The following is an 87,224-nucleotide window of genomic DNA, read 5'->3' on the forward strand; positions in this document are numbered from 1 at the left end:
AGTAAAAATCTGCTGAAATTAGCCATATAATTTTGGTAATACACTGAGGTTGGTTCGACCTTTAGAGCTTAGGTAAACTTGTTCCGTTAGGGATATTGACTAAGAAGCCATCCACTTCTATAAGTGGTGGTAGTTCACAATAAGCATTGTGTAGTGTAAATTAGTGGAGGCTTAAAAATGAATTGTAAAATTGAAAAGATGACAGAAAAACAGTTGGAGAGTATCAATACAGGTAAAGCTGGATTTCAGATCGGATTACCTGCATGGCATGATGTGGTTTTGATGGAACACAGAAGTAAATCAGTTGGAATAAATTAGATGCATATAGTAAAAATTAACTTGATATTTATATAAATTAAGAACGAATAAAATATCCTAACATAGACTATTATATATATAATAGTCTATTGCTTTTATTTATTATAATAATTATATTGACATAATATAGATAATAGTCTATATTATATATAGATAATTATCTATATAAGGAGGTGACTTTATGAATTTGGATTATGAACCAAACGCAAAAATATTCAGGGCATTGTCAGATCAAAACAGGTTAAAAATTATTGACATACTTTCCTGCGGTGAAAAATGTGCCTGTGATTTACTGGAACATTTTGATTTTACACAGCCAACTCTATCACACCATATGAAAGTGCTTATGGACTGTAAACTTGTTAAGTGTAGAAAAGAAGGAGTCTGGAGTCACTATTCCTTGGATAATACTAATGCAAATAAGCTATTGCTGTTCTTGATGAATATTATAACAGACACTGAGGATTGTATCTGCAAAGGACATGGTGGTAGTGAATGTGAAACTGGCAATGAAGAATAAATTTATATTATAAGGAGAGATTTATATGAAAAAAATGATAATTTTTGATCCGGCAATGTGTTGTTCTACAGGAGTATGTGGACCTTCCATAGATCCGGAGTTGCTAAGAGTTTCTACTGTTATTAATACGCTTCAAAAAAAAGGTATATTGGTTGAAAGGTATAATTTGACCAGCAATCCTCAGATATTTGTAGACAATAAAACAATTAATGAGATATTGAATAAAGAAGGTACAGAAATACTTCCAGTAACTATGGTAGAGGGTGCAATAGTAAAGACAAAAGCATATCCAACAAATAAGGAATTTTGCGAATTACTGGGTATATCAGAAGATTATTTAAAAACCGGACTTAAGATAAAATCCAAAGGTTGTGATTGTGGAGGAGGGTGCTGTTGATGTTTAAAAAGTTTAATCCTGACAGTATACATTTAACTAAATATTTGTTTTTTACAGGTAAAGGCGGCGTAGGCAAGACTTCTGCTGCTTGCGCCACTGCTGTTGCCCTTGCAGATCAGGGAAAGAAAATCATGCTTATCAGTACAGATCCGGCTTCCAATTTGCAGGATGTGTTTGGCATGGATCTCGATAATAAGGGAGTTGAAATTAAAGAGGTACCAAATTTGATAGTAGCAAACCTCGATCCTGAAAAGGCGGCTGCAGAATATAGAGAAAGTGTAATAGCTCCATATAAAGATAAGCTTCCAGAAGCAGCTGTTAAAAATATGGAAGAACAGCTTTCAGGTTCTTGTACTGTGGAAATAGCTGCTTTCAATGAATTTTCAACTTTCATTACTGATGAAAAAATTGAAGAAAAATTTGATCATATAATTTTTGATACAGCTCCTACGGGGCATACACTGAGGATGCTTCAACTTCCTTCGGCCTGGAGCAATTTTATAGGAGAAAGCACTCATGGAGCTTCATGTTTAGGGCAGTTATCCGGGCTTGAAGATAAAAAATCATTATATAAAAATGCAGTTGAAACTCTATCAGATAAAGCAAAAACTACTCTTGTTCTTGTATCAAGACCCGAAATTACACCTCTTAAAGAAGCAGAAAGAGCATCTAGGGAATTAAGAGACATAGGTATAGATAATCAGATATTGATTATAAATGGCGTACTTGAAGTCCACGATGATAATATTTCAAATGCAATTTATTTAAAGCAGGAAAATGCCTTAAATGATATGCCTGAAAGTATAAAATCTATTGAAACTTATGAAATACCACTTAGGCCATATAATGTAACGGGAATTAAAAATATAAGAGCATTTTTAAAGAAAGATAATAGTGAATATAAGGTTACAGAACTGAATGTAAATAAAATAAATAAGATAAATAAGCTGAAAGATATAGTTGATGATCTATACAATAATGACAAAAAAGTAATATTTACTATGGGAAAAGGTGGAGTAGGTAAAACAACAGTTGCAGCTGCCATTGCCCTGGGACTTTCTAAAAAGGGTAAAAAGGTTCATTTAACTACTACTGATCCAGCAGCACATTTAAAATTTGTCCTAGACAAAAATTATGGCATTACATTAAGTCATATTGATGAAAAAGAAGAACTTGAAAAATATAAAACAGAAGTATTAAATAATGCCAGAAAAACTATGAATGAAAGCGACATGGCGTATATTGAAGAGGATTTAAGATCCCCATGTACACAGGAAATAGCTGTATTCAGGGCTTTTGCAGAAATAGTGGAAAAGTCTAAAGATGAGGTCGTAGTAATAGATACAGCACCTACAGGTCATACTCTGTTATTACTGGACTCTACGGAAAGCTATAATAGAGAAATTATGCGTTCGGAGGGCGATATACCTCAATCTGTCAAGGATCTTTTACCTGAACTCAAAAATGCCAATGATACAGAAGTCATTATTGTAACTTTGGCCGAGGATACTCCGGTCTACGAATCCATACGTCTTGAAGCGGATCTAGAACGTGCGGGAATTGCAAGTAAGTGGTGGATTGTAAATTCCAGCATGTATGCAGCTGATACTACAAATAGTGTACTCAAGGCTAAAGCAAGCAGTGAAATACCATGGATAAACAAAGTCAACGAAATTTCCGATGGGAATTTCGCATTGATAAAATGGAAAGCAGAAGAAATTAAAGATGAAAAATTATTTGATCTATAAATAGGGGTCTGACCCCCTACTAAAAAATGGTAAGGGGTCAGACCCCCTGGAAAACAGGAGGAATGTATATGAAAAGTAAATCATCCAGGTTGTCATTGCTTGATCGTTATTTAACGCTTTGGATATTTCTTGCTATGTTTATAGGAGTTATGCTTGGGTGGGGAGTGCCAGGTATATCAAGAGGACTATCCAGTTTGTCTGTTGGAACTACATCCATACCTATAGCTATAGGACTTATTGTAATGATGTACCCTCCACTTGCCAAAGTGAACTATAAAGAACTTGGCAAGGTATTTAGAAATCCCAAGGTATTATCCCTATCACTTATTCAAAACTGGGTAATAGGACCTATATTGATGTTTGCACTTGCAGTGATATTCTTACATGCTTATCCTGCATATATGACAGGCCTTATACTTATTGGACTTGCCAGGTGTATTGCAATGGTCATCATATGGAACAGCCTTGCAGATGGAGATACGGAATATGCAGCTGCACTTGTAGCGTTCAACTCCATATTCCAGGTTATATTTTATTCAATATATGCCTATATATTTATAACTGTAGTTCCGACCTGGTTTGGACTTACCGGTTATAGTGTAGATATTTCAATGGGGAAAATAGCTTCTTCCGTTGTAGTTTACCTTGGTATTCCTTTTGCACTTGGGATGCTAACCAGATTGCTGTTGGAACCTAAAATGGGTACAGAATGGTATACAAAAAAATTTATTCCTAAAATAAGTCCACTGGCTCTGATAGCATTATTATTTACTATTGTTGTAATGTTTACTTTTAAAGGAAAGTATATTATAGAATTGCCTTTGGATGTAATTAGAATTGCCATACCACTTGTAATCTACTTTGCAGTTATGTTTTCAGTTTCATTTTTTATAAGTTACAAATCGGGTATAGACTATAAAAAGACAGCTACACTTTCATTTACAGCTGCAAGTAATAATTTTGAACTTGCTATAGCTGTGGCAGTTGCTGTATTTGGTATAGAATCTAAGGAAGCTTTTACAGCAGTAATAGGGCCATTGATTGAAGTTCCTGTAATGATAGGGCTTGTAAATGTAGCATTGCACTGGGGAAAAAAGTATTTTGCATTAAATAGATAGAAATTTTTTAAGGGGGTATTGTTAATATGGAATGGAAATATAAAGTATTTACGGTTGACCATTTTTTAAGTTCACAAGAAAATTTAAGTATAGAAGAATTGTTAAATAACTATGGAAAAGACGGATGGGAGTTAGTGGGAACTTTACAAAATTCTTATAAAACATTGGGAAAACCATCTAAACTAGATAGTGATTTAATAGTGTTTAAAAGATCAGAATATAACTCATAATATAAAAATTTAATATAGGAGGAAAAAGATGAAACCAAAAGTTGCTTTTATATGTGTCCATAATTCATGCAGATCACAGATAGCTGAGGCAATAGGAAGATTATATGGAAGTGAGGTATTTGATTCATATTCAGCTGGAACAGAGATTAAATCCGGAATAAATAAAGATGCAGTTAGAACAATTAAAAAATTATACAATGTCGATATAAATCAAATTCAACATGTAAAGCTGATTGATGATTTACCCCAAATTGATATAGTGGTAAAAATGGGCTGTAATGTTGCATGCCCATTCTTACCATCCAAATATGAAGAGGACTGGGGACTTGAAGATCCTACAGGGAAAAGCGACGAGGAATTTATTAAAACAGCTAAGACCATTGAAGAAAAAATTAAAGATTTAGCTAAAAGAATTGAAAATAAAGAAATTAAACTATAAGCTGTAAAGTGTTAATCCAAGAAAAATCTATTACTATTTTTCCTGGATTAATTGCTTCCTGTCATTAAAAAATTTCTTATAGCTTAAATAACAGGCTGTAAAAGAAGATATGGAAGTGGCGGAAAGCAGCATAAAGGTGACTATTATCTGATATTTGACGGCATTTATAGGTGAAGTACCTGCCAGAATAAGCCCGGTCATCATACCGGGTAGTGCCACTATTCCCAGAGTCTTGGCTGAATCGATAGTAGGCATCATTCCAACTTTAATGGAGTCTTTTATTATATTTATGGATGATTGGTAGATGTCTGCTCCTAGTGATAATTTTGCTTCAACTTCAGCCCTTTTATCTTTGAAGTTTAATTTCATCTGTTTAAAACTCAATCCCAGGCTTATCATTGAGTTGCTGATGATCATCCCGCCGATGGGTATTACCTGATAAGGTTCATATCTTATAATTCTCAAAAACACAAGAATTGCCAGGGTGATTGATGTTCCAAGAATTATTGATATAAAAGATATAAAGAAAACATTTTTAATTTTGCTTCCTCTTTTGGATGCATTGTATGCAGCATTTATAATCATAAATATCAGTAAAAATGTAGTGAAAAATGCATTTTTTAATCCAAATATATAATTCAACAAGTATCCTACAATAATCAATTGTATTACAGCCCTTGCCACACTTATAATTATATCCTTTTCGAGATTCAATTTTTGTGAATATGAAAAAATAAGAGAGATCAGCACGAGCAGTAGGGAAAATAAAATAGAATAAATACTTATATCTGCAGCTCCAGTCATTTTATAACCTCCAAAGATTTAAATTTTCCACTTTCAATTGATAAAATCTTATTTGCATATTTTTTACTCTGTTCTGAATTGTGTGTTATCCATAAAATAGTGGTTCCGCTGTTATTTAAAGATCTGATTACGTTTTCCACGATTAGAGTGTTTTTTTCATCAAGTGCAGATGTTATCTCATCTAGGAGAAGAATTTCAGGATTAAAGATTAAAGTTCTTATTAGTGCAATTCTCTGCTTTTCTCCACCTGAAAGATTATCTATAGTTCTTGGTAAATACTCGCAACTCATTTTAAAATCATTCAGAAGTTTCTTTATTGTCGATAAATCCACTTTTTTATTTCGTATGAAAAATGGAAAATTTAAATTATCCATGACAGTGTTCCCGAAAAGAGAGGGAGTTTGAAAGCAGTAAGATATCTGTCTCCTCCATTCTATGGGGTTATATTCAGTGTAGGGTATGTCCTTATAAAATATATTTCCATCAGTGGGGCTTGTAAGTTGAGAGCACAGCCTAAAGAAGGTGCTTTTGCCGCTGCCTGATGGACCAACTACAGATATAAAATCCTTTTGATTGATTTTTAAAGATAAATTTTTTAATATGTACTTGCCATTGCTCATGTATGATACATTTCTAAATTCCAATAAGGGCATAAAAAATCTCCTCCATATATATAATATAATTGTATTATATATCGTTGACATTAAAAATTGATTAAATTTAATGTTATATATATTTTTGCAGATGATAGATGTTGTATTATAATTTATAATACAACATTAAAAAAAGATGGTGATAAATATTGAAAATTTTATTTATGAGAGTTAAATTAAGAGCATCCTGGGTACATTCACTGAAGGAAAAGAGAATGATCGTAAGAAGCATAGTCCAAAAGTTAAAAAATAAGTTTAATGTATCGGTATCGGAAATAGACGACAGGGATATACACCAGATAATAGTTATAGGCATTGTGGGAATATGCGGAAATTCATCACATACTGATTATATAATGGAAAATATTATAGATTTTATAGAAATCCATACTGATGCTGAATTAATTGACATTACAAAAGAAAATGTTATGAATATTTAGCATTTTTAATTTCATTAATTGCTCTAAATCTCCAAAATTATTTATGATCAATTTAAACATATCAGCATATTATGTGCTATAATATCTTATATAAGTTTTGTTAACTACAGGGTATTTATCTTATATTATATTAGAACGAGGCTGACTTTTTTAATTTCATTCCCCTAACTGGTGAAATTATAAAGTTGGCTTCATGAATTTTTATAGAATTAAAGGGGCTACCAACATGAATATTTTTAAAGAGAAAAATCATGAAATTAAATTTAAAATGGCAGAAGACAAATTGGATTTAGAAGAAGTAAAAAAATTGTTTTTAGATTATGCAGGTTCCTTGAACATAGATCTTGATTTTCAGGGATTTCAGACAGAAGTGAATACGTTACCTGGAAAATATAGTTCACCAGATGGCATAATTATACTGGCCTCGGTAGATGGGAAAAGCGCAGGATGTGTAGCTCTTAGAAAAATATTGGGGGATATTTGCGAAATGAAAAGATTTTATGTTCGTGATAATTACAGAGGGATGGGTATAGGAAGAAAACTTATAGATATAGCAATTGAAAAAGCTAAAGATATGAATTATAAATACATAAGACTCGATACACTTGTAACTATGAAAAGTGCACAGCACCTGTATTTATCCTCAGGGTTTTATGATATTCCAGCTTATACCTATAATCCGTTTAAAGATGCAAGATTTATGGAGTTGAAACTGTAATAGCAGTTTAATTAAATCAAGATTTCTTGAATTTATGGCGAAAAATAATTATACGAATAGAATAATTTATATAAGTAGAATATGTATAGGGGAAAATGAAGTCTTATGTAAGATCCTATAAAATACCACTCTTTATTTCCTATGAAATATAGGAAAAACAGTGGAAAATTTATAGGCTATTCTTATTGGGAGCTTTTAAAAGAGAATTACTGATGGGAAAGTAACAATATCACGGATATCACATAGTGACTGATGAGAATTGAAAATTATAATTCTTTACTTTAAATGCTTTTTATTTTTCTTATGTGACTGAGTATTTTTTTCAATTATATCCAGAGATTCACATAGACATTCTTCCATAACATCAGGTGTTATCAGTATAGATTTCTTATTTTCCATTTTATCACCTCCTCATATTATTCTATTGTACATCTTTTACATATGGATGTCAATATATGCGTAAACTTTAATTTCTATTTGCTATCAATTGTGTATTGTGAATTGAATAAAGATCCCCTTTTAAAAAAAATATGTTATAATTTTATTAATGAGGAGGATATTTGTAATGAAGGGATTAATTATAGTTTTAGGAATAGTGATTACAACAATATTTATACGGGGATTAGTAAAAGGGAGAAATGAAAAAAGTCGTAAAGATGATTCACAGTTATAAAAAGCACTTACTTTTATTGGTGAGTGCTTTTTTATACTTAAAATAAAGAACTGATATTTTAGAAAATTAATGGAGTTATTACGCAAATCAGTTTTGTGGCCTGCTTCATAGGATTTCTCCATGAATGTATTATAGTTGAAGGATACTGTATACAATTACCTGCTTCTACGAAATATTCTTTACCATCTAAAGTTACGATAAGGCCGCCCTCCAGTACATATACAAATTCTTCACCCGGATGATTGAATCTGCTTCCATGGGGCTGCTCGGGAGGTATTATTACCAGCATGGATTCAAGGCTTCTTGAGGAAAAGTTACCGCTTATTCTTATAAATTCTGAATTGGAACCTTCCATTTTAAATAATTTTTGTTCATTTATTTTAACTAGAAAATTATGAGTTTCAGGAGCTTTAAAAAAGTAACTTATATTGACATTAAGGGCATCTGCAATTTTTTTTAGAGAAGTAATTGCAAGAGAGGAAGAACCGTTTTCTATTTGGGACAAAAAACTCACTGAAAGACCAGTTTTTTGACTTAGATCTTTTAAAGTAAAATTATTTTTCTTTCTTAAATTACGAATTTTTTTAGCTATTTCACCAATCATTGTTTTCCTCCATTGTAGTGTATTTAGAAATTTTATAATCTTAAATAATCACATTATTTTACTTCAATTATAATATCATAATAGAAAATTATTTTCAAATAATAAGCATCCGTAGTATCAGAAGTTTTAAAGTAGTATAATTTAGTTTATTACAGTATATATAAAAAAATTACTATATAATTAAAAAATATATGTACATATCGAAAAAAGTATGGTAATATTGTATTGTAATTTTCAGATTATTAAATTATTATTTACTGTACTAAAGGAGGACAAAAAATGAAAAACAAAATCGGATTATGGGATTTAGTTTTTATGAATGTGTCGGCACTTTTTGGAATAAGGTGGATTGCCAAATCTACGGCATCTAGTTTCGGGCTGGGCTTAGGTGCAATCCCGGTATGGGTGATTTTTACTTTTATTTTCTTTGTACCAATTGCCCTTATCTGTGCCGAACTTGCAGCAACGAATGGGTAAAGGAAGCCTATGGAGACAAGCAGGGTTTTATGGTATCCTGGTTGAATTGGACGGCAAAGATATTCTGGTATACTTCTTTTTTAACATTTTTAATGGTAAACGTATCCTATGCAATAGGACAACCTGCTCTGGCAGAAAATAAAATATTTGTAATGGCAGCATCCCTGGTTATTTTCTGGATCTTATCAGTAATAAGTACAAAGGGTATGGCTTTTGGAAAGATATTTACGAATATTGGAGCACTGGGGTCAACTGTTCCTACAATACTGTTGATTGCCATGGCATTCATATCTGTTCTCATATTTGGACATAAACCTGCATCTGTTTACACAGTTCAGACAATGATGCCCAAAATGGACGTGAATTCATTTGCTGCTATTTCTTCTGTGATGTTTGCTCTTGCTGGCGCTGAAACTACAGCTAATTTTGTGACGGAAATGGATAATCCAAAGAAAAATTTCCCCAAAGCTATACTGATTGCTGCGGCTTTTGTGGCAGGTCTTTATGTTCTGGGTTCAATTGCAATAACCCTTATTCTTCCTACGGATAAGATAACTGCTTCCCAGGGTGTACTTGTAGCACTTTCACAGGTTGCAGCCAATCTTGGAATTGGAAGCTGGTTCATAAAGCTCGTTGCACTTGGAATATCCCTTTCAATTCTTGGAGCTATAATACTCTATATTGCTTCGCCAATAAAGATGCTTTTCGGAAGCGTCAATAAGGGGATATTTTCCAAATCATTTACTGAAGTCAATGAACACAACATACCCACAAAGGCAGTTTATTTGCAGGCAGTCATAGTGACAGTGATATTGCTTGCTACATCTCTGCTGCCTTCAGTCGATACTATATATAACGTACTTGTCACCATGACTGCGCTTACTGCGTTATTTCCCTATGTACTGCTGCTTACTTCATATATTAGACTCAGAAAGACAAGACCTAATGAAGAAAGACCTTATGAAATCTCTAAGAAAAACAGCATGGCAGTCAATATAGCATATGTAGTTCTAGTAGTGGTATCATTGGGTATTGTCCTATCGGCGACACCGGTTATGCCGAGCCTGAAGGAAAATGTAATATATGAAGTTGAAATGATAGGTGGGGCGCTGATTGTAATATTTAGCGGAATTGCCATCTGGAATAACTTTGTAAAAAGGACTGGATTTAAACAGGGTTAGTTTAATAGTGAAAGTTGAAATTTAATCTTCTATTGAATATAGAAAATTAAAAATAATAATTTAACCTAGGAGTGGATTTACAATGATACAAGAAAGACTTAAAAAAGTTTTAAAGCTCATGGAGGAAGAAAAATTACCTCAGATGATAATTTCAGATCCATCTGCTATATTCTACCTTACAGGAAAGTGGATTTTGCCTGGCGAGAGGATGTTGGTACTCTATGTAAACTTAAAGGGAAACAACAGATTATTTGTAAATGAATTGTTTCCTATAAGTGAAGATTTAGGAGTAGATATTATATACTATAATGATGTTCAGAAGCCTGTAGAAATTCTTTCAAAATATGTTGAAAAAGATAAACCTATGGGTATCGATAAAAATTGGGCTTCACATTTTTTGATCAAATTAATGGAATTGAAAGCTGGAAGTGCGTTTGTAAATGCTTCAGAAATTATTGACAGGGTGAGAATGTGTAAAGATGAAAAAGAAAAGGAATTGATGAGAAATTCTTCCAAGTTAAATGATATTGCTATAGACAGGATGATTAAGCTTATTCCAAAAAAGTATTCTGAAAAGAAAATGGGGAAAATACTTTCTGATATATGGGAAGAGCTGGGAGCAGAAGGTCATTCCTTTGATCCAATTGTAGGCTATGGCGCAAATGCAGCAGATCCACACCATGTAATGGATGATTCAACTGTAAAAGAAGGAGACAGTGTAGTCATTGATATTGGCTGTAAAAAAGATTCCTATTGTTCAGATATGACTAGAACTGTTTTCTATAAATATGCACCAGAACACAGTAGAGAAGTTTACAATATAGTTTTAGAGGCAAATAAGAGGGGAATAGAAAAAGCTAAAGCAGGAGTCAGGTTTTGCGATATAGATGCTGCAGCTAGAGATTATATAACAGAAAAAGGCTACGGAAAATATTTCACCCATAGATTAGGACATTCTATAGGAATAGAGGATCATGATTTCGGGGATGTTTCTTCAGCTAATACCGACGTGGTTCAGCCGGGACAGATTTTTTCCATTGAGCCTGGTATCTATATACCGGGAGAAGTGGGAGTGAGAATAGAGGATTTGGTAATTGCCAATGAAGATGGCTGTGAAGTATTAAATCATTATCCGAAAGATTTGATGATAGTAGAATAGTATTTTAAAGAATTTAATACAGTTAAGAAATTTTAGGGAAATTAAGCTGCTCTTATTGACATACAACTTAATTTCCCTTTTTAATGAAATCAACGTTTAAGTCTATGATGCCAGTTTTCAATTCCACCTAAATTGTAAATTTTTTTGAATCCCATTTTTTTTAGTATATGAGAGGCTTTTGCAGATTTTATACCACATTTGCAATACACTACAATGGAAGAATTCAAATCTGGTTTTATTTTTTTTATGGTATCTTTAAAATTCTCAATGGGGATATTTTTGCTACTGTCTATATGTCCTTTGTGGAATTCCCTATGGGTTCTAACGTCAATTAGAAGTGGAGGAAATTTGCTTTCAAGCATCTTTCTCAATTCTCTGCCGGATATTTTTCTTATATGTGACATTATGGCTATCCCTCTTTTTACATGTAAACTCCACCTGAACCTAAGGATCAGTCGATCTAGTAAGCCTAGCTATGGGACCTGTGGGGCTTATAATATTGGTTATTTTATTGTATGGGATTTCTATTTTGAAAAGCCCGTATACATAAGGTGTGTATTCGTAAATTTGATAATACAATACAAGATTTTCAGGAGTTAGATAATACTGTTGATCTTCTGTTATGCCTTTATATTCACTTATTAAATCAATATTATTTTCTTTAATATACTGCATTGCCAGATCGTTTAAAACTTTAGTATAATATACTTTAGGATTAAATAGATCACTAAACTCATATACCTGTCCTGTTTCAGTGTTAGCTGTTATAGAAGAGTATTTTGTATATCCGTGGGCAGCATGGTTTATATAAGTACCCATATTAAAAAGTATACTGAGAATATTTTTTTGATTTAGCGTTACTTCATAGTTTCCAAGTATATCATGAAAGTCGACAATTTCAGGAAGCAGAACTTGACTCCTAAAGAGTTTGCTTACTTCATCTGCAATAAGATTATTGATTTTTGTAAGGGATTCTATTTCTTTTTCATTTGATATTACTGGATAATTTATGCTAAAATTAATAGGTGATAATTTTTGCTCGCTTAATTTTACAGAATCGGTATCTGTATCATTTCTATAGAATTTTAAACAATTTTCGTCAATATTAAATGTATAATTGGAGTCATCAGGGTAATTAAAATAAAGCACTTTAAAATCTCCTCATGCTATTACTTTTCATAATATTTTATTCTGAATGCTCTTTTAATGTGTCAATTATTTTACTAAACCTAAAATAATATGCAATATAATCTATTGCAGTGGAGATTAAAAATGGGAAAAATCAGCTGTATAGAGTTAAGTTATTGATTATGGAGAAATAATATGAAAAATGTAAAAAGTATTATATTGAGAATACTGATAATTATTATAGGAAATGTCGTATATTCCATTGGAGTCAATATGTTTATCATACCCCATAAATTTTTAAGCGGTGGAGTATCGGGTGTTGCAATTATATTTCAATATTTAACGGGAATACCTTCAGGGTATTTTGTTATAGCAATAAACATTCCCATATTTATGGTAGGATTTAAAACCGTGGATAGGAGGTTTGGAATTTTTAGCTTTATAGGCATGGCAGCCATGTCTTTGTCTTTAATTTTTACCAGGACAGTGCACAATTTTTATTATCTGCCGGATCCACTTCTATCGGCATTGTGCAGTGGAATGCTTACGGGAGTTGGGGCTGGAATTGTATTCAAATGCAGAGCATCTCAAGGTGGCACAGATATAATAGCGGTGGCAGTAAAGAAGAAATATGGAATTTCCATAGGAAGAATTGGATTTGGGATCAATGCGGTGATAGTGTCAATAGGTATGATTATAGGGAATTTGCCTATTGCCCTATATACATTGATATCCATGTATATGTATTCTGTAGTAGTTGACAAGATGATTGAGGGATTTGATAGGGGAAAAATAATGTTTATAGTGACTAGTAATACTGAGGATGTAGAAAAAGCTATAGTAGAAAAACTTGGAAGGGGAGTTACTTACCTTTATGGCGAAGGAGCATATACTGGAACTCAAAAAAAGATCATATATTCCATAATGAATTCCAGACAAGTAGAAGAGGCCAAAAGATTTATCCATAATTTAGATGCTAACGCAGTTATGTCTATTATGGATGCAAGTGAAGTGAGAGGAAGGGGTTTTAAATCCAAAATTTTTTGAAAACAATATGGAATAAAAAGATAGCTTTCTATTTATATTTATAGAAAGGTATTCTGGATTTGATGTTAAAAAATAATTTAAGTAATTTTGAATTTAATAGTGTGAGTTTTCTAAGGCTAAAATGGTTAAAAGCACTTAAAAATATTACTACTCCTCCCAATATTATTACGGAATTTAATATTCTATTTATAAGTGATTTGTTTTTCATTTTAAGTTTAGTTGTGAATTTACCTGCTGTAAAAACTAGCACAAACCACCAAATCATGCTCCCTGTAAATACACCTAGAATTAAAAAAGGTTTATTCATGGGGCTTATTTTTAAATTTGATAAATGCAGTCCTGTAAATATAACTATGAACGCAAAAATAGTAGTCGGATTTGCCAGAGATATTAAAAATGTAGAAGTAAATGCCCTGAATAATAAGTGATGATATGCTGAAGTATTTTTTTTATTAATTTCTTCTATGTTTTTATTTAAAACACTATTTTGCTTCTTATGTACGAAAGGATAAGCACCGAAACAAATTAATATGAGTCCTCCTAGAATACGAAGATATTCTTCGTGTAACACAATAAATCTTTCAATCAACATGAAACCCATGACAGCGAGATAGGCGTAAATACTATCTGTAAATGCTGATCCAAGTCCAGAAATTAAACCATATCTACGTCCAAAAGTCAGGGTATTTTTAAGACATAGAGCTCCGATGGGCCCTAAGGGCATACCTGTTATCAATCCTATAAGTATTCCTTTAAATAAATTTGTCAACATAAAATTTATCGCTTCCCATAATATATTTGAAATTAAAATATTTATATCATTATCCGCATGTTATTATTTTATTCTTAACCAACTATATCTTCAATGATTTTGTACAAGTTTTTTAAGATAAACAGTTGACAAATAGATTGAAGTGCCATATATTATAAATCAATAGAAATTGTTATATGTTAGCTGATTAGAAAAACTAAAGGCTAAGCTTTTAAGTATAGTAGTGGATGTATTATTTTACTATATTTTAAGAAGCTTGGCTTTTTTGAATGAACTTATTTAAAATTTACGAGGTGACAATTATGCTAAATTTTTCAAACAAAAGTTATCAGTTAAAATTTAATATTATAAATATGGCGAAGAAGTTACAGATGAACCTTATTGGATTTGCACCTGTGGAAAGATGGGAAAAATACGGCGAAACAGATCCAGAATATTATCCGCAAAACATATGGCCTGAAGTAAAAAGTGTAATTGTACTTGGCACGCAGATATATTTACCTATGCTTGAGACAACCCCTTCTGTTGTGTATTCTGAATTATATAATACAGCTAACAGGATTCTGGATGAAGCTGCCTATAAAATTTCAAATTATTTGAATGTACAAAAGAAACAGGCATTCTTTTTTCCAAGAGATTGTTATGGGGATATTTCTGTCCTCATAGAAAAACCAGCTGCAGCTTTTTCTCAAGTATTGGCGGGGAAATATGCAGGACTTGGGACAATTGGATATAATCATACTCTCATAACCAAGGAATTTGGTCCCAGGGTAAGGTTGGTATCTGTTTTAACAAATGCTCTGCTTCCACCTGATCCGGTTTTGAAAAAAGATCTGTGTATTAAATGTGAAATGTGTAGAAAATGCTGCCCTACATCTTCTTTTAAGACTACGGAAAATCTTATTGCAGATATGGATAAGAAAAAATGTGCAGCATATCATGCTGAGCTTAAAAGTGCATTTTGCTATCCCTGTGGAGTTTGCATAAAAGTTTGTCCCATAGGTGAAGATAGAAAAGTATATGGCTATGATGCAAAAAAATACTTAGGTGAAAGAGAGGTTCTGAAGAGAAATAAGAAGGACCCTGAATATGCAGGATGGGTGCACTGTAGAGAACATGGTTCTAAAACTGTTCAAAAATTATAATAAAGAGGAGGATGGATGTTTTCATAAATAAATCCATCTTTTTTTTAAAGAAAAATGGTATAATATTATTGTTAATTATATTTTATAGTAAGGAAAAAAAGAATGAGAACTGTATTTTTATATCTGTATTTTACATTTTATGTATTTTATACTTTTTATCTTGAGTTAAGGATCAAATCCGTTTATAAAAATTTTCCTAGAAAAGAAGCAGATGAACGTATATCAAAAATCGTATCAAGATGGGCAAAAAATATATTAGATAGAATTGGGGTTAAAGTGGATGTAATTGGGAATGAAAAACTGACAGAGAGAAATTATCTGTTTGTTTCAAATCATCAGGGAAATTTTGATCCTTTTATAATACTTGCTTATATTCATAAGCCCATGGGATTTATTGCAAAGAATGAACTGCTGAAAATACCTATTATTAGGGAGGGAATGAAAAAAATTCACTGTGTGTTTATGAATAGAAAAAATATAAGAGAGTCTGCAAAGGCTATTGATGAGGGAATAGACAATCTAAAAAAAGGATACTCCATGGTTATATTCCCAGAAGGTACTATAAGTAAATGTCATGAGATGCTTGAATTTAAAAGGGGAAGTTTTAAACTTGCAATCAGATCTGGCATACCCATAGTACCTGTAGTCATTGATGGCAGCCATAAAATATTTGAAGACAACAGGGGGAAAAAATTTGTACCTGCTCGAGTAAGAATGATAATTGATAAACCTATTGATGTAAAGTTTTTAAGTGCTAATCAGAAAAGAAATTTACCTTTAATGGTTAAATCGATAATAGGCGAAAATCTAGATAGAGGGTAATGAAGTGAATTTATATAATATGGAGGAGATTAAATGAAAAATTTTGTTACTACTAAATGGCTTGGAGAGCATTTAAAAGATGACAATTTAGTGATTGTGGATTGTAGGGGAGATTTGTTGGATAAAGAGTATGGGCGAAATGCCTATAAAAAATCACATATAGAGGGAGCTTTATTTGTGAATTTGAGTACTGATCTTTCTTCAACACCAGGAGAACATGGGGGAAGAGATCCTCTTCCGGAAGTTGATGAGTTTAAAAATACCGTGGAGAATTTAGGGATAGATGATGATACCGTGGTAGTGGCTTATGATGATTATAAAATTGCTGATGCGGCAAGGTTTTGCTGGATGTTGAGATATTACATGGGGCATAAGTTTAACTATGTCTTAGATGGAGGAATAGACAAGTGGGTGAATGATGGAAATAATCTTTCTAAAGATATAGTAAAGTCTTCTAAGAAAGGCACTTTTCAGTCAAATGTGAATAAAGATATGAGGGTTGATATGAACTATGTGAATAGGATAAAGTACGATGATAAATGGATGATAATAGATTCGAGAACTCCTATAAGATATAGAGGCGAAAATGAACCCATAGATAAAATAGCAGGACATATACCGGGAGCGGTAAATTATTATTGGAAAGAAAATCTAAACCAAGATAATACTATTAAGGATATTGGTTATTTAAAAGAAAAATTTAAAGATGCCTATGGCAAAAAAGAAGTGATAGTATACTGTGGCTCAGGTATAGACGGAACTTTTAATTTTTTATTACTGGATGAAATTGGTATAAGGGCTAAACTATACAGCGGCAGCTGGAGCGACTGGATAACCTACAGGGAAAATAACATAGAAAAAACCATTATGGAATAAAATTAAAAATACTCTTTCATACTTGTGTAGAAAGAGTATTTTTAATTTACATCTTAATCGATTATAGTACCTGGATTTAATATACCATTTGGATCAAAAGCCTTTTTTACACCCTTCATAATTTCAATCTCCCTTTCAGTAAATTGAAGGGGCATATATTTTTTCCTGGTCTTTCCAGTTCCGTGTTCAGCTGTTATTGTTCCACCATATTTTAGGGCAATTTTATACATTTGCTGTTTGAATTCTTCATAATAAGATGGTAGTTTTCCGTTGACACTGAGTATGAAATTATGTATATTTCCATCTGCTATATGACCTACTGCTGGGATTGTGGTGTTGTATTTTTCCGCCAGGGAGGTTATATCATCAAAAAAGTCCGGTACTGATGAAGGTGGAACAGCCATATCCAGTCCATCTGCTACATGATCTTTAAAAGGTGTATAAGCATTACTTCTTATATCCAAAAGTTTCTTTTGTTCTTTTGAAGTCTCTGCTATAATACTGTCTACTGCATTGTGATTTTCACATATCTCTACAATTTTTTCACTATCAGAATACAGTTCATCTTCAGTTTTCCCATCAAGCATAAACATCAAATCTACGGAGCCTTTAACAGCAGGCCATGTAGTTCCGAGATCTTCAGCAGCTCTTTGTGAGATAAGTCTGTCCATGTATTCTACGGCTAAGGGCGTTATTCCCTCTTGAAGTATCGTAGGTACTGAATCACAGGCATCACGCCTGTCGTCAAATGATATCAATAGAGTTCCCGTGTACTTGTTCTTTGCATAGAGCTTTAAAGTGACTTTTGTAATTACACCAAGAGTTCCTTCACTTCCAATCATCATGCTGAGCAGATCATAACCCATGTTATTTTTTATAAGTTTTCCGCCTAAAGTTACTATTTCTCCTGTAGGGAGAACTACTTCTAAAGATTTGACGTGGTTTCGCATAATTCCATGCTTTACAGCTTTTGTACCTCCAGCATTTTCCATAACCATACCGCCTATTTGGGCACCTTCATCTCCGGGATGTATGGGGAAAAATAATTTATCCTGTTTATTTAATGATTCGAGTAAATCTGACAGAGTTGCTCCTGCTTCCACTGTGATCATCAGATTTTTTTTATCCAGTTCAATTATTTTATTCAATCTTTCAAGAGATAAAATTATGCTGGGTTTTATAGGAACGGCTCCACCACATACTCCGGTGCCACCTCCTCTTGGAACCACAGGTATAAGGAAATTATTAGCGTATTTTAATATGCAGGATATCTCTTTGGGAGAACTTGGTTTAACCAGGACGCAATCCTCCGGTGGTTGAAGCCGGATTAAGGATTCAGTTTCATCAGTTAAATAATTTTGTATCTGTGACAAGCTGTTTGTAACATAATCGTCTCCTACTATTTTTTTTAAATTTTCAATTACTTTGCTTTCCAATAAATTCACTTCCTAATATTTAATAAAATAATCCTTAGATTTATGCTGATTTGTCTATTAAAGCAATAGTAGTCATCGGATAAAATTAATAATACCACTTTTATATTAAATTGTGTATATTTTATTTTAAGATTGCTATTTACTAACTATATTTAAAAATAATACAGAAAATTGAATCACTAGCTTGACTAATCAGTCTTTGAAATATATAATTTTATTGTATAATATAACATAATATAACATAATATAAATGATTTATATGTAATGTTATGATACGTTATATAATTATAATTAAAATAAGGGGGAGTTGTATAATATGAAAAAGTCTAAAAGAATGTTATTTCTCATTATGTCATTATGTGTTGTATTTTTGGCAGTGGGATGTGGAAGCTCTAGTACAAGCTCTAATGAACAAAAGGATTCATCTACAAGTAAAGATAAGGCAGTTACTTTGACTGTGTCAGCAGCTGCAAGTCTCAAGGACTCAATGAATGAAATTCAAAAATTGTACACTAAAGACCATCCAAATGTTACCATTAAATACAATTTTGGAGCTTCAGGCAGTCTTCAAAAACAAATTGAGCAGGGGGCACCAGTTGATGTGTTTATGTCAGCGGCTACAAAACAAATGGATGAACTTAAGAGCAAGAATCTTCTTATAAATGATACTGTAAAGAATTTATTGCAAAATGATGTAGTACTTGTAGTACCAAAGGATTCATCAAATGTTAAAAGTTTTGATGATCTGGCAAGTGATAAAGTTCAGAAAATAGCACTGGGTGAAGTCAAGAGCGTTCCGGTGGGGCAGTACTCCCAGGAAGTACTTACGAATTTAAAATTGATGGACAAGGTCCAGCCAAAAGCTGTTTATGGAAAAGATGTAAAAGAGGTTTTAACTTGGGTTGAAACAAAGAATGTAGATGCAGGTATTGTTTATAAAACAGATGCTCTTGTATCAAAAAAGGTAAATATTGTAGCAACGGCACCAAAAGATTCTCATAAGACTGTAATCTATCCTGCAGCCGTAATAAAGAATAGCAAAAATGCAGATGCAGCTAAAGAGTTCCTTACATTTTTATCAGGAGACAAAGCTAAAACTGTATTTGAAAAATATGGTTTTAAAGTAGGAAAATAATTAGCGGTCGTTTTTATCCGAACGCTGCTGTTGCTAATACTCCCAACTTTTTAAAGTGGGAAATAAGCACTGCTATACATCTGGATAAGGTGATTCTTAGGTTTGCAGTGATTTACTTATGAGAAAAATCTTTTTCAAGAACCTTAGAACCACTTGATCAGGGAGAAGGGGATTTGTTATGGATTTTGATATTTCACCAGCGTGGATTTCTATAAAAACAGTTTTCGTAGCAACGACTATAACATTTTTTGTTGGAATTATTGCAGCCTATTGGATGGCTAATTATAATGGAAAATTAAAAAGCACTGTAGATACCATATTTACACTTCCTCTTGTGCTCCCACCAACTGTAGTTGGCTTTTTCTTGCTGCTGATTTTTGGTAGAAACGGACCTATAGGTAAACTGCTGTTGAAGTTTGGAACGACTTTGATTTTTTCATGGCCGGCTACAGTTGTGGCTGCAGCTATTGTGGCATTTCCACTGATGTACAGGACAACCAAGGGAGCGTTTGAACAGATAGACCACAATATTGTGAATGCTGCTAGGACTTTAGGGGTATCCGAATGGAAAGTGTTTTGGAGAGTTATATTGCCGCTGGCGCGGCCTGGAATAGGTGCAGCTACAGTTCTCTCTTTTGCTAGATGTCTTGGAGAATTTGGGGCTACGCTTATGGTAGCCGGAAATATACCTGGTAAGACTCAGACTATTCCCATAGCTATTTATTTTACAGCTGAAAATGGTGAGATGAGAAACGCTCTTATTTGGGTCATACTAATTGTTATAATTTCAACAATTATGATTTTTTTAATGAATTACTGGAATGAATACCAGCAAAAAAATATATATGGTGTTGGGAGAAAATAAAATGGGACTTTATGTTGATGTCAAAAAAAATTTACATGGATTTAGCCTTAATATTAAATTTAATACAAGGAACAATATTATAGGGCTGCTTGGAGCATCAGGTTCAGGTAAGAGTATGACATTAAAGTGTATTGCAGGTCTTGAAACTCCTGACAGTGGTAAAATTCTATTAAACGGAAAAACATTGTATGATTCTGAAAAAAAAATAAATGTTCCTGTTCGTAAGAGAAAAGTAGGCTTTTTATTTCAAAATTATGCATTGTTCCCCAATATGACTGTAAGTCAAAATATAAGTTTTGCTTTAGAAAATATGTCCCGAGATGAAAAAGAAAGAATAGTTTGTGAAAAGATAGATATGATGAATCTCAATGGACTGGAAAATAGATTTCCCAACCAGCTTTCAGGAGGACAGCAGCAGAGAGTTGCTATTGCCAGGGCTTTGGCAATAGAACCTGAAATATTGCTTTTGGATGAACCATTTTCAGCACTTGACAGCCATTTGAGAAGTAAAATGGAGGAACGGCTTGTATATATATTGGATGATTACAGTGGTTCCGCAGTTTTTGTGTCCCATAACAGAGATGAAGTGTACCGAATCTGCAGAAATATTGCAATAATCAATAAGGGAATGGTTGAAAATTGCGGCGATAGAGATTATATATTTGAAAACCCTACTACTCTTGCCACTGCACAGCTTACTGGATGTAAAAACATATCCAGAATTAAGGTACTGGATGAAAATACTGTAGAAGCCCTGGACTGGGGCTGTACACTTAAGACCAACAAAAAAGTTGAAGGATCTCCATCCTATGTAGGTATTAGATCCCATTATATTACTATGGACAGAAGCTGTCAGAAGGAGAATACTTTTAAGTGTTGCGTGGATTATGTAAATGAAAGCCCATTTACTGTAGCAGTCTATTTGAATAGTGTAGAGAAAAAGCCCTATTCGAAAATCAAGGCATTGCGATGGGAAATAAGCAAAGAGATGTGGAAGAAAATTAAAAATCTGGAGCAGCCCTGGAACATGTGCATAAGCAGCAAAAAGCTTTTTCTGATTTAAACTGGGTTTTTGGTAAAGTTAATAAAATATTTTAAATTTATTTCTATATAGTAAAAAGGCCGCAGGATATTGATATACAAGAGTATCCTGTGGCTTTTTGCTGCTTCAAAACAGAACAGTGTTCGAAAAAGTTACAGAAGTTTTTAATGTATTTGCTCAAAAATTGAACGGAGATAGAATTTTTAAAGACAAATGCAGTAAAAATCAATGCTTGGGTTTTGGTATGTATATTGCTTATATAATAAATACAGCCCGATATGTAACTAGAGGGTTTATATAAAAGAATTTATTTATATAACAAATAACGACCAGGGGGAATTTAGAATGTTTAATAAAATTTTATTTGTTAATGGCATTGCTAGGACAGTTATATCCACTCCAAAGGCAACTTTAGCAGATGTACTTAGGAATCAATTGCATTTACTTGGAACTAAAGTTGGATGCGGCAAGGGTGAATGTGGTGCCTGTTCTGTAATAATGGATGGAAAGGTTGTAAGATCCTGTATTGTAAGGATGAAAAGGGTACCGGATGAAGCTAAAATTACAACTATCGAAGGCATAGGAACCGAGCAGAAACCTCACCCGATTCAAGTGGCATGGATGATTCATGGTGCAGCACAGTGTGGATTTTGTACACCTGGGTTTATAGTATCTGCAAAGGCACTTTTGGATGAGAACATAAATCCTACCAGAGAGGAAGTGAGAGACTGGTTCCAAAGACACAGAAATATATGTAGATGTACCGGATATAAGCCATTAGTAGATGCAGTTATGGATGCAGCAAGGCTTATGAGGGGAGAAGTTAAAAAAGAGGATTTGATATTCAAATTTAAGGAAGGACAAAGTCTTATAGGCACTAGAGCTATTCGTCCTACTGCCTTGGACAAAGTAACTGGAAACTGGAGATTTGGAGCTGATCTTGGTCTTGAACTTCCTGAAAATACTCTCCATATAAAACTTGTTCAGGCTAAAGTTTCCCATGCCAATATACTGTCTATTGACACTTCTGAAGCTGAAAAAATGCCAGGTGTGTATAAGGTTTTAACTTATAGGGATGTACCTGGAAGCAACAGAATAAATGGATTGGCCCTTCCAAGCAATAAAGGTGATGGTAAAGAAAGGCCGATACTTGCGGATAAAAAGATCTTTCAATTTGGAGATGCTATAGCTATGGTTCTTGCAGACACCCCTTCTCAGGCAGAAGCAGCTGTGGATAAGGTCAAAGTTGAAATAGAAGAACTTCCAGCTTATATGAGCGCTCCAGAAGCCATGGATGAAGATGCCATTGAAATACATCCGGGTACGCCAAATGTATTCTTTGAAACTGGAGTGGTAAAAGGGAAAGATACTAAACCTATAATGGACAGTGCGGCCTATGTGGTGGAAGATGATTTTTATGTGGGCAGGCAGCCTCATCTTCCACTGGAACCAGATGTGGGGTTTGCATATATTAATGAAAAAGATCAGTTGGTTATTCATTCAAAGAGTGTTGGGCTTCACGCTCATGCGGCTATGATAGCAGAAGGTGTTGGTGTTCCTCTAGATGATTTGAAAATAGTTCAAAATCCTACGGGAGGTACTTTTGGTTATAAATTCAGCCCTACTATAGAAGCACTTTTAGGAGTTGCAGCTCTTGTTACAAAAAAACCGGTTTATCTTGGGTTTAACATGTACCAGCAGATAACTTATACAGGCAAGAGATCCCCATTTTTCATACACCTTAAAATGGGTGCTGACAAGAATGGCAAGTTGTTGGCCATGGAATCAGATTGGACAGTGGATCATGGACCATATTGTGAATTTGGAGATATACTTACATTAAGGGGAGCACAGTTCATAGGAGCTTGTTACAATATACCAAATATAAGGGGAAAAGGCAGGGAAGTAGCTACAAATCATGCCTGGGGCTCAGCTTTTAGAGGATACGGATCTCCTCAAAGCATGTTTGCTTCGGAAGTTCTCATGGATGAACTTGCGGAAAAGATTGGAATGGATCCCTTTGAACTCAGATATAAAAATATATACAGGGAGGGCTCTACAACTCCTACTGGATGTAAACCAGATGTAATATGTCTTCCGCAAATGTTTGACAAACTGCGTCCTTATTATGAAAAGGCCAAAAAAGATGTGGAAGAGAAAAATAAAAACGGCGGAAATAAAAAGTATGGGATGGGAATAGCAATACTTCACTATAGTTCGGGACTTTCAGGAGCTGATTCGTCCGAGGCATGGGCTGAAATAAATCCTACAGGAGTAACTATTGGGGATTCCTGGGAAGATCACGGACAAGGTGCGGATATAGGTACTCTCACTATAGGCTATGAAGCGCTGAGACCTCTTGGGATAAGACCAGATCAAATAAAACTTGTGATGAATGACATGCAAAAGACACCGAATAGCGGTGCAGCAGGTGGAAGCCGTTCCAATGTATATACTGGAAATGCCATAAGGCTGGCCTGCGGGAAGTTATTAAAGGCTCTTAGAAAGTCAGATGGAACTTATAGAACTTATGAGGAAATGGTAGCCGAGAAATTGCCTTTGAGATATGATGGAAAATGGACGGCACCTTGTGCAGACGGCGATGTGGAGACAAATCAGGCTAATCCATTCCCCTGTTATATGTATGGTACGTTAGTGGCAGAGGTTGAGGTGGATACTGTTTCGGGAAAAGTTAAAGTTGAAAAATTGGATTTGGTATCGGACGTGGGAACTATAATAAATAGATTGGTAGTTGATGGGCAGATGTATGGAGGACTTGCTCAGGGGATCGGGCTGGCTTTGAGCGAGGATTTCGAGGATATAAAAAAACATGTTACCCTGACTGCGTGCGGGATACCTCAGATAAAAGATGTACCGGATGATATTGAACTTGAATACGTAGAAACTCCAAGACCGCAGGGACCATATGGGGCATCTGGTGCAGGGGAACTTCCTCTTGCAGGGCCGCATGCTGCTATTGTAAATGCCATTTATAATGCCTGCGGAGTTAGGGTAACTAAATTGCCTGCAAGACCTGAAAAAGTATTATCAGGGCTTAAGGCCATAAAAGATTGATTTTAATATATATCTTTCAATTTGCAGGGGGAAATATATATGGATTTAGTTAAGCTGTTAAATGAAGGTGACAGGTGCATTGCCGGAGAACTTCCGGCCTGCACGGCAATTTGCCCTATTCATGTGGATATTAAAAGCTTTATAGGGGAAATTGAAAATGAAGATTTTAAAAAGGCCTATAAGATCATTTCAAAAAAGATGCCTATTCCAAAAATAATAAGTAGAATATGTGATCATCCCTGCGAAGATGCATGTGTGAGAAAAACACTGGGCGGCTCTATAAGCATATCTGACATGGAGAGATATGTAGTTGAATTTGGATCATCGTCTAAAAGGGCGGGAATTCATATACCACAAAAAGATAAAAGCGCAGCTGTTGTGGGGGGAGGGCTAAGCGGTATTGTTGTTGCACAGTATCTTTATAAAAAAGGATATCAGGTCAGCGTGTATGAAAAAAGCGGCAAAATTGGAGGCAGCATTTGGGAATATGCTGGAAAAAGACTTCCAGAAGATATTATAAAAATGGAAATGAAAGACGTTTTTGAAAACTGTGTGCATGTGAAGTTAAACACCCCTGTAGGTGGAGATGGCCTGAAAAATATAATTGAGGATTATGATGCAGTCTACCTTGGGACAGGTGAGTGGAGTGAAAAGTTAAATGTAAATCAGAAAACACTTCAAATAGGTAATACGTCTGTATTTGCAGGAGGAAGGCTGGTTACTGTAAATAAGTCTGTAATATATTCTGTTGGTTCTGCGAAAACTGCAGCATTGTCCATTGACAGGTATCTTAACAATCTTTCTATTACGGCTTCCAGGAAAAGGGAAGGATCTTATTTAACGTCTCTTTATGTTGATGTAAATAATGTTAAAGCACAGGATGTTGTTAAAAAATCCGGGGATATCTATAATTCACGAGAAATAGTGAAAGAGGCTAAAAGGTGTTTAAAATGTCAGTGCAGGAAATGTGTGGAAAGCTGCAGCCATCTTCAAAGATATAAACTGAATTCAAAAGATTACATAAGACAAATAAATCACAATGAGACTGTAGTGTGGGGAGTGCGTTTTGCTGACAGAATGATAAATTCCTGTGCACTCTGCGGACTGTGCAGGGAAATCTGCCCCGTATCCATTGATATGAAAACTATAATAGGGAAAACCAGAAGAAGCATGGTGGAGAATAGTAAAATGCCTCTGTCTGACCATGATTTTGCACTGAAAGATATGAAGTTTAGTAATGGATCTAGGTTTTTTATGGCAAAAAAACAGCCTGGATATGAAAGCGTAAAATATGTATTTTATCCTGGGTGTCAACTTCCGGCTTCCAATCCAGGTTATATTGAAAAGATCTACAGCTATCTTATGAAAAATATTGTAGAAGGGGTTGGAATTTTTTTAGGATGCTGTGGTGCTCCGGCAGATTGGTCGGGCAGAGAGGATCTCATGAAGGAAATTGTAGAAAAAATAAAAAATGTATGGACTCACATGGGAAAGCCAATTTTTATCTTGGCATGCCCAACTTGTCTGAGCATGTTTGATAAACATATGCCTTTTATAAAGACGATTTCACTTTGGGAAGTTATGAGCATAAAAGGCGTACCGCTTGGAAATAAAATTGCAGGTAAAAAACATGTGCTAAATGTACATGATGCCTGTACTGCAAGATATAATGGGAAAATACAGGACAGCATAAGAAATATAGCAGAAAAACTCGGGTATATTATAGAAGAACTTAAGTACTCGAAAAAAAATACAAAATGCTGCGGCTATGGAGGTCTTGTGTACTTTTCAAACAGAGATCAGTCAGAGGATTTTATAAAACACAGGATAAAAGAAGGAGACAGGGATTTCTTGGTGTATTGTGCCATGTGCAAGGATTTGTTTGTGTCATTTGGCAAGAGAACTTATCATATTTTAGACCTTATATATGGAGATAATCTGGAGGATATTGCACTAAAAAGGATGCCTACACTTTCTGAAAGACATGAAAATAGGCAAAAAGTCAAAATGAATCTGATGAAACAGGTATGGGGAGAAGATATGGTGAATACAGATGATAAATATGATTTCAAACTCATTTTAACAAAAAATGTCAGAAATAAAATGGAAGAGCGACTTATTCTTCTGGAGGATGTGAAAAAAGTTATTGCCAATGGGGAAAAGAAAAATGAGAATTTCTTTAACCCTGAAAATTCTCACTACTTGGCAAGACTTAGAATAGAAAATGTAACACATTGGGTGGAATATGAAAAGACGGATGAGGGAGTGCTTGTAGATAAAGTTTATATACACAGAATGGAAGTAGTGGAGGAGTGAGTATGGACATCTCAAAAGGAGAAAAAACGCCATGGATTTGTAATAGATGCAGTAAGGAACTGGAGCCCAGAAAAGTGACAGTGCGCTACCTTGGAGGAAATTTTGAAGTGGAACTTCTGCAGTGCCCAAAGTGTAAAATGGTGATTATAGATGAAAAACTTGCCCAGGGACAAATGCTTGAGGTGGAAAAGAATTTGGAGGACAAATGATGAGATGCTGTAATGTCTATGAAAGTGAACATATGATGAATATTATGGGGGAGACCCTAAGGCCTGGTGGATTTGAACTCACGGACAGGGCAGTGAAGTTCTGCAAGTTTTCAGGGAGGGATGTACTGCTTGATATTGGATGTGGAATGGGATCTACGGTAAATCATTTATTTGAAAAGTATAATATAAAGGCAGTTGGACTCGATCCTTCTGAGAAATTAATAAAAATTGGGAAAAGCAAATATAGAAACATGGAGCTTGTTTGTGGAAGAGGTGAAAAAATACCTTTTGAAGATAGTAGCTTTAATGGGGCATTTGCAGAGTGTACTTTGTCACTTATGGGTGATTTGAATGTGGCTATAAAGGAAGCTTCCAGGGTTGTTGAAAGAGATGGATGGCTTGTTATAAATGATGTATATGCAAAAAAGCCTGAATTCCTAAAAGAAATGTGTAAATTTTCAATTAACAGCTGTATGAGAGGACTTCATGATCTGAAACTTTTGCAGGAGTCCCTTGTGGAAAATGGATTTAAAATCATTCATCTTGAAGATTGCAGCGATATGCTCAAGACTCTTATGGTAAATATAGTATTTTCCTATGGCTCTATGAGTGTATTTTGGAACAAGACAGCAAAATGCTCTATAGATGGCTGCGAATTTGGAGAGGCAATCAGAAAATGCAGACCTGGATATTTTATGCTTGTTGCAAAAAAGGGGGAATGATGCATGAATGGCGATATGGCATTTGAAGTTTTCAAGCTTTCTTCATCAGGGCTTTGTTGTACACAGATAATGTTTAAAATGGCACTTGAAGAGGATGACGGAGAAAATACAGATTTGTTGAGAGCTTTCAGAGGAATGTGCGGGGGTATAAATCACAGGGGAAAAACCTGTGGCGTACTTACAGCAGGAATAGGAATAATAGGGCTTTATTCAGCTAATGGAAATGTAGGAGAGGCCTGCAGAGATGATTTTAGAGAGATGATGGACGAATATATGGACTGGTTTGAAAATGAATTTAAGAGCATGGACTGCAGGGATCTTGTTGGCATTCAAAATATTTCAGATTTTGGGGAAAAAATAAGTTATCCAGTAAAATGCGGCGAGATAATTCAAAAAAGCTATACAAAACTTCAGGATATACTTGACCAGCATGGTTATGAGCTTGGAGGCAGGAATTGACATGGATAAAATGAGAGTTCTGTCACATACGGAGAGTTTATGTCCCGTATGCCTGAAAAAGATAAAGGCGGATAGAGTGCTGCATGGCAATGAAGTTTATATGGAAAAATATTGTGACAAACATGGAAAATTTAGAACTGTTTTGTGGAGAGGGAGTACTCCCATTGACGGATGGGTTAGGGACAAGAAGAGAATGTATATTGAAAATACAGCTGTACCCGTTGAAAATGGATGTCCTTTTGACTGCGGGCTGTGTAAAAACCACAGACAGCGTACATGTACAGCTTTGATTGAAGTTACGGAAAGATGCAATCTCAATTGTAAATTTTGTTTTGCAGGCTCCTCACAAAAAGTCATTTCAGAGGATCCTTCTTTGAAAAAGATTGAATTTTTATATAAATCACTGCTGAAATACTCGGGAAAGTGCAATATACAGCTTTCAGGAGGAGAACCTACAATAAGAGATGATCTACCTTGTATAATATCTTTGGGAAGAAAAATCGGTTTTGATTTTATACAGGTAAATACAAATGGCATAAGGATTGCAGAAGATGAAGAATATGTTAAGCATCTTAAAAGATCAGGACTTAGTTCTATATTTTTGCAATTTGATGGGACCCAGGATGATATATACAAAAAACTTCGAGGAAAAGAACTCCTTGCATTAAAAATTAAGGCTATAGAAAATTGTGGCAGACATGGAATAGGAGTAGTGCTTGTTCCAACTTTGGTGCCTGGTGTAAATGTGGAAAATATAGGTGAAATAATAAAATTTGCACTTAAAAAATTGCCTGTTGTAAGGGGAGTGCATTTTCAACCTGTAAGCTATTTTGGAAGAATACCATATAATCCGGATGATGAAGACAGAATTACCCTGGCTGAAGTTATGGATGCCATAGATACACAGACAGGTGGCAAAATAAAAATAAGCAGTATGAGACCTCCTGGCTGTGAAAATTCACTGTGTTCTTTTCATGGGAACTACATTTTAAAAAATAAAGATGAGATTATGAGTGTCACGGATAATTCCAGCAAATGCTGCGGCGTTGAAAAGGCCGAGGAAGGCGCCAAGAAATCAATGAAATTTGTTTCCAGGAACTGGTCGTCAAGAAAGATGGATATTTCCAAAGAAAGATTATTTTTAAAAGGATCGGATACCTGGAAGAATATATTGTATACTATAAAAAATTATTCTTTCAGTATATCTGCAATGGCTTTTCAGGATATATGGAATTTGGATCTTGAAAGGCTCAAAGACTGTTGTATTCATGTGGTAAATCCTGAGGGTAAGCTTATTCCGTTTTGTATTTACAATATCACAGATATAAATGGGAATTATATATACAGAAATAAGTGACTTTTTTGGAGGTGAAGTCGAAAAAATGCATTGTACGCCTGTGGAGAAGTGGGTAATGGATAAAACTGGGATAGAACATAGAAGTAGGGAAGAACTTAGAAAATATCAGTTATATAAGATAAAGCAGAGTATATGTTATGGAAAAAAATACAGTAGATTTTATAGAAAATATTTAAAGAATGTAGATGAAAACAAAATAAAGTCTTTTCATGATTTTGAAAATATTCCATTTACTTTCCCAAAACACATAGAGAATAATCCACTTGATTTTTTATGTGTACCTCAAAAATGCATTTCAAGGGTAGTTACACTTGAGACTTCGGGTACAACTGCTGACAAAAAGAGGATTTATTTTACAAAAAATGACTTGAAGTCAACTGTTCAATTTTTTTATTATGGGATGAAAGCCATTGTAGATGGTGATGACAGAGTTCTTATACTTCTGCCAGGCAGTACTTATGGAAGTATAGGCCAACTGCTCAAAATAGCTTTGGATAAGCTGGGGGTAAAATGCTTTATAAATGGGGTTATAAAAAATTATGAAATTGTAGAAAAATTCATAGAGGATCATGATATAAGCTGTATTGTTGGAATGCCAATACAAGTTTTGAAACTGAGTAGGATTTATCCAAAAATATTTTTACAAAACATAGATAATGTCCTTTTAAGTACGGATTATGTGCCGGAAATTTTGATAAGAGAGTTATCATATAGATTTGGCTGTCATGTTTTTACTCATTATGGAATGACTGAAATGGGTTATGGAGGCGGTGTGGAATGTGAAAATCTAGATGGATATCATCTGAGAGAAGCGGATCTGTACTTTGAAATAATAGATCCTGTGTCTAAAAAAGTATTGGAACCCGGAAATAGGGGAGAAGTGGTTTTTACAACTTTAACTAGGGAGGGTATGCCTTTTGTAAGATATGTCACAGGTGATATAGCTTCTTTTAAAAATGGAAATTGCAGCTGTGGTACTTTTTTGCAAACTATGAGTAGAGTTATTGGAAGAAAAGACAATATAATAAGATTTAAGGACAGTAGCTTTATTTATATGGGAGATTTGGATGAAATTGTTTTATCTTTTAGAAAAGTTATGGATTATAATATAAGTATAGATGAAAATAGAATATCTATAGGTATAAATACTTTTACCAAGGAGGATTTTTATGAATTACGAGACAGAGTGTTTGAAATGCTTCAAAGTATAATTCCATCATATATTGCAGAGATTACGATCTATTATTTGGAAGATAAAATTGAAGCAAAAAACAGCATTGTGAAGAGAAAAATATATGATTGTAGAAAGAAGGTTTTAAAATGAAGGACATCTATGAGGTAATGAATGATCTATTATGCAGCAGGGAAGATTTTGTACTTGCAACTATTTTGGAGAAATCCGGTTCAGCACCAAGGGAACAGGGCACTAAGATGATTATTAAAAGAGATCTTTCTATTGAAGGTACTATAGGCGGAGGCATACTTGAAGCTATGGCCATAAAGATGTCAGCTGATATATTTAAAAATAAGAGGTTTGTAATTAGGGAATTTACGCTCTCAAATGAAGGGGCCTCTGCTATCGGAGCTGCCTGCGGAGGGTCGTTGAAACTTCTTCTGGAATATATAAATCCTGATGATGAAGCTATGAATTTCATATATAAAAAGTCCTTTGAATTAAAAAATAAAGGTGATAATTTCGTATTTATAACCAGATTGGATGAAAAAGAAAATTATGTGACAGGAATTGATAAGTGGATCTGCACTGAAACCGGTTTTTATGGACAAGAAAACGATATGACCCAAAAAATACTTAGAAAAGTTAGAAAGAATTTTAAGAATATACATTTTCATAATGTTAGAGAAGATGACAGATTGTATCTTGTAGAACCTGTATTGAACAGTGAAAGTGTTTATATAATGGGAGCGGGACATGTATCCCAGAAGATTGCAGTTGTTGCTAAAATGCTTAATTTCAAAACTATAGTTTTAGATGATAGAGAAGAATTTGCAAATAGGGAGAATTTTAAGACAGCAGACGAGGTAAAGGTTATTCAATCTTTTGAAGATATATCTCATTGTGTAAAAATAGACAATAGAAGTTATATCATAATAGTCACAAGAGGACATGGCTATGACAAGGAAGTGCTGGCACAGGTTCTAAAAACTGATGCTAAATATATAGGGATGATAGGAAGTAAAACTAAAAGAGATTTTGTATATAAGAGACTCATGGATGAAGGTTATACTGCCGAAGATTTGAAAAGGGTACATTGTCCAATAGGAATTTCAATAGGAGCCCAGACACCTGAGGAAATAGCTGTAAGTATTACAGCAGAAATGATTAAGGTCAGAAGAGAAAGTTAAAATGGGATGCAGTGACTTTGCCGGAATAGTTTTATCGGCGGGATATTCTTCTAGGATGGGCGATTTTAAACCTCTTTTAAAATTTGGAAAATATACGGCAGTTGAAATGGCTGTAAATACATTTATAGCTTCGGGAATTGATGATGTTGTAGTTGTAACTGGATACAGGGGGAATGAAGTGAGAGAAGTACTGGGAGATTTTGGGATTAGGTGTATAGAAAATAAGAATTATCCCCAGGGTATGTATTCCTCTATAGTAGAAGCTTTAAGGGTTTTGGACAGCAAGGTAAAGGCATTTTTTATGCTCCCTGTGGACATTCCTCTTGTCAAAGTCGATACCGTAAAATCTTTAGGCAGTAAATATGCATCATGTGGCAGTGGAATTTTATATCCCGTGTTCAGGGGCAAAAAAGGACATCCACCTTTAATAGACTGCAAGTATAAAAGTATGATAGAAAACTGGGAAAAGCCCGGAGGATTAAAAAATTTTTTGAATGAGTTTAATTCTGATTCTGTAAATGTACCCGTATGTGATAACGGCATCATAATGGATATGGATACCAGGGAAGATTATCTTGGACTTTTGAAATATTTTAATTCCAAGGCTCCTAGTAAAGAAGAATGTTATTGTATTCTAGCTGATTACAGTGTGCCTGATAATATAATAAAGCACTGTGAAAAGGTGTCACAGGTATGTGCCTGTATTCTGAAAAAGCTAAATAAAAAGGGGTACAATTTTGATGCGGATGTTTTGGAAGCTGCAGCTCTCCTGCATGATATATCCAGGAAGTCAAGAAGTCATGCACTGGCAGGGGCGAATATATTGAGGAAACTTGGATATGGACATATTGGCGATTTGATAGGTACTCATATGAATATAGAGGTAGGAGAAAACGACGAAATAAGTGAGAATGAAATATTGTATTTGGCAGATAAGCTCGTGGAAGAAGATAGATGTGTTTCTCTTAGACATAGGTTTGACAAGGCACTTTTGAAATATATTGACAATGCAGAGGTTAAGATAAAAATAGAAAAGAGATTGCGTGATGCAGAGAAAATAATGAATAAAGTGGAAAAGGTAGTGGGAGAGAAGATTGAATTACTATAGGAAAATTTATTTAGTAAGACATGGTAGCGTGGGGAATGGAAATGAAAAGCGTTATGTAGGAAATACGGATTTGCCACTTTGCAGGGAAGGAATATTACAATGTAAAAAATTGCAGAGATTTTTCTCCACTATAGATATAGAGAGAGCATATTTAAGTCCATTAAAGAGATGTGTGCAGACAGCAGATATAATCTTGAAATATAAAAATATAGACAGGATAATGATAGAGGAGTTTAAGGAAATAAATATGGGTAAATGGGAGGGAAAAACTTTCACATATGTGAAAAAGTTTTTCCCCGATGAATTTAAAAAAAGAGGGGAAAGTATAGAAACTTTTGTACCTCAAGGTGGAGAAAGTTTTGAGCAACTTCAAAAAAGGGTTATACCAAAAATGATGAATATTATAGAGAATAGTACAGGTGACATAATGATTATAACTCATGCAGGGGTAAATAGAGTAATATTGTGCCATATTTTATCAATACCCTTATACCATATATTTAAAATAAAGCAGAATTACGGATGCATAAATGAATTGTGTTGGAATGATGAGGAAAAAAATTGGGTAAAAGAGAAATTTAATTTGAATATGTGAAAATTAAGCGCTAAAAATTTTACCATTATATCAAGGAGGGTATATTAAGGAGGGTATATTATGGAGGTTATAAGAAAAACTCATCATAACTACAATGTGGAGTTAAATCGTTCTCATGAAAGATGTAAGAGGCTTGGAATTCAAAAAAATCAAGTCTTTAGTAAAAGAATTGTCTGTGATACAGAATTACAGAGAAGGTTTACTTTCAATAGAAACCTCATATTAACTGCAGAACCCTATATAGAGAATTTAATGAATTTTGTAAGAGGTTCTAATTTTTTTATATTGCTTACGGATAAAGAAGGTTGTATATTAAATGCCATGGGTGATGAAAAAATACTTTCGGAATCATTTTCTATGAAGATGATTCCCGGAGCTTTTATGAATGAGGAAAATATAGGGACTAATGCAATGAGCATGGTAATTAAGACCAATAAACCCATTCAGGTTTCGGGGAATGAGCATTTTATTCATGAATATCATAAATGGACCTGTTCTGCAGCACCTATAAAAGATAGATACGGCAACCTTATAGCTGTTCTTGATCTCACAGGGTATATTGAATATGTACATCCGCATACATTGGGAATGGTTATTGCAGCATCCAATGCTGTAGAAGAAATGTTAAAGGTAAAGGAATATGAGATAATATATAACATAAATAATAAATATAAAAAAAATATATTTAATTTTATTCCAATGCCAATAGTGACTTCCGATTTGGATGGGAAAATAGAAGTCTGCAATGAAAAAGCTTTGAGTATTATGGGTGACAATAAGATTAAAATGGCTAAAATGGAGGATATTATAGGGAATTGGGAGAAGGTAAAAGAGAATTTATATTTGGGGAAAAGTGTTTCCCAGGAAGTAAATTTATATATATCAGGAAGTAAAGCCCGATGCCATTTGATAGCTAACCCTGTTTACAATTCTGAAAAAAATGCAATTGAGATAATATATGTATTTGAAGATATAAAAAATATAAAAAAACAGAATAAAAATCAGGCCTATTACACTTTCGACAATATAATTGGAGAAGATGAAAATTTCATAAAAATTGTAGAATATTCAAAGAAGATTTCAAACAGTAAATCCACCATACTTATAATAGGTGAAAGTGGTACGGGAAAAGAATTGTTTGCTCAGTCCATTCACAATTACAGCAGCAGATCGGATGGACCTTTCATAGCTCTGAACTGCGGAGCCATTCCCGAGCAACTTATGGAATCCGAGCTTTTTGGATATGAAGAGGGGTCATTTACAGGCGCAAAAAAGGGTGGAAATATCGGTAAATTTGAATTGGCGGATGGTGGAACCATAATGCTGGATGAAATTGGAGAGATGCCACTTGACATGCAGACGAAACTTTTAAGGGTAGTTCAAGAAGGTGTAATAGCAAAAATAGGAAGTACCAAATCCATTCCCATAGATGTGAGGATTATAGCTGTTACTAATAAAGATTTGAAAAAAGAAGTGGAATTGGGAAAATTCAGAAAAGATCTATATTATAGGCTCAATGTGCTGCCTGTATACTTACCTCCTTTGAGAGAGAGAAAGTCTGATATAATATTATTTTTAAAATATTTTATGGGTAGTATTTCAAAAAAATTAGGTAAAAAGAGTTTTACTATACCTGAAAAATATTTGAGAAATATGATAAAATACGATTGGCCTGGGAATATAAGAGAATTGAAGAATGTTGTAGAACTTATTGTGAATTCAGGAGCTATACCTTCAAATTATTTTGGAGAAGAAGAATATGATGGTAAAATAATACTGGATCCTGGGGATGAATGTTTGAAATTGGATTATATGGAGAAGTTGCATCTGACAAAGGTATTGAGGAGATTTAAGGGTAATATTACTCATTCAGCGGATGCTCTTGGAATAAGGAGAAACACCTTATATAGTAAAATTAAAAAGTATAATATAAGGACATAGAGCATATCTGACTACTAAACTTTCAGGAGATGTAGGTATTTTGTATAGTTATCTAGGTATTCCTTTGGAAAAACTCTTGCAAATTGATAAATTAAATAAAGCCAGGGTTTTGGCGGGAAAAGGGGGAATGAACAAAAGAATAACTAAGGTGGATGTGATGGAAGTTCCTGATATCATAGAATGGGTTGGTGAGGGAGAACTTTTGATTACTACAGCATACTCTATTAGGGACAATATAAATGTATTGATGGAGCTTATTCCAGAATTGAATGAAAAAGGTGTAGCAGGTCTTGGAATTAAAATTGGAAGGTATGTAAAAGAGATACCACATGATATCATTGAACTGGCAGATGAAATAGATTTTCCCATTATTGAAATACCAATGGATGTATCTCATAGAGATGTAATATCCATTGTTCTAGATGAGGTAATTGAGGAGCAGATGCGGCAATTATTGAAAATAGATAAATTCAACAGAGAAGTGATGAATATAATGATGAAAGGCGGAAGCCTGAGGGAAATCGGAAGAAAATTATATGAAAATATTGGGAATTCACTGGTGATATATGAAAATCTGGATGGCAGTTGTGAAATTTTTTGTACTGAGAATATAAATAAAAATTTAATTGACAAGCTTATTAACCAGCATGTCAATTTAAGTTATAAAAGAATAGAAGATGAATCCGATGGAATTTACAATGAAAGCATAGATGTAATTCACGGAAAGAGCATTAAAAGGGTGACAATTCCAATAGTTATTGAAAAAGTTGAATATGGATGTATTCTTATATGGCTCGACAGGAAAGAACTGACACCTTTGGATAAAATGCTTATAGAATCCTATGTCCATATAATTGCATTGGACTTTGTTAAAAAACTCTCCATATCAAAAATGGAGAGTCGCTATAAAATGGAATTTTTTGATAATTTATTCAGTGAGGATGAAAATAGACAAAATAAGGCTATTGAAAGAGCAAAGACATTTGATTTTCATATGGATAAAAAGCATGGTGTAGCTATTATATATTTAAATGAATCTTTTCAGAATAAAAATACGAGTTTAAAGAATTCAAATTTCAACAGCGATGCTATTAGTACTTTGCTATTTATTATTGGAAGAATATCTAGAATAAGCAGAGAAAAAATATTATATGTGGATAAAAGTGACAGGATTATCATTTTATATGAAAATGATTTGTCTGAGGAACCACAATTGGTGAGGGAAAAAATAAAATGTTTTTGTAATGATGTACTAATGGAAGCTTTAAGGGAATTTAAAAAAGAACAATTTAAAATAGGAATTGGACGTTCTTACAGCGATGCTCATAAACTGAATAAAAGCTATGGCCAGGCGAAATTTATCGTAGAAAAGTTAAATAGGTCAATTTCAGGAAATATCATACATTACGATGATTTAGGCCTATATAGGATACTGGGTTTCGATGGTATTCAAAGTGAACTTGTTAAGTTTTGTAATGATACTATAAAGCCTCTGATAGAATATGACAAGATGAATAGGACTGAACTGCTCAATACTCTTAAAATCTATTTTGAATGTAATGGTAATATGAAAAAAATGTCAAAGAAGATGTTTATGCACTATAATACTATAATATATAGATTGCAAAAAATTAAAGATATTATAGATATAGATCTGGAAAACGCAGATAACAGGTTAAATCTTGAAATTGCAATCAAGGCTTTGAATTTAATCAAATGAGCCTTAACTCATATTGAATTTGTCAGTATATAAGTTATTCTACTATAAAAAAGTTGTCTCAAAAGAGGAGACAGCTTTTTTATGTTATTAATAATTAACAATAAATTGATAGAATATTTAGATATATTACATAAAGCTATACAGAATTAAACATGTTAATATATTATTAGAAAGATAAAGATTTAGAATTATACATGTATAATATAAAAAAGGATTGATGATATGAAGGCACTTATGATATGCGAAAATTTACTGAATGCATTGATGAATGAAGAAATAGTGGAAGGTAAAGTTCATTCTGTATTTAAAAGTGCATGTAATATTGAAACCCCAAAGGGACTTGTTACACTGCTTAGGGGCAGCAAAAATATGGCGCCTATGAGCATCCTGGTGGAAAATCAAGGGAAAGTTAATTTCATGGAACTTGGAGTGAAGAAAGGATTCAAATTTGTCTTTGGTGAAAACGTTATCTATAATAATGAGAAAAATATATTTATTGAGTTGAATACTGCAAGGAGATGGTTCCCAGGGGTTTTAATAAAATCTTCAAAATGCACAGAAAAGGAAATTTTAGCAAATATAAAAGTGCTGGAAGATGGACTCAGTGTGTATGGCAAATTTTATGGAATTGGATGGCTGATGACTGTATTAAGTGATGAATTACCTGAACTGCAGCTTAAACATTTTTGTATATATTCTTATAACAAGGCTTTTGAATTTATTAGATTCAAGTTTATAGAATTTATTAAAGGTTTATTAGAAGGTGATGGGCAGCAGCTAATGCAAAGAGGAGAGAATGTTATTGGATACGGCCCCGGATTGACTCCGGCAATGGATGATTTTATCAGCGGACTTATGATTTCTCTTATATATTTTGGAAATTATTATAATTTAAATTTTTCAAGGATATGTAATTTGAATAGAAAAATCATCAGCCAGGGGCTAAATAAGACTACAAGAGTAAGCAGGGAAATGTTGAAACATTCTGCTGTAGGAGAAACAAATGAGGCGGTCAGAAAGCTTTTGACGTCACTTATAACTTGCAACGATAAGAAAGCGATTGTTTCATCACTTATAAATACAATTGATTACGGAGAAACTTCAGGAACAGATACTGCTCTTGGAATTTATGTAGGAAGCAAAATGTTGACAGATATAGTGTATAGAAAAAATATAGGAGGGTTTGCTTGAATGAAACTTTGTGTAGATATTAGAAAAAATACTTATTATGATTCTGTAGCCCTAATGGTTATCACCAAAGAAATAAAAAAACTACCCTATGTAAATGAAATAATTGTGGGTATGGGAACAGATCTCAATAAGGATCTGGCAGACAATTTAAAATTAAGTAATGCGGATGTAAAGAATTTAACTCCCAATGATTTTTTTATTGCCGCATTGGTAGACGAAGAAGAGGATAATGCTTATGAAAACATCATAAATAAGGTAGATGAACTTTTGAATTTCAAGAAGGAAGAACCAGGGGGTGAAGATGAATATAAGCCTAAGACTTTGAAAAGCGCTATCAAGCATATGAAAGATGCAAATTTGGCAATTATTTCTCTCCCAGGGGAATATGCCGCAGATGAAGCGAGAAGGGCTTTAAAAAATGGACTGAATGTAATGCTGTTTAGTGATAATGTTTCAATGGAAGACGAGATAGAATTGAAAAAATTTGCCAGAGATAAAGGGCTGCTCGTAATGGGACCTGATTGTGGTACTGCAATAATAAACCATGTTCCACTGTGTTTTGCAAATGTGGTTAGAAAAGGGGATATAGGAATTGTAGGAGCCTCTGGAACAGGTACTCAGGAGGTCACTGTACTTATTGACAGACTGGGAGGAGGTGTATCTCAGGTCATTGGAACGGGCGGAAGAGATTTAAAAAGTGCTGTAGGTGGGATCATGATGATAGAGGGATTTAAAGCATTGATAGATGATCCGGATACAAAGGTAATAGTTTTGATTTCAAAACCGCCTGATTTGGAAGTTTATGAAAAAATATTAAATATGATAGGCAGTGCAAATAAATCTGTGGTAGTTGATTTTATAGGCGGGGACAGAGAAGAAATTGAATCTCATGGGGCTTACAGTTGTGTTAGCCTGGAGGATGCAGCTCATAAAGCTGTGGCGCTGTCTAAGGGAAATCCTGTCCTTGACTATACAGGATTTACACAGACGAAAAATGAAATAGATGCATTGGTAGAAAGAGAATCCTTGAAATTTGACAGTGAGCAAAAATATATAAGGGCATTGTATACAGGAGGCACTTTAGCAGATGAGGCCATGAAGCTTCTTGATAAAGAAGGGTATGCGATGTATTCAAATATACCTCTCTCCCAGGATTACAGGCTTAAGGACATATCGAAAAGTGAAAAAAACACCTGTATTGATTTAGGAGATGACGATTTTACTGTAGGAAGGCCTCATCCTATGATTGATCCTATGGGAAGAGTGGAAAGATTGCCAGAAGAAGCCCATGACGGGGAAGTGGCAATTATATTGATGGATTTTGTTATAGGTTATGGATGCCATGTTGATCCAGCGGGAGAAATGCTTCCACAAATTATTGAGGCAAAGAAAAATGCACGAAGCAGAGGCAAATACCTTTGTGTAGTTGGATATGTCTGTGGTACGGAAGCTGATCCGCAGAATTTTAAAGAACAGAAGGAAAAATTAGAAAAGGCTGGTGTTATAGTTATGCCTTCAAATGCTCAAGCTGTCAGATTCTGTGCAAAATTGATGAAGAAGTTGAATTAAATAATATTATGAATGGAAGTGATTGGTTTGACTGCAGTTAATAAATTATTTAAACAAGATATTAAGGCAATTAATTTGGGACTGGAATCTTTCTATAATGATTTGAAAAGTCAACATGTACCATGTATCCAGGTCGATTGGAAACCACCAAGCAAGGCAAGTAGGTGGCTTTCCATGCTGGAGGATGAAAAAGTGGTTGATAAAATAGAAAAAGCCAATGGTGAAGCCGTGGATAGATTATTGTCCGCCCAACCAGTTCTTGTAGGTGTAGGTATGGCTGGAGAGGTTATACCTGGAATGACTAAGAAAACCATACTTCATGCAGGACCACCTATAACCTGGGATAGAATGAGTGAACCACTTAAAGGAGCCATAATTGGCGGGCTGATTTATGAAAAATTGGCCAGCAATAAAGATGAAGCCATAAAAATGGTATTGTCTGGTGAATTAAATTTTGAACCATGCCATCATCATTCGGCAGTAGGGCCTATGGCAGGTGTAGTTACTTACTCCATGCCGGTTTGGATTGTGCAGAATAAAACATTTGGAAACTATGCCTATTGTACATTCAATGAAGGATTGGGAAAAGTATTGAGATTTGGAGCTTATGGAAAGGAAGTACTTGATAGACTGTATTGGATGCAGAATTATCTTGCACCTGTTCTTAAACAAGCTCTTGAGATAAAGGGGAGCATAGATTTAAAGACAATATTTGCCCAATTCCTTCAAATGGGGGATGAAGGTCACAATAGAAATAAAGCTGCCACATCGCTTTTGTTTAGAGAGATTGCACCAGCTGTTGTGAGGACGGATTTTTCAGACAAGCAAAAAGAAGAGGTATTGACTTTTATAGATAAAAATGATCATTTTTTCTTGAATATTTCAATGCCTGCCTGCAAATGCAGCCTTGATCCACTGGAAGGTATTGAATACTGCACCATATTGTATACAATGTCAAGAAATGGAACAGATTTTGGAATCAGAATGGTTGGTACGGGTAAAGAGTGGTTTACAGCCCCCTGTGAAATGGTACAGGGATTGTACTTTCCAGGATTTGACGAAAAAGATGCCAACCCGGATCTTGGGGACAGCTGTATAACTGAGACAGCAGGTATAGGTGGTTTTGCTATGGCAGCAGCGCCTGCAATTGTACAATTTGTTGGCGGTACTCCAAAGGATGCCGTTAATTATACAAATACCATGTATGAAATAACATATGCAGAGAATAATGCCTATAAAATACCCGGCATCAATTTCAGGGGAACTCCTACTGGAATAGATATGAGGAAGGTTATAGAAACAGGAATACTGCCGGTAATAAATACAGGCATTGCCAGCAATAAAGCAGGTGTTGGTCAAATTGGAGCAGGCGTGGTAAATCCGCCTATGAAATGTTTTGAAGACGCTTTAAAATTTTTTATCAATAAATACAATTTATTATAAATGGAGGTTATATTATGAATATTATTGATTCCTTTAAATCAGTAAAGATGTATGATTTAACTCAAAAGTTAAGCCATTTGACGCCACCGTGGCCAACCTATGAGCCGCTGCAGATCAAATTTTTCAAAAGACTTTCTTCAAATGGTGCCAATGGGCAGGTACTGACTCATTCAAACCATGTAGGTACTCATCTTGATGGTTCATTGCATTTTTGCACTCATGGTAGAGATATTTCTGCAATTCCGCTGGAAGAACTGGTAGCACCAGGAGTAGTTGTTGATATATCCGATATAGCTGAAGATTATGGGATCTATACTTCAAAAGATATTATGGATAGAGCAGATGTAAGAAAGGGAGATATACTTATCATTCATACGGGATATCATAGATATGCATGGGATGAGCCTGAAGCTGACGAAGAAAGAGTTATGATGAGGCATCCAGGACCAACCAAGGAATTTGCAAACTGGTGTAAAAAAATGAAATTTAAATGGATAGGTGTTGACTGCGGCTCTGCAGATCATCCTATGAATACCAAAATTCGCGAATGGGCTCCAAAGGAAGCAAAAAAGGCTGATAAATTCTTGAGATCTAAATATGGAAAGGGACTTGAAGATTTTTGGCCGGATGAAGACTATCAATTGATGCACTATGATCTCTTCCCATATAATATTGTACATGCTGAAAATCTTGGTGGAGATATAGACAAGGTGCTTGGAAAGAGGTTGATAATTGGATGTTTCCCTTGGAGATTTGAAGGCGGAGAATCATGTATATGCCGAATAGTGGCTTTTGATGCAGAGTAAATTGTCAAAATAAAATTATGATATGAAAGGATGATAGAAAATGATAGTAGACAAAATGGAACAGAGCTTAAGACCTGTTGAATTACCCATGAAACCATATCCTCCTAAAGTGATTTCCATGGCTAATGGAGATAAACTGGTAATTCGTCAAATAAGTAGAGAAGAGGTACCTCATATTTTAGAAGCAGTTAAACCTCTCATGACAGTGGAAAAAGATTTTTATGATATTGTTGCTTCTAGATTGTATGCAGAACTTTTGGGATATTATCGCTACAGAGTTAAAAATGAGTACTGTTTAATTGGTACGATAGATGGAATAATAGTTGGAATTGTAAATGGGCGTATGGTAGATGAGAAGGTAGGGATGTCATATCATACCATGGCTTTAAAACAGGGGCTTAGAATCGGCGCACAGCTGTTTGCAGCAAAAATGGAATATCATCTGGATATTTTAAATCAAGAAGAAGTTTGGATAGTAGCTGAAAGTCCAAACGGATTTAAAAGATGGATGATTGAATACGAATTGGAGTCAAGGCCTGAAATATGGCATGAACTAGGAGGTGTGCCAACGTACGTGCTGACAAGAGCTCTTTGGGAAAGACACAGAGCTGATAAATTAGCAGGACGCAGGCCTGTGAAAGAAGAACTTCTTAAGGCTGCTGAAAATCCCATTCTCCCAATTACCTATGCGCAGATTCCGGGGTATAAAAGATGCGAGAAGTAGGAATTGTAGGAGTAGGCCATACAAAGTTTGGGAAAATGTCTGAGGGAACCTTTATGGATATGCTGTGTATGGCAGCAGTACAGGCTCTTGATGATGCCGGGGTAAGAACTGTAGAGGGAGAACATGGGATAGATCAGGTTTTTGTAGCTACAATGGGAGCTGGTATTTTAAACAAGCAATGTGGTGTTGCATCTGCGCTTGTAGACACATTGAATTTAAGGCCAGCTATGGCAGAAACTGTTGAGAATGGTCCGGCATCAGGTGCTTCAGCAATAAAATTGGGATATATGGCAATTGCCAGCGGTATGTGCGATGCGGTTTTAGTTGTGGGTGGAGAGATGATGAGAGTTGTCAGTGGATGGGAGAGCACTGATTTTGTTGCTACAATGCTTCATCCGGAAGCAGAATATGATTATGGTATAACTTTACCATCGCTTGCAGGGATGTTTACAAGGTTATACATGGAAAAATATGGGATAACAGAAAAGGATTTGGCCGTTGTCTCTGTAAAAAATCACGAAAATGCACTGCACAATCCAGTAGCCCATATTCATACGGTGCCAAATCTATATGCGATTACAGAGGATGAAGATGCGGGGATAGTAAATCCATATGTGGCCTCTCCACTCAGATTGTATTCAGTGTGTCCAGTATCTGATGGTGCAGCAGCAGTTCTTCTGTGTGCTATGGATAAGTCAGATAGGTTTGCAAAAAAACCGGTAAAAATTGCTGGAATTGGTCAAGCCACTGATACACATGCCATGGCCGAAAGGGAAGTGCCTACAGATCTGCTGGCAGTGAGACTAGCTGCACAGAAGGCTTATGAGATGGCGGATTTAGGGCCTGAGGATATTGATGTGGCTGAACTTCACGATGCATTTCAGATATTAGAAATTGTTGAATCTGAAGAAGTTGGATTTTTTAAGAGGGGAGAAGGACATATTGCGGCCAGAAATGGCGAAACCAAGATAAATGGTAAAATTCCAATTAATACTTCCGGAGGATTAAAGGCTAAAGGACACCCACTTGGAGCTACAGGTGTTTCTCAAGTTGTGGAATTGGTTAAACAACTGAGGGGTGAAGCGGATGGACGTCAGGTAAAAGGTGCGAAGACAGGACTTGCAGTAAATTTTGGCGGTTTTGGAAATAATGTTGTGGCTACTATAGTGACAAAGGAGGGGGAGTAATTATGGGTGAAAAAATGTATGCCTACAGATGCACAGCATGTGGAAAACTCCACCATCCTAAGCATTATGTATGCAAAAAGTGTGGTAACAGAACATTTGAGAAGATACCCCTTGAGGGAGATGCAAAACTTTTGACCTATACGAAAGTATACAACCTTCCAGAAGGTTATATGAAGCCCTATTTGTATTTTGGAGTTGCTGAATTTAAAAATGGACTTAAGGTGACAGGCCAATTGGAGGTTGGAAATCCTGTAATTGGCATGAAACTTATTTCAACTGTGGGAGTTGTTAAAGAGAGTGTCAATAAAAATTGTTGTGGATTTATTTTTAAAGAAGCTAAATAAAATGTTGATAAGAGTTATGTAGGATTTGTGAAATGCCCCTAAAGATGCAGGTTGTATGATTGATTGTAATTATAAAATGCTTTAGGGGCATTAAATATACATTCATATTGATTGGGGGGATTTAATTGCAGGATTTTCAATACATTAGACCTGAGACTTTACAACAGGTTTTAAAATTGATGAATATGTATGGAAGTGAGGCAAAAATTCTAGCTGGAGGAACGGATGTAATAATCGTATTGAGAAATAATTCTATCCATTGCAAGTATCTTGTTGATATTAAGGGGATTGAAGAACTTCATAGTATCTCCTACAATGGTGGAATTGGACTTACCATAGGTTCTGCGGTGACGCTAAATGAAATTATAGATTGTCATGACATAAGTTCAGATTATCAAATATTAATTGATGCAGCTAAAGTTCTTGCGAATACACTGATTAGGAATAGAGCGACATTAGTTGGAAATATATGCAATTCATCACCAGGAGGGGATATGCTTCCAGCCTCACTTGTACTTGAAGGAAGAGCCTGTATATCATCAGTAAATGGACATAGAGAGGTATTGCTAAAAGATTTTTTTACAGGAGTAAAGAAAAATGTTTTAAAAGAAAATGAGATGGTTGTCAAAGTAATTTATCCACCAATTCAGGGAAAGGGCAGATTTATTAAAAGGTCAAGAATAAAAGGTCACGATCTTTCACAGATAAGTGCAGCAGGTTATTTGAGGAAAGATGGAAATTTAAAATTGTCTCTTGGTGCAGTGGCAATTACACCAGTTTTGATAGAATATACAGAAAATTTCAAAGTATCAAATTTTACAGAATACAGAAATAAAATAGCAGAGGCTGTCATAAACAGAATTAAGCCCATTGGTGATGTAAGAGCTACTAAGGAGTACAGAATTGCAATGGCTCGATACTTAACCTGTAAAATAGTTGATGAACTGAAGGGGGGAAGATAATTATATGGAGAAATTGCATTTGTATGTAAATGAAGATGAGGTTTTTGAAGAAGTGCCGTCAAATAGTACTCTGCTTTGGTTTTTGCGTGAAAAATTAGGGCTTACAGGTACTAAGGAAGGTTGTGATGCAGGTGAATGTGGTGCATGTACGGTTATTTTGAATGGTAAAGCCGTAAATTCCTGTTGTGTTATGGCACTGGAAGCTGCGGAAGGAGAAGTCCAAACCATTGAAGGTGAAGCAAAATCTGGAGAGTTATCAAAATTACAAAAATCTTTTATAAAGCATAATGGTCTTCAGTGCGGATTTTGTACTCCTGGGATGATTATGTCGGCCAAAGCACTGCTTATGAAAAACCCACATCCCAGCAGAGATGAGATAAAAGAAACGTTACAGGGAAATCTGTGCAGGTGCACCGGATATGAGGACATCATAGAGTCTGTCGAAGCTGCTGCAGGGGAAGGTGAATAATTATGAATTTCAATTATGTGGGGAATAGTATACCCAGAGTAGATGGTATCGAAAAAGTTACAGGGGAAGCGCAGTATGTACAGGATATGAGCTCCAAAGGCATGTTGTATGCTAAGCTCAAAACCAGCCCCTATGCCCATGCATTGATTAAAAACATTGATGTGAGCAGGGCAAGAAGTTTACCGGGGGTAAAAGCAGTGTTGACTGGCAAACAAGCTTATCAAAAGCTTGGAATCTATATTGTAGATAAATCTATTTTGGCAGTAGATAAAGTGAGATACTTTGGAGAAGCTGTTGCGGCCGTTGCAGCTGTGAGTTTGGATATTGCTGAAAAAGCTGTGAATCTCATTGAAGTTGAATATGAGTCTTTGCCAGTAATGCTTGATGTAGAAGAAGCCGTAAAGCCCGGTTCCATATTGATTCACCCGGATCTAAAAAATTATAAGACAATTCCGGATGTGTTTTTCCCGGAAGCTGATACAAATATAGCAAATCATTTTAAGCTCAGAAAGGGAAATATTGAAAAGGGATTTGATGAATCAGATCTGATAGTTGAAAATAAATTTAAAGTTCCGCAGATTTTGCATGTTCCCCTTGAAACACATGCGGTTATAGCAAGATGGGGAACTGGAGATAAAATAAAGATTTGGAGTAGTGCTCAATCCCCATATACGCTTCGCAATCTGTTCAGTGTGGCACTGGGAATTCCAATTCAAAATATCGATGTTACCGTACCTTATGTAGGAGGAGGTTTTGGAGGCAAAGCAGGTATTCATCTGGAACCACTGGTTGCACTTCTTTCAAAGGCTGCTAAAGGGAAACCGGTGAAATTTGTTGCAACGAGAGAAGAAGAAATATCGACTCTTCCCTGCAGGCAGGGTCTTACTGCAAAGCTCAGAACAGGTGTTAAGAAAAATGGCAAAATTGTAGCTGAAGAAATTGAATATTTATGGGATGCAGGAGCATATGCAGATTATGGAGTAAATATAACAAGGGCAACTGGGTATTCGGGTGCAGGTCCTTATGAAATAGAAAATGTTAAACTTGATTCTTATACTGTTTATACAAATCATATTTTTGGTACAGCTTATAGGGGATTTGGGCATGCTGAAATTTTTTGGGCAATAGAACGTCAGATGGAGCTTGTAGCAAAAAAATTGAAAATGGACTCATTGGAATTTAGATTGAAAAATCTGTTAAGACCTGGCTCTAAAACCATAACAGGAGAACCTATTTATGAACAATCTGGAAACGTTATCAAATGTTTAAAAACTGTTGCTGAGGATATAGAATGGGGAAGGAGTAAGACGGAAGCCGAAAAAGCATTTGAGAAGAAAACTGGTATATATAGGGGCAAAGGTATAGCAGTACTTCATAAGGCACCTGCCATGCCAAGTAATGCAGCTACTTCCGCTTTGATTCAGATGAATGAAGATGGTTCCGTTAGGTTTAATGTGGCTGGAATAGATATGGGCCAGGGTGCATATACAGCTATGAGTCAGATGATAGCCCAAAGATTGCATGTGCCGATAGAAAAAGTTCATGCAGTGTTTAAAACAAATACGGACTCAGCAACCTATGATTGGCAAACTGTGGCAAGCAGAATGACCATATTGGGAGGAAATGCTGTACTTCAAGCTTGTGATGATATTGAAGAGCAAATTTTTGATGTAGGAGCGATTGTTCTTCGTGCTTCGAAAAGGGATCTTGCACTTGGTGATGAATGTGTGTATGTAAAGCAGTTTCCAGAAAATAAAGTGTCTTATAAAGAAATAGCAGTAGGCTATACTTATCCAAATGGGAATGGCATAGGTGGTCCACTCATAGGCAGGGGTAAATATATAGCACAGGGATTGACAATTCTTGATAAAGATACTGGTCAGGGCAGGCCGGCTCTTGATTGGACATATGGTGCACATGCCTTTGAAATAGAAGTGGATTCTAATACCGGGGATATAAAGATTTTAAAAGTAATAACCGCTATAGATCTTGGGCACATTATAAATAAAATGCTGGTAAAAGGGCAGGTAGTTGGCGGGATTGTTCAGGGAATAGGTACAGCTTTATACGAAACCCTCAAATATGATTCTCAAGGCAGACTTTTGACCAGGAGTTTTGTAGATTACAAAATACCTACAATGAAGGATTTGCCTGAACTTGTTAAAGTACATTTTATAGAGACGCCGCAGCTTGATGGGCCTTATGGTGCTAGAGGTTGCGCAGAACACCCTATGATCTCAGTAACCTCTGCCATTGGAAATGCGATTGCGGATGCAACAGGAGTTGATCTTTTTGAAACGCCTTTTTCAGCAGATAAAGTATACGAGGCGTTAAATAAAATTATTTAAGGAGGAGAATAAAATTTATGAAACGTGTTGTAGGAATTCATGAGAAACTACCCATTGTTGAAACTATACCACTTAGTTTTCAACATCTGACGGCTATGTTTGGTGCTACCATTCTTGTACCGCTAATTCTTGGAGTAAACCCTGCAATCTGTCTTTTGATGAATGGTATTGGTACATTGATTTACTCCTACGTAACCAAAAGTGGAATTCCAGCATATTTAGGCTCAAGTTTTGCGTTCATATCACCTACTATTTTAATTATCACATCTTTTGGTGGTTTCAGTCATGCACAATCAGGATTCATTTTCTTTGGACTGTTTTTCATATTGATGTCCTATATTGTAAAAAAGTTTGGAATAAAGTGGATTGACGTTGTCATGCCTCCTGCTGTTATGGGTGCAGTTGTTGCAGTAATTGGGCTTGAGCTTGCTCCAAATGCAGCAATTCAATCAGGTCTTGCTCCTGCTGCTACGGCAGTAGGAAAAGTTGTTCAACCTTATGTAGCTGATCCAAAAGTCATTTTTGTAGCTCTATTCACTCTGGCGGTAGGAATATTTGGCTCCGTTATATTCAGAGGATTTGCACAGGTTATACCAATTTTAATTGCTGTAGTTTCAGGCTATATTCTTGCCTTTATTATGGGAATGGTGGATACAAAGATCATTGCAGATGCAAATTGGTTTTCACTTCCTAAGTTTCAGGCTCCCGTATTTGACTGGAGTGCAATTTTTATAATCGCTCCCGCCTGTATAGTTGTGTTTGCAGAACACATAAGCCATCTGATAGTCACCGGCAAGATAACTGGCTCAAATTTACTGGTGGATCCCGGACTTTACCGTTCACTTCTTGGAGATGGTATTAGTAATGTTATTTCAGGGTTTACAGGTTCAACACCAAATACCACTTATGGAGAAAATATAGGCGTAATGGCAATTACGCGGGTTTATTCTGTATGGGTAATAAGGGGAGCTGCCATATTTGCAATAATATTTTCATGCATAGGTAAAATAGCAGCTGCAATACAGGCTATTCCAGAACCTGTTATGGGCGGAATCACTATGCTGCTGTATGGGATAATAGCAGTTCAAGGTATTAGAATGTTTGTAGAATCAAAGGTTGATTTCAGCATAAACTACAACATGGTTTTAGGCGCAATTACTTTTGTAGTTGGTGTAAGCGGAGCCAGTGTAAATATTGGAACAGTGCAGTTAAAGGGAATGGCATTTGCAGCTGTTGTCGGAGTTATACTGTCAATCATTTTCTATGTATTGGGCAAGCTTGGAATAATGAATGAAAAATATGAAATAAAATCTGATATAACGACTTCTGATGTTCATATTGGAGTTTAGGGAATTGGATTAAATAATGAAAATGGAGGAATCTTGTATGTCAAGGATAGTGGTAGCTTTAGGAGGGAATGCACTTCAGGCAGATCCTAAGGATAATTCAGCAGAATCTCAGCTTAAAGCCTGTTATAAGACGGCAAAATCTATTGTAGATCTTTTTGAAGAGGGCAATGAAATTGTTGTTACTCACGGAAATGGTCCTCAGATAGGTCAGATTATTGCAACTTATGAAATTGCAGCTTTAGCTGATAGGTCAAAAGGTGTAATGCCCTTTCAGGAATGTGGAGCTATGAGTCAGGGATATATTGGCTACCATCTTCAGCAGGCACTGAAAAAGGAATTAAAGAGAAGGGGAATGAGCAATCAGGTAGCAACAGTAATTACCCAGGTGATTGTAGATAAAGATGATGAAGCATTTAAGAACCCGACAAAACCTATAGGTTCATTTTTTACACAAAAACAGGCTGAAATGATGATGTCCAAAATGAATTATTTGATGAAAGAGGATGCGGGAAGGGGATGGAGAAGGGTTGTACCCTCTCCGCTTCCAAAAACTATTGTAGAGGAAGAAGTAATTAAAACGCTTGTTAGTGCAGGGCATATCGTAATCACTGTAGGTGGTGGAGGGATTCCTGTGATTGAGAAAGATGACACCAGTCTTGAGGGGGTTGCTGCAGTGATTGATAAGGATTATGCATCAGAGAAGGTAGCTGAAATAATTGATGCAGATATACTGCTTATATTAACTGCTGTTGAGAAAGTTGCGATAAATTTCAATAAAAAAAACCAGAAAAATATATCGGCAATGAGTGTTCAAGATGCCTGTAGATATATGAAAGAAGGACAGTTTGCACCAGGTTCAATGCTGCCTAAGGTAAAGGCGGCTGTCATGTTTGCAGAGTCAAAAAGGGGGAAAAGAGCTATAATAACATCTCTTGAAAAACTTAAGGAAGCATTATGCGGCAACACTGGTACGGTAATAAGTGATATTTAATTCAATGTTTTTGATATGCATGTTTTTGGTTCTCCATGTTCAAATAAAACTATGTTGAAAGGAATGATGATGAATATGAATATTAAAAAAGTGTCTGTATTAGGTACTGGAACCATGGGACCTGGCATAGCATTGCTTTGTGCCACAGCTGGACTTAAAGTAACCATTTATGGCAGATCTGACATGAGTTTATACAGAGGATTCAAAAATATAGAATCAAGTTTAAATTTTTGGAAAAACGAAGGGAAATTATCAGAAATGCAGTGTAAAAAAATTATAAATGACATAAGGGGAGTTAAAACAATTCAAAAAGCAGCTCAAAATGCTGATCTGATAATTGAGTGTTTAGCCGAAAATATAAAATTGAAACAGTATTTTTTTAAAGTCTTAGATGAAATATGCCCCTCAAATGTAATTTTAGCAACTTGTACATCTGGACTTTTACCAACAGATATAGCTAAATATACAGTACATCCTGAAAGAATAGTGGTCGCGCATTTTTGGAACCCCCCTCAATTGATTCCGCTTGTGGAAGTAGTACCTGGTAAAAAAACATCAAAGGAAACAATTGTTAGGACTATTGAATGGGTTGAGTTCATAGGCAATAAGGCCATTCCTATGGAAAAAGAATGTCTGGGATTTATCGGAAATAGACTTCAACATGCTTTATTGAGGGAAGCTTTATTTATAGTGGAACAGGGTTGGGCTAGGCCTGAAGAAGTTGATAGAGCTATTGAGTATGGATTGGGGAGAAGATTGCCAATTACAGGTCCAATACGTACTGCTGATCTAGCAGGGCTTGATGTAATAAATTCCGTATCTGCATATTTGCTTAAGGATCTCTGCAGTTCAACTGAACCATCTCATTTGCTTAAAAACAAAGTTGAAATTGGAGAATTGGGATGTAAAAGTGGAAAAGGGTTTTATAATTGGCCATCAGATGTTTTAAAAAATGTGCAAAATAAACGGGGAGAATTGCTTTTGTATTTTTTGGAAAATTCATAATACCAATTACAAAAAATATACATTAAAATGAAATATATTTATATATAACTTGCATACTGTAGTAAATTGTGATAATATTTTTACTAAATATTAATAAAAATTGTAATGCTTTTGAGAACTTGTATTTTAATTTAAAGTACAATGTTAAAAATGGAAGAAGGCATAAGATACATTATGGGGACTTAGAAAATGTATTTTTGCCGTATTAGGAAGCCATCGGCTTAGCTGATGGTATTTATTAACAATTTTAAAGGGGGCATGGCATCATGAATTCTAGTAATGAATTTCCTTCAAAACAGGGCTTGTATGATCCTGATTTTGAGAAAGATTCTTGCGGAGTTGGATTTATAGCAAATGTAAAGGGTGAAAAAACTCACAGTATAGTAAAACGTGGTATTCAGATTTTAGTTAACTTGACTCATAGAGGAGCAGTTGGTTCTGATACAAAAACTGGAGATGGAGCAGGTATACTTGTCCAAATTCCAGATGAATTTTTTAGGATAAATTGTGATAATTTAGGTATTGAACTACCGCAGCCGGGAGAATATGCAGTGGGAATGGTATTTTTCCCTAAGGAGACAGCTCTAAGACTGCAGTGTGAGGGAATAATGGAAAGAGTTGCAGAAAGAGAAGGCCAGAGGGTTTTAGGATGGAGAGATGTACCTACAGACAATAGAAGTATAGGCGAAACTGCAAGGGGAACCGAGCCCATCATAAGGCAGATATTCATAGGAAAAAATGCAGAAAATCAAATTGAGTTTGAAAGAAAGCTGTATGTAATAAGAAAAGAGGTAGAAAATAAAGTAAAAGAGGTATTAAAGGAAGCTGCAAGAGTTTTTTATGTATGCAGTCTTTCCAGTAGGACGGTAGTATATAAAGGGCTGCTTTTGGCGGATCAGATAAAAAAATTTTATATTGATCTCAATGATATAAATTTTAAAAGTGCCATTGCACTGGTGCACCAGAGATACAGTACAAATACCTTTCCAACCTGGGATTTGGCCCAGCCTTTTAGGTATCTTGGTCATAATGGAGAAATAAATACCATAAGAGGAAATAGAAACTGGATGAGAGCCAGAGAAGGTGTGCTTAGATCCAGGACCTTTGGTAAAAATATCAAAAATCTTTTTCCAATAATAGATGCAGGCGGAAGTGATTCTGCTTCTCTTGACAATGTGCTGGAGCTTTTGTACCAGGATGGAAGATCTCTTCCACATGCGCTTATGCTTCTAATACCTGAAGCTTGGGAACAAAATTGCAGCAGTAAACAGTATAAAAGATCTTTTTATGAATATCATGGTTCTCTAATAGAACCCTGGGATGGACCTGCAGCTGTTTCATTTTCCGATGGTATTCAGGTAGGTGCTACTCTTGATAGAAATGGGTTGAGGCCTGCCAGATATGTAATAACCAAAACGGGATTTGTGGTACTTGCTTCAGAGGCTGGAGTGCTGGAATTTAAAAATGAAGATATTCTGGAAAAGGGAAAATTAAAGCCTGGTGAGATGTTTTTGGTGGATACAGCCAAAGGTAAAATTATAAAGGATGAAGAGTTAAAGGAAAATATATGTAAAGCAGAGCCTTATGAGAAAATATTGAACAAATTGAGATTTAATCTGGATATGTTTGATACTGTTGTGGAAAAAGAACAGATAACCCCGGAAGTATTAAAAGAGAAGCAACAGGCTTTTGGATATACTCTTGAGGATCTAAGGAGAATACTTATGCCCATGTCAGTTGAAGGCAGGGAACCGGTAGGCTCTATGGGAAATGACACGCCTCTGGCTGTGCTTTCAAATAAAAACCAGCTTCTTTTCTCTTATTTTAAGCAGCTTTTTGCCCAGGTGACGAATCCTCCTATAGATCCTATAAGAGAGAGACCGGTAATGTCTCTTCTGAACTATATAGGATCCCCTCAAGCCAACATACTAAATGGCGAGATTGCAAAAGATCCATTTATAGAGATTAAAAGTCCAGTTCTGACGGATGAGGAGATATCAAAGATAAAAAGCTTGAGAAATGAAGATTTTAAAACCACTACAGTTCCAATTACTTTTAAGTGTGATACGGGAATAGAGGGTTTTAAAGCAGCTCTTGATAAAATATGTGAAAGAGCCTCCAAGAGGATAAAGGAAGGATATAATATATTGGTATTGAGTGATAAAAATGTAGATTCATATGAAGCGGCAATTCCTAGTATTTTAGCGGTTTCTGCAGTACAGCATTACCTGATCAGGGAAAAGACCCGTACAAAAGTTTCAATTATTGTGGAAACGGGAGAAGCAAGAGAAACCATGCATTTTGCCCTTCTTGTAAGTTACGGGGCTTCAGCAGTAAATCCATACCTTGCATATCAAACTATAGATCAGATGGTGAGAGATGGAGATGTAACTGGGATAGATATGAATACGGCAAGAAAAAATTATATACAAGCTGTAAATCAGGGCATATTGAAGATACTTTCAAAAATGGGAATATCCTCTCTTCAGAGTTATCATGGAGCACAGATATTTGAAGCCATAGGCTTGAACTCGGAGTTTGTGGACAAATATTTTGAAGGCACACCTTCAAGAATAGGCGGAGTTGGAATTGATGTAATAGCCAGTGAGGTACTGTCAAGACATAAAAATGCTTTTAATAAGATAAGAAAACCTATTTCGCAGCTTGATGTAGGAGGAAATTATTCATGGAGAAAAGGGGGAGAATTTCATCTTTTCAATCCTGAAACCATATATAAACTTCAAGTTGCAGCCAGGACCAACAGTTATGATGTATATAAAAAGTATGCAAAAATTATAAATGAGCAGGACAAAAATCTGTGTACCATACGTGGACTGTTAAAATTTAAAAAAGGAAATAGTATTCCCCTGGAAGAGGTGGAGCCTGTAAGTGAAATACTTAAAAGATTTTGTACAGGAGCAATGTCCTTTGGATCCATAAGTAAAGAGGCCCATGAGACCATAGCTATAGCTATGAACAGAATAGGTGGGAGAAGTAATACTGGAGAGGGAGGTGAGGATCCACAAAGGTATAAACTGGATCCTAATGGAGATTCTAGAAGAAGTGCTATAAAGCAAGTAGCTTCAGCACGTTTTGGAGTTACTACAGAATATCTGGTAAATGCAGACGAGCTCCAAATAAAGATAGCACAAGGGGCGAAACCTGGTGAGGGCGGTCAACTTCCAGGAAAGAAAGTTGATAAGTATATTGCACGAACTAGACATTCTACTCCGGGAATAGATCTCATTTCACCGCCGCCCCATCATGATATTTATTCTATAGAAGATCTATCACAGCTCATATATGATTTGAAAAATGTAAATCCTGAGGCGAATATAAGCGTAAAATTGGTTTCTGAAGTTGGAGTGGGAACAATTGCGGCCGGAGTTGCAAAAGCTCATGCCGACTTAATACTAATTAGCGGTTATGATGGTGGAACGGGAGCAGCGCCGCTTTCATCTGTAAAACATGTTGGAATTCCCTGGGAACTTGGCCTATCTGAGACTCAGCAGGTACTTTTGCTGAATAATTTGAGAAGTAGAGTTAGGCTTCAAACTGACGGACAGTTAAAAACTGGTAGGGATGTAATAGTTGCAGCACTGCTTGGAGCTGAAGAATTTGGATTTGCAACTACAGTTCTTGTGACCATGGGGTGTGCTATGCTCAGGAAATGTCATTTAAATACCTGTGATATGGGTATAGCCACGCAGGATCCAGAGCTCAGAAAGCACTTTAGGGGTAAGCCTGAGTATATAATAAACTTTTTGACTTTTATTGCACGGGAAGTAAGAGAATATATGGCTGAACTTGGATTTAAAACCATGAACGAAATGATAGGAAGGGTAGATATGCTGGAGACAAAGGAAGCGGTCAATCGCTGGAAAGCCAAGGGACTGGATCTGTCGGCTATCTTGTATAAGCCATATATGCCGAAGAGAATTAAATCCTATTGTGTGATACCTCAGGATCATGGATTGGACGATGCATTGGATTATAAAATTATTCAGATGGCTGAAGGGGCCATAAATGATAAAATAAAAGTTTCCGCAACCATGGAAATAAAGAATGTAAATCGTGCTGTGGGATCTATGCTGAGTGGTATAATTGCTAAAAAATATGGAAGCCGCGGTCTGCCTGAAGATACAATTGTACTCAATTTTAAAGGATCCGCAGGACAGAGCTTTGGTGCCTTTGGAGTAAATGGACTTACTCTGATACTTGAAGGTGATGCCAATGATTACGTGGCCAAAGGGTTATCAGGAGGTAAAATAATCATTAAAACACCTAAAAAGTGCACTTTTGCAGCAGAGAAAAATATAATAGCCGGAAATACTATTTTATATGGAGCTACTTCTGGAAAAGCTTTTATAAATGGCAGCGTAGGGGAAAGATTTGCAGTGAGAAACAGTGGAGCTACGGCAGTAGTTGAAGGTGTAGGAGATCACTGCTGTGAATATATGACTGGCGGAACAGTAGTTATCATAGGTAAAACCGGCAAGAATTTTGCGGCTGGCATGAGCGGTGGTGTGGCTTATGTTTTGGATGAGCATGACTCCTTTTATGACAGGTGTAATTTACAGATGGTTGAAGTAGAAAAGATTTCAGATAAACAGGATATGGATACGATATATAAATTAGTACAAGAGCATTATGAATATACAGACAGTTTGAAGGCAAAAAATATATTGAATGAATGGGATGCCTATAAAAAGAAATTCAAAAGAATAATACCTGAAGCATACAGGTCCATATTGCAACAGACAAAAACAGAAGCAGTTGCTGCTTCTAATATGTAGAGGGGGCAGCATTATGGGAAAAATAACTGGTTTTAAAGAATATAAGAGAGAAAATCCTGAAGAACGTGCTATAGAGGAAAGAATTAAAGATTATAGGGAAGTATACTACAGATTGTCTGAAGATAAGCTCAGGATTCAAGCGGCCAGGTGTATGAACTGTGGGACTCCTTTTTGTAACTGGGGCTGTCCTACTGAAAATATAATCCCGGATTGGAACGATTTCGTGTATAGAAATAACTGGAAAAAAGCTTTTGAAAGGCTCACTCTCACAAATAGCTTTCCTGAATTTACAGGGAGGGTATGTCCAGCTATCTGTGAGGGTGCCTGCACTCTTGGGGTAAATAGGGAACCGGTGTCCATAAAGGAAATAGAATTGAATATAATAGAGAAAGCTTTTGAAGAGGGGTGGATAAAACCCAATCTTCCAAAAGTAAGAACTGGAAAAAAGGTGGCTATAATAGGCTCGGGCCCTTCAGGACTTTCAGCAGCGTCAGAACTCAATTCAGTGGGACACTCAGTTACTGTATTTGAGAGAGAAGATGAGATAGGAGGGCTCTTAAGATATGGAATTCCTGATTTTAAACTTGAAAAACACATATTGGATAGAAGAATAAATATAATGAAAGAGGAGGGCATAGATTTTAGAACAAGTGTTTATGCAGGCAGAGGAAAGTATTCTGCTGATAAATTGATTGAGAATTTTGATGCAGTAGTTCTAACGGGAGGCTCTACTGTTCCAAGGGATCTTAAAATTCAAGGAAGAGAACTCAAGGGAATACATTTTGCAGTGGATTTTCTGAAACAGCAGAATAAAAGAGTTGCAGGCAAGAAATTAATTGAAGATGAGATAAATGCAAAGGGAAAAATTGTAGTTGTCATAGGCGGAGGAGATACAGGTTCCGACTGCATAGGCACTTCCATAAGACAGGGTGCCAAAGCTGTTTACCAGTATGAGCTGATGCCAAGGCAGCCATTGGTAAGAGATGAAACCATGCCCTGGCCTACTTTTCCCAAAACTCTCAAAGTCACAACATCCCACGAGGAAGGCTGTATAAGAAAATGGTGCATAAGCACAGAGAGATTTGAAGGCAAAGATGGGTGGGTGAAATCTCTTCAGGGGATAAAAGTTAAATGGAAGAAAGAAAATGGCAGGATGAAGATGACAAGTATATCCGGTACGCAGTTTAATCAAAAAGTTGACTTGGTTCTTCTGGCCATGGGTTTTATCCATCCCCAACATGAAGGATTGCTAGATGATATTGGTGTAGAATTTGATGCAAGAGGAAACGTGAAGACAGATCAAAATTATATGACCAGCAAAAAAGGAATATTTGCTGCCGGAGATATGAGACGCGGTCAGTCACTGGTAGTTTGGGCCTTAAAAGATGGAAGAAAGGTAGCACGGCAGGTTGATCGTTACCTTATGGATGAGACATCTTTAAGGGGATAATGACGGATATAAATCTAATAATTGTATATTTAAAAGATTAAAATAAATGCAACAAAAATCACTTAAAAAGTTCTGGATAACTCAGACTTTTTAAGTGATAAATAAAAAACTTATTTTAGTAAATTTACAAAAATAATACAACACTAAATAAAAAAGTATATGTTAAAAGATAGCATGATTTTAGATATAGCAAATTTTCAACTGTCAGCGAAAATCACCATTATCTGTTTACTGCCAATTGCAAATTGTACATTGAATAGACAATGATAGCCTGCAGGTAAAATGAAAAATACAGGAATATATAAATATTCAATTGGTTTTAATTATATACACTGATAATTTTGAATAAAATAATTGATTAAATAGATGATTAGTATAAAAATATGGTATAAAAAAAGCAGACAATCTTCCTTATGGAGCGAAAGTCTACCGCGGTACCACCCAAATTATTACTCATACGTCTAACGGCTGTGCCGGCATAGCTTACTTTATACAAATTTCAGCATGCAACTCAGGAGTGATTTTCAGCAACTTTAGCTTCTGGGTTCTCACCAAATCCCCATTCTCTTAAAGCATATTTTTGCCTACTCTTCTCCGTCAAGGTTTTTTATATTTATTGCATATACTATACTATAAAAAAATAGGCATGTCAACAGCTAGTTCTAAAATAAAAAATTTATTTTTTGTATATAATGTAGGAAAAAATAATGCTGAAAAAAAATAAAATTTTTGCAAAAAAACTCTTGACATTCTGAGAATGAAGGATTATTATCGTCACATACACTAAATTTTGATTAAGTAAATTGTTAAAAAGATTTGTATTTTGTATAATATAGAGTATAAAGACAATGATGAGGAAGAGTAAATAGGGAATATTTTTTAGAGAGTGAGATTTTGGTGGGAACTCATAAATACAACTATTGAAGGTAGCCTTTAAGTTGTGAGCTGAACTTTGAGTAGGCTTTACCGGTAATACCGTTATTATTCTGAGTAAAAATTTTGGGTGGTACCGCGTGACCAAACTTCTCGCCCCAAGGAGAGAATGTTGGTCATTTTTTTATACAAAATTTTAGGGTTTCTGTTTTTGATTTAGCTATATGTTTGAATTAAAGCAAAGAGTAGAGGTATGCCAAAATTAATAGTCATAAAATTTGCAATAGTCATAATTTTTGCTTAATTAAATAAGGGGAAACGGCAAAAATAAAATTATCTGGGAGGAAAAATATTATGGAAAAATTAAAAGTTTATTATGATGAGGATGCTAATCTGGATCTTTTAAAAGGAAAAAAGATAGCTGTTTTAGGTTTTGGAAGTCAGGGACATGCACAGGCTTTAAATTTAAAGGACAGCGGTCTTGATGTGATAGTTGGATTGTATAAGGGCAGTAAATCCTGGAAAAAAGCTGAGAATTATGGATTCAAGGTATATGAAACAGCTGAAGCTGTTAAACAGGCTGACATTGTAGCAGTCCTCATTCCGGATGAAAAACAAAAACAGGTCTATGAGGAAAGCATAAAAGATAATTTGTCGGAAGGAAATGCACTTTTCTTTGCTCATGGATTCAACATCCACTTTAACCAGATAGTTCCACCTAAGAATGTGGACGTACTTATGATTGCACCTAAGGGACCAGGACATATAGTTAGAAGAGAATATACACTGGGTGCTGGAGTTCCATGTCTCTATGCAGTATATCAGGATTTTACAGGAAAAGGAAAAGATATTGCACTGGCTTATGGCAAAGGAATTGGAGGAACAAGGGCAGGTGTCATGACCACTACATTTAGAGTAGAGACAGAGACAGACTTATTTGGAGAACAAGTAGTACTTTGTGGAGGAATTGTTGAACTTATAAAGGCAGGTTTTGATACCCTTACAGAGGCAGGATATGCTCCGGAAAATGCATATTTTGAATGCATGCATGAGATGAAGATGATAGTTGATCTGATGTACGAAGGTGGAATAAATAAAATGAGGTATTCCATCAGTGATACTGCAGAATATGGAGATTATAAAATTGGCAAGAGAATAATAAATGAAAATACAAGGGCTGAGATGAAAAAAGTTCTTGGAGAAATCCAGGATGGAACATTTGCGAGAGACTGGCTGCTTGAAAATCAAACAGGAAGACCAAAGTTTACTGCAAGAAGAAGGCTGGAGCAAAATTCCACCATCGAAAAAGTTGGCAAACAACTCAGATCTATGATGCCTTGGATAAATGAAAATCCGGATAATGAATAATTTGATGTAAATATGGTATTTGGGGGCTGTCACTGTCTATTCTCTATTTTGGAGAAGCTGGGGAGCTTTGACAGATGTCAGCTTTCGTATAAGGTGATTCTTAGGTTTGGTAAAGTTTTTTATATAGAATGATTTTACATACCAAACCATAGAAGAACCAATACAGGAGCGTAGCAGTGCTTACTGACTCCAAAATTTGAAAAAGCTGGAGGCTGTTAGCAATGGTAGCTTTCGTATAAATAAAAAGGGGCTTTTAAATAATATAGGTACGTGAGGTAAGAAATAAGCAGTATAAGGCTTCACAGAGAGCGGGACAGAGGTGAGAACCTGCAGGCCTAAACTGTTTATATAATATAGTGGATTTTAATATAGGAGATAGTTCGGTAATATGAGTTTGAGGAGGAATTTTCAAAATGAGAAGCGATTTAGCAAAAAAGGGAATCAAAGGTGCACCGGCTAGGGCACTTATGTATGGAATGGGATTTACAAAGGAGGAAATTGAAAAGCCTTTAATTGGAATAGTAAATTCACAAAACGAAGTTGTTGCAGGACATATGCACCTGGATGAAATAGCGAGAGCAGCTAAGCTGGGGGTGGCCATGGCCGGTGGAACATCTATGGAATTTCCTGCAATTGCAGTTTGCGATGGAATAGCCATGGGACATATAGGTATGAAGTATTCACTTCCGTCAAGAGAACTTATAGCGGATTCAATTGAAGCAATGGCACTGGCTCACGAATTTGACGGACTTGTTTTAATACCAAATTGTGACAAGATAGTCCCTGGAATGCTGATGGCAGCTGCAAGACTCAATATACCGGCTGTTGTGGTAAGCGGAGGACCTATGAGAGCAGGCAGATTGAATGACAGAACACTGGATTTCAGTACATGTATAGAGCAGGTAGGGGCCTGCAGTGACGGTAAAATAACAGAAGAGCAGCTGGAGGAAGAGGTTAAAAGATCATGTCCAGGGTGCGGATGCTGTTCCGGACTATTTACGGCAAACAGCATGAATTGTCTTACCGAAGTTCTTGGAATGGGGCTTCCTATGAATGGAACTGCACTTGCCCAGACCGGGGAGAGAAATCAGCTGGCAAAATATGCAGGTATGTACGTTATGGATTGCGTGAAGAATGACAGAAAGCCAAGAGACATAATGACTTTAAGCGCATTTAAGAATGCCATAACTGTGGATATGGCTATGGCAGGTTCAACCAATACGGTTCTTCATCTTCCGGCAATTGCACATGAAGCAGGTATTACACTTGATTTGGATTTGTTCCATGAAATAAGTAAAAAAACTCCCTGTCTCACAAAATTAAGTCCAAGCGGGAAGCATCATATGGAGGATCTGCATATGGCAGGCGGAATAGAAGCCATTATGAATGAACTTTCAAAAAAAGATCTGATAAATGAAGATGCATTGACTATCACGGGAAAAACCGTAGGTGAAAATATAAGAAATTATAGGGTACTTGATTATGAGGTCATAAAACATATAAATGAGCCTTACAGCAGTGAAGGTGGAATAGCAATATTAAGGGGAAATCTTGCACCTGATGGGGCAGTAGTTAAAAAATCTGCAGTAGCACCGGAGATGCTGGTACATGAAGGACCTGCAAGAGTATACAATTCAGAAGAGGAGGCGGTAAAGGCCATTTTCGGAAATGAAATAAACAGAGGGGATGTAATTGTAATAAGGTATGAGGGACCTAAAGGAGGGCCTGGAATGAGGGAAATGCTTTCACCTACTTCTGCAATAGCAGGCATGGGACTTGACAAGGATGTGGCCCTTATCACAGATGGAAGATTTTCAGGAGCCACAAGAGGAGCATCTATCGGACATATATCTCCAGAGGCCATGGAAGGCGGACTGATAGGTCTTGTAGAAGAAGGGGACACCATATTTATAGATATCACAAACAAAAAGATAGAATTGAAAGTGAATTCTGCAGAAATTGAGAAGAGAAAGAAGAAGTATGTAAAACCTGAGCCCAAAATAAAAACAGGATATTTGTCCAGATATGCAAAGTTAGTAACTTCTGCTAATACCGGGGCGATACTCAAATAGACGTGGAAGGAGAAAATTAGTTGATTAAAAAAATAAGTACCATTTGCAATAAATATTTTGCACTTTTAGTTATAATAATTGCCATAATAGCTTTGATGAGGCCTAATACATTTTTATGGGTGGTCCCCAGAGTGTCACTCTTGCTTGGAATCATAATGTTTGGAATGGGAATGACTCTAAAGAAAGAAGATTTTAAAGAAGTTTTCACAAGACCCAAGGATGTACTGGTGGGTATCATAGCACACTACATTATAATGCCGGCTGTAGCTTATGCATTGTGTGTATTTTTAAAATTACCAAAGGATATTGCAATTGGTGTAATACTTGTAGGGTGCTGCCCAAGCGGTACTGCATCCAATGTAATGTGTTTTATAGCAAAAGGTGATTTGGCACTTTCGGTGTGTATAAGTTCCATATCCACAATTTTAGCTCCTATTTTTACACCGGCTCTTATATTGTTATTGGCAGGAAAATGGGTTGACATACCTGCTGCGGCACTGTTTGTTGATATTTCCAAAATAGTGATACTGCCTATTGTTCTTGGAGTTGTCTTCAATAAGGTTGCAGGCAAAACGGCTTCCAGAGTGGTAAATGTATTACCTATTGTCTCGGTGATAGCCATAGTTTTAATAGTTGGCGGAGTTGTAGGAGCAAATTCCAAAAAGCTTATTACTACTGCTGCAATTGCCATAGGAGCTGTTGTACTTCACAACTTGTTTGGTTTCTTGTTTGGATATCTGGCTGCCAAGGCAATGAAAATGGATTATGCAAAAAGAAAGGCAGTTTCATTCGAGGTTGGAATGCAGAATTCGGCTTTAGGTGTTTCACTTGCCATGAACTTTTTTTCTCCTGTGTCAGCCATACCGGCGGCAATATTCAGTGTATGGCACAATATTTCAGGTCCCACTCTGGCGAGTTACTGGGCCAGTAAATTCAAAAAAGTGGATAAATAGGTTCTGCAATTTTGGTTATGCACAATAGGCAAATATTTTTACTTATTGTGCATAAAAAATATATTGAACTTTCTTATAAAGGGAAGAAAACAGAAAATATACGAGGAGATATAGATATGAAAGTTGCTGAAGCAATCATCCAATGTTTAAAAAAAGAAAATGTGAAGGTGGTATTTGGGTATCCAGGTGCTACGGTTATTCCCATGTATGAGGCTTTGAGAAAATCAGATATTGAACATGTACTTGTAAGGCAGGAGCAGGCGGCAGGTCATGCAGCCAGTGGATATGCCAGGGCTACCGGAAAAATCGGAGTTTGTATTGTAACGTCAGGGCCAGGTGCTTCAAATATTATTACAGGCATTGCTGCTGCTTACATGGATTCGATTCCAATGGTTATTATTACAGGACAGGTAAAATCTACATTGATTGGGAGGGATGTTTTTCAGGAATTGGATATTACAGGGGCTACTGAGTCCTTTACAAAATATAATTTTCTTGTGAAAAAGTCGGAGTATATACCTAAAATTATAAAAGAGTCATTTTATATAGCTCAAACCGGAAGAAATGGTCCGGTACTTATAGACATACCTGTAGACATAATGGATGAAGATATTGATGATTTTCAATATCCAAAAACCGTGAATATAAGGGGGTACAAACCAACTATAGAAGGACATCCTGGACAGATAAAAAAAATAGTGAGTAGAATTAAAATCAGTAAAAGCCCTCTCATATGTGTGGGTGGAGGTGTTATTCTTTCTGAAGGTGAAAGGCAATTGAGAGAATTTATAGAAAAATCCCATATACCTGTTGTTCATACACTAATGGGAAAGGGCGCGATGAATGAGGAAAGTGATTACTATATAGGTATGATAGGAACCCATGGTTTTGATTATGCCAATAGGGCCGTAGATAATGCAGATGTTTTAATACTCATTGGAACTAGAGCCTCAGATAGAACGACTTGCGGCATAAGTCAATTTGCAAAAAAAGCAGATATAATTCATATAGATATTGATCCTGCTGAAATAGGTAAAAATTTAAATGTAAACATTCCAGTAGTAGGAGATATAAAAAATATTTTAGAGAAATTATCTGAAAGAATATGCCCTTTAGATACAACACAGTGGATGTGCAAAATAAGAGGATGGGAAAAAAGTATGCAGTCCCAAAGGAGGGGCACGGAGAAGGTAAATCCCAGATATGTTCTTGACAATGTATCTCAAGTATTGGAAAAGGATGCAATTTTAACTGCAGATGTAGGACAGAATCAAATTTGGTGTGCACGTAATTTTAAAATTATAGGCAAAAGAAAATTTCTCACTTCTGGAGGCCTTGGCACCATGGGCTACTCTATCCCGTCGGCTATTGGGGCAAAAATAGGATGCCCTAATAAAGAAGTGGTAGCCTTTGTTGGTGATGGTGGTTTCCAGATGAGTATGTTTGAGCTTGGTACTATTTTGGAAAGAAAGATAAATATAATTATAGTGCTTTTCAATAATTCAGGACTTGGATTGGTTAGGGAAATTCAAAGGAATAACTGCCTTAAAGAGTTTGAAGTTAATTTTAAATACAACCCGGATTTTATTAAACTGGTGGAATCCTATGGATTGCCAGCGAAAAGAGTAAGAAATGATGATGAATTTAAAGAAGCTTTTCAGGAAGCATTGCATTCAGACAGGGCTTTTTTAATAGAATGTATGGTGGATCCAGGTGAAAGTACATTTTAGAAGGGAGTTGAGCAGCATAAAAAGATATGTACTGTCAGTATTAGTGGAAAATCATTCTGGGGTCTTGAGTAAAATAGCTGGACTCTTCAGCAGAAGAGGGTACAACATACACAGCCTTACTGTAGGGGTTACAGGAGACCCTAAAATATCAAGGATGACTATTGTCTCATTGGGGAATGATCATATATTTGAACAGATAAGCAAGCAATTAAACAAATTGATTGAAGTTATAAAAGTAATAGATCTGACGGATACCCAAGCTGTTTACAGGGAATTGTGTCTGGTGAAGGTATCTGTGGATTCAAACAGTAAATTAATTGTTATGGAAATTGTAAATGCTTTTCGAAGTAACGTAGTGGATATGGATGAAAAAAGCCTTACAATTGAAACAACTGGTGATGAAAAAAAGATATCTGCTTTTATTGATATTATGAAGTCATATGGAATTAAGGAAATTGTACGTACAGGACTTACGGCTATTTATAGGGGAAGTAGATTGGAAAATGATGTAAAAGTGATATAAAATCGAACACTGTTCAAAAAAAAGACGCCGTTTAAGACGTAATATGATAGAAAAATGAACACAAAATTTAAAGGGGTAGGAATGTACAGAAAAACCGGGTGTTAATTTTTGGCATATATATTGCTGTATGATATACTGTATGTATTGTTTTTTAAAACATATAGTATTAATAAATTGGAGGAATTAAAATTATGGAAAGATTTACGCTGCCAAGGGATATTTATTTTGGCAAAAATTCATTAGAGCATTTAAAGGATTTAGATGCTAAAAAAGCTGTAGTGGTTGTAGGCGGGGGATCTATGAAAAGATTTGGTTTTTTAGGCAGGATAGAATCTTATTTAAAGGAAGCAAATATACAGGTTAAGCTTATTGAAGGAGTAGAACCGGATCCATCCGTTGATACTGTCATGAAGGGTGCCAGGATCATGAGTGAATATAAACCGGATTGCATAATAGCAGTAGGTGGAGGATCACCTATTGATGCTGCTAAAGCCATGTGGATATTTTATGAATACCCTGATTTTACCTTTGAAGAAGCAGTGGTTCCTTTCGGGATTCCTAAATTAAGGCAAAAAGCAAAATTTGTAGCCATACCATCTACCAGCGGAACAGCAACTGAAGTAACTTCATTTTCAGTTATAACAGATTATAAGACCAAAATAAAATACCCTATGGCTGATTTCAATTTAACCCCGGATGTGGCAATAATTGATCCCGAACTTGCGGAGACCATGCCTAAAAAACTTACGGCATATACTGGAATGGATGCATTGACCCATGCAATAGAAGCTTATGTAGCAAGCTTGCATTCTGATTTTTCAGATCCGCTTGCACTTCATGCTATAGAGATGATTAACAAATACTTATTGAAATCCTATAAAGGAAATATGGAAGCAAGAGGGCATATGCACATAGCTCAATGTCTGGCAGGAATGGCATTTTCAAATGCACTTCTGGGAATAACACACAGTATGGCGCATAAAACCGGTGCAGTTTTTCATATACCACATGGGTGTGCCAATGCTATATTTTTACCCTATGTAATAGATTTTAATAAGGGTGCTTGTCCAGAGAGATATGCAGATATAGCTAGAGTTCTTAAACTTAAAGGAGAAAATGACAATGAACTGATAGATTCATTAACGGCAATGATTCGAAATATGAACAGGAATATGAATATTCCTCTCACATTGAAGGATTACGGAATTAGTGAGAGTGATTTCAAGGAAAATCTTGATTTTATATCTCACAATGCAATGGAAGATGCCTGTACTGGGGCTAATCCTGCAAAGGTAACCGAAGATGAAATGAAAAAACTTTTCCAATATATATATGATGGGAAAAAAGTAGATTTTTAATATTCAGTTTTAGAGCAGCGGATATATATTTAGCCGCTGCCCTTTGCCGTAAAATTTGTTTGCTGAATTCTATCTGGTGATAGAATTTCTTTTTTGAATAATTTTTATTACCAGACAGCATATGAAAAATAACAGTAAAGCTTTCAAGTAAATGGGAATACTTTTCTTGAAAAGTTCCTGTTTTGATAAATCAGAATAGATTTTATAACTTTTAGAGAAATTTCTTTCTTTTATAGTCAAATCACCTAATGGGACCTCACCCTTTAAAGCTTTTGAAGTGGTATTTGAAAGATTTATGTTCCTCTTTAGCTCCTTTTTATTGAGGTCATTAGCATAATAGGTTACATTTTCTTTAATTTTTATAGGAACTTTTATATTTATATAGGGACCTGTAAAATACAGAGGTCTGTATTTTACAATCTCTTTTTCAATTATGGAATTCTTTTTATATAAAATACTTCTTGGCTCATTATAACTCCAGTTTATTATTTTTTCCATATCATTGAATACATAGGTATCTTTAGGATCGTATATTGAGTTCATTACTACTCCTAATATCTGTCTTCCGTTTCGGCTGTATATAGCCACAAGACACCTCCCAGCAGGTACTGTGTACCCAGTCTTGCCTGCAATACAGCCGTCTTTTCCCAATAGCTTGTTTGTATTTTTAATGGGGAAAGTAAGTCCACTGGAAGTTTTTACTGTAGTCTGGTAAGTTCCCATGGTATTTTTTATCCAGGAGCTTTTAAAGGCCTCTCTTGCAATTATGCTCATGTCATAGGGCGTAGAATAATGATCTGGATTATGCAGGCCATTTGGAGTAACAAAATGGGTGTTTTTCAAATCAAGTTTTTTTATATATTCATTCATTTTTTTGGAAAAATCACTTGCATTTTTGGATATATTTTCTGCAATTACATAGGCCAGATCGTTGGCTGAGTGCATCAAAAGCCCGCTCATTACATCCTTTGCAGTCATTGAATCTCCTACCTTAATAGGATGGATGTCTTTATTTAAAGAAGAAGTGGGTTGATTTTTGGCATCCTCAGTATAAGCCAGCATATCCTTTGGCTTTTTGTTTTTTTCAAGCAGAATAGCTGTGAGAAGTTTTGTAGTACTGGCTGGATACACTCTTGTATCAGGGTTTTTTTCATATATTATTTCATTTGTTTGCATGTCTATTGTTATAGCCGCTTTTCCGTAAATGTCGGGTTTTGGATTTTTAGTTAAGTCAGCAGCAGATACTTTGTAATTTAAAGAAAATATAAATATGAAGAGATATAATAGTATGTTTATTCTATGCTTCAAAGTGCATCACTCCACTTGTCCAAAATTTATCCGAACGCTACCAGTGTTAATACTTCAACTTCTTAAAGCTCACGATAAGCACTGCTATGCGCCGGGATAAGTTCTTCTAAAGTTCAGATGGAGTAAGTATTCTTTATAAGCAAACTCTATCTGAACTTAAGAATCACTTGATATGTATATTTTATCTAAAACATATTATATAATTAATTATGACATTTTAAAGTATATCATTAAGAAGTGTATTTTACAATTGAGAACTATTGTATTCTAGGAGGTATTGATTTGATAGAAAGAATTGAGCATATATTTAGAGGTAGAAAAGGAAAAATTATGGGGGATTTTAGTAAAAGCGCAGTGGCAATTCCCCTTTGTGAAGAAGAAAAAAGATTAGATATAATTTTTGAAGTAAGGGCCTTAAATTTAAAGCATCAGCCGGGGGATATATGTTTCCCGGGAGGAAAAATGGAAAAAGGTGAAACTCCTCAGGATACGGCTGTGAGGGAGACCATGGAAGAATTAAATTTAAAAAGAGAAGATGTAGAGGTTATAGGTGAAATGGATTATGTTGTAACGCCCTATAATTTTATAATGTATCCCTTTGTATGCAAGGTGAGTAAGAAGAATATAATTCCAAGCAAAAGTGAAGTGGATCATATCTTCAAGGTGCCTTTAGAATTCTTTATGGAAAATACTCCTCTTGTCTATGAAATGCCTGTGGTTTCAAAACCTGGAAAGAAATTTCCATACAAGCTTGTGGTAAACGGGAAAAACTATAAATTTAGAAGTGGAAAAATAACAGAATACTTTTACCAGTATAGGGAATATGTAATTTGGGGATTTACAGCCTATATAGTAAAAAAATTTGCAGATATGATAAAAAGCAATTTTTAAAGGACTATGAGGATATGAAAAATGAAGATTTTCGACTTTTGCCGAAAATCTTCCAAATAATAAATTGAGCTGAACCTATTCATCGTAGGTATCAGAATATTTTCCAAGTAAGTGATGTTTTAAATCCCAAAGCTTTTTGGATAGATCTACATAATAATGATGGGGATTTTCAAACCTCAGTGTTTCAGGCCAAAGTTTAGAAGTTTCCTCTTGTACTAGAGCTTTAATATCTCTTACATCTGGACTTTCATATATAAGGTGTCCCTTGTCAAATATTTTTACCATCAATTCTTTAACATAATAATTTTTTATTTTTTTCCTTTTCCAGGTAAACACAGGATCAAATATTTCCAGAGGCTTATCTGTATCTATTTTTTCATCATGTAAAGCCACCAAATCTGCAATGGCTTTATTCTCCTCTTTATTGTAAATTCTATATATTTTTTTAAATCCAGGATTGGTTATCTTTTCTTCGTTTTCACTTATCTTTATTTTAGGTATTATATTTTCATTTTCATCCTCTATAGCGGATAATTTATATACTCCTCCAAATACAGGCTCCGATTTTGCAGTTATCAACCTTTCACCAACGCCAAAAGAATCTATACAGGCACCCTGGCTAAGTACATCTCTTATGATGAATTCATCCAGAGAGTTTGAAATAACTATTTTTACCTCTGAAAGACCAGCTTCATCCAATATCTTTCTGCATTTTTTGGTCAAATAGGTTATGTCGCCGCTGTCAATTCTTATGCCCTTTGGTTTGTAACCGTTGGGGATCAAAAATTCTTTGAAAACCTTTATTGCATTGGGTAAACCTGATTTCAGTACATTGTAAGTATCTATTAAAAGTATACAATTATTTGGATATACTTTTGCCCAGGCTTTAAAAGACTCGTATTCAGAAGGAAATAGTTGTATCCAACTGTGGGCCATAGTTCCAACAGCTGGTATTCCAAACATTTGGTCAGCTATAGTACAGGCTGTGGAACTACAGCCGCCTATAACTGCAGCTCTGGCACCATACATTGCTGCATCGGGACCCTGGGCTCTTCTAGAGCCAAATTCCATTACAGGTCTTTTGCCTGCAGCTTTACAAATTCTATTTGCCTTTGTGGCAATCAAGGTCTGGTGGTTTATAGTCAAAAGTATCATGGTTTCAAGGAACTGGGCTTGAATGGCAGGACCTCTTACAGTTACAAGAGGTTCACCGGGAAATACTGGATTTCCTTCTGGTACAGCCCACACATCACAGGAAAATTTAAAATTTTTAAGATAATTTAAAAATTCTTCTGAAAATTGTTTTTTGGTCTTTAGATATTCTATGTCTTCCTGGGAAAATTTTAAATTTGATAAGTATTCTATAATCTGCTGAACTCCAGCCATAATGCAATATCCTCCATTGTCCGGGATACGCCTGAAGAACATGTCAAAATAAGCTATTTTATTTCCCATATTGTTTTCAAAATACCCATTACCCATGGTGAATTCATAGAAATCTACCAGCATAGTAAGATTCCTTCCATTTGTAATGTCAAAATTTTTCGAGCTTTTCATAATAAAAATCTCCTCTATTTATGTTTTAATTTGGGTAATTGTGAACAAAATTATGTATATACATATTGTAATACTTAACATAAAATATTACAAGGATTATGGGATTCAATAGGTTGATTACAAATGTGAGGAGTAGATGCAATGGAATATAATTTAGATATAAATCAAATAAGGGCGGTACATAGTGAGCTAAAAAATGTAATGATCTGTGCGCCACCGGGTTCAGGCAAGACGACGGTTATTATAAATAGGGTGAATTATTTAATAAACACTAAAAAGGTTGATCCAGAAGACATATTGGTGATAACTTTTACAAGATCCTCTGCTTTTGACATGAGAAACAGGTATTTATCAATTTCAAATACAGAAAATATACCTTTCTTTGGAACTTTTCATTCTCTGTACTATAATATACTGAAAAAATACAGAGGTAAAATAGAAATGATATCATTGCCAAAAGCATGTCAATTAGTCAAAAATGTACTCGTATCATATTTGAATTCCATAGGTGATGAAAAAGTAAAAGAAATTTTAAATGATATATCTCTTTTAAAAAATACAGGATATAATATAAAAGACTTCAAGAGTAAATCAGACAAGACTGTATTTGTGGAATGTTTTAATAAATATGAAGAATATAAGGCAGTAAATGGTTTAATGGATTTTGACGATCTTCAATTGAAAGTTAAAAAAATTTTTCGAAAAGATAAAAACATTTTGGACTATTACAGAAAAAAATTCAAATATATACTGGTGGATGAATTTCAGGATTGTGACAAAGTGCAGATAGAAATTTTACAATTAATCGGCAGGTATAATTATCTGTTCGCAGTGGGAGATGAAGATCAATGTATATATTCCTTTAGAGGTTCCAGGCCTGACAGCATGGTGGATTTTAAAAAATACTTTCAAGATGGAGAAAAGCTTTTTTTAAAAATAAATTATAGAAGTGCAAAGAATATAGTTGAAATGTCCAAAAGTGTTATATATAATAATAAAAATAGAAATTTGAAATCTATTTGCAGTAGTAGACAGGAAAATGGGGAAATTGGTTTTAAGATATTTCCAAGAGAAAAAGAACAGGCTTACTATGTGGCAAAATCCATAGAGAAGCTTGTAGATAAAGGTAGATATGGACACAAAGATATTGCCGTACTTTATAGAACCAACATAGAATCAAGAATTCTAATAGATGCCTTTTTGAAATACAATATAAAATTTAAATTGTTGGATGTACAGTATAATTTTTTTGATCATTTTATATGCAGGGATCTAATAGCGTATTTTAAATTTTCTGTAGATATGTGTGATAAAGAAAGTTTTATGTCTATTATAAATAAACCTTTTAGATATATAGGAAGGGTAAACATAGAAAAGGTGAGAAGAAACAAAGTAAGTGAAAACTGCTTTGAAATTTTAAGAAAAATAGATGATATTCCCATTTTTCAGCTTAAAGTTCTGGATGATCTTCAGAAAAAGATGAAAAAACTGAACAAAATAAAATTAAAGGATGCTGTGGAATTCATATTAAATAAGGTGAATTACCTGGATTACTTAAAAGTTTACTGTAGTAAATCAAACAGAGATTTGGAAGAATTTCAGCATATCTTACGCGAATTCAAAGCTTCTTGTGAGGATTTTGACACAATAGATGAGTTTTTAGATCATGTAACTAAGGTGAAAAACACTATAGAGCAGAGTGCTAAAGAAAAAGACAGGGTCATATTAAGTACAATTCATGGTGTGAAGGGAATGGAATTTAAAAATGTATATATAGTAAACTGCAGTGAAGGACTTTTGCCCCATGAGAACAGCATTGAGAATAATCTCGAGGAAGAAAGGCGCTTATTTTATGTGGGAATTACAAGGGCCATAGATAATTTGAGTTTGTGCTGCAGCAGTACCATAAGGGGAAAAACAGTTCAGGTGTCCAGATTCATAAAGGAGTGCGGTATATTTAGTACATATGATTATGCTGAAAAGTTGCATTTAAAAATAGGAGATGCTGTAGTTCACAAATTATACGGAGGAGGAAAGATAGTGGATAAAAAATATAATTCCATAAGTATACTATTTTACAATAATATAGAGAGGGAATTTAAATGCTGTGCACTTTACAGCAGCCAATTGATAGAGAAAAAACAAAAAGCTTTGTAGTAAACAGTATAAATATTATGTAAATTAAAATAAAATGTAAACTAAAAGGAGAAATATATAATGACAAAAGCAGCAACTAAAACAGGAACAGATCCGACAGCACTTGTAGCTATTGAACAATATTTTCCTGAAACAGAGCGTATTATCGACGATAACTTGGCAGATCAAATACTACCCTCTGGAAGAGGTTTTTTATGGATGATGCATCTTAACTCAGTTAGAAATTGGATGGTGCGAATTACTGAGAAAAACTTTCCTGGTCTCTGGAGCTGTATGATGTGTAGAAAACGGTATATAGATGAAGAGCTAATAGATTCAGTCAATAAGATCGGAGCAGTAGTGAATTTAGGAGCTGGATTTGATACTCGTGCATATAGATTGAAAGAGCTTTCTGATATTCCCGTTTGGGAGCTAGATCAACCCAAAAACATTGAAGCTAAGAAGATTCAACTTGGCAAAGTGTTCGAAACTATTCCATCACATGTAAAGCTTGTTCCAATAGACTTTGACCATCAAGATATAAACACTAAATTGAAATCTCATGGGTATTTGGCAGATAAACGAACATTTTTCATATGGGAGGGTGTTACACAATATTTAACTGAAGAAGGTATTAGATCAACATTTGACTTTCTTTCAAAAGCTGCACCGGGAAGTCGTCTTGTTTTCACGTATGTTCGTAAGGATTTTATTCAAGGTCAATCTAAGTATAGATGGGACAAGATATATGAAAAATATGTGATAAATAAGATCTGGATTTTTGGAATGGAGCCGGTAGAATGGCCTAATTTTCTAAAAGAATATGGATGGCGGGTGATTGAGGATATAGGTTATGATGAAATGGCTGAGAAATATGTTGTACCTACTGGTAGGAAACTGGCTTCAACTCAAGTAGAGCGGATGATTTATACAGAGAAGCTGTGATACGTTCTAGAGTCCTACAAAAGAGCCTATCTGTATTCTATGACAAAGGCCTCATCTGTAAAAGGTGAGGTCTTTTAACTCTATTCAAATTATCTATAAATATGAATCAAGTTAACGCGAAAATAATATTGCTTTTTAATTGCTTTCCATTGCTTTTTCGATACTTGAAATAAAGTCACTAGCTTTTATATCTAAACTTTTGCAGATTCTAAAAATGATGTTTAAAGTTGGATTTCGCTTCTGGCGTTCAATCATGCTGATATAGGTTCTGTCAACATTACATTCATGTGCAAGATCCTCCTGAGATAATCCACATTTTATTCTGCGGTTTCTTAAAGTTATAGCAAGTGCATTTTCTAATGTCATGTAAACCACCTCTCGGATTTAATTTTAAAAAAAATGTTACAAATTGTCTTCATACTATAATCTACAACAAGCGATTTTTGTGATATAATTTAAAAGTGTTTTGCAATAATTTGTATAAATGTTAAACTTTAATTGTTATTTATAAGAAAGGCAGGTTGAAATTTACGTGATAAATGATAAAGTAAACGATTTGAGAGAGAGATTACATAAATTAATTGAGGAAGAGGCGGATTATAGTGAAATATTAGAGGCAAGTCAAAAACTAGATAAATACATAAATCAGGTTACGAAGAGTACAAGCAGTTGAGAATTTATTGTGATAAATTGATAAAACTTTATAAGCTTAAAAAACTTCTGTTTTTATAATGGAATTCCTTTTAAGAAAGGTTTGTATGATAGATAAGAAATGCAAATAAATAATTGATATTAAAAATATACAGATAGAGTGTTAAAACTATTTGACTAAGTCAACTAGTTTGCTTATAATTATTTTTATGAGAATAAATAAACTAGTTTGGAGTGATTTTATGAAAAATAGAAACTTAAACACAATATCAGAGGTAAGAATTTTTAGTCGATTTTATACAAATGTCTTGGGACTTTTAAATCAAGGTATACTGGATAGTGCATATTCATTAACGGAAGCTCGTATACTTTTTGAGATTAATAAAACTAAAGAATGTACCGCTAATATTTTGATTGATAAACTAAATATTGATAAGGGATACTTAAGTAGGATCTTAAATCGCTTTAAATCGGATGAATTGATTACTAAAGAAAAATGTTCTGGGGATGGACGTTTGAATTTCCTTGAATTGACAGAAAACGGTAGGAATGTCCTATCAAATCTTTCAAAAAGATCTGATAAACAAATTTCTAATCTAATAGATCACTTAGATGAAAGTGAAAAGGAAAGTTTAGTTAATTCAATGGAATGTATTATGAAATTACTGTCTTATGGTAAAAGAGCTTTCAATATTAGATCATATAGAGAAAGTGATATAAAATACATTATTGAAAAACATAGAGAATTATATAAAAAGGAGTTTGGGTTTGGTAATATATTTGGAGATTATGTTGAGAAATATTTAATTGAATTTCATAAAAAACATAATCCGGATTTAGAAAATATATGGATTGCAGAAGAAAGTAATAAATCCGTTGGCGTAATAGCTATAGCTGCAGATAAAACAGATTCTTCTTTAGCGCAGCTTAGATGGTTTTTAATTGATCCAAGTGAAAGAAATAATGGATTAGGTCACATGCTTTTAGACACGGCAATTAATTTTTGTAGAGAGAAGAATTATAAGCATATTTTTTTATGGACTGCTGATGTACTCAAAACAGCCCGTTATCTTTATGGAAATTATGGATTTAAGCTAACTGAATCAGCTGATAATACTACGTGGACAGACCATCTAATTAAAGAAGAACGTTGGGACCTATATATATAATCATTTGCCTTCGATGAAAGTGCCTGCATTTGGAATCTCTTTCAGCAGTATAAATTCTAATACTGTGGAAAGCAGCGCTGTAGAATTTGAAGATCCATTCGGAAATAGGTTGGGCATAACTGATTATACTAAAAAATAATCCATTTAATATAATGCATATATTGTGTATAGAAACGGCCTAGCAGTTCAATATTGCTAAGCTGTTTCTATGATAACCAATCATCATATTATGGTAGGTGAGGAAAATTTAATTGTTGATTTTTCAAAAATGTTCTTTTAAATTTCGTGTCGTAAGATATGGATCATCTGAACACATTACAAGGGACATTACAGCAGCACCATAAATATCAGTTTTCAATAATTTATCTATGTTGCTTTCATTTATACCGCCTATTGCTATAATTGGAATTGAAACATTTTTCAGCATATCTTCCAAAAAAGCAATTCCTCTGGGTTCTAATCCCTTTTTACAATTTGTTTTGAAAATGTGTCCTGCCAGAAGGTAATCTGCACCCTTTTTTTGCACATTTGCCGCCTCTAAAGTGCTGTGAACAGATACTCCTAAAATACCCTTGAATTTAAAATGTTCATTCATATAATCTGCATAATTTGTGTGAAATCCATCAGAATTTACTTCTAGAGCAGCTTCCATATTGCCGTTTATTATAAGAGGTACATTTTGAGGTTCCGTTATCTTTTTGATTTTTTTAGCAAGCTGAATTATTTTACTACAGTCCAAATCTTTTTCACGTAGAATTACGGCATCTGCACCTGCTTGTACTGAACTTTCTATTATATCAAGCATGTTGTTATTTTTTACAAGTTTTCTATTCGTTACTATAAATAGCTTTTGTTTCATAGTGCTATAGGTTCCCAATCCTTCATTACAGGAAAATATCCTTTTTTGATTATTGCCTGTTTCACCTCTGTTAAGCTTCTTTTATCGGAGTTGTCAAATTGCATTTCACCAGGATTCTCCTGAGTATGTCCTCCAACTTCCGTAGATACGCCTGCAGACATTTTGGTGACACCGAGAGGTATGAGATTGTCCCTCATTTCCCTGGATTCTCTTGTGGTTATGTTGGTACCTGATCTTGGAATAAAGAGTTTAAGTGCAAGCAGTATTTGTACCATGTTTTTGTCACTTATTTCATGCAGATCTTTGAAAAAACCTGCATGAGGCCTTATCCGTGGAACTGAAAAATTCACATCTACTCCAGGAAATTTTTTTTGTATATATGCACCGTGCAGTCCACCTAAAAAAGCTTCTTCTCTCCAGTTATAGAGACCATAAAGCGGGCCGAGACCTACGGAATATATACCAGCTTCGCAGGCCCTTTCTGGTGTTTCAAGTCTGTATCTGTAATTTTTCTTTGGACCTCCAAGGTGGACCTTTGAGTATACTTCCTGGTTGTAGGTCTCCTGGTACATAGTAAGACTATCTGCACCGGCTTCAACAAGTTCTCTGTATTCTTCCTTTTTAAGAGAGTATATTTCCAGACATATTGAACTGAAATATTTGTTCATTATTTTTACACAATCTCTTATATAGGAAACAGGCGAATATTTTCTGGATTCTCCTGTCAAAATTATTACATGTCTGAACCCCATGTCATGTACAGCTTTTGCTTCTGTATCAACTTCATCGAGAGTGAGTACCTTTCTGTTTATTTTATTTGTACAATTATATCCACAGTAAGCGCATCTATTTGAACAGTAATTGGCAACGTACATGGGAGTGTACATGACAACGTTTCTTCCAAAGTATTTAAGTGAAAGTCTGTGAGATTTTTGAGCCATCTCTTCCATATGCTTTTCGGCAGTAGGAGAGAGAAGCGCCAGAAAATCCCATTTATCCAGTTCCTCTTTATCTATTATTTTTTCAATTTGTCTGTCTGTAACTTTTTTAAAAAAGTTTTCATAATCAAAATCTTTTAAATTTTGCACTACATCATAAAAGGTCATTTTAAACACTTCCTATCTTAAAAATCCTGTAAGAGGAGATGAGGCTACGGCGACTTCTTTTTCAACACCGGGTTTTGAAAGAAAAGCTTTCCTTCCTGCTTGTATTGCAAGCTTGAAAGCTTCGGCTATGAGTACAGGGTCTTCTGCTGTTGCAAGGGCAGTATTTGCAAGTACTGCATCGGCTCCCATCTCCATGGCTTCTGCGGCGTGAGATGGCTTCCCTATACCTGCATCCACTACAACTGGTATATCTATTTCGTCAATTATAATTTTTAATAGTTCTTTTGTCTTAAGACCTCTATTTGTCCCGATAGGTGCACCCAGAGGCATTACTGCAGAGGCACCGGCATCTACAAGTCTCTTTGCATCCATTAGATCCGGGCTTATATAGGGAAGTACAACAAATCCTTCTTTTACAAGGGCTTCAGTAGCCTTTAAGGTTTCATAGTTGTCGGGAAGCAAGTATTTGCTATCTGAAATAACTTCTATTTTAACCCAATTTCCACATCCTGTTGCTTTAGCTAAATGTGCGAGCCTTATAGCTTCTTCTGCATTTCTTGCACCGGATGTATTTGCCACGAGTATGCAGCTTTTATCTATAAAATTCAATATGTTGTCATTTGGTTCTGCAGCGTGGATATCCATACGTCTCAGTGCTACGGTTATAATTTGTGCTTCAGAACTTTTTATTATATCAGGCACTATTTCATTTGATGTAAATTTACCAGTCCCAATAAAGAACCTGCTCTTTATTTTTCTATTTGCTATTATAAGTTCATCCATAAATTAAAATCTCCTTTAATTTTGATTTATTGTATATAATGTAAATTATCTAACCACCTCCGACATAACGGATTATTTCTACTTTGGAAGTGCTTGATAATTTTTTGGATTTGTACTGTTCCCTGTCTACTAACTCTAAATCCACTTCAATTACAACGGTGTTTTCGTCTATATTTAATTTGTTTAGTAATTGTGATACTGTCGTTTCGGGGGCAAAATCCAATTCTTCTCCATTTACGGTCATTTTTACACCTCATTTCAAAAGCAATTGGAATCGATGTTCTAGTCTTTATCCCGAAGGATATTTATGTTTTTTCCTTCCATTACCTTGTTCATGTTTCTTACAGCACACATTTTTCCACACATGGTACAGGTTTTTTTATCTTCAGGTGTTGAGCTCTTTCTGTATTTTCTGGCTTTTTCAGGGTCTATTGCAGTATCTAATATTTTTTCCCAGTCAAGTGCTCTTCTGGCCTCAGCCATTTTGTTGTCCCAATTTCTTGCACCTTTGATTTCCTTTGCAATGTCTGCAGCATGGGCAGCTATTTTGGCGGCTATAATTCCATCCTTCATATCCTGCAAATCAGGCAGTCTGAGGTGCTCTGCAGGAGTTACATAACAGAGAAAATCCGCTCCATAAGTTGCAGCAATAGCGCCGCCTATGGCGCTTGTTATGTGATCATATCCAGGTGCTATATCTGTTACTATGGGACCTAGTACATAAAATGGAGCATCATGACACAGCTTTCTTTCAAGCTTCATGTTGGTTTCTATTTCATTAAGAGCCATATGACCGGGCCCTTCTATCATTACCTGTACATTTCTTTTCCAGGCTTTTTTTGCCAGTTCACCTAAGGTCATGAGTTCCTTTATCTGGCTTGCGTCTGTAGAATCATCTATACAGCCAGGTCTACAGGCATCTCCCAGACTTATGGTTACATCGTATTTTTCACATATGTCAAGAATTTTATCGAAGTATTCATAGAAAGGATTTTGTCTCTTATTCAAGTTCATCCAAGCATACATCAAGCTGCCTCCTCTTGAGACAAAATTCATAAGTCTCGGGTTTCTCTTGAATATCTGTGCTGCTTCCAGATTTATACCGGCATGGATGGTCATAAAGTCAACCCCATCTCTTGCGTGGGCTTCTATAACGCTTAAAAGTTCCTCAGCAGTTATATCCTTTAATTCTTTATCATAAAAACCAACTGCATCGTATATGGGTACAGTACCTATCATAGAAGGAGACATAGCCACTAACTTGTTTCTAAATTCTCTTGTTTTCCCAAAACAACTTAGATCCATAATGGCCTCAGCTTTCATGTCTATTGCTTTTTTCACTTTGTCAAGTTCCAGATCTATATTACAGCAGTCCTTTGAAATGCCAAGATTGACATTTATCTTTGTTTTAAGCCCTTTTCCCACGCCTTCTGCACTTAAATTTTTATGATTTTTATTGGCTGGAATGACAGCTTTGCCTTTGGACATAAGGTGCATGAGATCCTTGACATCCATATTTTCCTTTTTGGCTACTATACGTATTTCTTCCGTGACTATTCCTTTTCTGGCAGCATCCATCTGGGTTGTATAATTCATTTTATCAATCTCCTTCTTGATTTTATGGATAAAAAAATAGGGAGCAAATGCTTCCCATAGGATATAAAAACTCTGAATGTTTTTTAAAACAGCGTAAATTTCCCTACGTTGGCATTATCCAAATCAGGTTATAAGGGTAAAAGATAGTATCTTACTCTCAGCCTATCAACATGGGCTCCCCTGTAACATTGTATTTTTAAATAAAAAAAGGAGTGTCTGATGAAAACACTCCTCGAATACACATTTTAAATATTTGCTTCCCTACGGTAGTGTTAACTACATCAAGTTCAAAGGGTCAGGTTTTACCTTCTCAACCGAAACGGTTCCCCCACAAACAATTCTATTTACTTTACATATATATAATAGCACTTATCCATATATATGTAAACATTTTTAAAAATTTTCCACTTGTTTTGCACATCTAATCAATTCGTCAGCCGCCTTTGAGCACAGGGAGGCCAGATCTTCTATGTGAATTTCTTTTGAGGCAGAAGAGTCAAAAAAGATGTTTGCCTGGGCTTCGAATTCTTCATCTGCCAGCCATAAGACCAGTACAACGGGCACATTTGGAAATATGTTAAACTGAAGTGACATATCTCCCAGGCATAGTTTTTTAGCATCAAGTTTTTTCCCGGCCTTTAGAAATAGTTCATCTCTGTTTCCGAAGTATTTGGTAAGTTTGTCTATACCATGGCCGGCAAAAAAATCATAGGTGCAGCCTACACCTTCTATTTCCCTGTAGGGTACCCATTTATTGGTCAGTCCACTTTTGGTGCATCTGCAGAGATAGCTCATGATCAGTATTTTATCCATTATCGTATCGGATTCATAAGATAGATCGTTGTGATTAAAATCCTTTAATGTAATAGAGCCTTCCGGATAGGAAATTAAATATTCCCTGTTAAAGTATTTTAAGGTGAACATATTCTTTTCAGCGTCATATTTTGCTCCACTTTTTTGGACAATTTCTTCCAGGGGACGCCGGCTGAATTTTTTACATAGATCCTTATAACACAGCACATAGTTGTTTTTCTTGTTTCCTATTGTGAAACACCTCTTTTCTATCAAGTATTTTTTGAAGCAGGAGACATGATATTTTAATTATATACTATTTAATATATATAAAAACAGCATTATATTTGTGAATGATAATGCTGTTTTTGTGTTATTTAACATAATATTTTTTGGCTTTACACTTCAAAACGGAAGCCGATTATGAAATTATCCGGCTTCTTTTTTGACTAATAGGCAGCAGCTGCTGCAGGTTGTCTGTAATGAGAATAATCTCCGGGATATCTTGAAATATGTTTTGATAAATTATCGGATCTATGTCTGAAATTGGAAATACTGTTGATGTTATTGTTGTAACTGGAGTTAGTAGTTGTTGTAAATGATTCACCATCTGCTCCGATCTCAGAGGGATAAATTGCGATATTTCCACCATTTGATATCATGGCAACAGGGTGAATTTTGTTGCTGGAATCAGATAATGAATTTCCATTGACTTTGGCCGATTGATATTTTACCTCATCCGCGTTTGCTAGAGGTAGAAGCTGATTGTTCTGATTAGCCGGATCTTCGCTGATCCATTCTGCGGATGTGCCTATTTTCTGCTCATAGGAAGAATCAAGGGTAGTGGATATAGTTTTTGTTACTGCTTCTCCTTTAGGCGTAGTTGCAGTGAATGTTAAATTCCATGTGGAATTCGAAGCCTTGGATATAGTTACACTGATAGTTGAGCCAATTGGGATACTAACTATATTCTGGGCAGCATCGGGCAATTTTTCCCAAAAAACTTCAACTATAGGTTGTCCATTTTGTATCTCCTCTATAGTTCCCATTTGAAGGAGATCTTCAGAATTTACTCCTCCCAAGCCTATCCATTGTGCGGTTGAGGCATTTTGACGATTGGATGTAATATTAGGTACTGTCCAACTTCCTGAAACGCTTGTATAAGTATTGTTCTGGGAAACAGGTACAGCTATATAGCCTGCCCAATTACCTGATTTTTCAGTGCTAGCTGGAAGATTAACCCTATTTATGGTGTTTTGAGGCTGGTAGTTATAAATTGAATGAGTTATATTCCTCTTTGGAAAATAATTTGATAAAATATAGCTGCCTCTGTAAGTATCGCCGAATTGTTCCTTTGCAATTGCAGATCCGGCTCCACTTCCCAATACCACAAATAATGCCAGCAGCAAAATTTGAAGTTTTTTTAAGATGTTTTTCATTGATTAATTTCCCCCTTCCATTATATTTATAAAAAATGAGTATATAAAAACTACTTGATATACAATAGTTTCTCGCTAATATATTACAAAATCGTGGTAATAATATTACCATATTGTAAATTTTTTGCCTTCAATTATATTTATTGTGAAAGAAATTCATTGTTGGTTAAATCAGGTTCTGAATTTACAAGGTTCTGTAGAAGGTATTATTATTTGTGATATAATAATTACTATAAAATTGGACCGCGTAGGAGATTGAGATAAAATATGAAGGATATACATAAGAGGATCGATGAAATATTACCACGGATAGCTGATCCGTATTTCAGACAGAATAAGGGACTTGGAGATGAAATAGGATTTTATATTTTTGATTATGATCCTAAATATGAGCTTTTAATTAGGGATAGAGTTAAATTTATAGAGGAAAAGGCAAAAAAAGCCTATGGGCTCAATATAATCGAGTTTGACCTTTATGATATTATTTTGAACATTTTAAAATCAAAGGGATATCTTGAAAAAAACTTTGAGATGGAGAAAAAAAAAGGAAGCAAATATGTTTTAAATGCAACCAAGAAAGCTCTTAGACTTACATTGAAAAATGATCTTATGGTAGGGTATATAGCAGACAGGATTGGCGGAAGCGATATAATATTTTTAACTGGAGTTGGAAAATCATGGCCTATAATCGGATCATATGGAGTGTTAAACAACCTGCATAGAGTTATAGAAAAACAACCTCTTGTTATGTTTTTTCCAGGCACCTATGATGGAGGCTCCCTAATGCTGTTTAATATTTTAAAAGATGACAACTATTACAGGGCATTTCAATTAATAGATAAGTATTGAATTATGGGGGAGACAAAAAAATGAAATTTATTTTGAAGGATATGTTTTATAAAGAAATAGACAGGGATATAAAAGGTGTTATCAAAGTTGGGCAGGAAGATGATGAAAATGTAAAACAGGAACTAGATGAATATGTTGTAACCAGTGAGTTAAAGAAACACATAGATGAGTTTTTTGAAATGTATAAAACCAGTATACTGGAAGATACGGATAAGAACGGGGTGTGGATTTCAGGATTCTTTGGAAGCGGTAAGTCCCACCTTTTGAAAATATTATCCTATCTTTTGGAGAATAAAATTATAGATGGTAAAAATGCTATTGATTATTTTAGTGACAAGGGATTGGATAATTTTACTCTTGAGAATATGAAACTGGCTGGGGATACCCCGACCGATGTAATTCTTTTTAATATAGACTCCAAATCAGAGGCGGATTCTAAATCGAATAAAGATGCCATTGTAAATGTGTTTAATAAAGTGTTTAGTGAAATGCAGGGTTTTTGTGGATCAATGCCATGGATAGCGAATATGGAACGGCAGATGGTTAAAGACGGTGTATATGAGAAATTTAAAAGATTTTTTAAAGAGATGTCCGGAAAGTCATGGCTTGAATCAAGAGAGGATTTTTATTATGAGGAGGATTCAATTGTAAAGTCGTTATCTGAAACTACAAAGATGAGTGAAAAATCTGCAAGGAATTGGTACAATAAATGTGAAGAAAATTATTCACTTAGCATAGATAAATTTACATCTAGGGTAAAAGAATACATTAAATCAAAGGGAAAAAACCATCATGTTATATTTATGGTAGACGAAATGGGACAATATATTGGAGATAATACAAAACTCATGTTAAACCTCCAGACTCTGGTGGAAGATCTCGGTACTAAATGTGGTGGAAAGTGCTGGGTTGTTGTCACTTCACAGGAGGGTCTGGATGAATTTACAAAAGTAAAGGGAAATGATTTTTCTAAAATTCAGGGAAGATTTAATGTCCGGCTTTCACTGTCTTCTGCAAATGTTGACGAGGTAATAAAAAAACGTATACTTAGGAAAAAAAATACTGCCGAAAGTTATTTGAGATTGTTATATGAGCAGAAGGAATCAATAATAAAAAACCTGCTGACTTTTACATCAGATACTGCAGAAATGAAAATTTACAGGAATGAAAAGGAATTTGCAGAAGTCTATCCTTTTATACCCTATCAGTTTAATCTCATTCAATCTGTATTCAATGGAGTGAGGGAACATGGGGCATCCGGTAAGAGTCTATCCAGGGGAGAGAGAAGTTTGCTGGGGGCATATCAGCAGGTTGCGGTGGATTATATGGAAGAAGATACAAGGATGCTTGTCCCTTTTTCCTCCTTTTACAAAACTATAGAGATCTTTCTGGACTCCTCCATTAGATCAGTTGTAATTTATGCAGAAAAAAATGAAAAATTAGATGCCTTTGACGTGAAAGTTTTGAAACTGCTATTTCTTTTAAAGTATGTAAAAGAAATAAAAGCAAATATAGAAAATATATCTACACTGTTGGTAAATAGAATAGATGCAGATAAATTGCATATAAAAAAAGATGTACAGATTTCTTTGAAGAAACTTATGAGGCAGACACTCATTCAGAAAAATGGAGAAGAGTATGTATTTCTCACAAATGATGAACAGGATGTAAATAGGGAAATAAACAACATGCCCGTGGATATTGGAAAAGTCACACATAAGATTTCTGAAATCATTTTTGATGATATATATAATGGCGCTAAATTTTCCTATTCGAGAAGGTATCAATTTACTTTTAATAAAATAGTAGATGACAGAACAATTGGTTCTCAGATAAATGAAATAGGAGTGAGGGTAATAACTCCAAGTTTTGAACTGTCCCGTGATTCCAGTGAGGCCGAATTAAAACTTCTATCTGTCAGGGAAGGTAACGTTATTTTAGATATTTCACAGGATTATTCATATCTTGATGAAATAGAAAACATGTTGAAGATAGATGAGTATCTCAGAATTAAAAGCGGTATAAAATCCAGTGCTGCCGTAGAAGATATCAAGGTAAAAAAAAGCAGGGAAAGAGGAGAAAGAGCTAAAAGGGCTAAATTCTTAATAGAAGGGTCAATGGAAAAAGCACCTATATACATAAATGGAAGTTTAGTAGATATAAATGAAAAGAATCCTATAGACAGAATGAACAGTGGATTGAGAATATTGGTGAATTCCAAATACAACAAGCTGAATTATGTAGAAAAATTTACTAATAGTGTAAAAGAACTTTATGATATTGTGGATAAAAAATTTAACCAGATGAAGATTGCAGATACAAATCCAAATAAACTAGCGGTGGATGAGATACAAAATTATATACAGATCAGTTCATCCAGAAATCTTCAGGTTACAGTTAAAACTGTATTGGCTAAATTTTCAAACCCTCCTTATGGATGGAAGGGTTTAGATATAGCTGCTGTTATAATAGAGTTGTTTAAAAAACAGTGTATCAAGGTGATATTAAATGGGGAGGTAATTAGCCCCAACGATAGGGAAATAGTGCATTATGTTACCAAAAGGGAATATGTTGAAAGGACAATATTGAAGATCAGAGAGAGAGTAAGCCAGAAATATGTAGATACGGTAAGAGATTTAAGCAGGGATATGTTTAATTTTCTGTCCCTTCCCTCTGATGAGGATGGAATAATGGATATATTCAAAGGAGAATGTAAAAATGAGCTCTCTAAGATCAACGAAATGCTTGTTAATTTTTCTTCTAGAACGCGTTATCCTGGAGAAGAGGTTCTGCAATTGGGAAAAAGATTATTTCAGAAAATAATGGAGATCACGGATACAGTGGAATTCTTCAAAAGAATATATGATCTTGAAGAGAATTTTCTGGATTATGAAGATGATGTGGATGATATAAAAGCATTTTTTTATAAGAAAGAAAATGGTGTGATTGACTTTTCTTCTACAGGTGAACAGAAAATTATATTTGACAGAGCTGTGGAAAAACTGAAAAATTATGATGTAAATAAGGAATATATAGTAGATGATGACATGAATGTGATTATGAAGAAAATAAGAGAGATACTCAAAATGAAAAGACCTTATTCTCGAATACATGAACTGCCTGTTCTAATAGAAAAGTACAATGACAAAGTAGTAGTACTTTTGGAAGAAAAGAGCATTCCAATAAAAGAATTCATAGAAAAGTGCAGAGATCAAGTTTTTGATGTCTTGAAAACATGCAGCTTCAAAAGTATATTTGAAGACAAGGTAAGAGGGGAGTTTGAAGATCTTTACAATAGAGTTGAAAGTGCGGATAATTTTGCAGTGATAGCTTCTATGTCCGATTTGGCAGAGAAGGTCAAACTTAAATGGGTGAAGATAATAGTTGAAGAAAAAGTTCAAAAAATGCAAAGGAACAATGATAGAGGGCCTGAAATTGTTGTGAAAATAAAGACTCTGAGCATGAGAGAACTGGTGAAGGGTCAGAAAATTATAAAGAATGTCCAAGATATAGATGAAGTGGTGGAGTTTCTAAGAGGTAAGTTGAAGGAGGAACTGAAAGACAATACCATAATAAATTTGATATAACAGATGAGTTAGGGGAAAAGCAGCCGTGGATAAGAATAAGATAAAGGTATTTGCCGTATGGGCCAGAGAGAATTTAATAGAGGCAGTTAGTGAAAAAGCCAACCTGATAGGTGTAGGCGGGCAGAAAATAGACACTGCAGTGGAAATCCAGGGCGGATTCAAATTAAATGAAAGTGGAGACATATTCAAGCTTCCGAAGAATCAGAGAGATGCCCTTGTAGGGCAGGTAAGGAGAAGGGGGTTCAAGCCAGTCATGGAGGAAGCCGCCTATACCTGGTTTAACAGATTTATGGCACTTAGATATATGGAAGTTAACAATTATCTTCCCCTTGGTGTGAGAATACTTTCTTCAATAGAGGGAAAAAATGAACCGGATGTACTTTTTAGAATTTCAGAGACAATAGAGGAATTAAAACTTGATGGAGACAGTGT

Annotated in this window: 77 protein-coding genes, 1 pseudogene, 2 riboswitches and 2 other annotated features; of the genes and pseudogenes, 60 read left to right on the forward strand and 18 right to left on the reverse strand. The window is 35.1% G+C overall.

The annotated features are described in order from the left end of the window. The first annotated feature begins 177 nt into the window (after positions 1 to 177). From LN736_RS11715 to LN736_RS11745, 7 genes are all read left to right on the forward strand, one after another. On the forward strand, positions 178 to 318 hold the full coding sequence (locus tag LN736_RS11715; RefSeq protein ID WP_229981577.1) for a hypothetical protein: 141 nt from the start codon (positions 178 to 180) through the stop codon (positions 316 to 318). 181 nt (positions 319 to 499) lie between these two features. Continuing rightward, a complete protein-coding gene (locus tag LN736_RS11720) occupies positions 500 to 838 on the forward strand; it encodes an ArsR/SmtB family transcription factor (RefSeq protein ID WP_326839084.1) in 339 nt (112 codons plus the stop codon). Positions 839 to 863: 25 nt separating this feature from the next. Continuing rightward, complete coding sequence (gene arsD / locus LN736_RS11725; protein WP_229981578.1) at positions 864 to 1,235, forward strand: arsenite efflux transporter metallochaperone ArsD; 372 nt, start codon at positions 864 to 866, stop codon at positions 1,233 to 1,235. Then, on the forward strand, positions 1,235 to 2,983 hold the full coding sequence (gene arsA / locus LN736_RS11730; RefSeq protein ID WP_229981579.1) for an arsenical pump-driving ATPase: 1,749 nt from the start codon (positions 1,235 to 1,237) through the stop codon (positions 2,981 to 2,983). The genes arsD and arsA overlap by 1 nt, the downstream gene beginning before the upstream one ends. A 68-nt stretch (positions 2,984 to 3,051) precedes the next feature. Next, positions 3,052 to 4,101 (forward strand): ACR3 family arsenite efflux transporter, encoded by a 1,050-nt coding sequence (gene arsB / locus LN736_RS11735; RefSeq protein ID WP_229981580.1) that lies wholly within the window; start codon positions 3,052 to 3,054, stop codon positions 4,099 to 4,101. Positions 4,102 to 4,127: 26 nt separating this feature from the next. Next, a complete protein-coding gene (locus LN736_RS11740; RefSeq protein ID WP_229981581.1) occupies positions 4,128 to 4,331 on the forward strand; it encodes a DUF4177 domain-containing protein in 204 nt (67 codons plus the stop codon). Positions 4,332 to 4,359: 28 nt separating this feature from the next. Further along, positions 4,360 to 4,770, forward strand: a complete 411-nt coding sequence (locus LN736_RS11745; protein ID WP_229981582.1) for an arsenate reductase/protein-tyrosine-phosphatase family protein — start codon at positions 4,360 to 4,362, stop codon at positions 4,768 to 4,770. Positions 4,771 to 4,803: 33 nt separating this feature from the next. Here LN736_RS11745 and LN736_RS11750 read toward each other — a convergent pair whose 3' ends face one another. Continuing rightward, positions 4,804 to 5,574: an ABC transporter permease gene (locus LN736_RS11750; protein ID WP_150356680.1), complete on the reverse strand. Its 771-nt coding sequence runs from the start codon at positions 5,572 to 5,574 to the stop codon at positions 4,804 to 4,806. Continuing rightward, positions 5,571 to 6,227, reverse strand: a complete 657-nt coding sequence (locus LN736_RS11755) for an ABC transporter ATP-binding protein (RefSeq protein ID WP_229981583.1) — start codon at positions 6,225 to 6,227, stop codon at positions 5,571 to 5,573. The genes LN736_RS11750 and LN736_RS11755 overlap by 4 nt, the downstream gene beginning before the upstream one ends. A 149-nt stretch (positions 6,228 to 6,376) precedes the next feature. Between LN736_RS11755 and LN736_RS11760 the strand changes: the two genes are divergently transcribed. Both LN736_RS11760 and LN736_RS11765 read left to right on the forward strand, forming a co-directional pair. Further along, a complete protein-coding gene (locus LN736_RS11760) occupies positions 6,377 to 6,667 on the forward strand; it encodes a DUF503 domain-containing protein (RefSeq protein ID WP_150356682.1) in 291 nt (96 codons plus the stop codon). Positions 6,668 to 6,893: 226 nt separating this feature from the next. After that, positions 6,894 to 7,385 carry a GNAT family N-acetyltransferase gene (locus LN736_RS11765; RefSeq protein WP_150356683.1) on the forward strand — a complete coding sequence of 164 codons (492 nt, stop codon included), beginning with the start codon at positions 6,894 to 6,896 and terminating at the stop codon, positions 7,383 to 7,385. Between the two features lie 276 nt (positions 7,386 to 7,661). Here LN736_RS11765 and LN736_RS18995 read toward each other — a convergent pair whose 3' ends face one another. Together LN736_RS18995 and LN736_RS11770 are read right to left on the reverse strand one after the other, a co-directional pair. Beyond that, on the reverse strand, positions 7,662 to 7,784 hold the full coding sequence (locus LN736_RS18995; protein ID WP_268253864.1) for a hypothetical protein: 123 nt from the start codon (positions 7,782 to 7,784) through the stop codon (positions 7,662 to 7,664). A gap of 332 nt (positions 7,785 to 8,116) precedes the next feature. Further along, complete coding sequence (locus tag LN736_RS11770) at positions 8,117 to 8,662, reverse strand: helix-turn-helix domain-containing protein (RefSeq protein ID WP_150356684.1); 546 nt, start codon at positions 8,660 to 8,662, stop codon at positions 8,117 to 8,119. 279 nt (positions 8,663 to 8,941) lie between these two features. Here LN736_RS11770 and LN736_RS19220 point away from each other — a divergent pair, with 279 nt between their 5' ends. From LN736_RS19220 to LN736_RS11780, 3 genes are all read left to right on the forward strand, one after another. Further along, the gene (locus LN736_RS19220; RefSeq protein ID WP_407647158.1) at positions 8,942 to 9,139 is read left to right on the forward strand and encodes a hypothetical protein; all 198 of its coding nucleotides are present in this window, start codon (positions 8,942 to 8,944) and stop codon (positions 9,137 to 9,139) included. A gap of 29 nt (positions 9,140 to 9,168) precedes the next feature. Next, a complete protein-coding gene (locus LN736_RS11775) occupies positions 9,169 to 10,320 on the forward strand; it encodes an amino acid permease (protein ID WP_407647160.1) in 1,152 nt (383 codons plus the stop codon). 82 nt (positions 10,321 to 10,402) lie between these two features. Next, a complete protein-coding gene (locus LN736_RS11780) occupies positions 10,403 to 11,479 on the forward strand; it encodes a M24 family metallopeptidase (RefSeq protein ID WP_150358583.1) in 1,077 nt (358 codons plus the stop codon). Between the two features lie 89 nt (positions 11,480 to 11,568). On the opposite strand, the gene LN736_RS11785 is transcribed toward LN736_RS11780, so the two are convergent. Further along, a complete protein-coding gene (locus LN736_RS11785; RefSeq protein ID WP_150358584.1) occupies positions 11,569 to 11,883 on the reverse strand; it encodes a rhodanese-like domain-containing protein in 315 nt (104 codons plus the stop codon). Between the two features lie 40 nt (positions 11,884 to 11,923). Further along, positions 11,924 to 12,628: a DUF3298 and DUF4163 domain-containing protein gene (locus LN736_RS19130; protein WP_179977456.1), complete on the reverse strand. Its 705-nt coding sequence runs from the start codon at positions 12,626 to 12,628 to the stop codon at positions 11,924 to 11,926. Positions 12,629 to 12,802: 174 nt separating this feature from the next. On the opposite strand from LN736_RS19130, the gene LN736_RS11795 reads away from it, so the two are divergent. Further along, positions 12,803 to 13,654 (forward strand): YitT family protein, encoded by an 852-nt coding sequence (locus tag LN736_RS11795; protein ID WP_229981584.1) that lies wholly within the window; start codon positions 12,803 to 12,805, stop codon positions 13,652 to 13,654. Positions 13,655 to 13,682: 28 nt separating this feature from the next. Here the strand turns inward: LN736_RS11795 and LN736_RS11800 are convergent, their stop codons facing one another. Continuing rightward, positions 13,683 to 14,426 (reverse strand): LysE family transporter, encoded by a 744-nt coding sequence (locus tag LN736_RS11800; protein ID WP_229981585.1) that lies wholly within the window; start codon positions 14,424 to 14,426, stop codon positions 13,683 to 13,685. 302 nt (positions 14,427 to 14,728) lie between these two features. Between LN736_RS11800 and LN736_RS11805 the strand changes: the two genes are divergently transcribed. The 3 genes from LN736_RS11805 (at position 14,729) to LN736_RS11815 (ending at position 17,269) form a co-directional block, all read left to right on the forward strand. Next, positions 14,729 to 15,571, forward strand: a complete 843-nt coding sequence (locus LN736_RS11805) for an epoxyqueuosine reductase (RefSeq protein ID WP_150358588.1) — start codon at positions 14,729 to 14,731, stop codon at positions 15,569 to 15,571. 102 nt (positions 15,572 to 15,673) lie between these two features. Next, positions 15,674 to 16,393, forward strand: a complete 720-nt coding sequence (locus tag LN736_RS11810) for a lysophospholipid acyltransferase family protein (protein WP_229981586.1) — start codon at positions 15,674 to 15,676, stop codon at positions 16,391 to 16,393. Between the two features lie 33 nt (positions 16,394 to 16,426). Next, positions 16,427 to 17,269 carry a sulfurtransferase gene (locus LN736_RS11815; RefSeq protein ID WP_229981587.1) on the forward strand — a complete coding sequence of 281 codons (843 nt, stop codon included), beginning with the start codon at positions 16,427 to 16,429 and terminating at the stop codon, positions 17,267 to 17,269. Between the two features lie 53 nt (positions 17,270 to 17,322). Here LN736_RS11815 and LN736_RS11820 read toward each other — a convergent pair whose 3' ends face one another. Then, positions 17,323 to 18,705, reverse strand: coding sequence for an FAD-binding oxidoreductase (locus LN736_RS11820; protein WP_229981588.1), 1,383 nt, complete (start codon positions 18,703 to 18,705; stop codon positions 17,323 to 17,325). A 316-nt stretch (positions 18,706 to 19,021) separates the two neighbouring features. Between LN736_RS11820 and modA the strand changes: the two genes are divergently transcribed. The 36 genes from modA (at position 19,022) to LN736_RS12000 (ending at position 67,124) form a co-directional block, all read left to right on the forward strand. Further along, positions 19,022 to 19,840 carry a molybdate ABC transporter substrate-binding protein gene (modA, locus tag LN736_RS11825; RefSeq protein WP_150355707.1) on the forward strand — a complete coding sequence of 273 codons (819 nt, stop codon included), beginning with the start codon at positions 19,022 to 19,024 and terminating at the stop codon, positions 19,838 to 19,840. Positions 19,841 to 20,018: 178 nt separating this feature from the next. Continuing rightward, a complete protein-coding gene (gene modB / locus LN736_RS11830) occupies positions 20,019 to 20,705 on the forward strand; it encodes a molybdate ABC transporter permease subunit (protein WP_179977452.1) in 687 nt (228 codons plus the stop codon). Position 20,706: 1 nt separating this feature from the next. Then, positions 20,707 to 21,768, forward strand: coding sequence for a sulfate/molybdate ABC transporter ATP-binding protein (locus tag LN736_RS11835; RefSeq protein ID WP_229981589.1), 1,062 nt, complete (start codon positions 20,707 to 20,709; stop codon positions 21,766 to 21,768). Positions 21,769 to 22,092: 324 nt separating this feature from the next. Continuing rightward, positions 22,093 to 24,822 (forward strand): molybdopterin-dependent aldehyde oxidoreductase, encoded by a 2,730-nt coding sequence (locus LN736_RS11840; RefSeq protein ID WP_150355704.1) that lies wholly within the window; start codon positions 22,093 to 22,095, stop codon positions 24,820 to 24,822. 39 nt (positions 24,823 to 24,861) lie between these two features. Further along, the gene (locus LN736_RS11845; protein ID WP_229981590.1) at positions 24,862 to 27,138 is read left to right on the forward strand and encodes a pyridine nucleotide-disulfide oxidoreductase/dicluster-binding protein; all 2,277 of its coding nucleotides are present in this window, start codon (positions 24,862 to 24,864) and stop codon (positions 27,136 to 27,138) included. 2 nt (positions 27,139 to 27,140) lie between these two features. Then, positions 27,141 to 27,347: a DVU_1557 family redox protein gene (locus LN736_RS11850; RefSeq protein WP_150355702.1), complete on the forward strand. Its 207-nt coding sequence runs from the start codon at positions 27,141 to 27,143 to the stop codon at positions 27,345 to 27,347. Next, positions 27,347 to 28,069 carry a DVU_1556 family methyltransferase gene (gene trsM / locus LN736_RS11855; protein WP_229981591.1) on the forward strand — a complete coding sequence of 241 codons (723 nt, stop codon included), beginning with the start codon at positions 27,347 to 27,349 and terminating at the stop codon, positions 28,067 to 28,069. The genes LN736_RS11850 and trsM overlap by 1 nt, the downstream gene beginning before the upstream one ends. Before the next feature lie 3 nt (positions 28,070 to 28,072). Next, positions 28,073 to 28,528, forward strand: coding sequence for a DVU_1555 family C-GCAxxG-C-C protein (locus LN736_RS11860; RefSeq protein WP_150355701.1), 456 nt, complete (start codon positions 28,073 to 28,075; stop codon positions 28,526 to 28,528). 1 nt (position 28,529) lies between these two features. Then, positions 28,530 to 29,885 carry a radical SAM (seleno)protein TrsS gene (gene trsS, locus LN736_RS11865; protein WP_229981592.1) on the forward strand — a complete coding sequence of 452 codons (1,356 nt, stop codon included), beginning with the start codon at positions 28,530 to 28,532 and terminating at the stop codon, positions 29,883 to 29,885. A gap of 25 nt (positions 29,886 to 29,910) precedes the next feature. Continuing rightward, the gene (locus LN736_RS11870) at positions 29,911 to 31,209 is read left to right on the forward strand and encodes a DVU_1553 family AMP-dependent CoA ligase (protein WP_150355699.1); all 1,299 of its coding nucleotides are present in this window, start codon (positions 29,911 to 29,913) and stop codon (positions 31,207 to 31,209) included. Next, the gene (locus LN736_RS11875) at positions 31,206 to 32,249 is read left to right on the forward strand and encodes an XdhC family aldehyde oxidoreductase maturation factor (RefSeq protein ID WP_150355698.1); all 1,044 of its coding nucleotides are present in this window, start codon (positions 31,206 to 31,208) and stop codon (positions 32,247 to 32,249) included. The genes LN736_RS11870 and LN736_RS11875 overlap by 4 nt, the downstream gene beginning before the upstream one ends. Before the next feature lies 1 nt (position 32,250). Beyond that, complete coding sequence (locus LN736_RS11880) at positions 32,251 to 33,357, forward strand: DVU_1551 family NTP transferase (RefSeq protein ID WP_150355697.1); 1,107 nt, start codon at positions 32,251 to 32,253, stop codon at positions 33,355 to 33,357. Continuing rightward, entirely contained in the window at positions 33,344 to 33,952 is a 609-nt protein-coding gene (locus LN736_RS11885) for a histidine phosphatase family protein (RefSeq protein ID WP_179977446.1), read from the forward strand. The genes LN736_RS11880 and LN736_RS11885 overlap by 14 nt, the downstream gene beginning before the upstream one ends. Before the next feature lie 60 nt (positions 33,953 to 34,012). Beyond that, positions 34,013 to 35,893: a sigma-54-dependent Fis family transcriptional regulator gene (locus LN736_RS11890; RefSeq protein ID WP_150355695.1), complete on the forward strand. Its 1,881-nt coding sequence runs from the start codon at positions 34,013 to 34,015 to the stop codon at positions 35,891 to 35,893. Positions 35,894 to 35,933: 40 nt separating this feature from the next. After that, a complete protein-coding gene (locus LN736_RS11895) occupies positions 35,934 to 37,613 on the forward strand; it encodes a PucR family transcriptional regulator (protein ID WP_229981593.1) in 1,680 nt (559 codons plus the stop codon). A 222-nt stretch (positions 37,614 to 37,835) separates the two neighbouring features. Further along, positions 37,836 to 38,804, forward strand: coding sequence for a DUF2877 domain-containing protein (locus LN736_RS11900; protein ID WP_229981594.1), 969 nt, complete (start codon positions 37,836 to 37,838; stop codon positions 38,802 to 38,804). Beyond that, positions 38,805 to 40,373, forward strand: coding sequence for an acyl-CoA synthetase FdrA (fdrA, locus tag LN736_RS11905; RefSeq protein WP_229981595.1), 1,569 nt, complete (start codon positions 38,805 to 38,807; stop codon positions 40,371 to 40,373). It abuts the gene before it with no gap. 27 nt (positions 40,374 to 40,400) lie between these two features. Further along, on the forward strand, positions 40,401 to 41,816 hold the full coding sequence (locus LN736_RS11910; protein WP_150355691.1) for a YlbE family protein: 1,416 nt from the start codon (positions 40,401 to 40,403) through the stop codon (positions 41,814 to 41,816). A 14-nt stretch (positions 41,817 to 41,830) separates the two neighbouring features. Next, a complete protein-coding gene (locus LN736_RS11915) occupies positions 41,831 to 42,622 on the forward strand; it encodes a cyclase family protein (protein ID WP_150355690.1) in 792 nt (263 codons plus the stop codon). A 40-nt stretch (positions 42,623 to 42,662) separates the two neighbouring features. After that, entirely contained in the window at positions 42,663 to 43,346 is a 684-nt protein-coding gene (locus tag LN736_RS11920; RefSeq protein ID WP_229981596.1) for a hypothetical protein, read from the forward strand. Then, positions 43,334 to 44,533 (forward strand): thiolase C-terminal domain-containing protein, encoded by a 1,200-nt coding sequence (locus LN736_RS11925; RefSeq protein ID WP_229981597.1) that lies wholly within the window; start codon positions 43,334 to 43,336, stop codon positions 44,531 to 44,533. Before LN736_RS11920 ends, LN736_RS11925 begins: the two co-directional genes overlap by 13 nt. Positions 44,534 to 44,535: 2 nt before the next feature. Continuing rightward, complete coding sequence (locus LN736_RS11930; RefSeq protein WP_150355687.1) at positions 44,536 to 44,877, forward strand: Zn-ribbon domain-containing OB-fold protein; 342 nt, start codon at positions 44,536 to 44,538, stop codon at positions 44,875 to 44,877. Between the two features lie 125 nt (positions 44,878 to 45,002). Further along, positions 45,003 to 45,839: an FAD binding domain-containing protein gene (locus LN736_RS11935; RefSeq protein ID WP_229981598.1), complete on the forward strand. Its 837-nt coding sequence runs from the start codon at positions 45,003 to 45,005 to the stop codon at positions 45,837 to 45,839. 4 nt (positions 45,840 to 45,843) lie between these two features. Further along, the gene (locus LN736_RS11940; RefSeq protein ID WP_229981599.1) at positions 45,844 to 46,308 is read left to right on the forward strand and encodes a (2Fe-2S)-binding protein; all 465 of its coding nucleotides are present in this window, start codon (positions 45,844 to 45,846) and stop codon (positions 46,306 to 46,308) included. Positions 46,309 to 46,310: 2 nt separating this feature from the next. Then, positions 46,311 to 48,656 (forward strand): xanthine dehydrogenase family protein molybdopterin-binding subunit, encoded by a 2,346-nt coding sequence (locus LN736_RS11945; protein ID WP_229981600.1) that lies wholly within the window; start codon positions 46,311 to 46,313, stop codon positions 48,654 to 48,656. Between the two features lie 17 nt (positions 48,657 to 48,673). Beyond that, positions 48,674 to 50,005 carry a uracil permease gene (uraA, locus tag LN736_RS11950; protein ID WP_229981601.1) on the forward strand — a complete coding sequence of 444 codons (1,332 nt, stop codon included), beginning with the start codon at positions 48,674 to 48,676 and terminating at the stop codon, positions 50,003 to 50,005. 37 nt (positions 50,006 to 50,042) lie between these two features. Next, a complete protein-coding gene (arcC, locus tag LN736_RS11955; protein WP_229981602.1) occupies positions 50,043 to 50,996 on the forward strand; it encodes a carbamate kinase in 954 nt (317 codons plus the stop codon). A 75-nt stretch (positions 50,997 to 51,071) separates the two neighbouring features. Further along, positions 51,072 to 52,001: a 3-hydroxyacyl-CoA dehydrogenase family protein gene (locus LN736_RS11960; protein ID WP_229981603.1), complete on the forward strand. Its 930-nt coding sequence runs from the start codon at positions 51,072 to 51,074 to the stop codon at positions 51,999 to 52,001. A gap of 266 nt (positions 52,002 to 52,267) precedes the next feature. Then, positions 52,268 to 56,797, forward strand: coding sequence for a glutamate synthase large subunit (gene gltB / locus LN736_RS11965; RefSeq protein WP_229981604.1), 4,530 nt, complete (start codon positions 52,268 to 52,270; stop codon positions 56,795 to 56,797). A gap of 13 nt (positions 56,798 to 56,810) precedes the next feature. Continuing rightward, positions 56,811 to 58,247, forward strand: a complete 1,437-nt coding sequence (locus LN736_RS11970; protein ID WP_229981605.1) for a glutamate synthase subunit beta — start codon at positions 56,811 to 56,813, stop codon at positions 58,245 to 58,247. A 411-nt stretch (positions 58,248 to 58,658) separates the two neighbouring features. Next, positions 58,659 to 58,857: a binding site (T-box leader), on the reverse strand. A gap of 229 nt (positions 58,858 to 59,086) precedes the next feature. Then, positions 59,087 to 59,284, forward strand: a binding site (T-box leader). A gap of 190 nt (positions 59,285 to 59,474) precedes the next feature. Beyond that, a complete protein-coding gene (gene ilvC, locus LN736_RS11975) occupies positions 59,475 to 60,488 on the forward strand; it encodes a ketol-acid reductoisomerase (RefSeq protein ID WP_229981606.1) in 1,014 nt (337 codons plus the stop codon). 413 nt (positions 60,489 to 60,901) lie between these two features. Next, complete coding sequence (gene ilvD / locus LN736_RS11980; protein WP_150355677.1) at positions 60,902 to 62,560, forward strand: dihydroxy-acid dehydratase; 1,659 nt, start codon at positions 60,902 to 60,904, stop codon at positions 62,558 to 62,560. Between the two features lie 20 nt (positions 62,561 to 62,580). After that, entirely contained in the window at positions 62,581 to 63,513 is a 933-nt protein-coding gene (locus LN736_RS11985; RefSeq protein WP_229981607.1) for a bile acid:sodium symporter family protein, read from the forward strand. A 116-nt stretch (positions 63,514 to 63,629) separates the two neighbouring features. Then, positions 63,630 to 65,243, forward strand: a complete 1,614-nt coding sequence (gene ilvB, locus LN736_RS11990; RefSeq protein WP_150355676.1) for a biosynthetic-type acetolactate synthase large subunit — start codon at positions 63,630 to 63,632, stop codon at positions 65,241 to 65,243. 16 nt (positions 65,244 to 65,259) lie between these two features. Next, complete coding sequence (gene ilvN, locus LN736_RS11995) at positions 65,260 to 65,766, forward strand: acetolactate synthase small subunit (RefSeq protein WP_207707987.1); 507 nt, start codon at positions 65,260 to 65,262, stop codon at positions 65,764 to 65,766. A 191-nt stretch (positions 65,767 to 65,957) separates the two neighbouring features. After that, positions 65,958 to 67,124, forward strand: a complete 1,167-nt coding sequence (locus tag LN736_RS12000; protein WP_150355675.1) for an iron-containing alcohol dehydrogenase — start codon at positions 65,958 to 65,960, stop codon at positions 67,122 to 67,124. Positions 67,125 to 67,193: 69 nt separating this feature from the next. On the opposite strand, the gene LN736_RS12005 is transcribed toward LN736_RS12000, so the two are convergent. Continuing rightward, on the reverse strand, positions 67,194 to 68,432 hold the full coding sequence (locus LN736_RS12005; protein ID WP_150355674.1) for a D-alanyl-D-alanine carboxypeptidase family protein: 1,239 nt from the start codon (positions 68,430 to 68,432) through the stop codon (positions 67,194 to 67,196). 282 nt (positions 68,433 to 68,714) lie between these two features. Here LN736_RS12005 and LN736_RS12010 point away from each other — a divergent pair, with 282 nt between their 5' ends. After that, the gene (locus LN736_RS12010; protein WP_150355673.1) at positions 68,715 to 69,323 is read left to right on the forward strand and encodes an NUDIX hydrolase; all 609 of its coding nucleotides are present in this window, start codon (positions 68,715 to 68,717) and stop codon (positions 69,321 to 69,323) included. 75 nt (positions 69,324 to 69,398) lie between these two features. On the opposite strand, the gene LN736_RS12015 is transcribed toward LN736_RS12010, so the two are convergent. Next, complete coding sequence (locus tag LN736_RS12015) at positions 69,399 to 70,880, reverse strand: nicotinate phosphoribosyltransferase (RefSeq protein WP_150355672.1); 1,482 nt, start codon at positions 70,878 to 70,880, stop codon at positions 69,399 to 69,401. 141 nt (positions 70,881 to 71,021) lie between these two features. On the opposite strand from LN736_RS12015, the gene LN736_RS12020 reads away from it, so the two are divergent. Further along, positions 71,022 to 73,037 (forward strand): ATP-dependent helicase, encoded by a 2,016-nt coding sequence (locus tag LN736_RS12020; RefSeq protein ID WP_150355671.1) that lies wholly within the window; start codon positions 71,022 to 71,024, stop codon positions 73,035 to 73,037. Between the two features lie 60 nt (positions 73,038 to 73,097). Beyond that, complete coding sequence (locus LN736_RS12025) at positions 73,098 to 73,961, forward strand: SAM-dependent methyltransferase (protein ID WP_150355670.1); 864 nt, start codon at positions 73,098 to 73,100, stop codon at positions 73,959 to 73,961. A gap of 135 nt (positions 73,962 to 74,096) precedes the next feature. Here LN736_RS12025 and LN736_RS12030 read toward each other — a convergent pair whose 3' ends face one another. Continuing rightward, entirely contained in the window at positions 74,097 to 74,327 is a 231-nt protein-coding gene (locus tag LN736_RS12030) for a helix-turn-helix domain-containing protein (protein ID WP_150355669.1), read from the reverse strand. 166 nt (positions 74,328 to 74,493) lie between these two features. Between LN736_RS12030 and LN736_RS19135 the strand changes: the two genes are divergently transcribed. Beyond that, a complete protein-coding gene (locus LN736_RS19135) occupies positions 74,494 to 74,634 on the forward strand; it encodes an aspartyl-phosphate phosphatase Spo0E family protein (protein ID WP_150355668.1) in 141 nt (46 codons plus the stop codon). A 220-nt stretch (positions 74,635 to 74,854) separates the two neighbouring features. Beyond that, the gene (locus LN736_RS12040; protein ID WP_150355667.1) at positions 74,855 to 75,781 is read left to right on the forward strand and encodes a bifunctional helix-turn-helix transcriptional regulator/GNAT family N-acetyltransferase; all 927 of its coding nucleotides are present in this window, start codon (positions 74,855 to 74,857) and stop codon (positions 75,779 to 75,781) included. Positions 75,782 to 76,043: 262 nt separating this feature from the next. Here the strand turns inward: LN736_RS12040 and LN736_RS12045 are convergent, their stop codons facing one another. The 7 genes from LN736_RS12045 to LN736_RS12075 all read right to left on the reverse strand — a co-directional run bounded on the left by LN736_RS12045 (position 76,044) and on the right by LN736_RS12075 (position 82,356). Then, positions 76,044 to 76,640, reverse strand: coding sequence for a thiamine phosphate synthase (locus LN736_RS12045; protein ID WP_150355666.1), 597 nt, complete (start codon positions 76,638 to 76,640; stop codon positions 76,044 to 76,046). Continuing rightward, entirely contained in the window at positions 76,637 to 77,746 is a 1,110-nt protein-coding gene (thiH, locus tag LN736_RS12050; protein WP_150355665.1) for a 2-iminoacetate synthase ThiH, read from the reverse strand. Before thiH ends, LN736_RS12045 begins: the two co-directional genes overlap by 4 nt. A gap of 12 nt (positions 77,747 to 77,758) precedes the next feature. Beyond that, positions 77,759 to 78,529 (reverse strand): thiazole synthase, encoded by a 771-nt coding sequence (locus LN736_RS12055; RefSeq protein ID WP_150355664.1) that lies wholly within the window; start codon positions 78,527 to 78,529, stop codon positions 77,759 to 77,761. A gap of 49 nt (positions 78,530 to 78,578) precedes the next feature. Next, the gene (gene thiS / locus LN736_RS12060) at positions 78,579 to 78,773 is read right to left on the reverse strand and encodes a sulfur carrier protein ThiS (RefSeq protein ID WP_150355663.1); all 195 of its coding nucleotides are present in this window, start codon (positions 78,771 to 78,773) and stop codon (positions 78,579 to 78,581) included. Positions 78,774 to 78,811: 38 nt separating this feature from the next. Next, on the reverse strand, positions 78,812 to 80,125 hold the full coding sequence (thiC, locus tag LN736_RS12065) for a phosphomethylpyrimidine synthase ThiC (protein ID WP_150355662.1): 1,314 nt from the start codon (positions 80,123 to 80,125) through the stop codon (positions 78,812 to 78,814). 81 nt (positions 80,126 to 80,206) lie between these two features. Beyond that, positions 80,207 to 80,317: riboswitch (TPP riboswitch) on the reverse strand. A gap of 48 nt (positions 80,318 to 80,365) precedes the next feature. Next, positions 80,366 to 80,465: riboswitch (TPP riboswitch) on the reverse strand. A gap of 53 nt (positions 80,466 to 80,518) precedes the next feature. Beyond that, complete coding sequence (locus tag LN736_RS12070) at positions 80,519 to 81,145, reverse strand: DUF3786 domain-containing protein (RefSeq protein WP_229981608.1); 627 nt, start codon at positions 81,143 to 81,145, stop codon at positions 80,519 to 80,521. 221 nt (positions 81,146 to 81,366) lie between these two features. After that, complete coding sequence (locus LN736_RS12075) at positions 81,367 to 82,356, reverse strand: G1 family glutamic endopeptidase (protein WP_150355661.1); 990 nt, start codon at positions 82,354 to 82,356, stop codon at positions 81,367 to 81,369. A gap of 267 nt (positions 82,357 to 82,623) precedes the next feature. On the opposite strand from LN736_RS12075, the gene LN736_RS12080 reads away from it, so the two are divergent. From LN736_RS12080 to LN736_RS12090, 3 genes and pseudogenes are all read left to right on the forward strand, one after another. Then, positions 82,624 to 83,205 carry a DUF1788 domain-containing protein gene (locus LN736_RS12080; protein WP_150355660.1) on the forward strand — a complete coding sequence of 194 codons (582 nt, stop codon included), beginning with the start codon at positions 82,624 to 82,626 and terminating at the stop codon, positions 83,203 to 83,205. Positions 83,206 to 83,225: 20 nt separating this feature from the next. Next, positions 83,226 to 86,792 (forward strand): BREX system P-loop protein BrxC, encoded by a 3,567-nt coding sequence (brxC, locus tag LN736_RS12085; protein WP_229981609.1) that lies wholly within the window; start codon positions 83,226 to 83,228, stop codon positions 86,790 to 86,792. Between the two features lie 25 nt (positions 86,793 to 86,817). After that, positions 86,818 to 87,224 (forward strand): annotated as a pseudogene (locus LN736_RS12090) (BREX-1 system adenine-specific DNA-methyltransferase PglX); the annotation flags it as partial.

It is taken from the genome of Clostridium aromativorans (genome assembly GCF_020908015.1).
Taxonomy (GTDB): Bacteria; Bacillota; Clostridia; order Clostridiales; family Clostridiaceae; genus Clostridium_B; species Clostridium_B aromativorans.

Bases quoted from the DNA above. Each gene is read 5' to 3' on its own strand.
- LN736_RS11715 (WP_229981577.1), top strand. From the start codon at position 178: ATGAATTGTAAAATTGAAAAGATGACAGAAAAACAGTTGGAGAGTATC.
- LN736_RS11720 (WP_326839084.1), top strand. From the start codon at position 500: ATGAATTTGGATTATGAACCAAACGCAAAAATATTCAGGGCATTGTCA.
- arsD (WP_229981578.1), top strand. From the start codon at position 864: ATGAAAAAAATGATAATTTTTGATCCGGCAATGTGTTGTTCTACAGGA.
- arsA (WP_229981579.1), top strand. From the start codon at position 1,235: ATGTTTAAAAAGTTTAATCCTGACAGTATACATTTAACTAAATATTTG.
- arsB (WP_229981580.1), top strand. From the start codon at position 3,052: ATGAAAAGTAAATCATCCAGGTTGTCATTGCTTGATCGTTATTTAACG.
- LN736_RS11740 (WP_229981581.1), top strand. From the start codon at position 4,128: ATGGAATGGAAATATAAAGTATTTACGGTTGACCATTTTTTAAGTTCA.
- LN736_RS11745 (WP_229981582.1), top strand. From the start codon at position 4,360: ATGAAACCAAAAGTTGCTTTTATATGTGTCCATAATTCATGCAGATCA.
- LN736_RS11750 (WP_150356680.1), bottom strand. From the start codon at position 5,574: ATGACTGGAGCTGCAGATATAAGTATTTATTCTATTTTATTTTCCCTA.
- LN736_RS11755 (WP_229981583.1), bottom strand. From the start codon at position 6,227: ATGCCCTTATTGGAATTTAGAAATGTATCATACATGAGCAATGGCAAG.
- LN736_RS11765 (WP_150356683.1), top strand. From the start codon at position 6,894: ATGAATATTTTTAAAGAGAAAAATCATGAAATTAAATTTAAAATGGCA.
- LN736_RS18995 (WP_268253864.1), bottom strand. From the start codon at position 7,784: ATGGAAAATAAGAAATCTATACTGATAACACCTGATGTTATGGAAGAA.
- LN736_RS11770 (WP_150356684.1), bottom strand. From the start codon at position 8,662: ATGATTGGTGAAATAGCTAAAAAAATTCGTAATTTAAGAAAGAAAAAT.
- LN736_RS19220 (WP_407647158.1), top strand. From the start codon at position 8,942: ATGAAAAACAAAATCGGATTATGGGATTTAGTTTTTATGAATGTGTCG.
- LN736_RS11775 (WP_407647160.1), top strand. From the start codon at position 9,169: ATGGTATCCTGGTTGAATTGGACGGCAAAGATATTCTGGTATACTTCT.
- LN736_RS11780 (WP_150358583.1), top strand. From the start codon at position 10,403: ATGATACAAGAAAGACTTAAAAAAGTTTTAAAGCTCATGGAGGAAGAA.
- LN736_RS11785 (WP_150358584.1), bottom strand. From the start codon at position 11,883: ATGTCACATATAAGAAAAATATCCGGCAGAGAATTGAGAAAGATGCTT.
- LN736_RS11795 (WP_229981584.1), top strand. From the start codon at position 12,803: ATGAAAAATGTAAAAAGTATTATATTGAGAATACTGATAATTATTATA.
- LN736_RS11800 (WP_229981585.1), bottom strand. From the start codon at position 14,426: ATGTTGACAAATTTATTTAAAGGAATACTTATAGGATTGATAACAGGT.
- LN736_RS11805 (WP_150358588.1), top strand. From the start codon at position 14,729: ATGCTAAATTTTTCAAACAAAAGTTATCAGTTAAAATTTAATATTATA.
- LN736_RS11810 (WP_229981586.1), top strand. From the start codon at position 15,674: ATGAGAACTGTATTTTTATATCTGTATTTTACATTTTATGTATTTTAT.
- LN736_RS11815 (WP_229981587.1), top strand. From the start codon at position 16,427: ATGAAAAATTTTGTTACTACTAAATGGCTTGGAGAGCATTTAAAAGAT.
- modA (WP_150355707.1), top strand. From the start codon at position 19,022: ATGAAAAAGTCTAAAAGAATGTTATTTCTCATTATGTCATTATGTGTT.
- modB (WP_179977452.1), top strand. From the start codon at position 20,019: ATGGATTTTGATATTTCACCAGCGTGGATTTCTATAAAAACAGTTTTC.
- LN736_RS11835 (WP_229981589.1), top strand. From the start codon at position 20,707: ATGGGACTTTATGTTGATGTCAAAAAAAATTTACATGGATTTAGCCTT.
- LN736_RS11840 (WP_150355704.1), top strand. From the start codon at position 22,093: ATGTTTAATAAAATTTTATTTGTTAATGGCATTGCTAGGACAGTTATA.
- LN736_RS11845 (WP_229981590.1), top strand. From the start codon at position 24,862: ATGGATTTAGTTAAGCTGTTAAATGAAGGTGACAGGTGCATTGCCGGA.
- LN736_RS11850 (WP_150355702.1), top strand. From the start codon at position 27,141: ATGGACATCTCAAAAGGAGAAAAAACGCCATGGATTTGTAATAGATGC.
- trsM (WP_229981591.1), top strand. From the start codon at position 27,347: ATGAGATGCTGTAATGTCTATGAAAGTGAACATATGATGAATATTATG.
- LN736_RS11860 (WP_150355701.1), top strand. From the start codon at position 28,073: ATGAATGGCGATATGGCATTTGAAGTTTTCAAGCTTTCTTCATCAGGG.
- trsS (WP_229981592.1), top strand. From the start codon at position 28,530: ATGGATAAAATGAGAGTTCTGTCACATACGGAGAGTTTATGTCCCGTA.
- LN736_RS11870 (WP_150355699.1), top strand. From the start codon at position 29,911: ATGCATTGTACGCCTGTGGAGAAGTGGGTAATGGATAAAACTGGGATA.
- LN736_RS11875 (WP_150355698.1), top strand. From the start codon at position 31,206: ATGAAGGACATCTATGAGGTAATGAATGATCTATTATGCAGCAGGGAA.
- LN736_RS11880 (WP_150355697.1), top strand. From the start codon at position 32,251: ATGGGATGCAGTGACTTTGCCGGAATAGTTTTATCGGCGGGATATTCT.
- LN736_RS11890 (WP_150355695.1), top strand. From the start codon at position 34,013: ATGGAGGTTATAAGAAAAACTCATCATAACTACAATGTGGAGTTAAAT.
- LN736_RS11900 (WP_229981594.1), top strand. From the start codon at position 37,836: ATGAAGGCACTTATGATATGCGAAAATTTACTGAATGCATTGATGAAT.
- fdrA (WP_229981595.1), top strand. From the start codon at position 38,805: ATGAAACTTTGTGTAGATATTAGAAAAAATACTTATTATGATTCTGTA.
- LN736_RS11915 (WP_150355690.1), top strand. From the start codon at position 41,831: ATGAATATTATTGATTCCTTTAAATCAGTAAAGATGTATGATTTAACT.
- LN736_RS11920 (WP_229981596.1), top strand. From the start codon at position 42,663: ATGATAGTAGACAAAATGGAACAGAGCTTAAGACCTGTTGAATTACCC.
- LN736_RS11925 (WP_229981597.1), top strand. From the start codon at position 43,334: ATGCGAGAAGTAGGAATTGTAGGAGTAGGCCATACAAAGTTTGGGAAA.
- LN736_RS11930 (WP_150355687.1), top strand. From the start codon at position 44,536: ATGGGTGAAAAAATGTATGCCTACAGATGCACAGCATGTGGAAAACTC.
- LN736_RS11940 (WP_229981599.1), top strand. From the start codon at position 45,844: ATGGAGAAATTGCATTTGTATGTAAATGAAGATGAGGTTTTTGAAGAA.
- LN736_RS11945 (WP_229981600.1), top strand. From the start codon at position 46,311: ATGAATTTCAATTATGTGGGGAATAGTATACCCAGAGTAGATGGTATC.
- uraA (WP_229981601.1), top strand. From the start codon at position 48,674: ATGAAACGTGTTGTAGGAATTCATGAGAAACTACCCATTGTTGAAACT.
- arcC (WP_229981602.1), top strand. From the start codon at position 50,043: ATGTCAAGGATAGTGGTAGCTTTAGGAGGGAATGCACTTCAGGCAGAT.
- LN736_RS11960 (WP_229981603.1), top strand. From the start codon at position 51,072: ATGAATATTAAAAAAGTGTCTGTATTAGGTACTGGAACCATGGGACCT.
- gltB (WP_229981604.1), top strand. From the start codon at position 52,268: ATGAATTCTAGTAATGAATTTCCTTCAAAACAGGGCTTGTATGATCCT.
- LN736_RS11970 (WP_229981605.1), top strand. From the start codon at position 56,811: ATGGGAAAAATAACTGGTTTTAAAGAATATAAGAGAGAAAATCCTGAA.
- ilvC (WP_229981606.1), top strand. From the start codon at position 59,475: ATGGAAAAATTAAAAGTTTATTATGATGAGGATGCTAATCTGGATCTT.
- ilvD (WP_150355677.1), top strand. From the start codon at position 60,902: ATGAGAAGCGATTTAGCAAAAAAGGGAATCAAAGGTGCACCGGCTAGG.
- ilvB (WP_150355676.1), top strand. From the start codon at position 63,630: ATGAAAGTTGCTGAAGCAATCATCCAATGTTTAAAAAAAGAAAATGTG.
- LN736_RS12000 (WP_150355675.1), top strand. From the start codon at position 65,958: ATGGAAAGATTTACGCTGCCAAGGGATATTTATTTTGGCAAAAATTCA.
- LN736_RS12015 (WP_150355672.1), bottom strand. From the start codon at position 70,880: ATGAAAAGCTCGAAAAATTTTGACATTACAAATGGAAGGAATCTTACT.
- LN736_RS12020 (WP_150355671.1), top strand. From the start codon at position 71,022: ATGGAATATAATTTAGATATAAATCAAATAAGGGCGGTACATAGTGAG.
- LN736_RS12025 (WP_150355670.1), top strand. From the start codon at position 73,098: ATGACAAAAGCAGCAACTAAAACAGGAACAGATCCGACAGCACTTGTA.
- LN736_RS12030 (WP_150355669.1), bottom strand. From the start codon at position 74,327: ATGACATTAGAAAATGCACTTGCTATAACTTTAAGAAACCGCAGAATA.
- LN736_RS12040 (WP_150355667.1), top strand. From the start codon at position 74,855: ATGAAAAATAGAAACTTAAACACAATATCAGAGGTAAGAATTTTTAGT.
- LN736_RS12045 (WP_150355666.1), bottom strand. From the start codon at position 76,640: ATGAAACAAAAGCTATTTATAGTAACGAATAGAAAACTTGTAAAAAAT.
- thiH (WP_150355665.1), bottom strand. From the start codon at position 77,746: ATGACCTTTTATGATGTAGTGCAAAATTTAAAAGATTTTGATTATGAA.
- LN736_RS12055 (WP_150355664.1), bottom strand. From the start codon at position 78,529: ATGGATGAACTTATAATAGCAAATAGAAAAATAAAGAGCAGGTTCTTT.
- thiS (WP_150355663.1), bottom strand. From the start codon at position 78,773: ATGACCGTAAATGGAGAAGAATTGGATTTTGCCCCCGAAACGACAGTA.
- thiC (WP_150355662.1), bottom strand. From the start codon at position 80,125: ATGAATTATACAACCCAGATGGATGCTGCCAGAAAAGGAATAGTCACG.
- LN736_RS12075 (WP_150355661.1), bottom strand. From the start codon at position 82,356: ATGAAAAACATCTTAAAAAAACTTCAAATTTTGCTGCTGGCATTATTT.
- LN736_RS12080 (WP_150355660.1), top strand. From the start codon at position 82,624: ATGAAGGATATACATAAGAGGATCGATGAAATATTACCACGGATAGCT.
- brxC (WP_229981609.1), top strand. From the start codon at position 83,226: ATGAAATTTATTTTGAAGGATATGTTTTATAAAGAAATAGACAGGGAT.